Consider the following 113174-nt stretch of genomic DNA (forward strand, 5'->3'; position numbering starts at 1 on the left):
CCTCGGGTGCCGGCAAGACCAGCCTGGTCACCGCCCTGACCAAAGACGACCAGCAGATCCGCGTCTCGGTCTCGCACACCACCCGCGCCATGCGCCCGGGCGAGCAGCACGGGGTGAACTATCACTTCGTCGTCCACGAGGAATTCAAGGCGCTGATCGCGCAAGGTGACTTTCTGGAGCATGCCGAAGTGTTCGGCAACTTCTACGGCACTTCACGCAGCGCGCTGCAGCAGACCCTGGAACAGGGCTACGACCTTATTCTGGAAATCGACTGGCAAGGTGCACAGCAAGTGCGCAAGCTGATGCCACAGGCGCTGTCGGTGTTCATCCTGCCTCCAAGCCAGGAGGCGCTTCGCCACCGCCTGGACGGACGCGGGCAGGACAGCGAAGAGATCATTGCCGGGCGCATGAAGGAAGCGGTCAGCGAGATGGTGCACTACGACGAGTATGACTACGTGATCATCAATGATGATTTCGACACGGCGCTGGCAGACTTGAAAGCAGTGTTCCGCTCGAATCGGCTGCTGCTAAAGAAGCAGCAGCAGCGTCATGCGGCATTGCTCAAGCAAATGATCGGCTGAAGATCGATGGGGCTGCATTGCAGCCCTTCGCGGGCACGCCCGCTCCCACGGATTGATCACTGCCTTGAGGCTTGTGCCGCACCTGTGGGAGCGGGCGTGCCCGCGAAGGGCCGCTGAGCGGCCCCAATGGTTTAGTCCTGCAGCGGCAAGGTAGCCTGCTGACGCAGGGTAGCCCCGAGGAAGTACGCCGGCGCACGCATGCGCGACAGCATCATCAGGCCGATGCCAAGCACCGAGATGATCGCGGCAATCACGAACACCAGCCCCAGCCCGCCCACATGCGAGCCGCTGCCAAAGTCCGGCGAAGCACTGTCGATGGCGGTACGCACGAAGATCACCGACAAGATCACCCCACCCACCAGCGGGCACAGGCCGCGCATGATGAAGTGGCGCAGGCTGTCAAACAGGCTGTCGCGGAAATACCAGACGCAGGCAAACGCGGTCAGCGAATAGTAGAAGCAGATCATCATGCCCAGTGCAGTGATGGTATCTGCCAGTACGTTCTCGCTCAGCGTACGCATGGTCACGTAGAACAGGCCTGCGGCCACGCCGGCGCAGATGGTGGCATAGCGCGGCGTTTGCGAGCGCGGGCAGACGCTGGCGAACTTCTGCGGTACCGCACCGTAATAACCCATGGCCAACAGGGTGCGCGCCGGCGCCACGAAGGTGGACTGCAGCGACGCCGCCGTACTGGCCAGCACGGCGATGGACATCAGGATCGCCAGCGGCCCCATGACCGGGCCGGCCAGGTGGGCAAAAACGTTCTCCTGGATGCGCGGGTTGTTCAGGCCCAGACCCGTTTCACTGATACCGGCAAACTGCAGGGTGGCGATGGCGGTGAACAGGTACAGGCCCAGGATCAACATCACGGTCCAGGTAGCGGCCTTGCCCGGCACCTCTTCGCTGCCCACCGATTCTTCACTGACGGTCAGGCAAGTGTCCCAGCCCCAGAAGATGAAGATCGACAGTGACAGGCCAGCGGCAAAGGCCGAGAACGACTCGACACCGAACGGGTTGAACCAGGCGAAATCGAAGGCCAGCGGTGGCGGCGCGGTAGTGCCGCCGAAAGCGGCGAACGCAAAGCCGATCAACACCAGCAGCTGCAGGGCCACCAAGCCGTACTGCACGGTCATTGTGGTGGCGATACCCCGACAGCAAATCCACACTGCCAGGCCAATGAACACGCAGCAGGTAACGATATTGATCAACAGGTTGTCGGCCAACGCTGCCAGCTCATGCTTGCCGGTGATCTGGCCAAGGAACAGGTAGAAGAAATCCACCGCCACACCTGCCAGGTTCGACAGCACGATCGTGGTGGCAACCACCAGTCCCCAGCCGCCGATCCAGCCGATCATCGGGCCGAATGCACGCGCCGACCAGGTAAACGAAGTACCGCTGTCAGGCTCCGCCGAGTTCAGCTCGCGATAGCCCAGGGCCACCAGCAGCATCGGCAAGAAGCCCACGATGAACACGGCCGGCAGGTGGGCGCCCACCTCACGCACGGTAGGGCCAAGGGCGCCGGTCAGGGTATAGACCGGGGCGATGGTGGAAATGCCCAGCACCACGCTGGCCAGCAGCCCCAAGCGGCCCTTGGCCAGGCCTTTGCTGCGCTGAGTGTTGCCCGCGTCGGCCGCCACATCGGGTGGGCGGCCGGCTTCTGTGTAATTGCTCATGAGTATTTGCCGTAAATTTTGGAATTGTTTTAACAAGCCTTGGGTACAAGGCTCGCTTTCACTCATTGAAAGCTTGCTATCGGGGACGAGTCATCCGAGACCTTCGGCTGACGTCAGAATCATTCCTGCCGTAAGCCCTCCCGTGCTGCGTAGGCATTGCAGGCCTCGCGAAACGCCTGAAACAGGCGCAGCGAGACCGGGTTTTCGTTGAAGCGCCACTCCGGGTGCCACTGCACCCCAAGCACAAAGCCCGGCGCCGCAGGCATGGACACTGCCTCGATCAGGCCATCCGGGGCCCGTGCCTCGACGCGCAGGCCCGGGGCCAGACGGTCGATGCCCTGGCTGTGCAGCGAATTGACCTCGAACTGCGCCGCCAGGCCCAGGCGCTCGAACAACCCGCCAGGCTCGATACTGACCGAGTGGCGAGGGCTGTATTGCACCTCCAGGGGGGCATCCTCAGGTTCGCGGTGGTCAAGGTAGCCAGGCAGCTCCTGCACACGCTGGTGCAGGCTGCCGCCAAGGGCCACGTTCAGCTCCTGGTAGCCTCGGCAGATGCAGAATACGGGCACACCGACGGCAATGGCTGCCTGCAGCAGCGGCAGGGTCAGGCGATCACGCGCCAGATCATGCCGGGTACCCGCCACACTGGGGGCGCCATTGTAATGATGCGGCTCGATATTTGAAGGCGAGCCGGTAAAAACAATGCCGTGCAGGCGAGCCAGCAGCGCTTGCGTGTCGCTGCCGCCATCACGGGCCGGCAAGATCAGTGGCAAGCCGGCAAAGCCGGCCGCCTCGACATACTTGTCGCCGACCGTGTGCGAGGAGTTCTTCCCTACCTGCTGACGGCAGGCGCTGACACCGATCAAAGGGACCGCATTTGCGCTCATGGGCTTACACCGTGTGCAGGTACCAGTTGTACTCGAGATCGGAAATCGACACTTCGAACTCGGCCAGTTCGCTTTCCTTGCAGGCCACGAAGATATCGATGTAGTCCGGGCTGATGTATTGGTTGAGGACTTCGCTGTCATCCAGCGCGCGCAGGGCATCGCGCAGGTTGTTCGGCAGGCTTTGCTCCAGCTGCTCGTAGGAGTTGCCTTCGATCGGCGCCTCGGGCTCGACCTTGTTGGTCAGGCCATGGTGAACGCCGGCAAGGATCGCCGCGAGCATCAGGTACGGGTTGGCATCGGCGCCGGCTACACGGTGCTCAAGGCGCACGTTTTCGCTGCTGTCGGTGGGCACGCGTACGGCCACGGTGCGGTTGTCCAGGCCCCAGCTCGGCGCATTGGGCACGTAGAACTGCGCACCGAAGCGGCGGTAGGAGTTGATGTTGGGGCACAGGAAGGCCATCGACGCCGGCATGGTTTCCAACACGCCACCGATGGCGTGGCGCAGCGTATCGCTTTGCAGCGGATCGTCACTGGCGAAGATGTTCTTGCCGGTTTTCTTGTCCAGCAATGAAATGTGCACATGCAGGCCGTTGCCTGCCTGGCCCGGGTAGGGCTTGGCCATGAAGGTGGTGTCCATTTCATGGTCGTAGGCGATGTTCTTGATCAGGCGCTTGAGCAGGATCGCGTAATCGCAGGCCTTCAGCGGATCCGCCACGTGGTGCAAGTTGACCTCGAACTGCGCCGGGGCGCTTTCCTTGACGATGGCGTCGGCGGGCAGGCCCTGTTCCTTGGCAGCTTCGAGCATGTCCTGCAAGCAGTCAGCGTACTCGTCGAGGTCGTCGATCAGGTACACCTGGGTCGACTGCGGGCGCTTGCCGGAGATCGGCGAGCGCGGCGGCTGCGGGCGGCCGTTGAGGTTGTCCTGGTCGATCAGGTAGAACTCCAGTTCGAACGCGGCGCAGATAGTCAGGCCCAGGTCGTCGAACTTGCTCACCACCTGGCGCAGCACTTCACGCGGGTCGGCGAAGAACGGCTGGCCATCCAGCTCGTGCATGGTCATCAGCAGCTGGGCGGTGGGGCGCTTTTGCCACGGCTCGTCCGACAGCGTGCCGGGGATCGGGAAGCAGATGCGGTCGGCGTCGCCGATGTCCAGGCCAAGGCCGGTGCTTTCGACAGTGGAACCGTTGATATCAAGGGCGAACAGCGATGCGGGCAGGTTGATGCCCTTCTCGTACACCTTGTGCAGGCTGGCCCGCTCGATGCGCTTGCCACGTACCACGCCATTCATGTCGGAGATCAGCAGGTCTACGTACTGCGTGTCCGGATGGGCCTGGAGGAAGTCATTCATCTCGCTGGAAGAACTGGCGCACGGGGTTACCGACGTCATGGTGTACATCCTTTGATGTGCTGCGGCGATGTGGGGATACGGCTGGCGCCTCACGGGCGACGATGGTTGCAGCTGTTGTTGTTTTCACTTTCCCATCGTGGGGACTGGTTACCCGACCGGGCGCATTGATTCCGGGGGGCCGTTTCACTATAAAATGGCCCAGACGCAACAGACATTGGCAATTTGGCAAGCAGAGCGTGCATCAATGCAATATCAGATAACCCACGCAGACCTCTCTCTGGTCCTGGCACTGGAACGTGGCCGCTCGCTGGCCAAAGCCGCCGAACTGCTCAAAGTCGACGTTTCGACCGTGTTCCGCTCGATCCGCCGATTGGAGTCGGCGCTGGGCACCGCCTTGTTCGTCAAGAGCCGAAAGGGCTATCTGCCGACTGACACCGCCCAGGCCTTGGCCGAGCAGGCCGAACGTGCCGAGCAGGCGCTGGAAGCAGCGCGCATTGCCATGACCAGTGGCGAGCAAGTGGTCAGCGGCACGGTGCGCCTGACCTGCACAGAGGCGGTGATGCACAGCCTGTTGCTGCCCGCACTGGCCGAGTTCATGTCCAACTACCCGGCCTTGTCGCTGGAGATGGGCACCTCCAACACCTTCGCCAACCTCAGCCGGCGCGACGCCGACATCGCCCTGCGCCTGACCAATACGCCACCGGAGCACCTGGTGGGCCGCAACCTGGGTTCGACCTCCTATGTGGTCTGCGGCCAGCCACAGTGGCGCGAGCGCCTGAGCGAGTCCCCCGCCAGCGTGCCGTGGATCGCACCAGACGACTCGATGCAGGACCACCCTACGGTGGTCTGGCGCAACCAGCAACACCCGGGCCTGAGCCCGCGCTACCAGTGCAGCAGCATGTCGACCATCGCCCAGTTGGTAATGGCCGGCCTGGGCGTGGCAGCACTGCCGGACTACATGGTGCATGCGCTGCCCGGGGTGGATGCACTCAGCGGCCCCCTGCCCGGCTGCGACACTCAGTTGTGGTTGCTGACCCGGCCGGATTGCCGGGCGTTGCGCTCGGTGCAAACCTTGTTCGAAGAGCTGACCCCGCGGTTGCGTGACGCGATGCTCTGAGGTTATCGTCAGGCTCATGCACTGAGGGTGTCTGTTCCGGCCCTTTCGCGGGTAAACCCGCCGCTACAAGCTACGCGGCCCCTGTAGGAGCGGGTTCACCCGCGAAGAAGGCAGCGCAGGGTTTGCAGCTACCGCCCGGCAAAACAGCGCTTCCCTATTGGCTGGTGAATTTTTATACTATCGAGTCCGCCTGCCCATTAATGGGCTGCACGCCCACCGCAATTGCTACTGAGGAAGACCATGGCCCGCGTAACTGTTGAAGACTGCCTGGAACACGTGGATAACCGCTTTGAGCTGGTCATGCTCTCGACCAAGCGCGCTCGCCAGCTGGCGACCGGCGGCAAAGAGCCACGCGTTGCGTGGGAAAACGACAAGCCAACCGTTGTTGCCCTGCGTGAAATTGCCGAAGGCATCGTCACCAACGAGTTCATCGCCGCTGAAGAGATCGTCACCGAGGATCCGGTGTTCGCCGCGTTCGAGGACGAGAACAACGAGGCTGTCTGATTGATGCCAGGTCGACGTCGTACGGCGCAAGGCCCTCTTCCTCGGCAGGAGGTGAACCCATGCCGGGTATAGAAGCCTTGGCCGAACGGCTTTCGACCTATCTTGGCCCCGAACAGGTCAACCTGGTTCGGCGTGCCTATTTCTACGCCGAACAGGCCCACGATGGGCAACGCCGCCGCAGCGGCGAGCCCTACGTGACCCACCCGCTGGCCGTAGCCAGCATCCTCGCCGACATGCACATGGACCATCAAAGCCTGATGGCGGCCATGCTGCATGATGTAATCGAAGACACCGGCATCGCCAAGGAAGCTCTCAGCCAGCAGTTTGGCGAGACCGTGGCCGAACTGGTCGATGGGGTCAGCAAGCTGACCCAGATGAATTTCGAGACCAAGGCCGAGGCGCAGGCGGAAAACTTCCAGAAGATGGCCATGGCCATGGCCCGCGATATCCGCGTGATCCTGGTCAAGCTGGCCGACCGCCTGCACAACATGCGCACCCTGGAAGTGCTGTCTGGCGAAAAACGCCGGCGCATCGCCAAGGAAACCCTCGAGATCTACGCCCCCATCGCCAACCGCCTGGGGATGCACACCGTGCGCGTAGAGTTCGAAGACCTTGGCTTCAAGGCCATGCACCCGATGCGCTCGTCGCTGATTCATCGTGCAGTGAAGAGCGCGCGCGGCAACCGCAAAGAGATCGTCGCCAAGATCGAGCACTCGCTGGCCAACTGCCTGGCCGCCGACGGCATCGAGGGCGAGGTCAGCGGTCGGCAGAAACACCTCTATGGCATCTACAAGAAGATGCGCGGCAAGCGCCGTGCCTTCAACGAGATCATGGACGTGTATGCCTTCCGCATCATCGTCGACAAGGTTGACACCTGTTACCGCGTGCTCGGCGCCGTACACAACCTGTACAAGCCGCTGCCCGGACGCTTCAAGGATTACATCGCGATCCCCAAGGCCAACGGCTACCAGTCGTTGCACACCACCCTGTTCGGCATGCACGGCGTGCCCATCGAAATCCAGATCCGCACCCGCGAAATGGAAGAGATGGCCAACAACGGCATCGCCGCGCACTGGCTGTACAAATCAAACGACGACGAGCAGCCCAAGGGCAGCCACGCGCGCGCCCGTCAGTGGGTCAAGGGTATCCTTGAACTGCAGCAACGTGCCGGCAACTCCCTGGAATTCATCGAGAGCGTGAAGATCGACCTGTTCCCGGACGAGGTCTACGTGTTCACGCCCAAAGGCCGGATCATGGAGTTGCCCAAAGGCTCCACGGCCGTCGACTTCGCCTACGCGGTGCACACCGACGTCGGCAACAGTTGCATCGCGTGCCGCATCAACCGCCGCCTGGCGCCGCTGTCCGAACCGCTCCAAAGCGGCTCGACAGTGGAAATCGTCAGCGCCCCGGGCGCTCGGCCAAACCCGGCCTGGCTCAACTTTGTGGTCTCGGGCAAGGCACGCACGAATATCCGCCACGCGCTCAAGCAACAGCGCCGCTCGGAGTCCATCAGCCTGGGCGAGCGCCTGCTGAACAAGGTACTCACTGGCTTCGACAGCAGCCTGGAGAAAATCCCCCAGGAACGCATCCAGTCTATTCTCGCCGAGTACCGCCTGGAGCTGATAGAAGACCTGCTCGAAGACATCGGCCTGGGCAACCGCATGGCCTACGTGGTCGCGCGCCGCCTGCTGTCGGCCGAAGGCGAACAGCTGCCGGCGCCAGAAGGCCCACTGGCGATCCGCGGCACCGAAGGCCTGGTGCTCAGCTACGCCAAGTGCTGCACGCCGATCCCGGGCGACCCGATTGTCGGCCACCTGTCGGCAGGCAAGGGCATGGTCGTGCACCTGGAGAACTGCCGCAACATCAGTGAAATCCGCCACAACCCCGAAAAGTGCGTGCAACTCTCCTGGGCCAAGGACATCACTGGCGAGTTCAATGTCGAACTGCGTGTCGAACTGGAACACCAGCGCGGGCTGATCGCCCTGCTGGCCAGCAGCGTCAACGCCGCCGACGGCAACATTGAGAAGATCAGCATGGACGAACGCGACGGCCGTATCAGCGTGGTCCAACTGGTGGTCAGCGTGCACGACCGCGTGCACCTGGCGCGTGTGATCAAGAAGCTGCGTACCCTGACCGGTGTGGTCCGCATCACCCGCATGCGTACGTAGTCCGCCAACCGCAAGGAGTCATCATGAGCAAAACCGTCATCAACAGCGACAAGGCCCCTGCCGCCATCGGCACCTACTCGCAGGCGATCAAGGCCGGCAACACCGTGTACATGTCGGGCCAGATCCCTCTGGACCCGAAGACCATGGAACTGGTCGAAGGCTTCGAAGCCCAGACCGTGCAGGTGTTCGAGAACCTCAAGGCCGTGGCTGAAGCTGCTGGCGGTTCGTTCAAGGACATCGTGAAACTGAACATCTTCCTCACCGACCTGAGCCACTTCGCCAAGGTAAACGAGGTGATGGGCCGCTACTTCGAACAGCCCTACCCGGCCCGCGCCGCCATCGGCGTTGCCGCACTGCCGAAAGGCGCCCAGGTCGAAATGGACGCCATCCTGGTCATCGAATGATGCCCTGGTGACGGGCCCTGCCCGTCACCCTCCTTCCTCTGCAAGGTTACCCCGTCATGCGTCAAGCACTGCCCTTCGCGCTGGCAGCCCTGCTACTGGGCGGCTGCACCAGCCACAAACCCGAAGATTTCAACGGCATCTGGATCAACCAGGAAGCCATCACTGCGGCGGTCAAAGCCGGCAGCCTGCGCCAGGCGCTGAATGAGCACGGCCCAGTGTTCGAGTGGAAGCTCGACGTGGCCAATCAGCAAGCTAGCTATAGCAATGGTTTCGAGGCCGCCGACGGCCAGCTGAGCGCCAATGAAAAGCAATGGCAGGCCCGTTTCCAAGGCGGCCAGACCGAGCAGCTTTCGCTCGATGGCGACGAGCTGCTGGCCGTCGACCAGAACGGCACCAAGCAAACCTTCGTGCGCGCCAAGGCACAGGCTGCAGCCAATGCACCACTGGGCAGCAGCTTCGAGAAAGCGCTTTACCAAGCCTACCTGGGTGGTAACTGGAAGATCGTCGAAGGCCAAGGCAAGGGTGCCAGCGTGCGCTTCAGCGACACCGGCAACGTCACCGGCCTACCGGGGCCGGACCGCTTCGCCCTGTGCCTGGCGGGTGATTGCGCGACCATGGGTGGCAACAATGACAGCCTGTGGCTGGAGCGCAACCAGCGTGGTGCACCGTTCATCATCAAGCGCGATGGTGACAAGCTGGAGATTTTCCAGGCAGTGAACCGTGCACAGCCGGATGAAATGCCAGAGCTGGCAGCGGGCAAGCGTCAGTGGACGCTGGAGCGCAGCTGAGATGATGCGCGGTCCCTGTAGGATCGGGTTTACCCGCGAAGAAGACACCGCGGTGGATGGCACGGGCTTCGCCCGTGTTCGCGGGCAAGCCCGCTCCCACAGGATGGACTGCCCCCAAGAAGTTGGACACCAATCCAACCCTTGGGGGATCTATGGGCAAGTACACCGAGCAATTCAAGCTCACAGCGATCACAGCCTACCTGGATGGCAGCAACGGTTTCCGAAAGGTGGCTCAACACTTAGGTATCGATTTCAGCCTGCTTCGACGCTGGGTGGCCAGTTATCAGGCCAATAATGGCATTGGTCCAGGCTCGCATGGGCGGCGCTATACCAGTGATTTCAAACAGCAGGTGCTTAGCTATATGCACGAGCATCGGCTTTCGCTGCGCCAGACCGCTGCCCACTTTGGTCTTGGGCAGTCCTCTCAGATAGGCATTTGGCAGCGGCAGTACTACAGTGGCAGTCCTGCACCCTCTACTGCCATCAAGCCAAGAAAGCCAATCGACGTGTCGAAGAAGATCAAGCCTGCCAAACCCACCGATACCAATGATGATCAGAAGTCTCGAGATCAGCTGATGGCTGAACTTGAGTACCTGCGCATGGAGAATGCTGTCCTAAAGGAGCTCAAGGCTCTGCGCGAGGAAAAGGAACGAACACGCGGGAAAAAGCCCTGATCGTTTCCAAACTCAAGCGCAGGTTTCCTTTGCCTGACCTCCTTCAGTTGGTCGAGCTGGCGCGCAGCACCTTCTACTACCAGCTCAAAGCTCAGCAGAAGCCAGACCGGCATGCTGAGCTCAAGGCATTGGTGCATCGCGTCTATCACGAGCAGAAACGGCTTTATGGTTATCGCCGTGTCGCACTCGTAATCAGGAAGGAAAAGCGGGTGAACAAGAAGGTCATTGAACGGCTGATGGCTGAGCAGGGATTGAAATCAGTAGTGCGCCCCAAGAAATATCGCTCCTATCGAGGTACCGTCGGCAAAGTGGCAGCGAATGTACTGGAGCGAAATTTTGTCGCTCAACGCCCAAACCAGAAGTGGGTGACTGACGTAACCGAGTTCAAAGTAGCTCAACAGAAGCTCTATCTGTCGCCCGTGATGGATTTGTACAACGGCGAAATCGTGGCCTACGAAATGGCCAGCCGCCCGTGCTATAGCCTGGTTGGGAACATGCTTGGCAAAGCGCTCGATTGCCTGGGAGAGAAACCGAAGCTCGTGCTGCATTCGGATCAGGGATGGCATTACCAGCAGGCGCAATACCGCCGTAAGCTAAGCGAATGTGGGGTAAAGCAGAGCATGTCTCGAAAAGGCAATTGCCTGGACAACGCGGCCATGGAAAGCTTCTTCGGCACGCTCAAATCTGAGTTTTTCTACCTGAAGCGTTTCGAGAGCATTGATGAGCTGAGAGCGGGTCTGGATGAGTACATTCACTACTACAACCATGATCGCATCAAGCTGAGGCTCAATGGCCTGAGCCCTGTGGAGTACAGGGCTCAGGCTGCAGCTTAAAACTGTCCAACTTTTGGGGGGCAGTCCAGGATCGCGCCAGCTTTTAGAAATTGAGCAAGACAGTTGCTCCCACAAGGCATCGCGCCAGTTGCCAGCTAGGCTTTTCCTGCCAGGATCGCGGCGTAGCCTTCCTTGTAGCTCGGATATACCGGCGCCCAACCCAGCGCCCGCGCCCGGGCATTGCTGCAGCGCTTGCTACCAGTACGCCGCACCCGCTGCTCATCGGACCATTCGGTAACGCCCATATACGCCCGCAGCCAGGCCACCACATCAGCCAGTGGCGCCGGGTCGTCATCGACGCCAATGTAGCAGTCGTCCAGAGCCTTGCCATCAGCATCGGCCTGCAGCAGAAACGCCAGCAGGCTGGCGGCATCTTCGGCATGAATGCGGTTGCCATACAGCGGCGGCTCCTCGGCAACGCGGTAACCCTGACGCACCTGGCTCAGCAACCACTCGCGCCCTGGGCCATAGATACCGGTCAGGCGGACCACGCTCGCCGGGATGCCGCTGGCCAGTGCCAACCGTTCAGCCTCCAGCATCACACGCCCGGAATAGCCCTCAGGCTCGGTGGCAGCGCCCTCCTCTATCCACTCGCCGCCTTTCTGCGCATACACACTGCTGCTTGAGATGAACAGCAGGCGACGCGGGCGCTGGCCACGCTCGGCCAACCAGGCCAACACATGGCGCAAACCATCGACATAGGCTGCCTGATAACCCGCCTCATCGTGCTGGCTGGCCGCCACGCAGTACACAAGGTAGTCCAGCGGGCCCTGTGGCCAGGCCTGCGGTATCGACGGTTCGGCCAAATCTGCGGCAACCGGCTGAACCCCTGCGGGCAGCTGACCAACAGAACGGCGCAGGCCGCTCACCTGCCAGCCTTTAGCCAACATCTGCTTGGCCAGACGCCCACCCACATCACCACAACCCACCACCATCACGGAAAGGTCTGACATCTCTAAACTCCCTAGACCAATTGATCAGCCTGGCCACGCTACACGATGGGCGGCTAGACCATAGGCGAAAAAAGCTACAATATTACTTTTGTTAACAAGAATTACTTGCAATAATGGCGGCCAAATTGTTCTCGGCCTACATCGAGGCCTTGGAGAACGTTCACTTTTTCTTCATCAGGTCCGGCCAGCATGACACGTACTCAACCTTCCGCTTCGCCAACCCCGTCGCGCGCCTGGCGCGCCATCGCCGCGCTGACACTCAGCCTGGTGCTGGCCCCGGTGGCCATGGCCGATGAGCCAACCACCAACGCCGCCACACCTGCTGCTGCCACTGCCCCGGCCGCACCTGCTGCTGCCCCGGCGGATGCACCGGCGCCTGATGCCACTGCCAGCAACCCGGCCGCAGCAGACCCGAGCGTTCAAGCCCTGGTCGAAGACACCTCGCTGGGCATGGCCCATGACCTGTCCCCATGGGGCATGTACAAGAACGCCGACATCGTGGTGAAGATCGTCATGATCGGCCTGGCCATCGCCTCCATCATCACCTGGACCATCTGGATTGCCAAAGGCTTCGAGCTGATGGGCGCCAAGCGTCGCCTGCGTGGTGAAATCGCCCAGCTGAAGAAGTCCACCACCCTGAAAGAAGCCAGCGAGGTCACCAACAAGGAAGGCACCCTGGCCCACACCCTGGTCCACGACGCCCTCGAAGAGATGCGTCTTTCGGCTAACGCTCGCGAAAAAGAAGGTATCAAGGAGCGCGTCAGCTTCCGTCTGGAGCGCCTGGTGCATGCCAGCGGCCGTACCATGAGCAGCGGCACCGGCGTCCTCGCGACCATCGGTTCCACCGCGCCGTTCGTCGGCCTGTTCGGTACCGTATGGGGCATCATGAACAGCTTCATCGGCATCGCCAAGACCCAGACCACCAACCTGGCCGTCGTTGCCCCAGGTATCGCCGAAGCGCTGCTGGCCACTGCTCTGGGCCTGGTCGCGGCAATCCCGGCCGTGGTCATCTACAACGTCTTCGCCCGCTCCATTGCCGGTTACAAGGCGCAGGTGTCCGATGCCTCCGCCCAGGTACTGCTGCTGGTCAGCCGTGATCTGGACCACCAGGGCAGCGAGCGCGCCGCCCCGCACATGGTGAAAGTGGGGTAAGCCATGGGCCTGCATCTCAACGAAGGTGGCGACGACCTCGCCGAAAACCACGAAATCAACGTTACGCCGTTCATCGACGTGATGCTGGTGCTGCTGATCATCTTCATGGTCGCCGCCCCCTTGGCCACGGTCGACATCAAGGTCGACCTGCCGGCCTCAACCGCCAAACCGGCACCAAGGCCTGAGAAACCGGTGTTCGTCAGCGTCAAGGCCGACCAGAAGCTGTATGTCGGCGACGATCAGGTTGCTGCACCCGATCAGCTTGGCCCGATGCTCGACGCCAAGACCAAGGGTGACAAGGAAACCACAATCTTTTTCCAGGCTGACAAAGGCGTGGATTACGGCGACCTGATGGAAGTGATGAACAACATGCGCGCGGCCGGCTACCTGAAAGTCGGTCTGGTAGGTCTCGAGACGGCAGCCAAGAAATGATGAAAACGCGCTCTAACATGGCGCGCTACGGTGGCAGCCTGGCGATCGTGCTGGGTGTGCACGTGGTCGCCGTGCTGCTGACGCTCAACTGGTCGGTGCCACAGGCCATCGAGCTGCCCCCGGCAGCGATGATGGTCGAACTGGCACCGTTGCCGGAGCCTGCGCCACCACCACCCCCAAAGGCAGCTCCGCAGCCACCGGCCCCGGTCGAGGAACCACCGTTGCCGAAGCTGGCAGAAGCGCCCAAGCCCAAGATCGCCATCCCCAAGCCGCCCAAGCCGAAGGCCAAGCCCCAGCCGCCCAAGCCCGAGAAAAAGCCTGAGCCGCCGAAGGAAGCACCGCCCACCGAGCAAACGGTGGACGCACCGCCCAGCAACTCGCCACCGCAGAAGTCCGCGGCACCGGCACCGAGCATTGCGTCCAACAGCAACGCCTTGCCAACCTGGCAGAGCGACCTGCTGCGCCACCTTGCCAAGTACAAGCGTTATCCGGAAGACGCGCGCCGTCGCGGCCTGCAAGGCATGAACCGCCTGCGCTTCGTGGTCGACGCCGAAGGCAAGGTCGTGTCGTACTCCATGGCCGGTGGCTCAGGCAGTGCCGCACTGGACCGGGCGACCCTGGAAATGATCCGTCGGGCCGGCACGGTACCCAAGCCGCCACCCGAGTTGCTGAACAATGGCACGATTGAAGTCGTGGCACCGTTCGTCTACTCACTGGACCGCCGCTAAGACTTTTGCTTCTGTCACAATTCGGCAAGTCTGATAACGTGCGTCTATCGATTGCAGCCGCTATGCTGGGCCCGCAACTTCATGGACGCACGTTATGACCCTTACAGAATTACGCTACATCGTCACACTCGCCCAGGAACAGCACTTCGGCCATGCCGCCGAGCGCTGTCACGTGAGCCAACCCACCCTGTCGGTCGGTGTGAAGAAGCTCGAGGACGAGCTTGGCGTTCTGATCTTCGAGCGCAGCAAAAGCGCAGTACGCCTGACCCCGGTCGGCGAAAACATCGTCGCCCAAGCGCAGAAGGTACTGGAGCAGGCCCAGGGCATTCGCGAGCTGGCCCAGGCCGGCAAGAATCAGCTGACCGCTCCGCTCAAGGTCGGCGCCATCTACACCGTCGGCCCCTACCTGTTCCCGCACCTGATCCCGCAGCTGCACCGCGTGGCGCCGCAAATGCCGCTGTACATCGAAGAAAACTTCACCCACGTACTGCGCGAAAAACTGCGCAACGGCGAACTGGACGCGGTGATCATCGCCCTGCCGTTCAACGAAGCCGACGTGCTGACGCTACCGCTATACGACGAACCGTTCTGCGCCCTGATGCCTGCCGACCACCCATGGACGGCGAAAAAGACCATCGACACCGCCATGCTCAATGACAAGAGCCTGTTGCTGCTTGGTGAGGGCCACTGCTTCCGTGACCAGGTACTGGAAGCCTGCCCTACCCTGAACAAGGGGGGTGAAGGCTCAAGGCACACCACGGTCGAGTCCAGCTCGCTGGAAACCATCCGTCACATGGTGGCTTCCGGCCTTGGCGTATCGATCCTGCCGCTGTCGGCAGTGCACAGCCATCACTATGCCCCCGGCGTCATCGAAGTGCGCCCGCTGACGGCACCGGCACCGTTCCGCACGGTAGCCATCGCCTGGCGCGCCAGCTTCCCGCGGCCAAAGGCCATCGAGATCCTCGCCGATTCGATCCGCCTGTGCTCGGTCGCCAAAAACCCTGCGGAACAACCGGCCTGAGTCATGAGTGAGCTGTCGAAGGTCCCGGTCACAGTACTGAAAGGTGTGGGCGAGGCGATGGCGGAGAAACTCGCCAAGGTCGGCCTGGAAAACCTGCAGGACGTGTTGTTCCACCTGCCCCTGCGCTACCAGGACCGCACGCGCGTGGTGCCAATCGGCCAGCTGCGTCCCGGCCAGGATGCGGTTATCGAGGGTGTGGTCAGTGGTGCCGATGTGACCATGGGCAAGCGCCGCAGCCTGGTGGTGCGCCTGGGCGACGGCAGCGGTGTGCTGACATTGCGCTTCTACCACTTCAGCAACGCGCAGAAAGAGGGCCTGAAGCGGGGCACCCACCTGCGCTGCTACGGAGAAGCCCGCCCCGGCGCTTCGGGCCTGGAAATCTACCACCCGGAGTACCGTGCGCTGAACGGCAACGAGCCACCACCACCGGTGGAGCAGACCCTGACGCCAATTTACCCGTCCACCGAAGGCCTTACCCAGCAACGCCTGCGCCTGTTGTGCCAGCAGAGCCTTGCGCTGCTTGGCCCGCGTAGCCTGCCCGACTGGCTGCCTGATGAACTTGCCCGGGACTACCAGCTGGCCCCCCTGGACGAAGCCATCCGCTACCTGCACAACCCGCCGGCCGACGCCGACCTCGAAGAGCTTGCCGAAGGCCAGCACTGGGCCCAGCATCGCCTGGCTTTCGAAGAATTGCTGACCCATCAGCTGTCGCAGCAACGCCTGCGCGAAAGCCTGCGCAGCCTGCGCGCGCCGGTACTGCCCAGGGCCACGCGCCTGCAGGCGCAATACCTGGCTAACCTGGGCTTCCAGCCGACCGGCGCGCAGCAGCGGGTAGCCAACGAAATTGCCTACGACCTTAGCCAGCACGAACCGATGATGCGTCTGGTGCAGGGCGACGTGGGTGCCGGCAAGACCGTGGTCGCTGCACTGGCGGCGTTGCAGGCGCTGGAGGCGGGCTACCAGGTGGCATTGATGGCGCCCACCGAGATCCTCGCCGAGCAGCACTACATTACCTTCAAGCGCTGGCTGGAGCCGCTGGGCATCGAAGTCGCCTGGCTAGCCGGCAAACTCAAGGGCAAGGCCCGGGCCGCCTCCCTGGAGCAGATCGCCAACGGCGCACCCATGGTGGTCGGCACCCACGCGCTGTTCCAAGAAGAGGTAAGGTTCAAGCACCTGGCCCTTGCGATCATCGACGAACAGCACAGGTTCGGCGTGCAGCAACGCCTGGCCCTGCGCAAGAAGGGCGTGGCCGGCGAGCTTTGCCCGCACCAATTGATCATGACCGCCACGCCTATTCCGCGCACCCTGGCCATGAGCGCCTACGCCGACCTGGACACCTCGGTGCTCGACGAATTGCCGCCAGGGCGTACGCCGGTGAACACCGTGCTGGTGGCCGACAGCCGCCGCTTCGAAGTGGTCGAGCGGGTACGCGCCGCCTGCGCAGAGGGGCGCCAGGCCTATTGGGTATGCACGCTGATCGAAGAGTCCGAAGAACTCACCTGCCAGGCCGCCGAAAGCACCTATGAGGAGCTTGGCAGTGCGCTGGGTGAACTGAAGGTGGGGTTGATCCATGGGCGCATGAAACCGGCAGAAAAAGCCGAGATCATGGCCGAGTTCAAGGCTGGCAACCTGCAGCTTCTGGTCGCCACCACGGTCATCGAGGTGGGCGTGGACGTGCCCAACGCCAGCCTGATGATCATCGAGAACCCCGAGCGCCTGGGCCTTGCGCAGTTGCACCAGCTGCGTGGCAGGGTTGGCCGGGGCAGCGCCGTGAGCCATTGCGTGCTGCTGTACCACCCGCCGCTGTCGCAGATCGGCCGCGAGCGCTTGGGGATCATGCGAGAGACCAACGACGGCTTCATCATCGCCGAAAAAGACCTTGAACTGCGTGGCCCGGGCGAGATGCTCGGCACCCGCCAGACCGGTCTACTGCAGTTCAAGGTCGCCGACCTGATGCGCGACGCCGACCTGCTGCCGGCCGTGCGCGACGCGGCCCAGGCCCTGGTATCACGCTGGCCGGAACACGTCAGCCCGCTGCTGGACCGCTGGCTGCGCCACGGCCAACAATATGGCCAAGTGTGACGCTAGTCCCAGAATGGATCCAGATTTGCTCGCAGGCTGGTTATACTTCGCGTTTAAAAGATACAGTGGATACGGACCATGACTGAAGTTGCCCTGGACACCGCAACCCCACACGCCCCCTCCGTCATCAGGCTGCTGCTCGACAAACTCGGCGTGCCCTACCGCCAGGTGGTCGAACACTCGCACCTGCCTGCGGCTTCGCGGGTGCAGGCTGTCCTTCTCGACGACGAGGTCGGCGCCCTCATGGTGCTGTTCCCGCAGAGCCACCTGCTGGACCTCAACCGGCTGGCCGAGCTGACCGGGCGCAAGCTGACCGCCGTGTCGGTGCCGCGCCTGAAGCAGATGCTCGACAAGCACCACCTCAAGGCCCTGCCGGGCATCCCGGCGCTGACCAGCTCGCCATGTCAGTACGAAAAGAGCCTGCTCGACGCTGAAACTGTCTTTATCCAGTCAGGCGAAGCCGGCCTGTTGCTGGAAATTGAACGCGCACACTTCAAGCGCATGCTGGCCAAGGCCAGCGCCAGCAGCTTCGGCCAGCAAGTCGAAGCGATCAGTCCCAATCTCGACCGCCCCGATGACGACACCCGGGAAATCACCGATGCGGTCCAGGCCTTCACTGCCCGACGCATTCAGAAACGCCTGGAAGAAACCATCGAAATTCCACCGCTCGCCGACACCGCGCAGAAGATCATCAAGCTGCGGGTAGATCCCAACGCCAGCATCGACGACATCACCGGCGTGGTCGAAACCGACCCGGCGCTGGCGGCACAGGTGGTGAGTTGGGCTGCATCGCCCTACTATGGTTCGCCGGGCAAGATCCGCTCGGTGGAAGACGCCATCGTGCGTGTGCTGGGTTTCGACCTGGTGATCAACCTGGCCCTGGGCCTGGCGCTGGGCAAGACCTTGAGCCTACCCAAAGACCAACCGCAGCAGGCCACGCCCTACTGGCAACAATCGATCTACACCGCCGCGATCATCGAAGGCCTGACCCGCGCCATGCCTCGTGCAGAACGCCCCGAGGCCGGGCTGACCTACCTGGCCGGGCTACTGCACAACTTCGGCTACCTGCTGCTGGCGCACGTGTTCCCGCCGCACTTCTCGCTGATTTGCCGCCACCTTGAGGTCAACCCGCATTTGAACCACACCTATGTGGAGCAACACTTGCTGGGCATCAGCCGCGAACAGATCGGTGCCTGGCTGATGAAGCTGTGGGACATGCCAGAAGAGCTGTCGACTGCCTTGCGCTTTCAGCACGATCCGGCCTACGACGGCGAATATTTCGCGTTCCCCAACTTGGTGTGCCTGGCCACCCGCCTGCTGCGCTCGCGAGGTATAGGCTCAGGGCCGCAGGAAGAGATACCTGACGAACTGCTGGAACGCCTGAGCATTACCCGGGACAAGGCCGAGGATGTGGTGAACAAGGTGCTCGAAGCAGAGAACCTGTTGCGTGAGCTGGCTTCGCAGTTCCATGCACCGCATTAAGCATTAACACATAGCCTGCGGGAGCAACTGTCTTGCTCAATTTCTAACAGCTGGCGCGATCCCTGGACTGCCCCCAAGAAGTTGGACACCAATCCAACCCTTGGGGGATCTATGGGCAAGTACACCGAGCAATTCAAGCTCACAGCGATCACAGCCTACCTGGATGGCAGCAACGGTTTCCGAAAGGTGGCTCAACACTTAGGTATCGATTTCAGCCTGCTTCGACGCTGGGTGGCCAGTTATCAGGCCAATAATGGCATTGGTCCAGGCTCGCATGGGCGGCGCTATACCAGTGATTTCAAACAGCAGGTGCTTAGCTATATGCACGAGCATCGGCTTTCGCTGCGCCAGACCGCTGCCCACTTTGGTCTTGGGCAGTCCTCTCAGATAGGCATTTGGCAGCGGCAGTACTACAGTGGCAGTCCTGCACCCTCTACTGCCATCAAGCCAAGAAAGCCAATCGACGTGTCGAAGAAGATCAAGCCTGCCAAACCCACCGATACCAATGATGATCAGAAGTCTCGAGATCAGCTGATGGCTGAACTTGAGTACCTGCGCATGGAGAATGCTGTCCTAAAGGAGCTCAAGGCTCTGCGCGAGGAAAAGGAACGAACACGCGGGAAAAAGCCCTGATCGTTTCCAAACTCAAGCGCAGGTTTCCTTTGCCTGACCTCCTTCAGTTGGTCGAGCTGGCGCGCAGCACCTTCTACTACCAGCTCAAAGCTCAGCAGAAGCCAGACCGGCATGCTGAGCTCAAGGCATTGGTGCATCGCGTCTATCACGAGCAGAAACGGCTTTATGGTTATCGCCGTGTCGCACTCGTAATCAGGAAGGAAAAGCGGGTGAACAAGAAGGTCATTGAACGGCTGATGGCTGAGCAGGGATTGAAATCAGTAGTGCGCCCCAAGAAATATCGCTCCTATCGAGGTACCGTCGGCAAAGTGGCAGCGAATGTACTGGAGCGAAATTTTGTCGCTCAACGCCCAAACCAGAAGTGGGTGACTGACGTAACCGAGTTCAAAGTAGCTCAACAGAAGCTCTATCTGTCGCCCGTGATGGATTTGTACAACGGCGAAATCGTGGCCTACGAAATGGCCAGCCGCCCGTGCTATAGCCTGGTTGGGAACATGCTTGGCAAAGCGCTCGATTGCCTGGGAGAGAAACCGAAGCTCGTGCTGCATTCGGATCAGGGATGGCATTACCAGCAGGCGCAATACCGCCGTAAGCTAAGCGAATGTGGGGTAAAGCAGAGCATGTCTCGAAAAGGCAATTGCCTGGACAACGCGGCCATGGAAAGCTTCTTCGGCACGCTCAAATCTGAGTTTTTCTACCTGAAGCGTTTCGAGAGCATTGATGAGCTGAGAGCGGGTCTGGATGAGTACATTCACTACTACAACCATGATCGCATCAAGCTGAGGCTCAATGGCCTGAGCCCTGTGGAGTACAGGGCTCAGGCTGCAGCTTAAAACTGTCCAACTTTTGGGGGGCAGTCCATCCCTGTGGGAGCGGGCTTGCCCGCGAACACCGGAAGCCGGTGCCATGCACCGCGTCGCTTGTTTCGCGGGCACGCCCGCTCCCACAGGTAAAGCATCGGCATCCCCGTTGGGTTTCAGCCTTTCTTCTTCGGTTTCAGGTATTTCATCAACCCCTGGAACCACATCACCAGCGCCGGGTTGCCCTTGATCTGGATGTGCTTGTCCTGAATCCCCTGCATGAACGCCAGCTGCTTGTTACCCGCCTGCATGGTGGCGAAGCCATAGGCGGCGTCCTTGAAGGCAATGGCGAATGCCGGCTGTGGGTGCGCGCCGCCCTTGCTGCTGATGCGTTCGTTGTTGACGATGAAGTGCCGGGCGACCTTGCCGTCCAGGGTCTGCATCTGGAACACCAGGTCCTTGCCCTTGAGCTGCTGCTGGAATGCGGGGTTATTACGACTGGCCCTGGCCATCAACAGCCCCATGGCCCAGAGAAGAAAGCGGAACTTCATCAACGCGCCTCGAATGAAAAGTGACTAAGGCGCGCAGTTTATCCTTTTCCAGAACTATTTATGCAAGTTCGAAACATTTTGCCTGCAGAAAGCACAACGGGCGCCTTGGGGCGCCCGCTTGGCCGACACTGGGGTTGTCAGAGAGCGATCACTTGCCTTTCTTGGCTGGCTTGGCGGGGGCATTAACGCTGTCACGCAGGTTCTTGCCAGGCTTGAAGGCCACGGTATTGCTGGCCTTGATCTTGACCGGTTCCCCAGTTTGCGGGTTCTTGCCGGTACGCGCACCGCGATGACGTTTTTCGAAGGTGCCGAAACCGACCAGGGTCACGGTGTCCTTGTCCAGGGCACCGGTGATGCTGTCGAGAATCGCGTTCAAAACCTGATTGGCCTTTTCCTTGGTCAGATCAGCCTTATCGGCGATGACGGCGGCGAGTTCTGGTTTGCGCATAGTGAAGCCTCTTTGACGGAATTCTTGTTGTTATGCCGTGCTGCCTCTGGGAGCAGCGCTCAAGGCACCGCAGGCTCTAATCTGCGGCAGACGGGAGTGAGAATGGCACGAGCTCTGGGGCCGCGCCAGTATCTGGGCGGCCATTGTGCAGGCAACAACAGGATAAATCCGACAGAACGCGCGCTATTTACGCCATAACCGGTGGCAACTGACGATTCAGCGCCAGTTTCTCCATCACCGCCGCTCCGGTCAGGGCGTAGCCCAGCAGCTTGCCGTCGGCATCAAGGCAGAGCACCTTGAGGTCAGTGCCCTGCCCCTCTACCTGCCAGATGCCTTCGCAGCCCTGTGGCGCTGGCGAGACCACCAGCGGACAGGCCGGGGTTTTCACGGTGATAGGCATCGGCCCGTAGGAAACTGCCGTCGGCTTGCCGGCCAGGGTTTGCGCCAGCGCCCGGGCACAGCTCATCAGCGGCATCACGTACAGCAGGTTGATGCCATCGACTTCGGCACAGTCGCCAAGGGCAAAGATGTTGGCGTGTGAAGTACGCAGCTCGCGGTCTACGCTTACGCCACGGTTGGTTTGCAGGCCGGCCGCGGCAGCCAGGTCGGTACGTGGGCGCAGGCCGATGGCCGAAACCACCAGGTCGCAGGCGATCACGCTGCCGTCCGACAGGTGCGCCTCCAGGCCTTGATTCACCTGCTGAAGACGGGTCAGCACCGGCCCCAGGTGGAAGCGTACACCCAAGCCCTCCAGCCCACCCTGCACAGCCGCCGCAGCGGCCGGGTGCAGCAGGGTCGGCATGATCTGTTCACACGGTGCCACAACGTCGACCTTGAAGCCGCCCAGGCTCATGTCGTTTGCGAATTCGCAGCCGATCAGGCCGGCGCCGAGGATCAGGACTCGCTGCTTGCCAGCGGCGGCAGCACGGAAGCGTGCGTAGTCTTCCAGGTCGTTGATCGGGAATACCAGATTGCCGCCGTCACCCTCGATCGGCACCTGCACGGTCTGCGCCCCCCAGGCCAGCACCAGGTCGCGGTATTCCACGGCCTCTTCGCCGATCCACAGCCGCTTGTGGCCCGGGTCGATGCCGCTGATGCGGGTATGGGTACGGATCTCGGCGTTCAATTGCTCGGCCATGGCGCCCGCCTCGGCCATGCACAGGCCGTCGGCGTCCTTCTGCTTGGCAAAGCCCATGGAAAGCATCGGCTTGGAGTACGAACGACCATCGTCGGCGGTGATCAGCAACAGCGGCGTCTGCGCATCGAGCTTGCGAAATTCACGGGCCAGGTTGTAGCCCGCAAGGCCGGTACCGATGATTACCACAGGGGACGTCATGTCGTGCTTTCCTCGATTAACCGATGTAGATCATTTCAAAGTCGCTTTTGCCGACACCGCAGTCGGGGCACAGCCAGTCTTCAGGCACATCCTCCCAACGGGTGCCGGGGGCGATGCCGTCGTCGGGCCAGCCTTCGGCTTCGTCGTAGATCAGGCCACAGACAATACATTGCCACTTTTTCATCAGGTCTATTTCCTCGGTTCAGGCTGGGGCTTGTGTTGCTGCTGATGGCCTCTTCGCGGGCAAGCCCGCTCCTACAGTGACCACGCAGGCCTGGCGGGCTTGCCCGCGAACAGGGCCAGCGCGCAATGCGTGGGGGCTTTGTAGCGGCCCTGCCGGCAGTATGCAAGCAGTTGGGGCAATCATGCTAAGCTCGCCGCCTCTCTGGCTGTAACAAAGCATACCGACGTGTCGTACGAATCCCCGCAAGCAGCCGCTGTCGCGTGGCTGCCGTATTCACAGCTGGCGACCGACATCGACCAGCCCACCCTTGACTGGCTGTTCGACGAGGGCTCGCTGACCCGCCGCCTGACCCGTCTGTCCATCGATCACTTTTCCGTCACCCCGTTGTTCGAGGGCTGGCAGCCGCTGCGCGATGACGAATGCCAGGCGCTGGGCATCGCTGCCGGCGCCGAAGGCTGGGTGCGCGAAGTGTATCTGCGCGGCCATGGCCAACCTTGGGTATTCGCCCGCAGCGTGGCCAGCCGCAGCGCCCTGGAACGCGGAGGACTGGACCTGGAAACCTTGGGCAGCCGCTCGCTGGGCGAGCTGCTGTTCTGCGACCAGGCGTTTATCCGTCATCCACTCGAAGTGTGCACTTATCCACAGGCCTGGCTGCCGCCTGAAGCTGCACATGCGGCGCTTTGGGGCCGCCGCTCGCGCTTCGAGCGCAACGGCCTGGACCTGCTGGTGGCAGAAGTGTTCCTGCCGGCATTGTGGCAAGCGGCCAAGGAGGAAAACCGCTGATGTACCTGCAACTGCTCAAGTCACTCAACCGCCTGCACCCACGGGCCTGGGACTTCGTCCAGCTCAGCCGCATGGACCGGCCGATAGGCATCTACCTGCTGTTGTGGCCGACCCTGTCGGCAGTGTGGATTGCCGGCAATGGGTCACCCACCCTGGCCAATGTGCTCATCTTCGGCCTTGGTGTAGTGCTGATGCGCGCGGCCGGCTGCTGCATCAACGACTTTGCCGACCGCAAGGTTGACGGCCACGTCAAGCGCACAGCAGACCGCCCCTTGGCCAGCGGCCGGGTGCGGCCACGCGAGGCGCTGACACTGTTCGCGATTCTGGTCGGGGTGAGTTTCCTGCTGGTGCTGTGCACCAACAGCCGCACTGTCTGGCTATCGTTCGGGGCGGTGGCCTTGGCGTTCTGCTACCCGTTCATGAAGCGCTACACCTACTACCCGCAGGTGGTGCTGGGGGCGGCGTATTCGTGGGGCATTCCCATGGCTTTCACAGCCGCTGGCGGTGAACTGCCGGCCGGCGCCTGGCTGCTGTATATCGCCAACCTGCTGTGGACGGTAGGCTACGACACCTACTACGCCATGGTCGACCGCGATGACGACCTGAAGATTGGCGTGAAATCCACCGCGATCCTGTTCGGCGACGCTGATCGCAGCATCATCCTGACCCTGCAGCTGCTGTCGCTGGGCTGCCTGTTGCTGGCCGGTAGCCGCTTCGACCTGGGTGGCTGGTTCCACCTTGGGTTGCTGGGTGCGGCGGCTTGCTTTGCCTGGGAATACTGGTCAACGCGCAAGCTGGACCGGGAATCGTGCTTCAAGGCATTTCTGCACAACCACTGGGCGGGGATGCTGGTGTTTATCGGAGTTGTGCTGGATTACGCGTTGCGCTGAGTAGTTTGGGGCCGCAGAGCGGCCCCGGCTACCTCAAGGCTTGGCAACGTGCCAGACGTCTTTCATGCCGTCACCGGTCATGTCACCGGCCTTCTTGTCCTTGATGAAGGTATACAGCGGCTTGCCGTCGTAAGCCCACTGCATCGAGCCGTCGTCACGCGTTACATGGGTCCATTTATCCTTCGGTGCTTCGTCTTCTTTCTTGACCATCAACGGTGGCCAGTTCTTGGCGCACTCGCCGTTGCACATCGACTTGCCACCCGCATCCTTGTCAAAGGTGTACAGGGTCATGCCGGCATGATCGACCCACATGCCATCCTTCTCCATGGCATGGTGGGCCAACGCCACCCCCGGCAGCGCCAACGCAGTGAATAGGGCCATCCAGCTCAGCGTATGTCGTGTCATTGGATTCACCATTGTTTCGGGGGGAAATGAGTTCGGGTTGCCATCAAAGCGGCCCTCTGTAGCCTAGTTCAGTCACGGAATGTCGCCAGAACGGCCAACACCCTGTCACACAGCTGCAATAATTCCGTTATCTAATGCGGGCCAAGACACCGAATCCAGGAGAGGTTTTGAGCATGGTAGGCAGGAACATTCTGATCGTCGACGACGAAGCGCCCATTCGCGAGATGATCGCCGTTGCCCTGGAAATGGCCGGCTATGACTGCCTGGAAGCGGAAAACTCCCAACAGGCCCACGCGATCATCGTCGACCGCAAACCGGACCTGATCCTGCTCGACTGGATGCTGCCGGGCACCTCCGGCATCGAGCTGGCCCGCCGCCTGAAGCGCGACGAGCTGACCGGTGATATACCGATCATCATGCTCACCGCCAAGGGTGAAGAAGACAACAAGATCCAGGGCCTGGAAGTGGGCGCCGACGACTACATCACCAAGCCGTTCTCGCCGCGTGAACTGGTAGCGCGACTGAAAGCCGTGCTGCGCCGCACTGGCCCGAGCGACAGCGAGGCGCCGATCGAGGTTGGCGGCCTGCTGCTCGACCCGATCAGCCACCGTGTGACCATCGACGGCAAGCCGGCCGAGATGGGCCCTACCGAATACCGCCTGCTGCAGTTTTTCATGACCCACCAGGAGCGCGCCTATACCCGCGGCCAACTGCTGGACCAGGTGTGGGGCGGCAACGTCTATGTCGAGGAACGTACCGTCGACGTGCACATCCGTCGCCTGCGCAAGGCACTGGGTGAAGCTTACGAGAATCTGGTACAAACCGTCCGGGGCACTGGCTACCGTTTCTCGACCAAGAGCTGATCGAGTTCCCGAGCGCCAAGCTGCACGTCGTTGTACAAGGACCGTCAATTGAACCAGAACTGGCACGCAACCCTGATTCGCCATCTGCTGTTGCTGATTACCGTCTGCCTGATCGGCGGGCTGGTCAGCGGCTACTACGGCTGGAGCCTGGCCATTGGCCTGGCGCTCTATCTGGGCTGGACCCTCAAGCAACTGCTGCGCTTGCACGACTGGCTGCGCAATCACCAACCCGACGAAGCACCGCCCGATGGCTACGGCCTGTGGGGCGAGGTATTCGATAGCATCTACCACCTGCAACGCCGCGACCAGCGCGTACGGGGCCGCCTGCAGGCAGTGATCGACCGGGTGCAGGAGTCCACCGCTGCGCTGCGTGACGCGGTGATCATGCTCGACAGCGACGGCAACCTGGAATGGTGGAACCGCGCCGCCGAGACTCTGCTGGGCTTCAAGACCCCACAGGACGGCGGCCAGCAAGTGACCAATCTGGTGCGCCACCCGCTCTTCAAAGAGTACTTCGAGGCAGAAAACTACCTCGAACCGCTGGAAATCCCTTCGCCGATCAATGACCGCATGCGAGTGCAGTTGCACATCACCCGCTACGGCAACAATGAACACCTGATGCTGGTGCGCGATGTCACCCGCATTCACCAGCTGGAACAGATGCGCAAGGACTTCGTCGCCAACGTGTCCCACGAGCTGCGCACGCCGCTGACGGTAATCACCGGCTACCTGGAAACCCTGCTGGACAACGTCGAGGACGTGAACCCGCGGTGGAGCCGCGCCCTGCAGCAGATGAGCCAGCAAGGCTCGCGCATGCAAACCCTGCTCAACGATTTGTTGCTGCTGGCCAAACTGGAAGCCACCGATTACCCATCGGACAACCAGCCGGTGGCAGTCGATGCCCTGCTCGCCGCCATCAAGAACGACGCCCAGGCCTTGTCCGGGCCGCGCAACCAGCGCATCAGCCTGGAAGCGGCGCCTGGCGTCAAGCTGAAGGGCAGCGAGTCGGAACTGCGCAGTGCCTTTTCCAATCTGGTGTTCAATGCGGTCAAGTACACCCAGGACGAAGGCAACATCCGCATCCGCTGGTGGGTCGATGCCCAGGGCGCACACCTGTCGGTGCAGGACTCGGGGGTGGGCATCGATGCCAAGCACTTGCCACGCCTGACCGAGCGCTTCTACCGGGTAGACTCCAGCCGTGCATCGAATACCGGCGGTACCGGGCTGGGGCTGGCAATCGTCAAGCATGTGCTGATGCGCCACCGCGGCAAGCTGGAAATCAGCAGTGTACCGGGGCATGGCAGCACCTTTACCTGTCACTTTCCGCCAGCACAATTGGCCAACGAAAAGGCTTGAGATTGGGGCTGCGGCGCAGCCCTTTGCGGGCATGCCGGCTGCCACTGGGCCCGCAATGAGTCCGCTGCCCTTTGCTTTTACAGCCCCAGCCGCTACATTGGATCCCCTGTGCCAGCAAAAGCTGGCACTTTTTTTCTCTCTATCTCAAAGACGGACCCCGAAAAAACTCCATCATGGACCCTTCCTCTGGTATTAGCCTCACCTCGCTATTCGCCGACTTCGGCATGATCATCTTTGCCTTACTGCTGGTGCTGCTCAACGGCTTCTTCGTTGCTGCAGAGTTCGCCATGGTCAAACTGCGCGCCACACGCGTAGAGGCCATCGCCGAAAAGCACGGCTGGCGTGGCAACATCCTGCGCAAGGTTCACAACCAGCTCGACGCCTACCTGTCGGCCTGCCAATTGGGCATCACCCTCGCCTCGCTGGGCCTGGGCTGGGTGGGTGAGCCCGCCTTCGCCCACTTGCTGGAACCATTGCTGGCCTATCTCGGCGTGGACAGCGCCGAGCTGGTCAAGGCGATCTCGTTCTTCGTCGCCTTCTTCGTCATCTCGTACCTGCACATCGTGGTCGGCGAACTGGCCCCCAAGTCCTGGGCTATCCGCAAGCCAGAGCTGCTGTCGCTGTGGACCGCCGTGCCGCTTTACCTGTTCTACTGGGCGATGTACCCGGCCATCTACCTGCTCAATGCCAGCGCCAACACCATCCTGCGCATTGCTGGCCAGGGCGAGCCTGGCCCGCACCACGAGCACCACTACAGCCGCGAAGAACTCAAGCTGATCCTGCACTCCAGCCGTGGTCAGGACCCAAGCGACCAAGGCATGCGCGTGCTGGCCTCGGCCGTGGAAATGGGCGAGCTGGAAGTGGTCGACTGGGCCAACTCGCGTGAGGACATGATCAGCATCGACGCACATGCGCCTCTGAAGCAGATCCTGGGCCTGGTGCGCCGCCACAAGTTCAGCCGCTACCCGGTGTACGACGCCGAGCGCGAAGAATTCACCGGCCTGCTGCACATCAAGGACCTGCTGCTGGAGCTGGCTGAGCTGGAGCACTTGCCAGAGACCATCGACCTGGAGGACCTTGCCCGGCCACTCGAACGCGTGTCGCGGCACATGCCGCTGGCACAGTTGCTGGAGCAGTTCCGTAAGGGCGGCGCGCACTTCGTGCTGGTCGAGGAAGCCGATGGCAAGGTGATCGGCTACCTGACCATGGAAGACGTGCTGGAAGTGCTGGTAGGCGACATCCAGGACGAGCACCGCAAGACCGAGCGCGGCATTCTCGCCTACCAGCCGGGCAAGCTGCTGGTGCGTGGCGACACCCCACTGTTCAAGGTCGAGCGCCTGCTGGGTATCGACCTTGACCACATCGAGGCCGAAACCCTGGCCGGGTTGATCTACGAGACGCTCAAGCGCGTGCCTGAAGAAGAGGAAGTGCTGGAGGTCGAAGGGCTGCGCATCATCATCAAGAAGATGAAAGGGCCCAAGATCGTCCTGGCCAAGGTGCTGAAGCTGGATTGATGGCCAAATCGGTCAGGGGTTGCCGGCAGTGAAATCCGGCAACCCGCTGATCGGTCTGTCGAAGCGGTAAGGTATCGATTCCAGCGCCAACCCCACATTGCGCTGCACCACAAAATGCAGGTGCGGCCCAGTGCTGTTGCCGGTATTGCCCGACTTGGCCAGCATCTGGCCCTGCCGTACCCGTTGCCCCTCCGCCACCACCACCGAACCACGCATCAGGTGAAGGTATACGCCCATGGTGCCATCCGGGTGCAAAATCCTGACAAAGTTACCCGAGGGGTTGGGGCCGCGCCCGCTCTGGCTGTTCTGCGTCTTCACCACCACCCCTTCCCGCGCCGCGATGATGGGCGTGCCTTCGGGCATGGCGATATCCATGGCGTAGCGCCCTTTGGGTCCAAAATGGCTGACGCGGCCATTGGGGCCCTGAGTGACGCGGAACGGCCCGCCAATCCACGGGAACGCATAGCGGAAGCCCTGGGGCCGTTTGCCCGGGTCACCCATGGCCTGCAGCAGGGTCGAACGGTAGTTCAGCAGCAGCCCGGGCCGCCCCCTGAGCACACTGAGCATCTGCGTGGTGCGGGGCGGCAGCAGCCGGCGCACGATACGCGGGGCATCGCCGCCTTGTGCGTTGACCAGGTTGTCCAGCCGCAACTCTACCTCTACCGGCACATGCAGCTCGTTTCGTGCCGAAAAGCTCACGCCACCGTCGAAGGTTTTCGCGTTCAGCAGTACCTGGCCTTCGAGCGTTTCGACCATGGGCTCGAGCAACACCAAGGGCTTGGCGCCGGGGCCAGGGCGATCGGAATAGGAGATGACACCGGAATCGTCGGTGATCTTGTAGAGGGTCACGCCCTGGCTCGACGCTGAGGCCATGAGCAATGCACAAAACAGCAGCAGGCGCGCGGGCATGATAGTGGCTTTTTGACAGTTATGATCTGTCGAAGCCTAGCAGCGGGTTTTACGGTAGGTATTGCAGTTGGTCGGATGGGGCAACTCGGGCTTGGGCAGAAGCAGCCTTGTGCTGCTCCTGCCCAAAGCATGGCGCGGGGCCGGGGTCAGGCACCGGGGGTGAAGTGCTTCTGCGCAGTGCCGCGGGCAATCAACCGAGACAGGTAGTCGAGCTTCTGGGCATCCTGGTCGACAAACTTGAACGTCAACTGCAACCAGTCACTGTCAGGTTTTGGCTCCAGCGCCGCGACAGCATGCAGGTAGCCGTTCAGGCGAGCGACTTCGGCACTTTCGCCCTGCTCCAGGTCCAGCACCGCACCTTCCAGCACCTGTGGCAGCGCTTCGTTGCGGCGTACCACCAGCAGTGCCTCTTTCAGGCTCAACGCCTTGATCACGCATGGCTGCATGCCACTGGCCAGGCGCAGCTGGCCCTGGCCACGGCCGCTCGGCGCGGGGGCGGCAGGTGCGGGCGCCGCGACCAAAGGCTTGGCCGGTGCCGGTGTCGGCGCCGCCACCTTGACCGCTTCGGGCTTGCCCGCAGTCAGCGCGTTCAACGAGTCGTTGGCAAACGCCGGGTTGGCTCGCGCCGGGCCGATGGCCATCAGGCTGTCGAGCTTACCGATCTTGGTCAGGGCTTTCTTTACCTTGGTCAGCAGTTGCTCGTTGGTGAACGGCTTGCCTACAAAATCGGAAACACCCGCCTGGATCGCCTGAATGACGTTCTCCTTGTCGCCACGGCTGGTCACCATGATGAACTGCAGGTTCTTCAGTGCAGGCTGCTGACGGCACCAGGTCAGCAATTCCAAGCCAGACATTTCCGGCATTTCCCAGTCGCACAGGACCAGGTCGAACGCTTCCTTGCCGAGCATGGCCATGGCCTTGCGACCGTTGATAGCGTCGTCGATGGCCATACCCGGGAAGGCATTACGCAGACACTTGCGGACCAGATCACGGATAAACGGGGCGTCATCCACGACCAGCACATTCACTTTACTCATCGATACTCCTTTTGAATCCCGACTAGCCTACTGCCAATGATGGCCACTTGCTACAACCTGGTCACGCCGGGACTTCTTCACATCGTTCGCGGGTGCCTGCCGGCTCTCGACCGCAAACGAAAACGCCCGGCCAAGGCCGGGCGTCGATGCTCGGGAGCAACCTTACTTATCGTCAGATTCACCCGGAACATTAGCCTTTTCGCCGTTGGCGACAGCAGTGCCCTGCACTTCTGCCGTCATGCGCTTGAGGCCCATGTGGCGCACGTCGGTGCCGCGCACCAGGTAGATCACCAGTTCGGAGATGTTGCGCGCATGGTCGCCAATACGCTCCAGCGAGCGCAGCACCCAGATCACGCTCAGCACCCGCGAGATAGAGCGCGGGTCTTCCATCATGTAGGTCACCAGCTCACGCAGCGCGGTCTTGTATTCGCGGTCGATGGTCTTGTCGTACTGGGCCACCGACAGCGCCAGGTCGGCGTCGAAGCGGGCAAAGGCGTCCAGCGCATCCCGGACCATGTTGCGCACCTGGTCGCCAATGTGGCGAACTTCGACATAACCACGCGGCGACTCGCCCTCTTCGCACAGCTGGATGGCGCGGCGGGCGATCTTGGTCGACTCGTCACCGATGCGTTCCAGGTCGATCACCGACTTGGAAATGCTGATGATCAGGCGCAGGTCCGAGGCCGCTGGCTGGCGGCGGGCGAGGATGCGCAAGCACTCCTCGTCGATGTTGCGCTCCATCTGGTTGATCTGCTCGTCAACCTCGCGTACCTGCTGGGCCAGGCCAGAGTCGGCTTCGATCAGCGCGGTAACCGCGTCGTTGACCTGCTTTTCCACCAGCCCGCCCATGGCCAGCAGGTGGCTGCGCACCTCTTCGAGCTCGGCGTTGAACTGCTGGGAAATGTGATGGGTAAGGCTTTCTTTGTTGATCATCGTTTTGTCCTTTGGTAGCGCGGCCCTGTAGGAGCGGGTTCACCCGCGAACACCGGCAACGCCGGTGCCAGACACCAAGGTGCCTGTTTCGCGAGCGGCGCTTAGCCGTAGCGACCGGTGATGTAGTCTTCCGTCTGCTTCTTCGCCGGGTTGGTGAACAGGGTATCGGTATCACCGAATTCGACCAATTTGCCCATGTACATGAACGCGGTGTAATCCGAAACACGCGCCGCTTGCTGCATGTTGTGGGTCACGATGACGATGGTGTACTTGGATTTCAATTCATAGATCAGTTCTTCGACCTTCAAGGTCGAGATCGGGTCCAGCGCCGAGCAGGGTTCGTCAAGCAGCAGCACCTCCGGCTCAACGGCAATGGTGCGGGCGATGACCAGACGCTGCTGCTGGCCACCGGACAGGCCCAGCGCCGACTCGTGCAAGCGGTCCTTGACCTCGTCCCACAAGGCCGCGCCCTTCAACGCCCACTCGACGGCTTCATCAAGCACGCGCTTCTTGTTGATGCCCTGGATGCGCAGGCCGTAGACCACGTTCTCGTAGATGGTCTTGGGGAACGGGTTCGGCTTCTGGAACACCATGCCCACACGCCGGCGCAGTTCGGCAACGTCTTCGCCCTTGCGGTAGATATTGTTGCCGTACAGGTTGATGGCACCTTCCACACGGCAACCGTCAACCAGGTCGTTCATCCGGTTGAAGGTGCGCAGCAGGGTCGACTTGCCGCAGCCGGATGGGCCGATGAAGGCGGTCACGCGCTGCTTCGGGATGTTCATCTGCACGTCGAACAGCGCTTGCTTGTCGCCATAGAACAGGCTCAGGCCTGGCACTTCGATGGCCACGGTTTCTTCAGCCATCCGCAGGCTCTGCTTGTTGCGGCCCAGGGCAGACATGTCGATGCCATGGGTGTGGGAATCTTGCTGCATGGTCAACTCCATACGCTATCAAGTCGTTTCAAAAGGGCCGCCCGGCTTACGGGCGGCACGCTTGCAATCAGGGTCAGCCGTCCAGCGCCTTGTACTTCTCGCGCAGGTGGTTGCGAATCCACACGGCAGAGAGGTTGAGGGTCGCGATCACCAGCACCAGCAGCAGCGCAGTGGCATAAACCAGCGGCCGCGCGGCTTCGACGTTCGGGCTCTGGAAGCCGACGTCATAGATGTGGAAGCCCAGGTGCATGATCTTCTGGTCCAGGTGCAGGTACGGGTAGTTTCCATCCACCGGCAGCGACGGCGCCAGCTTCACCACACCTACCAGCATCAGCGGCGCCACTTCGCCGGCGGCACGGGCCACGGCGAGGATCATGCCGGTCATCATGGCCGGGCTGGCCATGGGCAGGACGATTTTCCACAGGGTCTCGGCCTTGGTTGCGCCCAACGCCAGCGAGCCTTCACGCACGGTGCGCGGGATTCGCGCCAGGCCTTCTTCGGTGGCCACGATCACCACCGGCACCGCCAGCAATGCCAGGGTCAGCGATGCCCACAGCAGGCCCGGGGTACCCAGGGTCGGCGCCGGCAGCGCTTCGGGGAAGAACAGGCGGTCGATCGAGCCGCCCAGCACATAGACGAAGAAGCCCAGACCGAACACACCGTAGACGATCGCAGGAACACCGGCCAGGTTGTTCACCGCAATGCGGATAAGCCGGGTGACCGGGCCCTGCCTGGCGTATTCACGCAGGTACACGGCAGCCAGCACGCCGAACGGGGTAACGATCACGGCCATGATCAGGGTCATCATCACGGTACCGAAGATGGCCGGGAAGATACCGCCCTCGGTGTTGGCTTCACGCGGGTCGTCGCTGAGGAACTCCCAGACCTTGCCGAAGTAGGTGCCCAACTTGGTGAAGGCCGACATGCCGTTCGGCTGGACGGCATGCACTACTTTGCTCAGGTTGATTTCCACTTCACGGCCGTTGCCATCCCGGGCCACCAGGCTGTCGCGGGAGAACGCCTGGTGCAGGCCGGTCAGGCGGTCTTCGATAGCCTTGTAGCGGCTGTTCAGTTCGGCACGGTCGGCGTCCATGTCGGCCTGGGCGGCGGCGTCCAGCTTGCCGTCCAGCTCCAGCTTGCGCGCTTGCAGGCGCAGGCGCTCAAGGCCATGGTTGATGGCACCGATGTCCTTTTTCTCCAGCTGCTGCAGCTCGCTGTTGAGCTGGTTGGCTCGCTTGAGGCGGGCCTGCAGTTCGTTCCAGGCAGCCGGGCCTTCAGCAACCACGCGGCCTTGTTCCTTGACGCTGACCAGGTAGCCATAGAAGTTGCCCCACTCGCGGCGCTCAAGGGCCATCAGGTCAGCCGGGCGCTGTTCGTCGACCAGCCAGTCGCCGACCACCCAGGTAAAGTCGCTGCCGTTGAGGTCGCGGTTACCCACCTTGATCAGCTCGCGGGTCATGAACTCCGGGCCCTGGTCAGGCACTGGCAGGCCAGCCCCCTTCAGACGAGCACGGGGTACTTCCTCCTTCTGCACCACTTCGCCAATGACGACGTGATCGGCCTGGCCTGGCACCTTGTAGGTGGCCTGGACAAGATCGGCTGGCCAGAAGTGGCCCAGGCCGCGCACGGCGATCACCGCCAGCAGGCCGACGGTCATGATCACGGCCATGGCCACCGCGCCGCCGCTCATCCAGACGCCTGGGGCGCCGCTCTTGAACCAGCCTTTGAGGGAATCCTTTTTCACGGATCGCTACCTTTCTATCAAAGCGACGAGTATTTCTTGCGCAGACGCTGGCGAATCAGCTCGGCCAAGGTATTCATGATGAAGGTGAACATCAGCAGCACCAGGGCGGCCAGGAACAGCACGCGATAGTGGCTGCCACCGACTTCCGATTCCGGCATTTCCACAGCCACGTTGGCGGCCAGGGTGCGCATGCCCTCGAACAGGTTCATCTCCATCACCGGCGTGTTGCCGGTAGCCATCAGCACGATCATGGTCTCGCCTACCGCACGGCCCATGCCGATCATCAACGCCGAGAAGATGCCCGGGCTGGCGGTGAGGATGACCACGCGGGTCAGGGTCTGCCAAGGCGTCGCCCCCAGTGCCAGCGAGCCCAGGGTCAGACTGCGCGGCACACTGAACACGGCATCTTCGGCAATCGAGTAGATGTTCGGGATGACCGCGAAGCCCATGGCGATACCGACTACCAGGGCGTTGCGCTGGTCGTAGGTGATGCCTAAATCGTTGGTGATCCACAGGCGCATGTCGCCGCCGAAGAACCAGCTTTCCAGGTGCGGGCTCATGGTCAGGGCGAACCAGCCAGTGAACAGGATGACCGGAATCAGGATCGCCGCTTCCCAACCATCCGGTACACGCAGGCGGATCGACTCCGGCAACCGGCTCCAGAAGAAGCCGGCCAGCAGGATACCGATCGGCATCAGCAGGAACAGGCTGAACACACCGGGCAGGTGGCCTTCCAGGTACGGAGCCAGGAACAGGCCGGCGAAGAAGCCGAGGATCACCGTCGGCATCGCTTCCATCAGCTCGATCACCGGCTTGACCTTGCGGCGCATGCGCGGGGCCATGAAGTAGGCGGTGTAGATGGCTGCGGCAATGGCCAGCGGGGCGGCCAGGATCATGGCGTAGAACGCGGCCTTCAGGGTTCCGAAGGTCAGCGGCGACAGGCTCAGTTTGGGCTCGAAGTCAGTGTTTGACGCGGTCGATTGCCAGACGTATTTCGGCTCGTCGTAGTTCTCGTACCACACCTTGCCCCACAGCGCGCTGAACGAAACTTCCGGGTGCGGGTTGCGCAGGCTCAACGGCAACAACTTGCCGCCTTCTTCGATGATGATGCGGTTGGCGCGTGGCGACAGGGCCAGCGTGCCAGGGCCTTCGGCAGCCGGCTCTACCAGCAGGGTTCGGTGTGCAGTGCTGTGGAACACGCCCAGTTTGCCTTCGGCATCCAGGGCGATGAAGCCCTTGCGACGCTCTTCGGCGTCAATCTGCACGATCGGCGCCTTGCCCATCTGGAAGGTACGGATCTGCTTGAAGCGCGATTCGCCATCCGGGTCGCGGGCCATGAACCACTGGGCCAGCCCCCCCTTGGAGTCACCGATGATCAGCGAAATGCCGCCAACCAGCTGGGCCGTGGCAGTGATGTCGGTGTCGGCGCTATCAGACAACTTGTAACGGCCGTTGAGGCTCTTGTCGCGCAGGCTGAACACGTCGGCCGTGGCACGGCCGTTGATCACGTACAGCCAGTGCTGGCGCGGGTCGATGAAGATATTCTTCACCGTCTCGGTCATTTGCGGCAGTTCGATGCGGTTCTGCTCGGTGGTGACCTCTTCGGTCATCATGTTTTCCGTGCGGGTCAGCTCGACCACCTGCAGATGAGCACCGGTAGAGCCGGCAAGCAGCAGGGTGTCGCCATTGACGTTGACGCTGACGTGGTCCAGCGCACGCCCCTGCTCGTCAAGCACGAACGATTGCTCGCCGTACGGGTAGTCGATGCCAGGGCTGATGGTTTTCTTGTTGTCCGGGTAGGTGATCTTGTAGGTGTGCTGGAAAACCAGCGCCTGGCCATTGGACAGGCCCAGCACCACCAGCGCGCTGCCCGGCTGGTCAGTACTGATGGACGTGACCTGGGTGTCTGCCGGCACGGGTAGCTCGACACGCTTGAGTTCGTTACCGGTCTTGGTATCGAAGAACAATGCCTGGCCCTTGTCCGAAACACGCATCCCCACCTGATTCTGCTCTTCAAGCGCGATCATCAGTGGCTTACCGGCATCCTGCTGCAGCCAGGTCGGCTCCAGGGCTTTCTTGCTGGTCAGCTCGGCGCCCTGGAACAGTGGCAGCACCACATAAGCCAGGTAGAAGAAGATCAACGTGATTGCCGCCAATACGGCAAGCCCGCCTACCAGCACATACCAGCGGGTCAGGCGGTCCTTGAGCGCGCGCATGCGGCGCTTGCGTTGCAACTCGGGCGTATTGAAATCAATGCGCACGGGCTGGGAGTTTTGGGTCATGTTGGAATTGGCCAGATCATTCATGCGCACACCCTAGCGGTCCCGTGTGACAAAAACATTACAAAGTGGTGACGCGCGAAAGCCCGCCGCACAGGGGACCTGGCTTCGGACTGGAAATTCGTGGAAGAGGCCGGGCAGTGGCACCGGCCTCTTCTTAATTACTTACTTCTTTGCAACGTTACCGGTGTGCGACAGGCCCAGGTCAGCCAAGGTCTTGTCGACGACTTTGGCCGGCAGCGGGATGTAGCCATCCTTCACCACCACCTGCTGGCCCGCTTGCGACAGCACCAGCTTGACGAACTCGGCTTCCAGCGGGGCCAGAGGCTTGTTCGGCGCCTTGTTGACGTAGACGTACAGGAAGCGCGACAGCGGGTAGGTGCCATTCAGGGCGTTGGCTTCGTTGTCTTCAACAAACTCGCCGCCTTCTTTCTTGGCCAGGGGTACGGTCTTGACGCTGGCGGTCTTGTAACCAATACCCGAGTAGCCGATGCCGTTCAGCGAGGAGCTGATCGACTGCACGACCGAAGCCGAGCCAGGCTGTTCGTTGACGTTAGGCTTGAAGTCGCCTTTGCACAGGGCTTCTTCCTTGAAGTAGCCGTAGGTGCCCGATACCGAGTTGCGGCCGAACAGCTGGATTGGCTTGTTGGCCAGGTCGCCGGTCACACCGACGTCGCCCCAGGTCTTGATGTCGGCCTTGCCACCGCACAGGCGAGTGGAGGAGAAGATGGCGTCGACCTGAGCCATGGTCAGGCCCTTGATTGGGTTGTCCTTGTGCACGAACACGGCCAGGGCGTCGACGGCGACCGGGATGGCGGTCGGCTTGTAGCCGTACTTCTGCTCGAAGGCTTGCAGCTCGACGTCCTTCATCTTGCGGCTCATCGGGCCGAGGTTGGCGGTGCCTTCGGTCAGCGCGGGTGGCGCGGTAGAGGAGCCGGCAGCCTGGATCTGGATGTTTACGTTCGGATATTCCTTCTTGTAGGCCTCGGCCCACAGAGTCATGAGGTTCGCGAGGGTGTCGGAACCAACGCTGGAGAGGTTGCCCGAAACACCAGTGGTCTTGGTGTAGGTCGGGATCGCAGGATCGACAGCGGCTACCGCGTTGGCGGTTGCAACGCCAGCGGCGGCAAAGGTAAGGGCCGCCATCAAACGCTTCAGTTTCATGCCTTGCTCCTAGCAGGAATATTGGGGTGTTGGATGGAACGGGCCCAAGTATCGGCAGGCCGCATGAATACGATATGACTTCATTGTGACAATTGGATGAAAGGCCATCACTGGAAGCAGGTCTGGCCTCTTCGCGGCTAAAGCCGCTCCTACAGGTTTGGTGTCGGCCTTGAGGCTTGTGCAAAACCCTGTAGGAGCGGCTTTAGCCGCGAAGAGGCCAGTAGCCGTAGCGCAGATCAGCGCTTGTTGGCGAGCAGGTACAGGCCCACGGCCAGACCAACGGCGCACAGGCCTGCCACGTAGTAGGCAGGCGCCATCGGGCTCACCTTCAGCAGTGCGGTCACCACCATCGGCGTCAGCCCGCCAAAGATGGCGTAGGCCACGTTGTACGAGAACGACAACCCGCTGAAACGCACCACCGCCGGGAACGCCTTGACCATGACATAAGGCACTGCGCCAATCACGCCCACGCACAGGCCGGTCACGGCATACAGCGGGAACAGCAACTCGGGACGGGTCGGCAGGCTGTGGTAGAAGACCCAGGAGCTGGCCAGCAAAAGCAGGCTGCCGATCACGAACACCCGGCCCGCACCATAGCGGTCGGCCAGGCTGCCGGCACCAATACAACCGAAGCTGAGCAACACGATGGCCAGGCTGTTGGCCTTGAGCGAGTCGGTCGGGCTGATGTGGTAGATGCTCTGCAGCAGCGCCGGGGTCATCAGGATGACCACTACAATGCCGGCCGAAAGCATCCAGGTCAGCAGCATCGACAGGATGATCGGACCACGGTGGTCACGCAGCACGGCGCGCAGTGGCAACTCCTCGGCCAGTGCCTTGCGTTGCTGCATTTCGGCGAACACCGGGGTTTCGTGCAGCCAGCGGCGCAGGTACACCGAGAACAGGCCGAACACACCGCCAAGCAGGAACGGGATTCGCCAGGCGTAGTCAGCCACTTCTTCCGCGCTGTACACGCTGTTGATCAAGGTCGCTACCAGCGAGCCCAGCAGAATGCCGGCGGTCAGGCCGGCGGTCAGGGTGCCGCAGGCATAGCCGGTGTTGCGAGCCGGCACGTGTTCAGAGACGAACACCCATGCGCCCGGTACTTCGCCGCCGATTGCCGCGCCTTGGATCACGCGCATCAGCAACAGCAGGATCGGGGCCCACATGCCGATCTGCGCATACGTCGGCAGCAGGCCCATGATCAGGGTCGGCAGGGCCATCATGAAGATGCTCAGGGTGAACATCTTCTTTCGCCCGAGCAAGTCGCCGAAGTGGGCCATGATGATGCCGCCCAGCGGCCGCGCCAGGTAGCCGGCGGCGAAGATGCCGAACGTTTGCATCAGCCGCAGCCACTCGGGCATGTCGGCCGGGAAGAACAACTTGCCCACCACCGTGGCGAAGAACACGAAGATGATGAAATCGTAGAACTCCAGCGCACCGCCCAGGGCGGACAGTGAGAGGGTCTTGTAGTCGCTGCGGGTCAGCGGCCGCGAGGGCTGCTCGATACTGCTGGGCACGGAAGTCATCGCTCGTTGTTCTCTTTGTAGGGCATGCAGGCCGCTTGGCGCGCGGCTTCTGGATTGGAGACAGGCGAAGATAGCAAATTGCCGAGCTACGCCGAAAGCGATACAAAATCCACACAGATATTCGTGAATGCGCGGTCGTCGCTGGCCGTTATGCCCTATATACTGGCAATTCGTAGGATTATGTTGCTCCTAACGTGGGATGTTGTGCGAAAACGCCGGTCACTATTGTCAGGCGGTTTCGCAGAGTTTCCCTACGGCCGCCCAGTGAAACGACATCGGCGTAGTATGTTTCAAGCTGAATCGTTTACCCGGCCTTTGCGCCACACCAACGAAAAGCGTCACGGGTCAGAGGCCCCATCGCATGATTGAGCTCGAACAAGAAGATCCAATCCCGCAAGGCGACCTGGCCTTGCAAATCACCGCATTGCCGCGAGAAACCAACGGGTTTGGCGATATTTTCGGCGGTTGGCTGGTTGCGCAGATGGACCTGGCAGGCACGGCCATGGCCAGCCGTGTCGCCGGCGGCCGCGTAGCCACCGTCGCCATCGACCGTATGGCCTTCCTGGTGCCCGTCGCGGTCGGCGCACAGCTGTCTTTCTATACCCAGACCCTGGAAATCGGCCGCAGCTCGATCCAGATGATGGTCGAGGTGTGGAGCGACGACCCGCTGTCCAGCGAATGGCGCAAGGTCACCGAAGCGGTATTCGTCTTCGTCGCCATTGACGGCAGTGGTCGTACCCGCTCGGTGCCTCGTCGCTGAGCCACGCTGGCGGTAAACTCATTGCATCTGCCCGGGTCCAAGGCCCACTGGCAATCAATGAGAAGAACGCAATGGCTACCTTTCAGGTCGTAACCGAGCAACATGGCGAACTCAACTGCTGGCGTATCAGCAGTGACCGTGCCGAACTCCTGATCGCCCAGCAGGGCGCACAGGTCCTCAGCTACCAGCAGGTAGGCGAACCGCCGCTGCTGTGGCTGAGCGACCAGGCCATCTTCCGCCAGGGCAAGTCGGTACGCGCCGGGGTACCGGTGTGCTGGCCATGGTTTGGCAACCTGCAGCGCAACCCTCAGGCCGTCCAGGCCATGTACCAGGGAACACCGGCGCCTGCCCACGGGCTTGCGCGCACGCGTGACTGGCAATTGCTGGGTATCGAGGAAGTGGGCGAAACCCTGCGGATCGAGTTCGAACTGCCTGAAGCGCAGGGCGACCTGCCCGGTTGGCCCCATGATGTCGAGCTGAAACTGGTGGTGGAGATGGGCGCAGAGCTGAAACTGAGCCTGACCAGCCGCAACATGGGCAATACCCCCGTGACCATCAGCCAGGCCCTGCATAGCTACTTCGCGGTCAGCGATGTGCGCCAGGCACGGGTCGAGGGCGTCGACGGGCTGGGTTATATCGAAACCCTGGCGGGCTGGGAACAGCGCCAGCAGCAGGGGGCACTGACGTTTGCCGGGGAGACGGACCGGATCTACCTGAACACCCCGCAGACCCTCAGCATCGTCGACCCGCATTGGAATCGGCGGATTACCTTGACCAGCAGCGGCTCGCGCTCGGCGGTGATCTGGAACCCGTGGACCGAGCGGGCCAAGGAGCTGGCGGACATGGCTGACGATGGATGGCAGCGAATGCTGTGCATCGAGACAGCGAATGTGTGGGATGACCTGGTGGAGTTGAAGCCTGGGGCGAGTCATTCGCTGGGCGTCCAGATCGGTTGTGAAAATATCTGAGCCCTGCTCCTTTATTACCGGCCTCTTCGCGGGCTTGCCCGCTCCCACAGGTTCTCCACAAGCCTCGAAATTGTGGGTTACCTGTGGGAGCGGGCAAGCCCGCGAAGAGGCCGGGGCAATTATCAAAGGTCTGCGTCTTCCACCACCCTCACCTTGTTTGCATCCAGCGCATAGGCCGCATCGGCCAGGTCATTGCTGACCTTCTCCACCTTCAGCTTGCCGCTGACCCACAGCGGTGTGTAGATGTCATCGATCTTCAGGCCTTTCGGGTAGCGCACAAGCACCAGCTGGTTCGGCGGCGGTGGCGGCACATGGATGCACGCACCCGGGTACGGCACCAGGAAGAACAACGTGCTGTTGCCCTTGGCGTCACTCTCCAGCGGCACAGGGTAGCCACCCAGGCGGATGTCCTTGCCATTCATGGCCGCAACGGTCTTGGTCGAGTACATCACCGCAGGCAGGCCCTTGCTCTGCTTGAGGCCACCCTTGGCGGTAAAGGTGCCCATGGCTTCCGGCGAGTTGTGGTCGATTTCAGGCATTTGTTCCAGCGCCTTCTGGTCCGACTTGGGCATCAGCTCCAGCCAGTCGGTTTCGGGCAGTTCGGCATGGGCCAGGGTACTGGCCAACAGCAAGGGGACGAGGAAAAAGGCACGCATGAAAATGCTCGGCAACTCGAATGAATTGCCGAGCATTCTAACCAGTAATCAGCGTTTCTTGATGAATCCGTAGATCACCAGCAGCACCACGGCACCGACCAGCGCGCCAAGGAAGCCCGCCGCTTGCCCAGCCTGGTATATACCCAGCGCCTGGCCGCCATAGGTAGCCAACAAGGAGCCGGCAATACCCAGCAGGATGGTCATGATCCAGCCCATGCTGTCATCGCCCGGCTTGATGAAGCGGGCCAGCAGGCCGACGATGAGGCCGATGAAGATGGTTCCAATGATACCCATGGCAATCCCTCTGCAGTGAAGTTGGAACAAGCCAAAGCCTAGACGGGCTTCGGCTTGTTGCCACATTCAGAGGGCATGCCGCTTGCAGAAGTTCGATTCGAAGCCCGATCAGTTGCTGATCAGCGCCTCTACTTCGGCAATCTTGCGCTCGAGGGTGGCCATGTCAGGGCAGCGCAGGGTGGCGTGTCCTACCTTGCGGCCAACCTTGAAGGCCTTGCCGTAGTGGTGCAGGTGGCAGTTCCCGATGGCGACAACCTTGTCCACGGCCGGCACTTCACCGATGAAGTTGAGCATCGCGCTCTCGCCCACCTTGGCGGTCGAGCCAAGTGGCAGGCCGGCCACGGCACGCAGATGGTTCTCGAACTGGCTGCACTCGGCGCCTTCGATGGTCCAGTGCCCGGAGTTGTGCACGCGCGGGGCGATTTCGTTGGCCTTCAAGCCACCGTCAACTTCGAAGAACTCGAAGGCCATCACGCCAACGTAATCCAGCTTCTGCAACACGCGGCCGACGTAATCTTCGGCCAGAGCCTGCAGCGGGTGTGCCTGGCTGGCCACCGACAAGCGCAGGATGCCGCTCTCGTGGGTATTGTGCACCAGCGGGTAGAAGCGGGTTTCGCCATCGCGGCCACGCACGGCCACCAGCGACACTTCGCCGGTGAACGGCACGAAGCCTTCCAGCAGGCATGGCACGCTGCCCAGCTCGGCGAAGGTACCCACCACGTCTTCTGGCGTGCGCAGCACCTTCTGGCCCTTGCCGTCGTAACCCAGGGTGCGGGTTTTCAGCACGGCCGGCAGGCCGATGCTGGCTACTGCGGCGTCCAGATCCGCCTGCGAGAGGATGTCGGCGAAGGCCGGGGTGGGGATGCCCAGGTCGCGGAACATGCTCTTTTCGAACAGGCGGTCACGGGCGATGCGCAGCGATTCGGCGCTGGGGTATACCGGCACGAACTGCGAGAGGAAGGCCACGGTCTCGGCCGGGACGCTTTCGAACTCGAAGGTGACCAGGTCGACTTCGTCGGCCAGCTGACGCAGGTGGTCCTGATCGCCATAGTCGGCACGCAGGTGCTCGCCCAGGGGCGCAGCGCAGGCGTCCGGTGCCGGGTCGAGGAAGGCGAAGTTCATGCCCAGCGGGGTACCCGCCAGGGCCAGCATGCGGCCCAGCTGGCCGCCACCGATTACACCGATCTTCATGGGTTGAGCCTCAAGCCTGGCGCGGGTCTGGGTTGTCCAGCACGGTGTCGGTCTGTTCCGTGCGGAACTGCTTCAACGCCGCGTGGTACTGCGGGTACTTGGCGCCCAGAATGCTGGCCGACAACAGGGCAGCGTTGACCGCACCGGCACGGCCGATGGCCAGGGTGGCAACCGGCACACCGGCTGGCATCTGCACGATCGACAGCAGCGAATCGACGCCCGACAGCATCGACGACTGCACCGGCACGCCCAGCACCGGCAGGTGGGTCTTGGCGGCGCACATGCCTGGCAGGTGGGCTGCGCCACCGGCACCGGCGATGATCACCTCGATGCCACGGCCCTCAGCCTCCTCGGCATACTGGAACAGCAGATCCGGGGTGCGGTGGGCGGAAACCACCTTCACTTCGTAGGGAATGCCGAGTTTTTCCAGCATATCGGCGGTGTGGCTAAGGGTGGACCAATCGGACTTGGAGCCCATGATCACGCCAACCAGTGCACTCATCGTCGAGCCTCTCCTGCAAGCGCCTTCTGGCGCGCTAAAAGCAACAAGCCACGCAGGTGGGCCGGCGTGGCTTGTCATACGGATTCTGAATCGACCAGGTCGGCCGAAGGCGCGGGATTGTAACGTATTTAAAGGCTGGCCGCCCACCCCTACAAGCACATGCCGGATCAAAGGGCAAGCTGTCTCGTGGGACAACTTTTTCCTGCTGCCTCGGGGTCGACGAGCGCTGCACGCCTGCATCAAATCACTGAATACCTGAAGGACAATTCAAAGTGACGCTTCACCTTGTACTCCAGACGACTCCAGCTTGCGCCATAGCAAGCGGACGTTAGCCTTACGCACCAGCGCGCAGCGGTACAGGCGGATTTCCAGCGGCACATGCCATTGGCTACCGCCGCAGATCGCCAGTTCACCGCGTTCGAGCTCGCCACGCATGGACAGACGCGGCACCCAAGCGATGCCCATCCCTTCCAGGGCCATGCTCTTGAGGCTGTCGGCCATGGCGGTTTCATAGACGGTGGTATACCGCAGGTTGCGCTGGCGCAGCAGTAGGTTGACCGAGCGACCGAGGAATGCGCCGGCGGTGTAGGCCAACAATGGCACGCTGCCCTCACCTTCGAGGTCGAACAATGGCTTGCCATCGGCATCCACGGCGCACACCGGCAGCATTTCAGTGGTGCCCATGTGCAGCGACGGGAAGATCTCGGCATCCATCTGCAAGGCCGCGTCCGGGTCGTAGAACGCCAGCATCAGGTCGCAGCCGCCTTCGCGCAGTGCATGTACGGCATCTCCGACGTTAGTCGCAACCAGGCGGGTGGCGATGTTCAAACCGTCGTTGCGCAACTGGGCCACCCAACGGGGGAAGAAACCCGACGCCAAGGAGTGTGCCGCAGCTACCTGCACCACTTCGCCCTGCCCGCCTTCCAGGTGATGCAAATGACGGAGAATTTCGCTCAACTGGTCGACAACAGTACGTGCCGTGACGAGAAATAGCTGACCAGCCTCGGTCAGCTCGATGGGGGTGCGAGAGCGGTTCACCAGTTGCAGGCCCAACGCCGCCTCAAGGCTGCGAATGCGCCGGCTGAAGGCCGGTTGGGTCACGAAACGCCGCTCTGCGGCCTGGGAAAAACTGCGGGTAGCGGCCAGAGCACTGAAGTCTTCCAGCCATTTGCTTTCAAGGTTCACGAAGCACATCTCCCGGCGCGCACCAAAATGGAACACGCTCGAATATCAATTGGCGTCACATGAAACACTATGCCGTTTGTGCATAGGTTAGCGTGCAATAGCATTGGCCGCAAAAACACCTTCAGGCCTAGGATTGGCGCCATTCCGGCATGTGCCGGGTCAAAATCGAGATGATATACATCATGTCCTCTGCTGCATCGTTCCGCGTCGAAAAAGACTTGTTGGGTACCCTTGAAGTTCCTGCAGATGCCTACTACGGCATCCAGACCCTGCGCGCTGCCAACAACTTCCACCTCTCCGGTGTTCCGCTGTCGCACTACCCCAAGCTTGTCGTGGCCCTGGCCATGGTCAAGCAGGCCGCTGCCGACGCCAACCGTGAGCTGGGTCACCTGAGCGATGCCAAGCACGCTGCCATTTCCGCAGCCTGCGCCCGCCTGATCAAAGGCGATTTCCACGACCAGTTCGTGGTAGACATGATCCAAGGCGGTGCTGGTACTTCTACCAACATGAACGCCAACGAAGTCATTGCCAACGTTGCGCTGGAGGCCATGGGCCACCAGAAGGGTGAGTACCAGTACCTGCACCCTAACAACGACGTGAACATGGCGCAGTCGACCAACGACGCCTACCCGACCGCAATCCGCCTGGGCCTGCTGCTGGGCCACGACGCGCTGCTGGCCAGCCTTGATAGCCTGATCCAGGCCTTCGCTGCCAAGGGTAAAGAATTCGACCACGTACTGAAGATGGGCCGTACCCAGCTGCAGGACGCCGTACCGATGACCCTGGGCCAGGAATTCCGCGCCTTCGCCACCACCATGACTGAAGACCTGCAGCGCCTGCGCTCGCTGGCTCCGGAACTGCTGACCGAAATCAACCTGGGCGGTACCGCCATCGGTACTGGCATCAACGCCGACCCTGGCTACCAGGCCTTGGCCGTACAGCGCCTGGCCACCATCAGCGGCCACCCGCTGGTACCGGCTGCCGACCTGATCGAAGCCACCTCCGACATGGGCGCCTTCGTGCTGTTCTCCGGCATGCTCAAGCGCACCGCGGTCAAGCTGTCGAAGATCTGCAACGACCTGCGCCTGCTGTCCAGCGGCCCGCGCACCGGCATCAACGAGATCAACCTGCCAGCGCGTCAGCCAGGCAGCTCGATCATGCCAGGCAAGGTCAACCCGGTTATTCCAGAAGCTGTGAACCAAGTGGCCTTCGCCATCATGGGCAACGACCTGGCCCTGACCGTCGCCGCCGAAGGTGGCCAGCTGCAGCTGAACGTGATGGAGCCGCTGATCGCCTACAAGATCTTCGACTCGATCCGCCTGCTGCAACGCGCCATGGATATGCTGCGCGAGCACTGCATCGTCGGCATCACCGCCAACGAACAGCGCTGCCGTGAACTGGTCGAGCACTCGATCGGCCTGGTTACCGCACTGAACCCGTACATCGGCTACGAGAACGCCACCCGTATCGCCCGCGTTGCCCTGGAAAGCGGCCGCGGCGTACTGGAACTGGTGCGCGAAGAGAAGCTGCTGGACGACGCGATGCTCGACGACATCCTGCGTCCGGAAAACATGATCGCTCCACGTCTGGTTCCGCTGAAGGCGTAATCAGGCCGCTGTAAACAGTCTCACCAGGTCGAGGGACTAGACACCTCTCAACCTTTCCAAGGCCCGAGCGCTTGCTTCGGGCCTTTTTTTTGGTTCTTCACGGATTGCCGGGAAAGTCATTCTTGATCTTCATGAAAAAGAATTCGCTGTCCCGGTAACCGTAAGCCATCCGCTTGATCACCTTGATCCGGTTGTTGATGCCTTCCAGCTGGCCCGTATGCATCGGCCATCGCACCCTGCTCAAGATGCCGCGCCAGTATCCCTTCAGGCGTTTAGCAAACTGCTTCAGTGCCGGTATCGCGCTTTCATCAGCCAGACGCAGCCACTGCTTCCAGGCTGATCGCCAACCCCAGGCGGTGGTGGGCGACCACAGCGCTTTTAACTCTGCTTTCATCAGATAAACCGTCATCAGCGATTGGTTAGCCGACAGCAGATCCCTCAGGTGCACCTGTTGATCTTTTCGCTTGAGATTTTCCGGATTACGCAGCAGTAGCCAGCGTGCTTGCTTGATCACCCTGCGCGCGGGTTTGTCATGGCGCAGACGGTTGGCTTCGTCGACCCGTACCCGGTCAATCACCTCGCGCCCATACTTGGCGACTACATGAAACAGGTCGTAGACCACGCGTGCCTGAGGGCAGTGTTGGCGTACCTCCAGGTCAAATGCGGTGTTCATGTCCATCGCCACTGCTTCGATCCGCGCACAGCCTTCTGGCCCCAACTCCTCAAAGAAGGGCCTGACAGCCGCTCTGCTACGTCCTTCGCCAATCCACAGAACCCGGCGGGTATCGGCGTCCAGCACCACGCTGGCGTAGCGATGGCCTTTGAACAGGGCGAACTCGTCCATCACCAGGCGCCTGGGCTGGGCCTTTGGTAGCTTCTCTAGAGCGGCTTGTAGAGCTCGTCGCTCCAGCAAGCGCACACTGTCCCAATGCAAGTCAAACAGCTCAGCGACGTGCAGGGTAGGCAGCCGCTGGCAAGCCTGGATCACGGCCTCGGCCAAGCGCTGGGTCATACGCGAATAGCGATCAAGCCAGCTGACTGACTCCATCCGCTTGCCGCATGCGCGACACCCAACGCGCCGCAGTTCCACATTCAACCGTACCGCATGGCCAAGAATGGGGAGATCACGGATCGAACGCTGGCAGTATTCGTGGATGGCGGTGCTGGGCTGATGGCAGCCGCTGCAGGTGGGGAACCTAGTGGGCTGCGGAATCAGGTCGATCAGCAGATCGTCGCCGTCAGGCCTGATGGCAATGACAGAAAAGCCCTCCCAAAAGGGCAGAAACGTATTAATATCGTGCACAAGAACGCCGGTTTGTTGATGTGTTTGCTCGCACGAACATCATCCATCAAACCGGCGTTCTTGTTTCTGTCTTTCCCGGGATTCCGTGAAGAACCTTTTTTTTGCCTGAAGGTTTTAGAGGGCGCTTTGCAGGCCTTTGCGACACCCGGCGCGCCGGCAGGGTATGTGGTTTGCCTGCAGCCTCGGATATCGGCACACAACTTGCTCCATAATGCATCCCAGTCCAACGGGATTACCCAGCATGCTGCACAGCCACCTGACCACCCTCAACGCAGTTTCGCTGATCCTCAACGTCTTCCAGGCAGACGGTTGCGAGGCGTCGGCGTTGCTGGCCGGCAGCGGCATTGGCCCGGCAGACCTGGGGCATGCCGATGCGCGCATCACCACCCAGCAGGAGCTGCAGGTTTGCGCCAATGCTGTGGCCCGGCGCGAGGACATTGGCCTGGAACTGGGCCAGCGCATGCGCGTGTCGTGCTACGGCATGCTCGGTTACGCGCTGCTCTCCAGTGCCACTTTGGGTGACGCCCTACGCCTGGCGCTGCAGTATCCGGCACTGCTGGGAACAGTCTTCAAGCTGCGCTTGCTCGACGACGGCCAACGTGTCTGGTTCAGCGCCAGCGATTACCAGGACAGCCCGGCGCTGAGCGCTTTCAACGCCGAGTTCTGCCTGGTGTCGCTGAAAGTCATCTGTGACGACCTGCTTGGCCGGCCGTTGCCGCTGCTTGGCGCACGCTTCGAACACCCTCGCCCTGGTTACCACGCCCTCTATGCCGAAGCGTTTCAATGCCCGATCGGTTTCGCCGCCGAGGACAATGCCTTTGCCTTCGAACGGCGATGGCTGGATATGCCGCTGCCGCTGGCCGACCCGATTACTCACAAAGCCATGAGCGAGCGCTGCCGGCGCCTGAACCTTGAATTCACCGGTCGCCAGGCATGGCTGGGACGGATTCGCCAGCTGCTGGCGCAGCAACTGGACGCAGCGCCCGGGCTGGAAGGGCTTGCGCGGCAGATGAACTGCTCTTCGCGCACCCTGCGCCGGCATTTGCAGGCGCTGGGCAGCAGTTATCAACAGCTGCTGGACGAGCTGAGGTTCGAGCGGGCCAAGCAGTTGCTGGCCGATGAACAAATGCCGATCTACCGGATTGCGGAGACTTTGGGGTTCAGTGAGACAGCCAGTTTTCGGCATGCCTTCCAGCGCTGGAGTGGCGTGGCGCCCAGCCATTTTCGTGGTTGACCTGCTCTGGCCTCTTCGCGGGTAAAACCGCTCCTACAGGGGCGTCACAACCCCTGACGCCCTGGTGGCCATTGTAGGAGCGGGTTCACCCGCGAAAGGGCCGGGCCTGCCTGCCAATGCCCAAAGGCCGTTCACGGTTGCCGCCGCTGCCTTACCCGCGAAAAGGCCGGATAGGTCACCACCCATCCGGCCAAAGACCTTGGCCATATCGATCCCCTTTTGGCCGTTTGCGTCGTTCTCCCCTGCTGATCAGCCCATGACAATGGACCCACGCCAGTCCCACCGGAGAACAACAATGCTGACGATCTATTCCGATGACCACCGCCTGCACCACGGCCGCTGCGAGCTGATCGATGGCAAGCTGATGCCCTGTTTCGAAATGCCTTCGCGCGCCGACCATGTGCTCGACCAGGTGAAAAAACGCAACCTCGGCGACATCCAGGGCCCGACCGACTTCGGCCGTGCGCCGTTGCTGCGCATCCACAGCGCCGATTACCTGGATTTCTTCGAAGGCGCCTGGGCCCGCTGGGCTGCACAGGGCCACGAGGGTGACCTGCTGCCCTTCACCTGGCCGGCCCGCACACTGCGCCAGGTCAAGCCGACCGGCCTGCATGGCGAACTGGGTTACTACAGTTTCGATGCCGGCGCCCCCATCACCGCGGGTACCTGGCAGGCGGCCTACAGTGCTGCGCAAGTTGCCCTGACCGCCCAGGCAGCGATTCAGCAAGGCGCCCATGCCGCGTTCGCCCTGTGCCGTCCGCCAGGGCACCACGCTGCCGGCGAAGTGATGGGCGGCTACTGCTATCTGAATAATGCCGCCATCGCCGCCCAGGCCTTCCTCGACCAAGGCCGACGCAAGGTCGCCATCCTTGACGTCGACTACCACCACGGCAACGGTACGCAGGACATCTTCTACAACCGCGACGACGTGTTCTTCGCCTCGATCCACGGCGACCCGCAGGACGAATTCCCGTTCTTCCTCGGCTATGCCGATGAAACCGGCGAAGGCGCAGGCCAGGGCTACAACATCAACTACCCCTTGCCCGCCGGTAGCGACTGGGCCGCCTGGAGCGCAGCCCTGGAGGATGCCTGCAAGCGCATCGCCAGCTATGACGCCGACGTGCTGGTCATCTCCCTGGGTGTGGACACCTTCAAGGATGACCCCATCTCGCAGTTCAAGCTGGACAGCCCGGACTACCTGGAAATGGGCAAGCGCATCGGCCAACTCGGCAAGCCGACCCTGTTCGTGATGGAAGGCGGCTACGCTGTGGAAGAAATCGGCATCAACGCGGTCAATGTGCTGGAAGGCTTCCAGCGCGCCCAGTCAGGAGCCCGATAATGGTCCGACTCAAACGTCTGCTCGCCCCGTTCATCGCTGCCACCCTGTTCGCAGGCGCCCTGCATGCGCAAGCCGAGCAGCGCACCCTGCGTGTATATAACTGGTTCGATTACATCACCCCGCAGACCTTGACTGCCTTCCAGAAGGACAGCGGCGTGAAGCTGGTGTACGACATCTTCGACACCAACGAGGCGCTGGAAGCCAAGCTGCTGACCGGCAACTCCGGCTATGACGTGGTAGTACCGTCCAACGTGTTCCTCGCCAAGCAGATCGAAGCCGGGGTGTTCCAGCCGCTGGATCGCAGCAAGCTGCCGAACTGGCAACACCTTGACCCGGCACTGATGAAGCTGATCGAAGCTAACGACCCGGGCAACAAGTTTGCCGTGCCGTATATGTACGGCACCGTGCTGATCGGCTTCAACCCGGCCAAGGTCAAGGCTGCACTCGGCGACAACGCGCCGGTGGACAGCTGGGACCTGATCTTCAAGGAAGAGAACATCGCCAAGCTCAAGCAGTGCGGCGTGGCCCTGCTCGACTCGCCGTCGGAGATTCTACCGCTGGCCCTGCAGTACCTGGGCTTGCCGCCGAACAGCGACAAACCGGCGGACTACAAGAAGGCCGAGGAACTGATGCTGAAGATTCGTCCGCATATCACCTACTTCCACTCCTCGAAGTACATGGCAGACATCGCCAATGGCGACATCTGTGTGGCAGTGGGCTACAGCGGCAGCTTCTCGCAGGCAGCCAACCGCGCCCGTGAGGCGAACAACGGCGTGGTGGTGGACATGCGCCTGCCCAAGGAGGGCGCACCGATCTGGTTCGACATGCTGGCGATTCCAAAGGGCGCTGCGAACCCGGAGGATGCGCATACGTTCATCAATTACCTGCTGCGGCCAGAGGTGATTGCGCCGATCAGCGACTTCGTGGGGTATCCGAACCCGAACAAGGATGCGACCGACAAGGTGAATCCGACGATTCGCAACAACCCCAACCTGTATCCGACGGCAGAGGCGATGGCCAAGCTGTATACCCTCAAGCCTTTGACGCGAAATGCCGAACGGGCCAGGACCCGCGCCTGGACGCGGATAAAGTCCGGTACCTGATGTTGAACCGGGGGCTGCTTTGCAGCCCCCTTCATTTTCTCCAGACTTTGCGTAATTTCATCAAGGCTTCGGCTATCTCGCCCTCCGGCACCGCCGCGAAGCCCAGCACCAGCCCCGCCCGCTTATCCACAGGCACCTCGCAGTCCGCCAACCAGAAATTGCTCAGTGGCGTCACTTCCACTCCCACCGCCTCAGCCTTGGCCACCAACTCCTGCTCCCGAGAAAAGTTATCCACATTGACCTTCACATGCAGCCCAGCCGCCACTTCCGGCATTGCACCCAACCCCGGAATATCCACAGGCCAACCGACCTTGAGCACATCGCGCCGCTTCAATGCCGCCTTGCGCATACGGCGGATATGCCGCTGAAAATGGCCACGGGCCATGAACTCGGCCATCACGCACTGGCTGCTGACCTCCGAATGCCGCACCGCTATAGCTCTGCCCTGGCTGAAGGCCTGCACCAGTTTCGACGGAAGCACCAGATAGCCTAGACGCAACGCCGGGAAGGCGATCTTGCCGAAGGTGCCGACATACAGCACCCGCCCGTGCCGGTCGAGCGCTGCCAGCGGGGCCAGCGGCGCACCGCTGTAGCGATACTCGCCGTCGTAGTCGTCCTCGATGATCCAGCCGTCACTGCGTTCGGCCCAGGCCAGCAATGCCAGGCGACGTGCAAGGCTCATGGTCACCCCGGTCGGGTATTGGTGTGCAGGCGTGACATAGGTCAGTCGGCAATCGGTCAACTGTTCCAGCCGGCCGCAGTCCAGCCCGTCCTCATCCACAGGCACGCCACACACCCGGCCGCCCGCAAGCGTGAAGGCATGAGCGGCCGCCCGATAGCCTGGGTTTTCCACAGCCACACCGTCGCCCGGCTGCAGCAGCAACTGTGCACAAAGGCTGATGGCCTGCTGCGCACCGCTTGTGATCACAATTTGTTCAGCCGTACAGCTCAGCCCCCGCGAGCGGCGTAGATAGGCCGCTATCAGATCGCGCAAAGCCGGCTCGCCAGCGGGGTCACCATAGCCCAGTTGTGCAGGCGATGGGTTGCGCCAGAAACCCGCCTGTAGCTTGGCCCAGACGTCAAACGGGAACAGGTCGAATGCTGGAATACCAACGCGAAAAGCACGCGGCGCACCGCTTCTGGGCGGTGGCAAATGGTTGTTTTTCAGGCGCTGCAGAGGCGCGCTGAAAAGCCTCCCGCTGGATGAATCCTCAGTATTTTCTTCACGAAATGTGGATAAACCTGTTGATAAGCCCAGGGATAACCCTGTGGATACTTGTGTGGACAGTTTTGGCAGCCGGCTAACGTAGGTGCCATCACCGACCCGGCTTTCGATGAAGCCCTCGGCATACAGTTGATCGTAGGCGCGCACCACGCTGTTGCGTGAAAGCGCCAACATGGCAGCCAGGTCGCGCGTAGCCGGCAGACGAGTACCACTGCTCAGGCGCCCATCCAGTACCCGCGCTCGCAACGCCTGATATAGCTGCTGGCTAAGCCCGCGGCTGCGATCCAGCGCGATCCCGGCAGGGTCAAAAGGCAGGATGAGGGGTGACTCGCGCATGATATTGGACCTATGAAAACAGGCATTAATGGATCTTACCCAGAACCAATAGCCTGCCTAGGATGGAGCCATTCGACAAGGATCCCGCCATGTACAACAGTAAGCCGCATCAGGAACACGACCTCACCCGCTTGCACCAGCACATGCTAGACACCCGCCTGGCCGTTCTGGTCAGCCAGGGCGAACAGGGCCTTCTGGCCACGCACCTGCCGGTGCTGGTCGATACCGCCGAGGGCGATTTTGGCACTGTGTATGCCCACCTGGCCCGGGCCAACCGCCAATGGCAAGACCTGCAGCACGGCGGCGAAGCACTGCTGGTATTCCCCGGCGCCGATGCCTATGTCAGCCCCGGCTATTACCCAAGCAAGGCCGAAAACCCCAAGGTGGTGCCGACCTGGAACTACCTGGCGGTGCACGCTTATGGCCCGGCCGAAGTTATCCATGAGGCCGAGCCGCTACTGGCTATCGTTAGCCGCCTGACAGACCGCCACGAACAGGGTCGCAGCGAACCATGGAAAGTCACCGACGCCCCTGCCGACTACATCGAGGGCATGCTCCGCGCCATCGTCGGTATCCGTCTGCCCATCGCGCGCCTGCAAGGTGCGCGCAAGCTCAGCCAGAACCGCTCCGGGCAAGACATCGCTGGTGTGCGCGAAGGCCTGAGCGCCAGTCCCGATCAACTGGACAATCAACTCGCGGCGCACATGCGCCAACTCTGAAGGAATAGCCCATGCCCAACCTTACCCTGCGCCCTGTCACGGCCCAAGATCACGCAGCCTGGCACGCCCTTTGGCAGGCCTACCTGCACTTCTACGAGACCGAGCTGGCCGATGCCGTCAGCCTGAGCACCTGGCAACGCCTGCTCGACCCCAGCGAGCCAACCCATTCGGCACTGGCCTGGGTCGACGGCAAGGCGGTGGGGATGGTCAACTTCATCTACCATCGTTCCAACTGGAGTATCGAGAATTCCTGCTACCTGCAGGACCTGTATGTGGACAGCACGCAACGTGGCCTGGGCATTGGTCGACAGTTGATCGAGCACGTCTACACCACTGCCAAGGCCGACAACTGCATCAAGGTGCACTGGCTGACCCACGAAACCAACGCCACCGCCATCAGCCTGTACCAGCAGGTTGCCGAGCGCTCGGGCTTCATCCAATTCCGCAAAGGCTTGTAGGCCGCACATGACAGACGCATTGAACTGGAAACCCGCCGCCCCCCCCCAGGCCGAGCCCATTGAAGGCCGCTTCATCCGCCTGGAGAAGCTCGATCCAGGGCGCCATGGCGAAGACCTCTGGGAGGCACTGCAGGGGCCGGCCTCCGATCCGGTGCTGTGGGACTACCTGCCCTACGGCCCGTTCGCCGAACGCGTCGCCTTCGACCGCTGGCTGGAAGGCAACGCTGCTGGCCGCGACCCGCTTTTCTACACCGTCATCGACCGCGCCAGTGGCCAGGCCCAAGGCATCCTCAGCCTGATGTCGATCGTCCCTGAACACGGCCGGATCGAGATCGGCCACATTGCCTTCGGTGCCGCCATGCAGCGTACGCCCAAGGGTACCGAGGCGGTGTATCTGCTGGGCAAGCTGGGCTTCGCGCTGGGTAATCGACGGCTGGAGTGGAAGTGCAATAACGCCAATGCCCGCTCCAAACGTGCGGCAGAGCGATTCGGCTTCGTCTACGAAGGGGTGTTCCGCAAGCACCTGGTGGTGAAGGACCATAACCGCGATACGGCGTGGTATTCGATTACCGATGATGAATGGCCGGCGGTGGCTGCCGGGTTTGAGCGGTGGTTGAGTGAAGAGAACCAGCAGCCGGGTGGCCAGGTGGAAAGCCTTGAGATGTGCCGCAAAGGTTGAGCGGTGTGCTGAATCAGCTCTCCCACAAGGGATGCGCGTTGTGAGGTGCGGGTGAGTCCGGCACAAAAAAAGGGGAGCATCCGCTCCCCAGAGGTTAACCACTTGTAGATGAGGGCTTAAATCAGCCCTCGATCTCGATCAGGATCTCACCCGGCGTCACGCGATCACCCTTGGCCACATGGATGGCCACGACCTTACCGGCGATGGCCGCCTGCACTTCGGTTTCCATCTTCATGGCTTCGGTGATCAGGACCGCCTGGCCGGCCTTGACCATGTCACCTTCCTTGACCAACACATCAACGATGTTCCCTGGCATGGTGGTGCTCACGTGGCCAGGGTCGGTCGCTTGCTTGCGCTTGCTGCCGCCACCGCTGACGAACTCGTTGAGTGGCTCGAATACCACTTCCTCCGGCATGCCATCGATCGACAGATAGAAGTGACGCTTGCCTTCGGCCTTAACCCCCACACCGGTGATGTCGACGCGGTAGGTTTCGCCGTGTACGTCAATGACGAACTCGGTCGGCACGCCTTCACCGCCTGGGGCAGCCACGGCACCGGCTTCCGGAATCGGCAGCAGAACTTCAGGCGTCAAGGTGCCAGCTTCGCGTTCTTCGAGGAACTTGCGGCCAATGTCCGGGAACATGGCGTAGGTCAGCACGTCTTCTTCGCAACGGGCCAGGGCACCGATGTCGCTACGCAACTTGGCCATTTCCGGCTTCAGCAGGTCAGCCGGGCGCACATCGATCACTTCTTCACTGCCGATAGCCTGGCGACGCAGTTGCTCGTTGACCACACCTGGGGCCTTGCCATAACCACCTTGCAGGTACAGCTTCACCTCATTGGTGATGGTTTTGTAGCGCTCACCCGCCAGCACGTTGAAGAACGCCTGGGTGCCGACGATCTGCGAGGTCGGGGTGACCAGCGGCGGGAAGCCGAGGTCTTCACGCACACGCGGGATTTCGGCCAGCACTTCGTTCATGCGGTTGAGAGCGCCCTGCTCCTTGAGCTGGTTGGCCAGGTTGGAAATCATGCCGCCCGGTACCTGGTTGACCTGCACCCGGGTGTCTACCGCGGTGAACTCGCTTTCGAACTGGTGGTACTTCTTGCGCACGGCGTAGAAGTACAAGCCGATCTCTTGCAGAAGCTCCAGGTCCAGGCCGGTGTCGAACTCGCTGCCCTTGAGTGCAGCAACCATCGACTCGGTACCCGGATGGCTGGTGCCCCAGGCGAAGCTGGAGATGGCGGTGTCGATGTGGTCCGCGCCATTTTCCACGGCCTTGAGCTGGCACATGGCTGCCAGGCCGGCGGTATCGTGGGAGTGAATGAACACCGGCAGCGACTGTTCTGCCTTCAGCGCCTTGACCAGCTCGCCAGTGGCGAATGGGGTCAGCAGGCCGGCCATGTCCTTGATCGCCACCGAGTCGCAACCCATGGCTTCCATCTGCTTGGCCTGGTTCACGAAGGCTTCGATGGTGTGTACCGGGCTGGTGGTGTAAGCGATGGTGCCCTGGGCGTGCTTGCCGGCGGCCTTGACCGCTTCGATGGCCACGCGCAGGTTACGCACGTCGTTCATGGCGTCGAAAATGCGGAACACATCGATGCCGTTGACCGCCGCCTTGGCGACGAAGGCCTTGACCACGTCGTCGCTGTAGTGACGGTAGCCCAACAGGTTCTGGCCGCGCAGCAGCATTTGCAGGCGGGTGTTTGGCAGCGCTGCGCGCAGCTTGCGCAGGCGCTCCCACGGGTCTTCCTTGAGGAAGCGCACGCAGGCGTCGAAGGTTGCACCACCCCAGACTTCCAGCGACCAGTAGCCAACCTTGTCGAGCTTGTCGCAGATCGGCAGCATGTCTTCGGTACGCATGCGGGTAGCCAGCAGGGACTGGTGAGCGTCGCGCAGGATCGTGTCGGTTACGTGAATTTTCTTGGACATTATAGGGTTCCTCACAGGCCTGCGTGGGCGGCGATGGCGGCGGCGATGGCCAGGGCCAGCTCTTCGGGTTTGCGCTTGATCGAGTAGTTGGTCAATTCAGGGTGGCTTTCGACAAAGCTGGTATTGAACTGGCCGCTACGGAATTCCGGATTGCGCAGGATTTCCTGGTAGTACGCGGCGGTGGTCTTCACCCCTTGCACGCGCATGTCGTCCAGGGCCCGCAGGCCGCGGTCCATGGCTTCTTCCCAGGTCAACGCCCACACCACCAGTTTCAGGCACATGGAGTCGTAGAACGGTGGAATGGTATAGCCGGTGTAGATCGCCGTGTCGGTGCGCACGCCCGGGCCGCCGGGGGCGTAGTAACGGGTGATCTTGCCGAAGCTGGGCAGGAAGTTGTTTTTCGGGTCTTCAGCATTGATACGGAACTGCAGGGCGTAGCCGCGGTGCTGAATGTCTTCCTGCTTGACCGACAGTGGCAGCCCCGAGGCGATGCGGATCTGCTCACGAACGATGTCGATACCGGTGATTTCCTCGGTAATGGTGTGTTCCACCTGCACCCGGGTGTTCATTTCCATGAAGTACACTTCGCCATCGGCGAGCAGGAACTCCACGGTACCGGCGTTCTCGTAATTCACCGCTTTGGCCGCACGCACCGCCAGGTCGCCGATGTAGGCGCGCTGCTCAGGAGTGAGCTGTGGGCTCGGGGCAATTTCGATGAGCTTCTGGTTACGGCGCTGGATAGAGCAGTCGCGCTCGAACAGGTGCACTACGTTACCGAAGCTGTCACCGAGAATTTGCGCCTCGATGTGCTTAGGGTTGACGATGCATTTCTCCAGGAACACTTCGGCCGAACCGAATGCCTTGGTCGCCTCGGAAATGACCCGTGGGAAGTTCTGTTCCAGTTCTTCGCGGCTATTGCAACGACGAATACCACGGCCGCCACCACCGGAGGTGGCCTTGAGCATCACCGGATAACCGATGCGATCACCTTCGCTCAGGGCTTCATGAATATCGGCAACGTTGCCTTCGGTGCCCGGGGTTACCGGCACACCGGCGGCGATCATGGTGCGGCGCGCTTCGGTCTTGTCGCCCATACGGCGAATCACGTCGGCGGCCGGGCCGATGAACTTGATCCCGCGCTCGGCGCAAATTTCTGCCAGTTCAGCGTTTTCCGAAAGGAAACCGTAGCCTGGGTGCAGGGCATCACAGCCGGTTTCCACAGCCAGGTTCACCAGCTTGCGCGGGTTCAGGTAACCGGCCAGCGGCTCGGCACCGATGCTGTGTGCTTCGTCAGCGCGCTTGACGTGCAAGGCATGCCGGTCGGCGTCGGAAAAGATCGCTACCGAGCGAATGCCCATCTCGGCGCAAGCACGCACGATCCGAACTGCGATTTCACCTCGGTTGGCGATCAGGATTTTTTTTATCACTGGAGTCTTCCCAAAGCCGTAGGAACAGTCGAGCCGGTTCTACCGGTCGGCGCGTGACCAGACGTTGCTGGCCAGTCGCGTATTCACCCTAGCGCTGTAGGTCGATAAACAAAAATCAATATTTGTTAGAGGCTGTATTAGCAAAAGCTTATAGTTGGGTAACAAGGTGTTGCCGAAGAGCAGATTAAAATGCGTAAGTCCTTGATGCGTATGACATTGCGTCAACTCCAGATCTTCAATGAGGTGTGCGATTTGCGGTCGTACAGCCGTGCTGCGGAGGAGATGGCGCTGACGCAACCCGCCGTTAGTCTACAGATCCGTCAGCTTGAAGAGCTGATCGGTCAGCCATTGTTCGAGTACGTGGGCAAGAAGCTCTACCTGACCGAGGCGGCCGAGGCCCTGCAGCGCGCCAGCCACGATATCTTCGGGCGCCTGGAGAGCCTGGACATGCAGCTGTCGGACATGCAGGGCTCACTGCAAGGTCAGTTGAAACTGGCGATCGAGTCCAGTGCCAAGTACTTCGTGCCACACCTGTTCGCCGCCTTCAAGCAGCGTCACCCGGAAGTCAACCTGACCCTGACGGTAGTCAACCGTGCCCAAGCCATCCGCCGCCTTTCCGATAACCGCGACGACCTGATCATCATGTCGATGGTGCCGCAAGACATGGGCCTGGAGTTTCTGCCGTTCCTCAACAACCCGATCGTTGCGGTTGCGCCGCCACAGCACCCGCTGTGCAAGCTGGAGCAGTTGCGCATGCAGGACCTGGAGCCACATACCCTGCTGGTCCGCGAGCAAGGTTCGGGAACACGCAAGGCGTGCGAAGAGTACTTCAAGGACAAGCGCGTGCATTTCGCCCAGACGCTTGAAGTAGCCTCGGCCGATGCCCAGCGCGAATGCGTGATCGCCGGGCTGGGGATCGCCCTGTTGACCCGTCACGCAGTCAACCTGGAATTGGCTACCGGGATGCTGAAGGAATTACCGGTCGAGGAGCTACCGCTGTACCGTAGCTGGTGCGTGGTACAGGCCAAGGCCAAGCGGCAGTCGCCGGTGGCCTTGGCGTTTCTTGCATTCATACGCGGCGAACGTGCTCTTATCAGCGCGCTTGTTGAACGCTTTTCGGGGAAGTTGCCGCCGACGACTGCCATACCGTGAGTGCTTGCAGCTCGGGGTAGTCCGCCAGGTCGCGGAGCAATTGACGTTGGTCGCAATAGCTCTCGATCGCGCGGCGGTATTCCATACGGCGCTGATCCTTTTCCTGCTGCTTGCGAGCCTTGGCGTTGGGTTGGTACGTACCGTCGAAGTCACGAGCCATTGCCTGTCTCCCAGATAGTATGCGGGAGTTTCAGACTGGCCTTGATGGTTTACCGTTTGGCGGTGGAATGGTGACAGAACCGTGAATTTTCACTGCCTGTACCGGCCTCTTCGCGGGCTTGCCCGCTCCCACAGGTACTAGAGGTGCACAGTACCTGTGGGAGCGGGCAAGCCCGCGAAGACGCCAGTACAGGTTGAATTCAGTCGTCGGTAGCCTTGATCGACTTGGGCGACAGACGCAAGCTGCGCAAGCTGCGTTTCACGCTCTTCAGGTGGTTGACCAGGCTAGGCCCGCGCGCCATGGCAACGCCCATCGCCAGCACGTCGATCACCACTAGGTGGGCAATACGCGAGGTCAGTGGGGTGTAGATCTCGGTGTCTTCATGCACGTCGATCGCCAGGTTGACCGTCGATAGCTCGGCCAGCGGCGTCTGGCTGGGGCACAGGGTAATCAGGTTGGCGCCGCTCTCACGCACCAGGTTGGCAGTGATCAGCAGGTCCTTGGAACGGCCCGACTGGGAAATACACACCGCCACATCGCCCGGTTTCAGGGTAACGGCCGACATCGCTTGCATATGCGGGTCGGAATACGCTGCCGCGCTGAGCAGCAGGCGGAAGAACTTGTGCTGGGCATCGGCCGCAACGGCACCGGACGCGCCAAAGCCATAGAACTCTACCCGCTGCGCCTGGGCCATGGCGCTCACTGCTTGTTGCAGCGCCTGCGGATCAAGGTGCTCGCGTACTTCCATCAGGGTGTGCAGGGTGGTGTCGAAGATCTTCAGGCTGTAGTCGGCGACCGAATCGTCTTCGTGGATGGCGAACTGACCGAAGCTGGCCCCGGCAGCCAGGCTTTGCGCCAGCTTCAGCTTCAGGTCCTGGAAGCCCGAGCAGCCAATGGCCCGGCAGAAACGCACGATGGTCGGCTCACTGATACCCACGCTGTGCGCCAAATCGGCCATGGAGCTGTGCATGACGGCAGCCGGGTCGAGCAGCACGTGGTCGGCCACTTTCAGTTCCGATTTGCGCAGCAAGTGGCGCGATTGGGCGATATGTTGCAACAGATTCACAGGCGGGACTCGGTTATGATCGGCTTGCCGGGTTGTAGCTTTCTTGTAGTTATACTACATGGACGCCAACCCGCCCAGTTAAACGAACGTGGAGAGTGGTGGTTTGACTATTCCTTGCGACATTCTGGTCTTCGGCGGCACCGGTGATCTGGCCCTGCACAAATTGCTTCCGGCGCTCTACCACCTGTTTCGCGAGGCCCGTCTGAACCCTGCCGTGCGGGTCATCGCACTGGCCAGGCGCAACCTGCCACGCATCGACTATCTGAAGCTCGCCGAACGCCATTGTCGGGCACAGATTGCCCGCAGCGACTTCGACGAAGAGGTGTGGCAGCGGTTTTCCGCACGGGTCGACTACTTCCCGATGGATGCTTCACAGAGCGCCGACTTCGGCCGCCTGGCACGCTACCTGGGCGAACCCGGTGGGCTGACGCGCATCTTCTATCTGGCCACCGCTCCCAACCTGTTCGTGCCGATTGCCAACCACCTGCGCATTGCCGGACTGGCCGACACCGAAGCGCGCATCGTGCTGGAAAAACCGATCGGCCATTCGCTGGAATCGGCCACTGCCATCAATGAAGCGATTGGCACGGTGTTCGAAGAAAGACAGGTGTTCCGCATCGACCACTACCTGGGCAAGGAAACCGTGCAGAACCTGATGGCCCTGCGTTTTGCCAATGCCCTGCTGGAGCCGGTATGGCGCAACAACCAGGTCGACCATGTCCAGATCAGCGTTTGCGAGACACTGGGCGTAGAAAACCGCGGTGCCTACTACGATCGCGCCGGGGCTATTCGCGACATGCTGCAGAACCACCTGCTGCAACTGCTTTGCCTGGTGGCCATGGAGCCACCCGCGCAGTTCGAGGCCGAAGCGGTACGCGACGAAAAGGTGAAAATCCTGCGCGCCCTCAAGCCGATCACCGGCCAGGATGTGCAGGACAAGACGGTACGCGGCCAGTATGGTGCCGGGCGTATCGGCGGCCAGGAAGTGCCGGCCTACTACTTTGAAAAGGACGTCGACAACGACAGCGATACCGAAACTTTCGTGGCCATCGAGGCGCACATCGACAACTGGCGCTGGGCGGGCGTGCCTTTCTATCTGCGCACCGGCAAACGCATGGCGCGGCGCGCTTCGCAGATCGTCATCCAGTTCAAGCCAGTGCCTCACGAACTGTTCAGCGGCGGCCAGGTCAACCAGTTGCTGATACAGCTGCAACCGGACGAACGCATCAGCCTGCGCATGATGACCAAGAGCCCAGGCAAGGGCATGCGCCTGGAACCCGTGGACCTGGACCTTAATCTGGCCCAGGTGTTCAGCCAGACTCGCCGCTGGGAAGCCTACGAGCGTCTGCTGCTGGATGTGCTCGAAGGTGATTCGACACTGTTCATGCGCCGCGATGAAGTGGAAGCAGCCTGGGCCTGGGTAGATCCAATCATCAAGGGCTGTGAAGAGCACTTCCAGGCGCCCCGCCCCTACCCGGCTGGCAGTTTCGGGCCCGAGCAAGCCAACAGCCTGCTCGCCAGGCATGGCAGGCATTGGCATGGCTGAAAGACCTGCGCGATGGCGCGACCCTCAATCTGAAACAGCTGCAGATGAAGTTCGAAGGTGCGAAATCCATAACGTGAAGGCCATCGCCTGACCATGCCTCAGCCAGTTTGCGCAGGCCGTGACCTGGCCCCGGACCGATGAGCGGGATGCCGCCAGGTGAATATTCATACAGTAGATATTTGCCCCTTACCCGGCATCGCCCTAGAATGGCCCGATGCGCACAGACGACCTCTCTCTCCTGCTGAATTCCCTCAACGATGCCCAACGCCAGGCCGTAGCGGCCACGCTCGGGCGTCAACTGGTGCTTGCCGGCGCCGGTTCCGGTAAAACCCGCGTGCTGGTACACCGCATCGCCTGGCTGATCCAGGTCGAGCAGGCGTCGCCGCACTCGATCCTGTCGGTGACCTTCACCAACAAGGCCGCAGCAGAAATGCGCCAGCGGATCGAGCAACTGCTGGGCATCAACCCGGCAGGCATGTGGGTCGGCACCTTCCACGGCCTGGCCCATCGCCTGTTGCGGGCCCACTGGCAGGAAGCGCGGCTGGTGCAGAACTTCCAGATCCTCGACAGCGACGACCAGCAGCGCCTGATCAAGCGGGTCATGCGCGAGTTGGGCCTGGACGAGCAGAAGTGGCCGGCACGCCAGGCCCAATGGTTCATCAACGGGCAGAAAGACGAAGGCCTGCGCCCGCAGCATATCCAGGCGGGGGGCGACCTGTTCCTGGCGACCATGCGCGAGGTCTATACGGCCTACGAGCAGGCGTGCGAGCGCGCCGGTGTCATCGATTTCTCCGAGCTGCTGCTTCGCGCCCTGGACCTGTGGCGTGACCACCCGGGCCTGCTGGAGCACTATCAGCGACGCTTCCGCCACGTGCTGGTGGACGAGTTCCAGGATACCAACGCCGTGCAGTACGCCTGGTTGCGCCTGCTGGCACGCGGTGGCGACAGCCTGATGGCGGTAGGCGATGACGACCAGTCGATCTACGGCTGGCGCGGCGCCAAGATCGAGAACATTCACCAGTACACCGCCGACTTCCCTGACGCCGAAATGATCCGCCTGGAGCAGAACTACCGCTCCACCGGCGGCATCCTCAAGGCGGCCAACGCGCTGATCGCCAACAACAGCGGGCGCCTGGGCAAGGAACTGTGGACCGACATGGGCGAAGGCGAACCACTGACCCTGTACGCGGCCTACAACGAGCACGACGAAGCGCGCTATGTCGTGGAAACCATCGAGAGCCTGGTCAAGCAGGGCAATGCGCGCAACGAGATCGCCATCCTGTACCGTTCCAACGCCCAGTCGCGCGTGCTGGAAGAGGCCCTGCTGCGCGAGCGCATCCCCTACCGCATCTATGGCGGCCAGCGCTTCTTCGAGCGCGCCGAAATCAAGAATGCCATGGCTTACCTGCGCCTGATCGAAGGGCGTGGCAACGATGCCGCTCTGGAGCGGGTGATCAACGTGCCGCCGCGCGGTATTGGCGAAAAAACCGTCGAAGCCATCCGTGAGCACGCCCGCCACAGCCAGCTGTCCATGTGGGAGGCCATGTGCCAGCTGATCGCTGCCAAGGCCCTGAAAGGCCGCGCCGCCAGTGCCCTGGGGGCCTTTATCGAGCTGATCGAGGGGCTGGCTGCCAAGGTTGTGGACATGCCGCTGCATACCATGACCCAGACCACCATCGAACAGTCCGGCCTGATCACCTATCACCAGGAAGAAAAGGGTGAAAAGGGCCAGGCACGGGTAGAAAACCTTGAGGAACTGGTGAGTGCGGCACGCAACTTCGAGTCCACCGACGAAGACGCCGACCTTTCCCCGCTCTCGGCCTTCCTTGGCCACGCCTCACTCGAAGCTGGCGATACTCAGGCTGACGAGCATGAAGACAGCATCCAGCTGATGACCCTGCACAGCGCCAAAGGCCTTGAGTTCCCATATGTGTTCCTGGTGGGCATGGAAGAAGGCTTGTTCCCGCACAAGATGAGCCTGGAAGAACCCGGCCGCCTGGAAGAGGAACGACGCCTGGCCTATGTAGGCATCACCCGCGCCATGCGCCAGCTGGTCATGACCTATGCCGAAACACGCCGCCTTTATGGCAGCGAGACTTACAACAAGGTGTCGCGTTTCGTACGTGAAATTCCGGCAGGCCTGGTTCAGGAAGTACGCCTGTCCAACAGCGTCAGCCGCCCGTTCGGCGGGGCCAAGACGGCCACCAACAGCAACCTGTTCGCCAATGCCAGCATTCCGCAGACCGCGTTCAACCTTGGCCAGCGTGTGCAGCATGCGGTATTCGGCGAAGGTGTGATCCTCAACTTCGAGGGTTCTGGCGCTCAGGCGCGGGTGCAGGTGAATTTTGCCGAAGGTAGCAAATGGCTGATGCTGGGGTATGCCAAGCTCGAGGCTGTCTAAAGCCCGCAAGGGTCGGGCCTGCCAACTTTGTAACATTCAAGCAAAAGCTCGAAACACTATGTCGCTGGTCATGTGCCCGGGAACCTGTGCACCATGACGCGCGTGCAATCCACAACAGGGGATATCCCACTTATGCAACGTTTTCTTAGCATCGCACTGGCGCTCTGCGTCGGCCTGACGCTGAGCCTGGACGCCAGCGCCAAGCGTTTCGGCGGCGGCAAGAGCTCGGGCTCCGCGCCTATCCACCAGACCCGCCAGGCTACGCCTACCACGCCTGCTGCCGCGCCGACCGCACCTGGCCGTGCACCGGCTGCCGCCAGCGGTGCTTCGCGCTGGTTGGGCCCACTGGCCGGCCTCGCCGCCGGTGGCCTGCTGGCTTCCATGTTCATGGGCGACGGTTTCGAAGGCTTCCAGATCATGGACTTCCTGATCGTGGCGCTCATCGCGTTCCTCGTGTTCCGCTTCATCGCCGCGCGCCGTCGCCAGCAGCAGCCGCAAATGGCTATGCCAGGCCATGCGCCGATGCAGCGTGAGGCTCACGCGCAGCCTGCGCAGCCGTCGATTTTCGGTGGTTCGGCCGCACCTGCTGCCGCAGCCGCACCGGTGATCAACGCGCCGGCCTGGTTCAACGAGCAGAGCTTCCTGGCGGCAGCCCGTAACCACTTCCAGTCGCTGCAGCAGCACTGGGATGCCAATGAAATGGACAAGATCAGCGAGTTCGTTACCCCGCAAATGCTTGAGTTCCTCAAGCGTGAGCGTGCTGAGCTGGGTGATGGCTTCCAGTCTACCTACATCGATAACCTGGAAGTGCAACTGGACGGTGTCGATGACCGCGCCGACCGCACCGACGCTACCCTGACCTTCCGTGGCGTGTCGAAGAATTCGCGCTTCGACCAGGGCGAAGTGTTCAGCGAAAGCTGGCACATGGTTCGCGCCCAAGGCGAGAACCAGCCTTGGTTGGTAGCCGGTATCCGTCAGAACGGCTAACCGCTGCGTGCTAAACAGAGAACCCCGGGCTTGCCCGGGGTTTTTGCTTTTGCCAAAGTGGGCTACTAGGGTATAAGGCGCAGCGTTGTCATCTAGGTCAGAGGAAGTGAACCGTGGAAGAAGTGATCGAACAACTCCGTGAAGCGAATGAGCCGGTACCGGTGCCCTTGGAGCTTCCCGACGAAGACCAGCTGGTAGAAATCGAAGAGCAGCTGTTCATCAATATTCCATTCGTGTTCAAAGAGTTTCTGCTGACCGTAAGTGATGTGGTTTACGGCTCCCTTGAGCCAGTTACCGTCACTGATCCGCACTCGCACACCTACCTGCCAGATGTGGCCTCCAACGCTTGGGATGCCGGCGTACCGCGCGACCTGATTCCGCTGTGCCAGGACGGCGACAATTACTATTGCGTGGAAGAAGATGGCACCGTGGTGCTGTGGGATGCCGAAGAGGAAGGTGTCGGCGAAGACAGTTGGGAATCGGTGTGGCACTGGGCGCGAGATGTTTGGCTGGAGAGCTGATCGCTAACGCCCTTATAGATGCGCGATTTGAGGCAGGAAAATGACGTCTTAGCGACTCAAGGTCGTTAAAATCGCCAGGCTTTTTGCGCCTGGCGACATCGCTATAGCCCCACCTCCTCGGGCGGGCGAGATACCTTGCCCAGGGCGGAACCCCCTCAGTGCGAGTTCTCGCGACTGTTCTCCAGCGTCTCCAGCAACGCGATCTGCATGCGCGTGTGCACGCGGATGAGCCAGCGCCACAACAACGCCACCACCACCGCAGCTACCACGGCAATCACCAGCAGCAATTCGCTGGTGGGCAGAATGCTGGCGGACAATGCCGACAGCAGCAGGAAAATCACCAACAGCGACAACAGCGGGATCACTTCGGCAATCACACGGCGCACGCGCTGGGTATGTCGCCCGGCCATTTCCGGCTTCACGCCCATCTCTGCCAGCAGCATCGAGAGTGCTTTTAGCTTGCGGTACGCGGCGATCAGGAATGGCAGTGACAGCAACAACGCTGCCCCCCAAATGACGGCCTTCTGATGGCTGACATCGCTGACCCACTCGCTGAGCCAATTGCCGAGACGCCCTGCAAAATAACCGCCACTGAAGAAGATGGCGATCACCAGCGCCAGGTTCACCCCAACCTGCAACAGGATGCGCCGGATCATCGCCGCCAGCATGGCACTCTCGCCCTGCGGCTGGATGTTGCGCAACCACTCGCCATACAACGACAGCACGCGCGCGAGGCGGGCGGGTACCACATTGCCCAGTTTCTGCGACAACGGGTCAGCCGCGCGGATCAGGTAGGGTGTCAGCAACGTAGTGATTGCCGATACTGCGACCGCCACCGGGTAAAGGAAGTCGCTGGTCACCTGCAGGGTCATGCCCAGCGCGGCGATGATGAAAGAGAACTCGCCAATCTGCGAAAGCCCCATGCCCACGCGTAAAGACGTACGCCCGTCATTGCCGGCTATGAACGCCCCCATGCCGCAAGACAGCATCTTGCCCAGTACCACCGCCAGGGTGATGACTACGATCGGCCAGGCATAGTCGATGAGCACCTGTGGATCAATCATCATACCGATGGCGACGAAGAATATGGCGCTGAACAGGTCGCGTACGGGCTCAATCAAGCGTTCAATCTTCAACAACTGGCGTGATTCGGCCATGATCGCGCCAATCAGGAAGGCGCCCAGAACCATACTGTATTCCAGCTTCACGACCAGCAGGCAGAAGCCGAAACACAGGCCCAGAACGGTGATTAGCAACATTTCGTTGCTTTCGAACCTTGCGACGTAAGCCAATAACCGCGGCACCAGCAAAATACCGATGACCAGAGCGACGACCATGAACAGCGACAGCTTGCCGACTGTGGAGAACACCTCGCCCGAGCTGACCGTGCCGCTGACCGCGATACCCGACAGCAGGGCAATGATACCGATACCCAGAATGTCCTCGACGATCAGCACGCCGAAGATCAGCTGGGCAAAGCGCTCGTTCTTCATCTTCAAGTCGTTGAGCGCCTTGACGATGATGGTGGTGGAGGAAATGGCCAGGATGGCGCCCAGGAACAGTGAATCCATGGTACTCCAGCCAAACCAGCGGCCAATCTCGAAGCCGATCCAGATCATCAGCACGATTTCCAGGAACGCTGCGATGAACGCCGTGGCGCCGACCTTGAACAACTTGCGCAGGCTGAACTCGAGCCCCAGACAGAACATGAGGAATATCACGCCCAGTTCAGCGAGGATCTTGATGGTTTCTTCGTCATGAATAAGGCCGAACGGGGGAGTATGTGGGCCAATGATGAAGCCGGCGACAATGTAGCCCAGCACCACCGGCTGCTTCAGGCGGTGAAAAAGAATGGTGACGACGCCAGCGATCAGCATGATGACTGCCAGGTCCTGGATGAAGCTGATGGCATGCATGGCGTGATACTCCTTATCTCGTCTTTTTATGGATGCCTGGTCAGACCGCTCCTGCCGAGGCAACCCTGAGCGAGCAGCAAGTACATACTGCATTGAATGCAGCAACGCCCATGTTGCATGGGCGTACTCAGGTTAACATCGCACCCCGCCGCTAAAAGTCGGTGCAATATGCAGAAACAGATCGGCCGGAAAAGCGCTCGTGATGGCATGATCAGCGTGACGACAGCGCGCCAGCCAACGTCCCGTATCAGCAAGGCAAATTCAAAGAGGGGAACAGAAGTGTCAGCAGATAACGCCCTCCATTCGCCCGATTCAGCGCAACCTCACCGTGAGCACACTATGGAACCTGGAAACGCCCAGCTGAGCATGACCGTCCTGATGACCCCGGACATGGCCAACTTTTCTGGCAACGTACATGGCGGCACCCTGCTCAAGTACCTCGACGAAGTGGCTTATGCATGTGCCAGCCGTTACGCCGGCAGTTATGTGGTGACCCTGTCGGTAGACCAGGTGATCTTCCGTGAACCCGTGCACGTGGGTGAACTGGTGACCTTCCTGGCGTCGGTCAACTACACCGGCAACACTTCGATGGAAGTTGGCATCAAAGTCGTGACCGAGAACATTCGCGAGCGCTCGGTGCGCCATTCCAACAGCTGCTTCTTCACCATGGTCGCGGTCGACGACAACCGCCGTCCGGTGCCGGTGCCACCACGCCAGCCGCACAGCAGCGAAGAAAAGCGCCGCTTCCTGCAGGGCCAGCAGCGCCGGCAGATCCGCCAGGAGCTGGAAAAGCGCTACCAGGACCTGAAAACCGACGCCATTTAAAGCGCGAGCAACTGCGCTTCGAAGCGCACCCGTGGGTGCGCAATGCGGTCCTGGGCCCGTACCAGCTGCAATTCGTAGCTGGCGCAGGCCTGGGTTTCCAGCAGCACTTCATGCACTGCCGCAGCCGTGAATTCGAATGCCTGCACCCAGCTGTCGCCGAGCAGCACACGCGCCAGGAACAGGCCTGAGGTCAGGTCACCCACCCCCACCGGCTGACGCGGAAACGCCAGCAGTGGGCGGCGCAAGTGCCAGCTGTGCTCGGCGGTCACCAGCAACATTTCGAACTGTTCTTCGGCCCGCCCGGGGTACGCCAGGTGCTTGACCAGTACAACCTGTGGTCCACGCTGCAGCAGGCTGCGCGCCATGTTCACGCAGTCCTCCAGCGACTGGGCGCGGCGCCCACAGAAGCTGTCCAGCTCCAGCTGGTTGGGGCACAGGATGTCCGCCCTGGCTGCCGCCTCATCGAGCAGGAACTCACTGACTTCGGGCGGCACGATGCAGCCCTTTTCCGGGTGCCCCATGACCGGGTCGCACAGGTATAACGCTTTTGGGTTTACCGCCTTGATCCGCTCGACACCGGCCAGGATCGCTCGCCCTTGTTCGGCACTGCCCAGGTAGCCGGAAAGCACCGCATCGCAGTGGCCCAGCTCGCCGATATTGGAAATGCCTTCCACCAACGCAGGAATTTGCGCTGGGGCAAGCACTTCACCCGCCCACTGGCCATACTGTGTGTGATTGGAGAACTGCACGGTATTGAGTGGCCAGGCATTGACCCCGATACGCTGCATGGGGAATACCGCGGCGCTGTTGCCGGCGTGGCCGAACACCACGTGGGACTGAATGGCGAGCAGGTGCGGGGTACGTTTCATGCGGGAGGTTTCCAAAGCTGTTTCAAGGATTGTGCGCAGCGCAGTATGAACTCGATTGCCACCTGTACGACAGGCCAGGAACGCAGTTAAGCTGGATCTACCTGTTTGGAGCATATGCAAATGTTGACCCTGGAGAACCTCTTCGTCCTGATGCTGGTAGCCACGGCAGGCGCCTGGTTGTGGCACAACCATGGGTTGCGTGAAAAGGCCCTGGAACGGGTCAAACAGCATTGCGCCAAACTCGACCTGGAGTTGCTTGACGATGCCGTAGCGCTCAAGCGCATCGCCTTTGTCCGGGATGCCAATGGCCGCAAGCGCCTGGCACGCGTCTATGCCTTCGAATTCACCGTCACGGGTGAGCAACGTCACCCCGGCACCGCGACCCAGTTCGGCGCCCACAGTGTGCAGATCGAGCTGGCGCCCTACCCGTTCGAAATCAAGACCCCACCGCGCGCCGACAACGTCATAGAGATGCAGCAATGGCGCCAGGAGCATAACCGCTGGCGCAACTGATCAACTGACGCGACATTCATCCAACCCGGCTTGCAATGCGGGTTGCGGTTGCGGCTGATCGAAAATCAGCTCGATACGCGTGTCCTTCCGCCAGTCGCTGGGCTGCCAAGCGGGCATATCCCCATTCAGCCCATTGAATGACCACCAGCCCTCCATGCTGTGGATAACTCCCTTGGCCCGTCGCCATGGCCAAGCACACAAGAAAGCCTTTAGCCGCTGTGGATAAAACTGTTGGCCAGGGTGCCACCGCCAGCCAATACTCCAACCACCCTCCCCCTGCTGGGCAAGGCAAATCGGTTGACTGGGGTCAGCCCACAGCGCTGCTGGAGCGATTCCAGGATTGTCGACAATCCTGTTTTTCAAGAATGGGCTGTCAACAATCTGTGGAGATACCGTCGGGAGGCCGGACAAAGGCAACTGCCCCTGCACGGTCCACATGATCTTCTTTCCTTTAAATTTATTACTTATCAACAACTTATGTATTTCATCCACAGCCTCTGACTTATTGAAAACCACGCTTTCAGAGGCGTTGAAAGCCTGCTGTTGAGCCTCTGGAAGAGGCTCGTTTCGAGACATGGCCTGGGCATCCACAACCATCAGGAGTGGCTGAATTGTCAGCACTCCAACCCAAGGCGCTTGTTGCAGTTGAGCCAGCAGCTGCAAGGGATGGCCCAGGCCGGAAGGTTCGATAAACAGCCGGTCAGGCCGCGATTTGCGCAGCAGTCGTCCCAGGCCCACCTGGAACGGCATGCCGTTGACGCAGCACAGGCAGCCGCCTGCGACCTCGCCGATGGCGATGCCGTCTTCGTCACGGCTGAGTAAGGCTGCATCCAGGCCGACAAGGCCGAACTCGTTGATCAATACCGCCCAGCGCTCGTTGGCTGGGCGCTGAGCGAGCAAGTGACGGATCAGCGTGGTCTTGCCAGCACCAAGCGGGCCGGCAATTACATGGGTGGGAATGTTCTGCAGCATGGGGTGGCTTCAGGCGGCGGTGATGCCTCACTATGCGCCGTCAGGCCAGCCAGTCAAGGCTGAGCAGCAAACGCCCCCGCTGCGCCGAAGGTGACCGATGCACCAAGCCTGCCCCTTCGTTACCCTGCCATTTTTCGCCTTTAAGTATCGCAACCTCGGCGGCTTGCAGGTGTTGGATGTTATCCACAGGTGGCTGAGCTGTGTGTAACTCTCCACGACAGCTATCCCGCTCTTGCAACCATTCACTACCTGGGCCGACGTAAGTGGTGAGCAAGCGCAACGGTACGTTATCCACATGGAAACGTGGGCACATCGGAGCGTTCAACACGCGCAAGCGCAAACCGACCCGACGTGCGCCAACCAGGCAGGTATAAGCCGCCACCAACCAGGTCACATCAGCAACGAAAGCTTCATATCCATGCAAATCCGCCGCTTCACGCAGCAGATCTGGCAATACCGGCTTCTGTTCTTCGTCCACATCAATTACCCGCTGATCAGCCAAGGGCTGGCCAAGGCTGATCACCAGTGCGGCAAAGTCCTCCAGTTGGGCCGGCAAGCGCCGCCGCCATACGGCCAGGTTCACGCCATCCTGCAGCACTTCGGCCAGCACCTGGGGCGTCTCGCCAAACACCTGAAAGATATCCACAGGTCGGTGCGCCAGGTTCATGCTGCCGCCTCCTCATGCCATGGGCCAAATGGGTCAGGTAGGCGCAACCAGCCCATGTGGCCCAAGTCCATTTCTTGATCCGTCAACAGGCATGCATCGAGGGCTGTGGATAATTTTTCGAAGTCGATATTCTGCCCGATAAACACCAACTCCTGGCGGCAGTCACCGGTCTCAGCGGTCCAGTGTTTCAAGATCTCGCTGGTGTTATCCACATCCTGTGGCCACTGCTCGCGTGGCACGAAGCGCCACCAGCGGCCAGCCAGACCATGGCGCATCATGCCGCCCGCTTGCGACCAGCTGCCAGCTTCCTGATATTTGCTGGCCAACCAGAAAAAGCCTTTGGAACGCAGCAGCCTTCCGTTTTCCCAGTCCTTGTGGATAAAGTCGTAAAAGCGCTGTGGATGAAGCGGGCGTCGGGCCTGCCAGGTCATGGCCGCGATACCGTACTCTTCGGTTTCTGGTACATGTTCACCGCGCAGCTCCTGCAACCAGCCTGGTGCCTGGGCCGCCTGATCGAAGTCGAACAGCCCGGTGTTGAGGATACGTGCCAACGGCACTTGGCCCATGACCATGGGTACGATCTGCGCTCGGGCATTGAGACTGCGCAAAATAGCGATGAGTTCTTCGCGCTCATGTTGGCTGATCAGGTCGATCTTGCTCAGCAGCAGCACATCTGCGAACTCGACCTGCTCGATCAGCAAATCACTGATCGACCGCTCGTCTTCTTCGCCCAACGTTTCGCCGCGGCTGGCTAGGCTGTCTGCTGCTTGATAGTCGCGCAGGAAGTTCAAGCCATCGACCACGGTGACCATGGTGTCCAGTCGCGCCATATCGGACAGACTGCGACCCAGCTCGTCACGGAAAGTGAAGGTCTCAGCCACTGGCAGCGGCTCAGAGATACCGGTGGATTCGATCAACAAATAGTCGAAACGTCCCTCTTCGGCCAACCGTGCAACCTCCTCAAGCAGGTCTTCGCGCAACGTGCAGCAAATGCAGCCGTTGCTCATCTCGACCAGTTTCTCTTCAGCGCGGTTGAGGCTGACATTGCGCTGCACCTCACTGGCATCGATGTTGATTTCACTCATATCGTTGACGATTACCGCCACCCGCAGGTTGTCGCGGTTGCGTAGCACATGGTTGAGCAGCGTGCTCTTGCCGGCGCCCAGAAAGCCGGACAGCACGGTGACGGGAAGACGATTGGACATGGCGAACCCCTTCAGGCAGACGCATTCGAAACGATGCATTGCACAATGTTATAAAGTAACAATACAATTTCGCCAAGTGGTTCTCGACGGACGAGTGCTCACAGGGGATGAAAAATGAATTTGCCACGCGTCATGGCATTGCTGTTACTCACCATGCCTGCTTCGCTGTTGGCCATGCCACAAAACCAAACACTGGCCCTTTGTACGCGGAGTGCGACGCTGCTCGCTTGCCAGGACGGCAAAGGCAGTTACTACAGTGTGCGTACTGAAGGCAGCACCTTCTACCTTCGCGGCTACGACTTCAGCAGCCGCCGGCTGTGGGCACAAACCAACAGCCGCTATGGCACATTGACTTTTTTTACCGGCCTGGCCAGCGATGGTGAGGCCTGGGTGGGTTACAGCCGCCGCGTAGGCTGGACCACCTTGAACCGCGTATCCAGTTCCAGCGGGGAGCGCTTCAAGCTGCATTGCAGCTTGATCGAGGGGTGCCGTTGACGCCTCCTTTCATTTTGAACGCTTTTTCTCTGCTGCCTATTTTGTAAGTCAGCTTCGAGCACGCGCTGAAAACACCAGCCTTGACCAGCCCTTTGTCAGACCCATCCCTTTCAAGGTCTTCGGTAGAATTCGCTGAAATCCAGTCAGGAAGACCCGAGCGATGTGGGCTGATGTACTAGCGCGATTCGAGAAAAAAGCACCCGCCAGCGTAATGGCCAAACTTGCCTTGGAGCAGGCCATTGCGCCGGAGTGGGTCGATCAGGTTTTCGAGGAGCACCGCCAACGGCAGTATTCTCGCGAGCTGCTGTTCTCGACCATTATCAAGTTGATGTCGCTTGTTTCATTGGGCTTGAAGCCATCGCTGCATGCTGCGGCAAGACAACTGGACGACCTTCCCGTCAGCCTGGCAGCTCTGTACGACAAGATCAGTCGAACCGAACCTGCCCTGTTGCGTGCTCTGGTGACAGGCTGCGCGCAGCGCTTGGCGCCGACAATCCATGAGTTGGGCTGCTCAGCCATGCTTCCTGATTGGCAAGTTCGGGTGGTCGATGGCAGCCACTTGGCCTCTACCGAAAAGCGTCTTGGCGCGCTGCGCCAAGAGCGCGGAGCGGCTCGCCCCGGGTTTTCGGTGGTGGTTTACGACCCCGACCTGGATCAGGTAATTGACCTCCAGCCGTGCGAGGACGCCTACGCAAGCGAACGAGTTTGTGTTTTGCCGTTGCTGGCTGAAGCAAAGACCAATCAGGTTTGGATCGCTGACCGTCTCTACTGCACGCTGCCTGTAATGGAGGCGTGCGAACAGGTGAAGACATCATTTGTCATTCGCCAGCAGGCCAAGCATCCACGCTTGATCCAGGAAGGTGAGTGGCAAGCACCGATGCCCGTCGCCACAGGCACTGTGCGCGAGCAATCCATCGAAGTAAAAGGCGGGCACCGTTGGCGACGTGTCGAGTTAACGCTTCATTCACCAAACGACTCAGGTGATAACAGCTTGATGTTCTGGAGCAACCTGCCCGAGAGCATCAGTGCGCAACAGATCGCAGACTTCTATCGGCGCCGCTGGAGTATTGAAGGGATGTTCCAGCGGTTGGAAGCAATTCTGGAAAGTGAAATTGAAACCCTCGGCAGTCCGCGAGCCGCCTTGCTTGGATTCACCACTGCCGTGCTGGCATACAACGTTCTGGCCTTGCTCAAGCGAAGTGTTGAACAGGCTCACCGCGATGCCTTGCCCGAGAATTGGGAAGCCTCGATCTATCACTTGGCGGTGCAGATCAGAGGGGGTTACGAAGGCATGCAGATTGCCCTGCCATCCGAGTACATGCCCGTTGTTCCGATGGAAAACCTGGCTCAGCGCCTGCTGGAGCTGGCCAGAAACATCCAGCCCAGACAGGTTGCGAAAAGCCCACGAGGCCCCAAGGTGCTCAAAGCGAAGGCCTGGGTGCAAGGGACGGCTGTACATGCTCATGTTTCGACGGATCGGGTCATCAAGGCCGCCAAAACCAAAAGACCTTGAAAGGGATGTTTGTCAGACCGAAAAGCTATGCCGTAACCGCGTCGAGGCAAGGATCGAAATGAAATGTTCCACGTGGAACTATCCGAGCCTGCATGCCCACGACGCGGTTGCCACTCACCAATGGGAATTTCAGCTGCGCGGTTTGACCGCCCCGCAGTCATTGCCTAACCACACCGCACGCGTGTTCATGCTGCCTTGCTGCTGCACACCCGAAGCGTTGAACGTGCCACTGACCTGGGTGGTGAATTCCCGATCACTGAGGAATGTAGCCTGGCCACTACCCTGTGCCTTCGGGCAGCTGAACTGGAATTTCCACACGTTACCGGTACGGTCGGTAATCTTCTGCGTGCAGCCCGATTTCGGGTCCTGCAGGGGAATGTCATTCGTTGCCACCTGTTCAGGCGTCAGGCACGAACGCACACCCTTACCACCTACACTGACCCCTTGTTTGGCCAACACCCCTTCCATCATTGCGCGTTGCTCTGGCGGCAGGTTCTTCAACTGACCGAGCATGAATTCCATGTCGGGTAGCGGCTTGCCATCGACCTGCATGTTGCTGGTGGTCAGCTCCCACAACCCCGGTTGCAGCATCTGGGCTTGTACCAGTGGACTGCTCATGCCTAGGGCCAACGCCAACAGTGGCAGACGAATCTTCATGGACGAACGCTCCTGGAAAAAAGCCGGTCAAACGGGCCGGACTGAGCCTTAGACGCCAAATCCGCCTGCGGGTTGCAGGCGGACCGGGAACGTGTTCTGTTAACTCAAGTGTACTCGGCAAGCAGGATGCATATGGATTACCACAGCCCCTACTTCTTTGGTTACCTACTCGGCCTGATCCATCTGCTGGGTATTGTCGCCGCACTGCATGCGCTGTTCACCGTGCGGACAGCCCAAGGCGCCATTGCTTGGGCGATGCCCTTACTCTTCATCCCCTACCTCACCTTGATCCCCTACCTGATCTTCGGCGCCCGCTCGTTCTATGCCTACATCAAGGCTCGGCGCCAGGCCAACCAGGAAATGCACGTGGCCATGGCCAACCTCAACTGGCGGCCCTGGGTTGAAGAAGCCCTTACCGCCCGCGAGTCGGAAAGCTACACAGCCTTGCGCGCCATGCCCAAGCTGGGTCGCATGCCATGCCTGGCAAATAACCAAGTGAAACTGCTGATCAATGGCAAAGCCACCTTCGATGCCATCTTCGCAGCCATCGAAAAAGCACGCGATGTGGTACTGGTGCAGTTCTTCATCATTCATGACGACACCCTCGGCAAGGCACTGCAGCAACTCTTGCTACGCAAAGCCGCCGAAGGCGTGCAGGTGTTCGTGCTGTACGACCGTGTCGGCAGCCACGCCTTGCCGTCCAGCTACAGCCAGGTGCTGCGTGACGGCGGTGTGCAGATCCACGCATTCGCTACCCGTCGCGGCTGGTTCAACCGCTTCCAGGTGAACTTCCGCAACCATCGCAAGATTGTGGTGGTGGATGGCTTGCTCGGCTTCATCGGCGGCCACAATGTGGGAGACGAGTACCTGGGTGAACATCCACAGCTTTCCCCTTGGCGTGACACCCACGTACAGATCAGCGGGCCAGTACTGGCCTGCCTGCAAGAGTCGTTCGCCGAGGACTGGTACTGGGCCACGCGCCAGCTACCGCCGCTGATCCTGCCCGATACGTACCCGGATAACGGCGTCCTGTGTCAGGCCTTGGCCAGCGGCCCGGCAGACCCACAAGAAACCTGCTCGCTGTTCTTCCTTGAAGCGATTCATTCGGCCACCCGCAGGGTGTGGATCACCAGCCCCTACTTCATCCCTGACGAGGCCGTGTTCGCCGCCTTGCGGCTGGCGGTGCTACGGGGAGTCGATGTGCGGGTGCTGATCCCGTCACGGCCTGACCACCGCATCGTCTACGCCGCCTCCAGCCTGTTTGCCTTCGAAGCAGTGCGCGCGGGGGTACGTATGTTCCGTTACCAACCCGGGTTTCTGCATCAGAAGGTGGTGCTGGTGGATGATGACGTCAGCGCGATTGGGAGTGCCAACCTGGACAACCGATCGTTCCGCCTGAACTTCGAGATTACCCTTCTGACAGTCGATCGCGGCTTCGCCGACCAGGTCGAGCACATGCTCCAGGAAGACTTCGAACAAGCGCGGGAAATTACTGCAGAAGACACCCAAGATACCCATCGACTGCAGCAATTGGGGATGCGGATTGCGCGGCTGATATCGCCGATTCTTTAGGGTGAACACGCCCGTTGAAAGCGGCCTTTTCGCGCTAAAGGCCGCTCCTGCACAGCCCTGTCAGGGCTGTGCCACTTACGATTTCAGCGGTACAAGTCTTCCCGCGTCCAGGGCAGGTCATGATGCCCGTCGGCGTATGGCTTCACTGCCAATATCTGGTGCAGGTTGATCCAGCCCTTCTGAAAGGCGTAGGCGCACCCGGCCAAGTACAAACGCCAGATCCGCAGGGTCTTCTCAGGCACCAGCGCTGCCGCCTTGTGCAACTGGTTCTCCAGGTTCTCGCTCCAGTGGTGCAAGGTTTTAGCGTAGTGCAGGCGCAGGCTCTCCACGTCCACTACCTCCAGCCCGGCTTCACAGATACTGGCGCTGATCATCGACAGGTGCGGCAGCTCGCCGTGGGGGAATACATAGCGATCGATGAACTCACCCGCCCCGCGTCCGACCGGTCGACCATCGACGTGCTTGGCAGTGATGCCGTGGTTCATCACCAGCCCCCCTTCCCTCACCGCCCCAAACAGCTTCTGGCAGTAAAGCGCCAAGTTGGCATGCCCGACATGCTCGAACATACCCACGCTGACAACCTTGTCGAAGCGACCATCCTGGGGCAGATCGCGATAATCGAGAATCTGCAGCTCGACCTTGTCGGCAAGCCCTTCGGCTTGCACACGCTTGCGGCCGAGCTTCAATTGCTCCTTGCTCAGGGTAATGCCGAACACCTTGGCGCCATATTCACGGGCAGCGAACCGCGCCAGCCCGCCCCAGCCACAGCCAACATCGAGCAGGTAATCACCGGCATCCAGGCGCAGCTTGCGGCACAGGTGGTCGAACTTGTCCTGCTGCGCCTGGTCGAGCGTATTGTCCGGCTCACGGAAGTAGGCGCAGGAATAGGCCATGTCCTGGTCCAGCCAAAGCTGGTAGAACGCGTTGGACACGTCATAGTGGTAGGAGATCGCTTTGGCGTCGGTGGTCTTGTCATGAGACAAACGGGGCGGCGGCGTTTCATCCTCATCCGCCAGCAGCGCTTCGCTCAGCTCGTCGCACACGCGGATGGCCTCACCGATATCGCCTTCCAGCTCCAGCTTGCCTTCGACGAATGCGGTGCCTAGCTGGTCCATGCTTGGGTGGGTCAACTGGCTGATCAGCTGCGGCTCCTTCACCAGAATGGTGACCTGAGGACTAGGCCCAAGATCAAACTGGTTACCGTCCCACAGCTTCAGCCTCAGCGGCAGATGCAAGCTCTGCAATGCAGGTGGAAGTTGAGCAAGCATGAAACACCCCTCCTGTCCGTAACTGGCCACGACGCCTAATATTTCGAACGTCACCGGATCAGAGTAGTTCATCTGTAGGATGTTTCCTCTAAGCAAGACCATGGTCTAGAACCAACTGATCTTATCCATACAGCAGATTGTATACAATCACTGCATCTCAGCTTAACCTTGTGCCCTCTCGCGCTTCTACATCCTGGAGTTGAACCCATGAAATCCTATGACGTGGTGATCATCGGCGGTGGCCCTGGCGGCTACAACGCAGCCATCCGTGCTGGCCAGTTGGGCCTGAGCGTTGCCTGCGTGGAAGGCCGCTCGACCTTGGGCGGTACCTGCCTGAACGTCGGCTGCATGCCATCCAAGGCGCTGCTGCATGCTTCGGAGCTTTACGAAGCTGCCAGCGGTGACGAGTTCGCCCACCTCGGTATCGAAGTAAAGCCCACCCTCAACCTCGCCCAGATGATGAAACAGAAGGATGAGAGCGTGACAGGCCTGACCAAGGGCATCGAATACCTGTTTCGCAAGAACAAGGTCGAGTGGATCAAAGGCTGGGGCCGCCTGGATGGCATCGGCAAGGTCGTGGTCAAGGCCGAAGACGGTAGCGAAACCGCGTTGCAGGCCAAGGACATCGTCATTGCCACCGGCTCTGAACCCACCCCTCTGCCAGGTGTGACCGTCGACAACCAGCGCATCATCGACTCGACCGGCGCGCTGTCGCTGCCGCAAGTGCCCAAGCACCTGGTCGTCATCGGTGCTGGCGTGATCGGTCTTGAGCTGGGTTCGGTCTGGCGCCGCCTGGGTAGCCAGGTCACTGTCATCGAATACCTGGACCGCATCTGCCCAGGCACTGACACGGAAACGGCCAAGACCCTGCAGAAGGCTCTCGCCAAGCAAGGCATGGTGTTCAAGCTGGGCAGTAAAGTGACTCAGGCTACCGCAGGTGCCGATGGCGTCAGCCTGACGCTGGAGCCTGCCGCTGGGGGTACCGCAGAATCGCTGCAAGCCGATTACGTGCTGGTGGCTATCGGCCGTCGCCCTTATACCAAAGGGCTGAACCTGGAAAGCGTGGGCCTGGAAGCCGACAAGCGCGGCATGCTCGGCAACGAGCACCACCGTACCTCGGTGCCGGGTGTCTGGGTGATTGGCGACGTCACTTCGGGCCCGATGCTGGCGCACAAGGCCGAAGACGAAGCAGTGGCCTGTATAGAACGCATCGCCGGCAAGCCCCACGAGGTCAACTACAACCTCATCCCTGGCGTGATCTATACCCGCCCGGAGATGGCCACCGTGGGCAAGACCGAGGAGCAGCTCAAGGCCGAAGGACGTGCCTACAAGGTTGGCAAGTTCCCCTTCACCGCCAACAGCCGTGCCAAGATCAACCACGAGACCGAAGGCTTCGCCAAGGTCATCGCCGATGCCGAAACCGATGAAGTACTGGGTGTGCACCTGGTGGGCCCAAGCGTCAGCGAGATGATTGGTGAGTTCTGCGTGGCTATGGAGTTCTCGGCCTCGGCAGAAGATATCGCCCTCACCTGCCACCCTCACCCGACGCGCTCCGAGGCCCTGCGCCAGGCGGCGATGAATGTGGATGGCATGGCCATGCAAATCTGACGAGCCCCATTCGCTGCGTCAGGCCATGCCCTTGCCTTCGGCATTCGCTTTGCGGGCATACAGAGATAGAGCCGCCTTTAATTCCGGCCGGCTCTATCTTCAGGTATCACGTCACAGCCAAGCCTTGATCTGCGCGCTCACTGCATCGGTGGAGATACCGTAGCGGTCATGCAGCGTCGGCAGGGCGCCGGCATCGAGGAAGGCATCGGGCAAAGCGATCTGGCGGAATGTCGGCGTTACCCCGTTGCGCAGCAGCAGGCCCGCCACCGCCTCGCCCAGGCCGCCGATGATCGAATGGTTCTCGGCGGTGACCACCAGCCGTCCAGACTTGCGTGCCTCAGCCAGAATCGTCTGTTCGTCCAGTGGCTTGATGGTGGGTACGTGTAGTACTGCCACATCGACGCCATCCTTCTGCAACTGCGCTGCGGCCTCTAGCGAGCGCATGGTCATCAGACCGGTGGAGATGATCACCACGTCCTTTCCGGTGCGCAGGGTCTTGGCCTTGCCGATCTCGAACTTGTAGCCATATTCGTCCAATACCAGCGGCACGTTGCCGCGCAGCAGGCGCATGTACACCGGTCCCTGATGGGCGGCGATAGCGGGCACCGCCTGCTCGATCTCCAGAGCGTCGCATGGGTCGACGATCATCAGGTTCGGCATGGCGCGGAAGATTGCCAGATCATCCGTAGCCTGGTGGCTGGGGCCGTAACCGGTGGTCAAGCCCGGCAACCCGCAGACGATCTTGACGTTGAGGTTCTCCTCGGCAATGGCCATGCAGATAAAATCATAGGCCCTACGCGAAGCGAATACCGCGTACGTGGTGGCGAACGGCACGCAGCCTCCGCGTGCCAGGCCAGCGGCTGCACTCATCAGCAATTGCTCGGCCATGCCCATCTGATAGAAACGGTCCGGGTGCGCCTTCGCGAAAATGTGCAGGTCGGTGTACTTGGACAGGTCCGCCGACAGGCCAACGATGTCCGAACGCTGTTCGGCCAGTGCCGCCAACGCATGACCGAACGGCGCTGAGCGGGTGGCCTGGCCCTCGGCAGCGATCGAAGCGATCATGGCCGAGGTTGTCAGGCGCTTCTTGCCGGTTTCGGTGGTGTTTACGCGGCTCATACAGTTCTCCCGACCTGAAGGTTTTGCAATGCCAGATCCCACTCGTTTTCATCGACGCGGATGAAGTGGGTTTTTTCACGTGACTCGAGAAAGTCCACACCCTTGCCCATCTTGGTATCGCAGATGATGACCCGCGGCTGTGCCCCTTGATGGTTGCGTGCGGCGTCGAACGCGGCGACCAGGGCGCCGATGTCGTTGCCGTCCACGCGCTGGGTAAACCAGCCAAACGCCTGCCAACGGTCAACGATGGGCTCGAATGTCAGCACTTCGCTGGAGTAGCCGTCGGCTTGCTGGTTGTTGACGTCGATGATTGCGATGAGGTTGTTCAGTTTCCAATGTGAGGCCGACATCGCGGCTTCCCAGGTTGATCCTTCGTTCAATTCGCCGTCCGAAAGCAGGTTGTAGACAAACGAATCCGAGTTCTTGCGTTTCAGGCCCAGGCAAGCGCCGACCGCTATGCCCAAGCCGTGGCCGAGCGACCCCCCGGTTATTTCCATGCCCGGCGTGTAGGCGGCCATGCCCGACATCGGCAGGCGGCTGTCGTCCGAACCATAGGTTTCCAGTTCCTCCAGGGGGATCACGCCGGCTTCGATCAGCGCTGCATACAGGGCGATGGCGTAGTGACCGATGGACAGGTAAAAGCGGTCGCGTTGCTCCCATTCGGGGTTGTGGGGCTGATAGCGCAGCGCATGGAAGTACGACACGGCCAGCAAGTCAGCGGCGCCGAGGGCCTGGCCGACATAACCCTGGCCCTGGACCTGCCCCATGCGCAGGGCATGGCGGCGAATGTTGTACGCGCGTTCGGCGAGCGCCGAGAGCGAAGTGTCGGGTGCGTTGACAGTCATGGTGACTACTCCAGCGAGTTAACGATTGACCGATGCGGCGGGAATGCGCAGGACCAACGTGGCCCCCGCGAGCAGCACTGCGGTGATCAGGTACATGCCGATGGCACTGGAACCGGTGGAAGTGGTGATCCAACCGATCAGGTAAGGCGAGCAGAACCCGGCAAGGTTGGCGAAACTGTTGATACCGGCGATACCTGCTGCGGCTGACACACCGCCGAGCAGCGTAGTGGGCAGCATCCAGAACAGTGAGGAAGCCGAGAGCACGCCAGCTGCTGCAAGGCACAGGCTGAGTACCGACAGCAGCAGGTTGCCACCCAGCAGCGCCGCCAGTGTCAGGCCGATGGCGCCTGCGATCATCGGGGCAACCAGGTGCCAGCGACGTTCGCGATGCTTGTCGCCGCTACGGCCCATCAGCAGCATGGCGACGATGGCGCACATGTAAGGCAGGCTGGTCAGCATGCCGATGTGCAGTGGGTCCGATACCCCGGCATTGCGGATCAGGGTCGGCAGCCAGAAGGTAATCGCGTACTGGCCCATGACTACACAGAAGTAGATGCAGGCCAGCAGCCATAGGCGGCGATCGCGGATGAATTCCCGAGGTGAGGCATGAGTGACCTTGTGGGCGTTGTCCTCGGCGAGCTCCTTGGTAACCAGTTCCTTTTCTTCATCGGTCAGCCAGGTGGCCTGATGCACGCCATCTTTGAGATAGGTCAGTACCAACAAGCCGACGATGACGGTTGGAATTGCCTCGATGACGAACATCCACTGCCAGCCCGCCCAGCCATGAAAACCTGCGAACTGATTCATGATCCAACCTGACAGTGGGCCGCCAATCATCCCCGACAATGGAATCGCGACGAACCAAAGCACGGTCATCTTTGCGCGACGGTAGGACGGGAACCAGTAGGTCAGGTACAACAACAGGCCCGGAGCCAGACCCGCTTCAGCGATGCCAAGCAGAAAACGCAGGGCATAAAACTGCCAGGCGGTTTCAACGAAGGCAAAGAGGGCGGAAATGATCCCCCAGGAAATCATGATCCGGGCGATCCAGCGGCGTGCGCCGACCCTGTGCAGGATCAGATTGCTGGGCACTTCGCAGAGAAAGTAGCCAATGAAGAACATGCCGGCGCCCAGGCCATAGACGGCCTCGCTTAGGGACAGGTCGCTCATCATCTGCAACTTGGCGAAGCCCACATTCACCCGGTCCAGATAGGCACACAGGTAGCACAGCATCAGGAACGGCATCAGTCGCCAGGCAGTCTTGCGGTATGCGTTGGAGCGCACGGCCGAAACCGCGTCCAATGACAGGGTGGTAATCATGATGGTCTGATCTCTTGTTTTTATCGATTCAGAACAGCGTCAGCCGCACGGGCTGACGCAATGTGCATCAGTGAATGAGCATGCCGCCGTTTACATCCAGGGTGATTCCGGTCAGGTAGGTCGACAGATCGCTGGCCAGGAACAAAGCGGCGTTAGCGACGTCTTGCGCTTCGCCCAGACGGCCCAGTGGAATACCGTCGATGATTGCGTGGCGACGATCGTCCTGCATCAAACCGCCAGTGATGTCCGTGTGAATCAGACCCGGGGCGATGGCGTTCACGCGCACGTTATCCGGCCCCAGCTCTCGTGCCATGGCCTTGGCCAGGCCCAGTACCCCGGCTTTCGCTGCGCTGTAGTGCGGGCCACCGAAGATGCCGCCGCCACGCTGTGCCGATACCGAGGACATGCAGACAATGCTGCCCGAACGCTGCTCGCGCATCAGGGGAATGACGGCCTGAGACATCAGCAGAGTGCCGCGCAGGCTGACGTCGAGCACCTTGTCGTAGTCGCTGTGCTTGATGTCCAGGGTCTTGAGGGGTTGGGTGATGCCAGCGTTGTTGACCAGCACGTCGATGCGGCCAAAGTGCTCGATGATCTGCGCAACGGCCTGGTTTACCTGTGCCTGATCGGCGACGTTGGCGGCCAGGCCGAGATGTCCTTCGCCAAGAGACGCTGCGGCATCGCGGGCAGCGGCTTCATCCAGATCGAGGATCACCACGCGGGCACCTTGAGCAGCGAATGTGGCCGCAGTTGCCCGGCCGATCCCGCGTGCCGATGCGGCGCCAGTGATGATTGCGACTTTGCCTTGAAGAAGCATGGGTGTGACCTCTGATTGTTTTTATAGGGTCGATTCAGCGGAATCGATGGGCCTACTTTGGTCTCGGCCCAGGCCCTGAGCAATAACGCAAAAATCATTGGGTGCTGAAAAAAATTCAGCACTCGTCACCCTGATTGCTAAATGATTGAATGAAGGTCCCCAATAAAAATATGCGCTGCGAGCGAAGTGACTGATATGCGATCTGTTGACGATACCGCGCCGGCCCTTCCACCCCTGAGAGCGATTCAGGCCTTTGAGCAAACTGCTCGCTTCGGTAATGTTGCCCGCGCAGCGGAAGTGCTAGACCTCACCCCTTCGGCTGTCAGTCATCAATTGGCCAAGCTCGAAGCAATGATTGGTCGACAACTGTTCTTTCGCGCGGCGCGAGGCGTCAGCCTGACCCCCGTTGGCGAGCAGTATCTGAAAGACGTTTCCGGCATTCTGCACAGTCTTTCCGTCGCCACAGAACGGGCCAGCAGCGACGTCAGCCTCGATTGCCTGCGTTTGCATTCGTCACCGAGTTTCGGCCTGCTGTGGCTAATGCCAAGGCTGGAAGCATTTCGGATGGCGCACCCGGATATCCAGATCAACTTGTCGTGCTCTTATGAATCTCTGCATTTCAGTCGAGACAAGATTGACGTAGACATTCGCCATGGCGAACCCAATTGGCCTAGCTACGAGGTGCGCACTTTAGGCAATGAGGCATTTGCCGTGCTGGCCTCACCGAAACTGCTGGCCCGGCATAGGATCGACGACGCGTCGGATCTACTGCGTCGGGACTTGATTCTCTCCGAAGCCACATTGTTGAAATGGCCGGCCTGGTTCGCTCGACACGGTCTCGCCCGCCCGGAAAAGCCCTACGCGTTGAGCTTCGATCGTTCCTACATGTCCCTGGAGGCCGCCAGTCACGGGCTGGGTTTTGCACTCGAAAGCACGTTATTAGCGCAGAAGTACCTTGCAACCGGAACACTGGTGGAAGTCGTGCCACACATCTTCAGCGCGCCTGTGGCGGCCCATCATCTGGTGTTTCCGAAAGCGCATTCCGGGTTCGAACGGGTCAGGCGTTTCTTGGCGTGGATGGAGCGAGAGCTCGGGCATGGCTTCGTGTTTTAAGCATGCTGATGATCGCGTGCATGTTGCTGTGACCAGAGTTCGGAATGGCGGATCGCAACGGTCCAGAGCCTACGAGCGTAGAGCTTCCAGCAAGGCCTGGCTGATAGGTTGGTTATCGCTGCTTGGCGATTGGACTGAGCCTGCCCCCGAAGCGTTCTCTAATTCCATGGACTCCCCGCCCAGTAACTCTCCGAGTTGAGTTGCCTCGCCTCATGGGGCGATCTTCCACTCCATTCCTTGAAGGCGCGAGTGAAAGCGCTGTGCTCCGAATAGCCCAACAGCATGGCGATATCCACGATTTGCAGGCGTGGATCGCGCAGGTACGACAACGCTAGTTCGTGGCGGACCAAGTTCAGCTCATAGCGAAAGCTGGTGCCGGCTTCTTGTAGACGGCGCTGTAGCGTGCGTGACGAGGTGCCCAGCTGGGGGCTTATTCGCTCTATGCTCGGCTCACCTTCGCGCAGGGCATGGGTGATGGTCTTGCGCAGCTGTTCCACGAATCCATCCTGCCGTGGCAACTGGGCCAGCAGGCGATCCGCATGTTGTTCCAATAGGGAGACCAGCGCCGGGTCAGGGCTCTTGAAGGGCAGTTCGAGCAGTTGCGCGGAGAAACGCAGTACCGCCTCGGCCTGACCGAAGCGTACCGGACAGCCGAAGAAGGCTTCATACGGACTGGTATCGAGGGGGCTGGGATGATTGAAATCGATTCGTAACGGGTTGGCCGTGCCGCGCACTAGGGCACGGCAGAACTGCACTATGGCAACCATACCGGTTTCGTTCACCAAGGGTCCGGGCTGGTACTGGCTGACATCCCAGACCAGTTCGAACCAGCCGTCGCCGTCGCGGCGAGTCATGGGAATGACGTCGTACACCAGGCGAATGTAGCGCTCCAGGCGTTGCATAGCCGTACCGAAATTACCACAGGCCAGCAGCACCGAACCAAGCACACCGATATGCCGGGCGCTGATGGTTTGACCGACGTGCAGGCCCAGCAGCGGGTCGTCCAGTGCCTGCGCCGCCGTCACCAGCAGGCGATCCCAGCATTCCACATCAACGCCGCCGACACCCTCCTGGGCAGGTGTGGGCCAGGGCTGGCCAAGCACCGACTCAGGTTCATGACCGAGCGCCTCCAGGTATTCATAGAGCAGTTGCACGTAGGTCTCGGGCACCACGCGCCTATACAAAGGCTGGCTCATCGGGCCTCTTTGGGTCGGTTGGCCTTTTGTTGTTTGGCGCAAAGTGTCAAGCAAGTCGTCGGATACCGTCAAGCCTTCCTAACGGCAGCGGCCGAGAATGATGACACTCCAGCCATTCCAGCAGATGCCGTTCATGAACACGATCACCGATCTTCTGGCACCAGCGACAATCCAGTTCTTCTCCAACGGCTCGCGTTGCGTTGCCGACTTTTACCGCCCTCTGGGCGCAGGACCTTTCCCGGTGGTGGTGATGGCGCATGGGCTTGGCGGGACGCGCAAGATGCGCTTGCCGGCCTTTGCCACCCGCTTCGCCGCCGCCGGTTACGCTTGCCTGGTATTCGACTATCGCCACTTCGGCGACAGCGATGGCGAACCTCGCCAACTGCTGGATATCAACCGCCAACTCGAAGACTGGAAAGCCGCGATAGATCACGCCCGCCGCCACGCGGATGTGGACTCGCAGCGTGTCGTTATCTGGGGCACCTCGTTCGGTGGCGGGCATGTGCTGGCCACCGCCGCCGACGATGCCAGGGTGGCCGCTGTCATTTCCCAATGTCCCTTCACCGACGGCCTGAGCTCCAGTCTTGCCACCGAACTTCTGGTGTCACTTCGCCTCACCTTGCTGGCCCTGGCCGACCGTATCGGCTCGTGGTTCGGCGCCAAACCCATTCTGGTTCCGCTCGCCGGTCAACCTGGCGATACGGCATTCATGACTTCGCCGGATGCCTGGAGTGGCTATAACGGGCTGATCCCGTCAGGTGCGCACATCCGCAAAGAGGCCGCCGCGCGCTTTGCCCTGGACATCATTCGCTACTACCCCGGGCGCAGTACACCTCGTATCCAGGCCCCCGTGCTGTTTTGCGTGTGCGATCCCGACAGCGTGGCACCGGCGAAGCAGACGCTGCGTCACGCCAGGCGCGCGCCACGTCATGAGATCCATCGCTATGCCCATGGGCATTTCGATATTTATGTAGGCGAAGCCTTCGAGCAGGTGGTGGGCGATCAACTCGACTTCCTCAAGCGCAACGTGCCAAGCACGCCAACGAAGAGATAAGAATATGTACGACCTTCAAGGCAAAGTGGTTCTGATCACCGGCGCGGCTGGCGGCATCGGCGCCGCCAGTGCACGCGAACTGTATGTGCAGGGTGCCAGCCTAGTGCTGACCGATACCTCGCAGGAGGCGGTGGACAAGTTGGCTCAGGAGTTCAACAGCCAACGCGTGTTGCCGCTGGCGTTCGACGTCACCGACGCCGAGGCGGCAAAGGCAGTGATACGCCAAGCAGTCGAGCGTTTCGGCCGTCTCGATGTGGCCTTCGCCAATGCCGGCATCTCCTGGCGAGGCGTACCGGCGACCCTACGCACCTGCGACGAAGCGGAGTTCCGTCGCATCATTGAGGTGGATCTGTTCGGGGTGTGGCACGCGATGCGCGCCGCACTGCCGGAGGTCGTGCGCAATCGGGGTCAAGTGCTGGTCACGTCGTCGACCTATGCCTACTTGAACGGCATGGCCAACGCGCCCTATGCCGCGAGCAAGGCAGCGGTGGAGTCGCTGGCCCGCTCGCTGCGCGCCGAGTTAAGTGCGACCGGCGCCAGCGCCAGCGTGCTCTATCCCGGCTGGACGGCGACCGCCATCGCCAAGGTCGCTTTCGGTGGCAACGCCATCGCCACCCAGATGAACGAGACCCTATTGCCGGCCTTCCTGCATCGGGCGATTGCACCGGAACAGGTGGCACGTGGCGTGGTGCGCGGTCTACAAAAGCGCCAGCCGCGCATCGTTGTGCCGGCTCGCTGGGCGCCCATCTCACTGTTGCGCGGCCTGTTCAACGTCTTCACAGACTGGCATCTGACACGCGATGCCCACCTGCAACGGTTGCTCCACCAATTGGAAGAAGAAACCGTTCGCACCCAGAGCCCAAGTTGATGCCCCACTACTTGCTTAAGGTTCACCCATGAAGAGCTACTCATTAAACGACCGCGTCATCGCTATCACTGGTGCCACGGGAGGTCTCGGCAGAGCCGCCGCGCAGGCCCTTCGCGACAAAGGCGCTAAGCTGGTCTTGCTGGATCTCGATCTGGATAGCCTGAATGCCATGGCTGTCACCCTGGGCGGGCCTAATGTCGCTGTCGGTTGGGTGGCCAATGTGCGCTCAATTGAGAGTCTGGAAACGGCGTTAAAAGAGGCCGCGCAGCATTTCGGCGGAATTGATGTTGTGGTCGCCGGCGCTGGCGTCAGCTCGGTGGTAGCCCTAGAGCATATTGATCCCGCCACGTTTGACCGGGTAATCGATATCAACCTCAACGGCGTGGCGCGCACCTTCCGCGCTTCACTGCCCCACGTGAAGGCACGCCAGGGTTATCTACTGGCCATCTCGTCTATGGCGGCTTTCGTTCATTCGCCGCTGAACACGGCCTACACCGCCAGCAAGGCAGGAGTCTGGGCCCTGTGTGACAGCTTGCGCCTGGAGCTTCGTCAGCACGGTGTGAGCGTCGGCTCGTTCCACCCGACCTTCTTCCAAACGCCGATGATGGAGGCGATCGTTGATGGGCCGTCCTCCACCCTGGTCTGGAATAACCATCAGGGGATCTGGCAGTTCGTCGCGTTGGAGCAGGTGGTGGCCGCCCTGGTGGATTGCATCGAGCAGCGGCATGACTTGGTGACGGTGCCACGCAGCCAGATGCTGGTGGCGAAAGCGCCAGGCTTGCTGCGCCGGCTTATCGAGTGGATCGGTTTCGACGCTGGAAAAGTCGCCGAAGCGGTAAGACTAAGCGATGAAGTCAACGCTTCCTTAGGTCATGGTCGCAGCCTGAACGAATGACCACTTCTGGTCGCGGGCATTTCGCCCGCATCCGGGCCGGAACTAACCAGGAAATAGTGGCGCCGCTCTTGCGCTATAGCTTCCAAGTCGAATGGCTTAATTGAGTCCCTGGCTCGCATTTATAAGTCCAGCAGTCTTGCCCTGGCAAGGTTTCTTCAGGTTCTTTTACACCACTTCGATCAACTCCAACCGGCACTCAAAAGTGCACAGGAAGGCAAAGCCTTGCCTGCGTGCAATCAACAAAAACAATAAACGAGAGGTGGAAAATGAAAATCAACGGCCGTGAAATCCCGTGTCTCTCCGCTCAGCGAAAGTGTGCTGCGTTGGTTAAGTACACCAGTGTAATGGCACTGCTCAGTGCCTCTACAATTGCAGGTGCCAATGGCATTGCTCTTAACGAACAAAGTGCCAGCAGCGCGGGAACTGCCTATGCGGGAAGGTCGTCTTCCGCACTGGACGCCAGCACCATCTACGGAAATCCTGCTGGCTTGACCAAGTTGAAACGTACCGAGATTTCCGGCGGGGCGGCGATAATCTCGGGGAGCGACGACATTAGTGATGCGCAGAGCAGTGTCGCAGGAACGAATAAGGGGGACTCGGTACCTTTGACGATCCTGCCCTTCGCCTATATGTCGACGCCGCTTGATGATCGTATTTCGATTGGTCTGGGCCTCTATGCTCCGAGTGGTCTGATCAACGAATACGAGAGCACTTTTCAGGGGCGCTACCAAGGTTCCTATAGCTCGACCAAGGAGGTCACCCTGCAGCCCACCATTGCCTATCGGATCAATGATTACGTGTCCATTGGTGGCGGGCCGACCATAAACCATTTCGATGCAGAACTTCAGAATTACCTGGCCAGCGGGGCCCTGAACAACGGCCAGGACACACAGATCACTCTCAAAGGCGATGACACGGCAATTGGCTACAACGTCGGCCTCTTGGTTGACTTGAGTGATGCAACAAGTTGGGGGATTAACTATCACTCTAAGGTGAGCTATCACCTAAAAGGGCATACCGAGGTTTCCGGCTCTCCGAGCGTTATCCCGCTGGACGGAAAGTATGACAACAAGATAGACATCACGATGCCCGAATCCGTGGACACCTCTATCACCCATCATTTCAATAGTCGCTGGACGGGCTACCTGGGAACCACTTGGAAGCGTTGGAGTCGACTGAAAAAGATCGAGGCAATCAACAGCGATGTTTCCGCCCTTGGCCAGAGTGCGGGCCTGGAGCGTGTGGACGAACCATTGAACTGGCACGACACATGGTCCACCGCCGTTGGTACATCCTTTCAATTGAACCAACAATGGTTGCTGCGTGCAGGCTACGCCTACGATCCGTCGCCAATCAGCAATGCCGATCGTAGCGTGCGCGTTCCGGTTGGTAACCGCCAAGTCGTGGCCCTGGGTGGCGCTTATTTGCCGAGCCCCGATCTGACGATAGACTTTGCTTATGGCTATCTCTGGGAATCCAAAGCCTCGGTAAACCAAGCGAACAACTCTGGCCTTCAACCTGAATACAGTGCAAATTACGAGAACAGTGCGAATATATTTTTAGTGCAGGCAAGCTATCGGTACTAATCCTCACCTTCATAAGCCCGATGAAGGTCAGTTAAGCAATTTTGCAACAGATCGCATTACTGCGTGCCCTGAATCTAATAGGCTATTGATAACTCAACATCAGCGACCAAGGCGATTTCGAATGCGTTCTCCCTCGCCGTTTCCACCCGATGGTCAATACGAAACAAACGATACCAAGGGTTGCCCCGAAGACACGCCATCTCATTGATCTTGGACACTCCGTCAGCCGCTGTGCGAGCAGCGTAGAAAGCAGAATTGTCAGTTGTGCGTGCGAGAAACGCTGAAAGAGCACTGCACTCCTGAACGGCAAGGGACATCCGAGCAACGTAGGGCCGAGAGCGGCACAATGAAGTGACCGCTTCAACCCAATTTCGCGAGTTCGAGTCATCGGCGCAGAAGCGCAAGCACAGCATGCCAGTCAAGCTGCTACCAGCTAGGAACGCTTGCCGAGGATGTACCAAGGGGTGGATTGTGCGCTCGGGACTATTGCGAGCAGGGTCCACCCATCCTTGAGCAACTCGTTGGCCGACGCCTGGCCAAGCACCTCAATGACTTCAGTAGCTTCGTGCAATTGCATGATGAGATTCGGTCCTCTAGAAAATGTTGAGCGGGTAACTGACGATAAGGCGGTTCTCATCGTAATCACTGGCGTTGAAATTTCGTCTGACGCTGGAGTTTCGCCATCGCACGGCTAGATCCCTCAGCTTGCCGCTCTGAAACACGTAACCTAGCTCTGACTCTCGTACCCATTCCGAACCGTCTTTGACGTTTCTCAATTCCACGTTATCGCCATGCACATACCGCGTCATGAGAGTCAGACCAGGTATCCCGTAGCCAACGAAATTGAGGTCATAGCGAACTTGCCAGGATCTTTCGCGAGGATTGTCGAAGGCATGGTTGAAGGTGTTGTTCGCAAGGTAAATGCCGCCGGTCCCGCCGATGCGCATCCACCCGGAGTCACCCGAAACATTTTGCAGCCCGATACTGATCGAGTGCTGAGCGATGTTGAGGCTGAACAGAGCGGAAGCTGTCTGGTTATCCAACGAGCCTGCCTTTGCAACCCCCGTATCCTTGCCCCAGAAATAGCCAAGGTTTGAGGTAAGCGATACCGTTTGGCTGAGCTGCCATTTCTGAATGAGCCCAAGGTAGTGCTGCTTGTAGATGTCTTCCAACTCCCCCGACCAGAGACGGACAGTCGTATTTTTGGAGCTAGAGCGGTAGTCAGCACCCAAGAATTTGAAGGAGTCTGACTGCGCAGATCCGAATGAGAGGTCCTCCATGGAGGAGTCATTCCGAAGGCTGGTCTTGGTGAACTCGCCTGCGTAAAACGACCAGTTCTTGAGCTCTTGCGAAGCGATCTGAGCGCCGCGGAAAGTCTGCGGCAGAGCCCTGAAGTCGTCTGCGGTGACGATCGGGAAATTAGGCATCCACTCGCCGACCTTGACCTCGGTGTTCGACAGCTTTGCCTTTAATGCAACCCCAAGCCTGCCGAAGCTTCCGGCTGGATCACCATCGCCATCCTTGGGCAACAGCAGCGCACCATACTCCCCTGCGCCTCCGTCGAGCTTCACTGCATACTTACCCAAGACATCCACGCCAAAGCCCACGGTGCCCTGTGTAAATCCTGACTTGAGATCAAAGATAAAACCCTGCGTCCACTCACGGGCATGGCTCTGAGTGACACCAGGCGCAGTGAAATTGCGTTCAAAAAAGAAGTTTCTGAGGGTCAGAGTGGCGCTAGTGTCTTCCACGAACCCTTCAGCCCAAACATTGATAGGCAGAAGCAGAGTAGGAATGACGAGTACGAGGCTTTTGCGATTTGCATGAATGTTCAAGACCTGTCCCCTGTTGTTTTTATTGAAGGGCTTTGTTGGTCTGTCATCACCGGTTGAGCGGGCGAATGCCGTCCTTCCGGGAAAACGGATCGTTGTTCGTGTGTGAAGCAGAATCCGAATCGAAAGATGCCAAGACCCTGATGCGCAGGGCCCTGGCCGGGATTTCAGCTGAAAGCCAGCACCGAATTGGCTCAGTGCTGGCCTTGGCTTGGGATCAGACCAGGCCAGCGCTACGCAGGGCGTCAGCGATTTCCTTGTCGGCGCCTTCGGCCAGAGGCAGCAGCGGCGAACGCACGGTGGCGTGATCCAGGATGCCACGAGCAACCAGGCCGTGTTTCAGGGCCACGGTGCCTTCCATGTGGGAACCGCGGTGGTAGACGTTGCGGGTTACCGGCAGCAGCTTGTCGTGGATGGCGCGAGCAGCTGGGTAGTCGCGACGCTTACCAGCAGCGATCAGCTCGATCAGCGGCTCAGGGGTCAGGCCACCGTAGCCAACCAGGGCACCGTCCACGTCGAACATGGTGTGCAGCAGGTATTCGTCATGGCAGGTCAGGATCTGCAGGTCCGGCACTTCACGACGGATTACTGGGATCTCGGTGTCCCAACGACGCATGTTACGTACACCGTTCTTCATGGCGAAGACGCCAGGCTGCTTGGCGATTTCCAGCTGGGTCTCCAAGTCGTAGGTGGCCTTGGTCACGTCTGGGTACTGGAAGAGGATCAGCGGCAGACCGCTTTCCTCATAGATGGCCTTGTAGCGGTCCTGGGCGGCGCCTTTCTGGTAGCCGAAGCGCAGCCAGCCGTGGGATGGGTACACCAGACCAGCAGCAGCACCGTTGTCTACAGCGCGTTTGGCTTCTTCAGCGGCGACTTGAGTACCTTCACCGGTGATGCCGGCGATGATTGGCAGACGGCCACCAACCGACTCTTTGAAAGCCTGGATGACGCGGCCCTGTTCGGCCTGGGTCAGGAAGGTGCCTTCACCAGCATGACCCAAAACAACCAGACCCTTGACGCCTTCGTAGCTGCCCAGCCACGCGCCCAGTTTCTGGATAGCGGCGTAGTCAACTTCACCGTCACGGGTGAACGGAGTCACTGGAGCGGGAACGAGGCCTTTCAGGTCGATGGTGTTTTTAGTGCTCATTTCTATTACCTTTGGTTTAGTTAATTTTCGCAACTAACGCATGCGCGGGCGCAAAACACACATTGATGTGTTCTGAAGTTGCTGCTAGGTCAGATACCGCCGTTTGAAACTTTTAATTGAAGATTAAGGCGAAAGCTCTTCCAAAATTCGCCCTTTGGTTTCAATTGCAAACAAAGCTGTGATGATTGCAGTGATCAGCAGTACGACTGCGAAAGTTCCGAATACATACTGAACACCCGCACCGGAAACTGTAAAGCCAACAATGATCGGGCCAAGTGCAGAACCCATTCTCAACCAAGCACTTCCCACGCCGGTTCCCAGAGCGCGCAGTCGAGTTGGATAAAGCTCTGCCGAATACAGATAGAGAGAAAACGTAACAGTTTGTACCAGTGCGTATCCCAAACCTGCCAGGGCCAAAATTTTCAGTGGCGCACTTGCACCAGTAGTTGCCAGGATCGCCAATGGGATGGCAGCCAGGAAGAGCGCCCCCATATACCAGCGGCGACGGCCGACTTTGTCAATAAGCAGTGCACAAATTACTGCGGCAACTACACCACCGGCTGAAGTCATAAACCCATAAGCCAAGCTTGTTTCAAGCGGCAAGTTGAAGTGTTGGCGATAAAGGGTTGGCAGCCAGGTGATTAGTCCATTGGCGACCATGTAGGCGCCAAACCACATCGCCCAGATCACCAGCGAGCGCTTGAAGTACATGCCTTTGAAAAGCTCTTTCCACCCCAAACCGTTTTTGTCCGTTTGGATCTGTGGCACTTCCACTGGAGGCTGCAGCGTTTTGCCCGCTTTTAGCGCGCTGTTTTCCAACCGAGTGACGATGCGATCAGCTTCGTCCAAGCGGCCTTTGGAAGCCAACCAACGCGGCGATTCGAACAAGAAGAAGCGCAGCGGTATCAGCAGCATGGCCGGGACGATCCCCACTGCGAACATGGCTTGCCAACCGTAGATAGGTACCAGGAAGTAACCAATGATGCCGGCTCCGACCAAGCCCAACAGGAACATGACCTCGTAAAGGAGGAAGAATTTTCCTCGTTTCTTCGAGCCGATTAGCTCGTTGATATAAGCACTGGCTACAGGTACCTCTCCTCCCGTACCGATGCCTTGGATGAACCGGAACGCGATCATCATCGCTGCGCTAGAGGCAAAAAGACAGGCAACGTCCATCGATACGAACAGGAGGATGGTGAAGGTCAGTACCTTCATACGCCCGAGCTTTTCAGCGAGCCAGCCAAAGATCAGCGCCCCGAACAACTGGCCCAGATAGCCCGCCGACAGGATCATGCCGATCTGCGCACCGCTCAAGCTCCACTCCTTGGCCAGCACCGGCATTGCGTAAGCGATAGCAATGACGGTATAGCCATCAAAGAATGTTGCGGCACCGATAATGTTCCGAGCCCAAAAAACCTGCTTAGTGATTGGGAGTCGCTCTAACCTGGCACTTATATTGGCTTGGCTTTTCACCTTGTCCGGCAAGGGGTCAGTCTCTACTTGCTGCATCAACATAGCACTACCTTTTATTATTTTTGCGTTTTTCGGGGCGAGCAAAAGCTTGCCGTGGTAAACACAGTGCAATGGCGTAGTTAATCTAGAAGCTGATATTGTGTCAGTTCAGCGTCACCACGCTATGTAATCAGTTTTTTGAGAACGACCACTTCATAGCCCGGTCCACGACTGCTGCGAAAAACGCCAGGAAGCTTTTTGAATGGTGTATTGAAAGAGTCGTTTGAGAACGGCGATGAGGCGCGAAGCCGGGCAATGCCCGAAGTACCGAAGCACTGCGCTTCATGAATAAAGGAGACGCTCTTGATTTGGGTCCGGATGATAGCTTGCCTCAGATGTGAACTGGACATAGCACGCGAAGGACATGACCCAATCATGGAGAGACTGAAATTGCTGCTGCAGATGCCTGGATCTGAGTAGACGGCACGCTTGGAGCAGGCATGTTGTTTGAAAATTTGCTTCATCTTTCTTCGCACCTTTTGTTTTTTTCGGATTGCGAAATTTTTTTGTTCTTTTCAAATAGAATATCACCATCAATAGTCAGGGCCCATCCTTTTTTTAGCCTTTCAACTGATTTCTTATTCCTTTATGCCATCTCCGCCCCCTTTTAAATTCCATTAGATTTTATGAGTTGTTCTTGACCAGCTCCGCGACTCTCTACGAGCCCCATCTATCGCCTACCGCACCGATCAACCGGGCGCTTTGAATCATCTGGTTGGTCTTGACCTTTTGCAGCTTGCGCCGAGCTGCGAGGCCAAGGGCTGCGCAATGAGTCCCTGCAGATTGCTGATGGCACCTTCATTTTTACGCTGCGTGGCCAGGGTCGTAGCAAGTTGCGCTGCGCCGAGCGCGTCGCTTTCGTCCTATTTTTGCTGCTTCAGGTGGTTGACCATGCCTTCGATGCTTGAGAGCTGAGGACGAATACTGCTGAGCGCCAGGTCTCGAATCTTGGCTTCAGACAGCGCGCTGCTCGAGAAAGCCATCGGCAAAACCGAAACCGTGGACGCTGTGTAGTTCAAGATCATCGGCGAGGTGGCGGGAAGGACCCGCGTTGGCGGCGGCCGACAGGCCGCTTGCGAGGTAAACCAGACAGAAGAGGACAGCGTGTTTGAACTGGCTCATCTCAAGGCTCTCGTTTTTGTGATCGAACCTGAATGCTAAATCCCGAGGTGCGTGAAAAGTTTGTCCCTTGTGGGACGGTTTTTGTGTTTTATGCACCTGATATCTCACAAACCTGTCAGAAATGTATCAGCTTTGTATCAGGTCAGTTGTACAGCCCTTTTCAAAATGCCATCTGTACCTTAGGCTGAAAGGATTCGACTCCATCAGATGGTTTACAAATGAGTTCCAGTCAGCACATTGCAATCGTTGATGACTATCCGGATATCCGAGAACTGGTTGCACAATATCTGACCCAAGAAGGTTATCGCGTAACCGCTGTAGCTGATGGCAACGAACTCAGGGCTCTGCTTGATAGGGATGTGCCTGACTTAATTATCCTTGATGTCATGATGCCCGGCGAAGACGGATTAAGCCTGTGCAGGCACATCCGCTCTCGTTCTAATACTCCCGTTCTTTTTCTTAGTGCCCGCACAGAAGACCTGGACGTAATTCTCGGACTTGAGATGGGAGGCGACGACTATCTCAAGAAGCCCTTCAACCCCCGTGAATTGTTGGCTCGAGTCAAAGCCCTGCTCCGTCGGGCCACGCCAGCAAGCGAAGGTGCTTCCAGCATGCTGGAGGGGTCGATCCGCTTCGGCGAATGGGTGTTGAACTGCAAACTACGGGAATTATTAGGTGCAGATGGCGTATCGGTATCATTGAGTGGTACCGAATTCAGATTGCTGGCTGCATTACTAGAAAAACCAGGTGAAATAGTGACGCGCGATGAACTTCTAAACAAGGTCTCCGGTCGTGCAAGCGAACCCTTTGACCGGAGTATCGATAACCAAATCAGCCGGCTTCGTAGAAAGATTGAGCCAGACCCGAAAAACCCGATTTATATCAGAACCCATTGGGGCGGCGGCTACGCGTTTGTGCACCTGGTTTCCAATTCATCATGAAACTAAGAAACCCCAATTTAGCCGCAAGATTCATTGGGCTTATGCTATTGGCGCTGATTGTCTCTCAAGCGCTGACCCTCAGCATTTTTTGGGACGAGCGCGCGGGTGCGCTTAGGGAAGTGGCGAAGTCTGATTTTCTGAGTCGGACCTCATCCCTTGCCTCACTCCTGGACCGAATGCCCGTGGACGAGCGGCAGATGACGCTTCAAGTCAGCAGCACCGCTTACGAGCGATTCTGGCTGTTTCCAGCCTCACCAAGCCAGCCTTCAGAGTGGTGGAAGTTCGCTCGTCGGCATCTTCTTGAACCGTTGAGTCATGGGAAGCCTCAGGGAACGCTCTCCATACAGTTTCGAAGCGAAGATGAGGTTCCACCGGCAACGATTGATGCGACAGCGGCTTGGTCTGTGCCGGGTGAAGCGCTGTGGCCCTCCACCCGGACGGCTAGGTTCATCTACTTGCCTCAGCTCAATGTAATGGGGGTGGCCACACCGCTGAATAATGGCACCTGGTTACATGCCGCTTATGCTAAGCCGGTCACGGACTCTCCGTTTAGTCGTCGAGCATTGGTATCCCTAGGTATCACCGCTCTAGCCCTAACCTTGATTGCCGTGTTGATCGCTCGGGGCATCAGCCAACCACTGCGAGATTTAGCTCTCGCTGCCCAGCGATTGGGCCGAGGCCATTCAGGCACGGAGTTGCGCGAGCACGGGCCTGAAGATATCCGTCGCACCGCCAAGGCCTTCAACCAGATGCAACGCAGAATTCAGCGCTTTGTCGATGATCGTACGCGCATGCTCGCCGCGGTGGGCCACGACCTTCGAACTCCGTTGACCTCGCTCAGGCTGCGCGTTGAGTTCATTCAGGATCCTGAAGTACAGCGCAAGATGCTTGCGACCCTGGATGAGATTACGGCTATCACTGAAGCCGCAATCGGGTACGGACGTGACAATGCTGTGACCGAGCCAACCAGGACCATGGACATCGGGACACTGGTCGAAAGCTTGTGTGAAGACTTGGTCACCTTGGGAATGGCCGTGTCGTTCTCCTGCAACTCAAAAGTCATTTTGGAATGCCGGCCTGACGCTCTGCGGCGAGCTATCCGTAATCTCATCGAGAATGCTGTGAGGTACGGCGAGTGTGCGGACGTCCGCGTCTACAGTGCGGATAAGCACGTTCACATTTCGGTGGCGGACAGGGGAAATGGCATCCCTGATTCAGAGCTTGAAGCCGTTTTTACCCCGTTCTATCGCTTGGAACACTCCAGAAACCGTAATACTGGCGGCGTCGGTCTGGGCCTCTCCATCGTACGCTCCATAGCCCGTCAGCATGGCGGCGAGATCACCCTCATCAACCACAATGGAGGGCTGGAAGCCATCATTTCGCTCCCTGAAAACTAGGTCAGCGGCAGAAATCTAAGGTGGGATGAGGCAACGCCTGATGCTATTCTTTTTGAACGAATTTTTTCGCATTCCGAAAACAAGAATTACACCAGGTAGATATCGCGCATGGCTCCTAGAACCTCAACAAAAAGCGAAACGACCGCTGCTGAAGAAGATAAAAACCAGCGCAGCACTGTGCAGTCTCTTGCCAAAGGATTTCGAGTCTTGGAGGCCTTCACAGCGGAAAGCGATGAGCTGACCCTGAGCCAGATTGCTGCCAAGGCCGAGCTCGACCCAGGCACAACCTATCGCATGCTGAATACGCTGGTGGACCTCGGCTATGTTTCTCGAATTCCTGAGAGCAAGCGATTCTCCCTCACGCTCAAAATCCTCAACTTGGGCTTCCACGCCATTGCTCACACGGACTTGCGCAGTCTGGTTCGCCCAGTGCTCAGGGGGCTGGTCAGTGAAACCAGTGAAGCCGCAAGCTTCGCCGTGTTGCAAGGCGCAGACGTCCTCTACCTGGAACGTGTCAGGGCTGGTATCACTCGGCTTGGAGTGGATATTCGCATTGGCACAACGGTGCCGGCTTGCCAGACAGCGATTGGCCAATCAATCCTCGCGTTCCTTCCTGATCACGAAGTTGAGCGCATCAAAGAGCTTTCCTCGTCCACGTCCTTCATGAGCAAATCTCTCTCACGGCCGTTGTCCGAGGTGTTGGAGCAGATCCGTAAGGATGGGTACATCATCACGGAATCGCTGTTCGCCGAGGGCCTGCGCATCCTCGCCGTTCCGGTCCTGGATATCGACGGCTACCCAGTTGGCGCCATCAGCATTGCGGCGCCGGCAGTGCGGTGCACCACGGAGGAACTTGAACGTCGAGCGCTGTCCGTGACCATTGCGGCGGCGAAGAATATCGGGCGAGCACTACAAGCAAGCGGAAGCATCAATTCCAGCCTGTAACCTTTAAAGCGATTTAAGTTGTACGTCGGCCCGGTTCTCGCTTAGAGGGCGATCTTGCCTAGCACCTGCGCGGTGGGCGGTGGGCGGAGGTGCTGGAGGAGTATCAGACGCCGCCAGCGGATACTTACGACGTATATCCCAGGACAGCTTGAATCTGTTTCCCAAGCTGTCGTTCTTCATTGACCTCCTCTGAGCTACTTTCAGGAGGTACCCCGTTGGAGCGACAACCTAAAAGCGCGGCAGCGAGAATGACCGAACATCGCACAAATGTTCGATAAACGCACAAATTCCACTTTCCCCCCTCTACTGTTGCCCAGTCTTGCGGCACGCTAGAGCCACATCAGCAAAACAACGCCAATCGCTGAGTGGCCCACCATTCCCCGCACTGCTCAGCGGCTGATCAGACCAATCCAACTCCAGGAATAACCAGGAGCTCGCTGTGATCAATAAAACGTTTGAGTCCATCGCCAGCGCGGTAGAAGGCATCATCGACGGTTCGACCATCATGGTCGGTGGCTTTGGTACGGCAGGCATGCCGTCCGAGCTCATCGACGGGCTGATCGCCACTGGTGCCCGCGACCTGACCATCATCAGCAACAACGCCGGCAACGGCGAGATTGGTCTGGCCGCCCTGCTCAAGACGGGCTGCGTGCGCAAGGTGGTCTGCTCGTTCCCGCGCCAGTCCGACTCCTACGTGTTCGACGAACTGTACCGCGCCGGCAAGATCGAGCTTGAAGTGGTCCCGCAGGGCAACCTGGCCGAGCGTATCCGCGCCGCGGGGTCGGGCATCGGTGCGTTCTTCTCGCCGACGGGCTACGGCACCCTGCTGGCCGAAGGCAAGGAAACCCGGGAGATCGACGGCCGGATGTATGTACTGGAAATGCCCCTGCACGCCGACTTCGCACTGATCAAGGCGCACAAGGGTGACCGTTGGGGCAACCTGGTGTACCGCAAGGCCGCGCGCAACTTCGGCCCGATCATGGCCATGGCCGCCAAGACCGCTATCGCCCAGGTCGACCAGATCGTCGAGCTCGGTGAACTGGACCAGGAACACATCATCACTCCGGGTATTTTCGTCCAGCGCGTGGTCGCCGTTTCCGGTGCTGCCGCTTCTTCGATCATCAACGCTGCCTGAGGTCTGCCATGTCCATCACCAAAAAGCTCTCCCGCACCGAAATGGCCCAGCGCGTGGCCGCAGACATTCAGGAAGGCGCCTACGTCAACCTGGGCATCGGCGCACCGACCTTGGTGGCCAATTTCCTGGGTGACAAAGAAGTGTTCCTGCACAGCGAAAACGGCCTGCTGGGCATGGGCCCGAGCCCGGCGCCGGACGAGGAAGACGATGACCTGATCAACGCCAGTAAGGAGCACGTGACCATGCTCCCCGGTGGCGCTTTCTTCCACCACGCTGACTCGTTCTCGATGATGCGCGGCGGCCATCTGGACATCGCTGTATTAGGCGCCTTCCAGGTGTCGGTCAAGGGCGACCTGGCCAACTGGCACACCGGCGCCGAGGGTTCCATTCCGGCCGTGGGCGGCGCGATGGACCTAGCCACTGGTGCCCGCCAGGTGTTCGTGATGATGAACCACCTGACCAAGTCAGGCGAAAGCAAGCTGGTGCCCGAGTGCACTTACCCGCCGACCGGCTTCGGTTGCGTCAGCCGCATCTACACCGATATGGCCGTGCTGGAGGTGACCTCAGATGGGCTGCGCGTGGTCGAGATCTGTGCGGAAATTGACTTCGAGCAGTTGCAAGCGCTGAGTGGCGTGCCGCTGATCCAGTAATCGGCGCAGCGTGCTTCACTGCTATTCAGCTTACTAGGCGTTAGCAGCCCGCCTTGCCGGCGCCCATGTCAGCTATCAGGCATGGGCTATACCCATTGGCATCGTCCATCAACTTACTGGCTATCGTACTTCGAAGATCTCTGCCTTGGGCTCGGCCCAGGAGAGCCACAGATTGCTTCTCACGTATGAAGGAAGCGTTTCATCAGGCTGAATTGGGAGGGGCAAAAACGTCAGTACGAGGTTGGGGGAAGCGGGGGAGGCTCGTAAAAGCGCTCGATGAGGAGAAGCGAGCGCTTCTCCTCTACCGGCGATAGTTTTAATTGCCCGACGACTGTTTTAATTCAACGAAACCATAATGTTGCTGATTAATAAACTTTGTCCCAAAACCTCTTGAAATTCGCGGCCTAGCGGGGAGATTGATCCTGGGGAAGAGAAAATAAAGGTTGTCACAAAGCATAGCTTTTCAAAAATTCTCGGGGGTTTTCGTTTAATAAAGGTTGTCACAACAATAAAGGTTGTCACAGCAAAGGTTCAGCCACAGAAAAATCGCAGCAATGTACCGTGCAAAACCCCCAAAAAAATTATGATGGTATCTTTTTGGGATGGGTAACCCGTGTGGGCGCTCTTGCATCGTTGGATTTAGAGAATTAAAACTGTCGCAGGAGCCGGTGAGGCCTCTCTCCTCCGCTCCTGCGAGCACTGCCCCTCGATCAAACCACCCGTTGCTGTGTGACTGCGGTGCTCGCTACTTGATCGCAGAAACGTCAGTAAGCCAGCCATTCGACTCGGCTGAAAAGGTAGCCGGTGATGCTGGCTTTGACCGGCAGGCCAAGGCTAACCTCATGTGCGAGCTATACGTGATCCTTGGAGCTTTTGATGCCCCAACTGCAGTGCTGGATCAGGTGTTTGCTGCGGTCGAAGACGAAGAGCTTCCGTACTCCACTCTGATTCCATTCGAGAATGACAAATGAACAAGATCAATTGGTTCGCGGTTTCCAACCCAGACGGCAAGCGCTTTCCCGAGTGGCGCCGGTCGTTTGGCGTCAGTGACAGCGGTACTATATTTGTACCTGCAGCAATGGCGGGTGATGAGACGGAGATGAACGTAATGCTCTGTGCTTGCGATGACGGACAGAGCACGGCGGTGCACCTAGATCATCACTTTGTGCCCAGCGATTGGCTGAAGCGTGAGTTCCCCAAGCATTTGGAGCTGATCGAAATGATAGAGGTTCGTGCCCAGACCCCACTCAGTGAAATCAGTCAGCAAGAGCCAGCAGCTACTCAGGAGTAGCTATATAGACTGGCTTCAGGACAATTACGCCAGCGATGAGTTCGATGCTCTGGTCACCAACTGTGACACCGAGCTACCTCAGGACTTCCGGAGGTAGCTCGACGATGAAATCTCCTTAGCCGTGTCCCCAGGGTCCTAGCATTTCACTGTCATACGTAATGGCTGACTCATAGAGGTCGGCTCGAGGGTGGCTTCACCGAATATCGTACTCCGTAATGAACAAGATCGGACTCCTGTCTGCTTGTGTCAAACTATGTTGTGAGCGCCCACAGTCGCCAGCCCACATCACTATTCATTGGGAGAGCAGTCCACCCGCAAGAATGGAAAAAGTTCGTCTGGATTGCCGCATTCCCCGTTCAACTCCTCACAGGTGGCTTCTGCGAGCGACCTCGTGGAGTAGCTTGGCTTCAATCGTAATTTTTCCTGATTGTCGTAAATGTCGAATCCGCCTGATACGGTAGCGGCATAGTATCGAGAACCAGATTGGAAGCATTCTTTGTCGATCGGCACAGCCGGAACGATAACAAATCTCTTTTGCATGGCGCGTGTCTCTCCAAGCATATACCTTAGTCTTAGTCCCAAGATTGAAAAGCATCAATATGAGTCATCGAGACGAATCAATGACGCTTAGTGCCTCGAAGTATCACTATCACAAGAAATGACGCAGGATGATGTGGGGCTTTCTTTCTGACCGTGCTTGAGGTGGAGCCGTCAAGGCTTTGATATTGTGTATGCACCTTACCGGTACCTTGGCAACGGGCACTTCAAGATGATGTCCAGCAGTCTCTCTAGCCGTTTTGCCTTCGCTCGACACGTTGGCATGGTTGGCCTATGGGAATGCGGCTATGAGTCCCCATGCTCTCCCGAGGTTGATTTTTGCAAAAGGAGCTGCCGGTGTTCGGTCACTAGGTTCAGGAGTAGGTCAATTGACCATGGCTTCGCGAGGAACTGAGCGCCTTCGGGTATGAGGTCCGTTTCATGTCTGACGCATCCGCTAGAAATGACTATCGAGGTTTTGGGATCCTGCTGGCTAGCGATCTGAGCAAGTTCCCAGCCATTCATTTGTCCGGGCGTTTCTACATCAGTAATGAGCATGGTCACTGGTGTTCGTTTGAGTATCTCCAAACCTTAGTCTGCTGTAGCTACGGCGAGAAGTAGAAAGCCCGAATCCTGCAGTACCTCAACAATCATTGATCGCAGAATTGGCTCGTCCTCGACGATCAGGAGGAGTCCGAGCATTTCGTGTTCCGATTTCATGTGTTTGGCTCTTGAGCTAGCAGTGGCAAGCAGCACCGGGGTGCCAATGACGACCATGACGGAGCGAGCACCATACGTTGACGCGCTAGGCCTCAACCAGCCTCCCTTCAAGAGATGACTGTTACCTGACGCACCACAGCGCGCTGTAATGGCATTTTGACTCCTAGTTTGAGTATAGAGTTCCTCGCTTTTGGAGAGCATACGCATATCAATTGGAGATAGGCCGGAGAAAGCCATCCACGGCTAGTCGCAGAAAGGTATCGGTGGCCAGGCGTTCGGTCAGCATAACATGTTGCTCGGTCGACAAGCAGTACATACTCCCCTGCTAGTACGTCCAGCTCTTTGTCAGACTCTGGCTTCAGACGACCTACATCAAGTCACTTACCGCAGCACCTGAGAAAATGGGGCCTGACCATGGCCGGAGGGAGTGAAATGAAAGCCCATGCAGAGCGCTTGTGGGATGTAGTCATCATTGGCGGAGGACAAGCCGCCCTGGCAACGGCGTACTTCCTGCGCCGGACAGATCTCTCGCTCATCATCCTCGATGCCGAGCAGGGCGCCGGCGGGGCTTGGCGACACGGCTGGGATTCGCTGCGGCTGTTCTCGCCAGCCACCTGGAGCTCCATTCCCGGTTGGATGATGCCGCCTGCTCAGGATGGCTATCCGTCTCGCGAACATGTCATCGACTACCTCACCCAGTATGAGGCGCGCTATCAGTTTCCGATTAAACGGCCGGTACGTGTCACCTCAGTCGAGCGCGTAGCGGGCGCGTTACGTGTCCATTCAGTGTCTGGCCATTGGGATGCCAAAGCTGTGGTCAGTGCCACAGGCACTTGGAGCAATCCGAACATACCTGCCTACCCCGACGCTGAGCTGTTCCGTGGCCAGCAGCTGCATTCGGCTCACTACGTTGAACCGCAGGCCTTCTCGGGCAAGCGCGTGCTAGTCGTCGGCGGCGGCAACTCCGGCGCTCAGATTCTCGCAGAGGTTTCCAAAGTAGCTGCTGCGACCTGGGTAACCCCTACCGATCCAGTTTTCCTACCTGATGATGTAGATGGCCGAGTGCTGTTCGAGCGGGCCACAGAGCGCTGGAAAGCGCAGGTGGAGGGGCGTGTAATTGAGCAGCCGGTCGGCGGGTTGGGCGATGTGGTAATGGTCCCGCCTGTGGTGGAGGCGCGTGAGCGAGACGTTCTGCACGCGGTGAGACCCTTCGTTCGTTTCACCCCTAACGGCGTGGTCTGGGCAGACGGCTCGGAAACCGCAGTGGATACAGTGATCTGGTGCACCGGGTTCAAACCCGCCTTGGGACACCTCGCCAGCCTTGGGGTTGTTACTGAGCAAGGACGTGTAGAGGTCGAAGGGACCCGATCTGTGAGTGAGCCGAGACTTTGGTTGGTGGGCTATGGCGAGTGGACAGGTTCTGCATCAGCAACCTTGATCGGGGTGACCCGCACTGCCCGCAGTAGTGCAACTGAGATCGAGCAGTTTGTGGTGAAAGCGGAGGCCTGATGGCCTCCGCATTTCCTCACGGATCAGTGCGTCTGCTGTGCCATTTCGCTGTGCCTGGGCAGTGCGATCGAGATGAGCGCGGCAGCCAATACGAGGATGCTGGAGACCCACAAACAAGCTTCCAACCCATAGGCTTGGAATACCCAACCTGACAGCAGCGTGCCGACCAAGCGCCCGAGGGCGTTGGACATGTAGTAGAAGCCCACATCCAAGGACACGCCGTCTTCCTTGGCGTAACTGACGATCAGGTAGCTGTGCAGCGATGAGTTCACGGCGAACAGCACGCCGAACAGCATCAACCCGCCGAGCAAGACTACCTGCGCTGACCAGCCTGCCGCCAGGCCCACGGCAATGAGCGCAGGCAGCCCGGCCAGGGCGATTGCCCAGATGAAGGCTGCTCGACCATCGGGGACATGTCCGCGCTTCTTACCGGTGATATGTGGAGCAAACGACTGGACGATGCCGTAGCCGATGACCCACGCGGCCAAGAAACCGCCGACCAGCCAGAAGTCCCAGCCAAACGTAGAGCTCAGGTACACCGGCAGTGCCACAACAAACCAGACATCCCGCGCACCGAACAAAAACAGCCGTGCGGCCGAGAGAATGTTGATCGCCCGGCTCTTGGACAGCATGTCGCGGAACTTCGGTTTGGCCTTGGCTTTGCCCAAGTCCTTTTTCAGCAGGATCAAGCTGCAGATCCAAATGAGGGCCAAGGCTGCTGCCATGGCCAGCACCGCCAGGGTGAAACCGAGCAGCGCTAGCAATGCTCCCCCGAGGAAGAAACCCACACCTTTGAGGGCGTTTTTCGAGCCCGTTAGGATGGCCACCCATTTGTAGAGGGTGCCTTGCTGGCTGTCCGGTACCAGGAGCTTGATGGAGCTCTTGGCGCTCATCTTGTTCAGGTCCTTGGCGATGCCGGAGAGCGCCTGGGCGGCCATCACCCACGGCACCGTTAGCGAGGCTGCTGGTACCGTGAGCATCAGCAGGGCGACAACCTGCATGCCAAGACCGATGTTCATGGTGCGGTTGAGCCCCAGGCGGGCGCCGAGGTAGCCGCCCACGGGGTTGGTGATCACGCCGAACACTTCGTAGAACAGGAACAGCGCCGCGATCTGCAGCGGCGTGTAGCCCAGCGAATGGAAGTGCAGTACCACCAGCATGCGCAAAGCGCCGTCGGTAAGGGTGAAGGCCCAGTAATTGCCGGTAACCAGCAGGTACTGACGCACTTCCGCAGACAGGGCTGACAACGCCTTCATGATCGCCATTTACTCCGCTGCGCCGACCAGGCGTGCTAGTTCAACCGCACGGTTGGCGTAGCCCCACTCGTTGTCGTACCAGGCGTAGATCTTCACTTGGGTACCGTTGACTACGAGGGTGGACAGCGCATCGATGATCGAGGACCGCGGATCGGTGCGGTAGTCGATGGACACCAAGGGGCGTTCTTCGTAGCCCAGGATGTCCTTCAGCGGTCCTTCGGTTGCGGCTTTCAGCAGCGCGTTGACCTCTTCAGCCGTTGTCTCACGTTCCACTTCGAACACGCAGTCGGTCAGCGAGGCGTTGGCCAGTGGTACACGTACGGCGTGACCATTCAGCTTGCCGCGTAGCTCGGGGAAGATCTCGGCGATTGCGGTGGCAGATCCCGTGGTGGTCGGGATCAGGCTCATGCCCGAGGCTCGGGCGCGACGCAGGTCCTTGTGCGGTGTATCCAGAATGCTCTGGGTATTGGTGAGGTCGTGAATGGTGGTGATCGAGCCGTGGCGTATGCCCAGGTTCTCGTGAATCACCTTGACCACCGGGGCCAGGCAGTTAGTGGTGCAGGAAGCGGCGGTGACGATACGATGCTGCGCCGGGTCGAATAGGTGCTGGTTGACGCCCATCACCACGTTCAGTGCGCCTTTCTCCTTCACTGGAGCGCAGACGACCACACGTTTGACGCCTTGATCCAGGTAGGCCTGGAGTACGGCTACCGACTTCATCTTGCCGCTGGCCTCGATGACCAAGTCGCAGCCCGACCAGTCGGTGTCCGCGATGGTCTTGTTGGCGGTGACCTTGATGCGCTTGCCCTCGATCACTACCGCGTCGCCCTCTGCGCGGGCTTCACGGTGCCAGCGTCCGTGGATCGAATCGAAGTTGATCAGATGGGCATGGGTCTCGGCGTCACCGGCCGGGTCATTGATCTGCACAAACTCGAATTCCGGCCAGTCCCAGGAGGCGCGAAGCGCCAAGCGACCAATACGGCCAAACCCATTGATACCTACTTTGATAGCCATGTTCTTGTTCTCGAATCGCGATTAGCGAAAGGTCAGAGGGTGTCGCTGAACTGGTTGATATACCCAACGTGCGCAGGGTTCTGGATCGCACGTGGACGCAGGGCCTGGACCTGGGAAACAGCTTCCTGCACAGGGATGCCGCACTCGATCATCAGGCGGGCGGCAAACAGGCCGGTGCGGCCAGAGCCGCCCTTGCAGTGAATGGCGATCGTCTTACCGGTCATCACCAGCTCTTTCAGGCGTTCCCGGTGAGCCTTCCAGGCGGCCGCAAACGGCTCACCGGGCGCTTCGTCATCCTCGACCGGCAGGTGGAACCATTCGAGGCCCAGCAGTTGGCACTCCTCGGGAAGCAGATCGATCTCGTTCTGCAGCAGTTCTTCACTCGGCATCAGGGTTACCAGCGCGCTTGCGCCGGCATCGTGCAACGTTGCCAGAGCCTGAGATACCGATGTCTCCTTGGTACCTGGGCACGGAGTGAAGATCAGCTGGCCGACCAGTTCGGAATTAGCCAACACTGAATACGGGTGCAATTGCATGCTCACAAAGCCTCAAATGGATCGTTGATTGACACGCTTGGATAGTTCTTCAGCCGACTCTTTACGTTCGGAGTAGCGATCGACCAGGTAGTCGGAGCGATCACGAAGCAGCAGGGTGAACTTCACCAGCTCCTCCATTACGTCGACAACACGGTCGTAGTACGAAGAGGGTTTCATGCGACCCGCCTCGTCGAATTCCAGATAGGCCTTCGGCACGGACGACTGGTTAGGGATGGTGAACATGCGCATCCAGCGGCCGAGGACGCGCAGCTGGTTGACCACGTTGAAAGACTGCGAGCCGCCGCAGACCTGCATCACCGCGAGGGTTTTGCCTTGAGTGGGGCGCACGGCGCCCATGCTCAGTGGAATCCAGTCGATCTGCGACTTGAACACGCCAGTCATCGCGCCGTGGCGCTCTGGCGAGCACCAGACCATGCCTTCCGACCACAGCACCAGGTCGCGCAGCTCCTTGACTATGGGGTGGTCATCGGGCACGTCATCCGCTAGTGGCAGCCCGGTCGGATTGAAGATCCGCGTCTCGGCACCGAAGTGCTCCAGCAGGCGTGCCGCTTCTTCCGTCAGCAGGCGGCTGAACGAGCGTTCGCGGGTCGATCCGTACAGCAGCAGGATGCGAGGGTTATGGGTGGACTTTTGCTCGACTGCCAGTTTGTCTGCTGTCGGCAGGTCGACCAGATCGTTGTCGATATTCGGGATATGGTGTTCGGTCATGATTTACTCCTGAGTCAAGGCGCCAGATGGCTGATCGAACCAGCGGCGCTTGAGCCACAAGGCCACGCCCACCAGGGAGATCAGTACCGGCACTTCCACCAAGGGCCCGATGACGGTGGCAAACGCGACCGGCGAGGCAAGGCCGAAGGTGGCGATGGCCACGGCAATGGCCAGTTCGAAATTGTTGCTCGCTGCAGTGAACGCCAGCGCAGTGGTACGTGGGTAGTCAGCTTCCAACAGCTTGCCCATCCAGAAGCTGATGAAGAACATCACCACAAAGTAGATGGTCAGCGGGATAGCGATGCGCAGCACATCCAGCGGCAGTTGCAGCACCATGTCGCCCTTCAGGCTGAACATCGCGACGATCGTCAGCAGCAAGGCCACGAGCGTCAGTGGGCTGATCTTTGGAATGAAGCGCTCCTGATACCAAGCTTCACCCTTGCTGCTGATCAGGATCTTGCGGGTCAGGAAACCAGCCAGGAACGGGATGCCCAGGTAGATCAGCACCGATTGGGCGATATCGAGGAAGCTGGTCTCAATGACGCTACCTTCAAGGCCAAACAGCGGCGGCAACAGCCCCAGGAAGATCCAGGCGTACACGCTAAAGAACAGGATCTGGAAAATGCTGTTGAAGGCGACCAGACCCGCCACGTACTGGTTGTTGCCACCGGCGATCTGGTTCCACACCAGCACCATGGCGATGCAGCGTGCCAAGCCGATGAGGATCAGGCCGGTCATGTACTCAGGCTTGTCGGAAAGGAAGACAACGGCCAGCCCGAACATCAGGACCGGGCCGATCACCCAGTTCTGGATCAGCGACAGGGCAAGGATGCGCTTGTCCTTGAATACCTGTGGCAACTCCTCGTATTTCACCTTCGCCAGAGGTGGGTACATCATTACGATGAGGCCAATGGCGATGGGGATGTTTGTCGAGCCTACCGACAGGCTATTCAGCCACGCAGGCAATCCCTGGAACAGGCTGCCCAGACCAATGCCCAGGCCCATGGCCAGAAAGATCCACACCGTCAGGTAGCGGTCTAGAAAGGAAAGTCGGCTTTTGCTCATGGTGGATCTCCCTAAACGTCAGAGCGTTCCGATACGGGCCAGCTCGGCCTTAAGCTGGGCGGCATCCAATTGTTCGAAAGGCAGCGCGAGGAATGCATTGAGGCGTCGTTTGATCTGCTCAAGCGTGACGTCGAACGCTGCGTCCAGTTCGGCGGTGTTGCCCTGCTGGTCAGAAGGGTCAGAAAGCCCCCAGTGGGCTTTCACTGCTGGTCCGAAGAACACGGGGCAGGCTTCGCCAGCGGCCTTGTCGCAGACGGTGATGACAAAGTCCGGTGCCAGCTCGGCATGCGCGTCACTTGACTTGCTGCTGAGGCCCTCGGTGGAGATACCAGCACGCTGCAGCGCGGTGATGGACAGCGGGTGCACACCACCCTTTGGCTGGCTGCCGGCGCTGTAGGCCTTCATGCCGGCCGGGGCCAGATGATTGAAAACAGCCTCGGAGAGGATGCTGCGGCAGCTATTGGCGGTGCAGAGGAACAGAACTTTCATCGGTTTTTCTCGGCAATGATCAGCAGCAGGAGGCGACGCGTTGAGGGCGGTCACCCATTGTGTCCAGTCGTTTAGTGCTAGCACTCAGCCATTCGCGGTTGGCCTCCAGCGTCGTCGCCAGGACCTCACGTACCCAGCCGGGAAGCGATGGATGCAGGCGGTAATAAACCCACTGGCCCTGACGCCGGTCTTCCAGCAGGTCACACGTGCGCAGTTGCGCCAGGTGGCGGGAAACCTTGGGCTGGCTTTCTTCCAGCGCGCAGGTCAGTTCACAGACGCAGAGTTCTTCCTCGCGAGCGATCAGCAGCATCATCCGAATGCGGTTCTCGTCGGCGAGGCATTTGAAAACCTTGGTAGGTGTCAGCGAGTCAGTCATAGCAATTCTCAGTGTTTAGTTTTCACGAGGACGAACATTTTGATGCGCTCATGAATCTCGTGATGCTTGCGTCGGAAGGCATCGTGTTGGTCACTGGTAACAGGGTCTTCGAAGTTCCACGCCAGAACCTCGCCGAGGGCAGGCAAAGTAAGGCACTCATGGGCTGCCTTGTCGCAGAGCGTAATCAAGTAGTCGAACCGTTCCCCTGCAAACTCGTCGATGGACTTGCTGCGTAGAGCCTTGGTATCGATATCGAGATATTCGAGGGCGTCATAGGTGCGCGGATCGACTTGGCCAGGCTGGGTACCTGCGCTAAAAGCTTCGAAATGCACAGGGTCTGTGTGCCGGAGCAAAGCTTCGGCGAGCTGGGAGCGAGCGGCGTTTGCGGTGCAAACAAACAGAACGCGGGTCTTGCCAGTCATCACTTGGTACCCTGAGTGTATATGGTTTTTCGAATATACGATTTTTCGAATGTGTCGCAACCCCTCGATGATGGGTGGCTTTACATGTGCGCGTTCATGCACATATATTGGCTGCATGACGACCAACCAAAATCTCCGTGCTCAAGCCATCGAAGCCGCCATCGAGTCGCTAGACGAGACCTTCTTCAAAGCGCTTTGCGAGCCTTCCAGAGTCGCGGTTTTCAAGCGCGTACTTTTGCTCGGCCGGGCGGATGTCGGCGAAATCGCCAAAGAGCTGCCACAGGAGCGCTCGGTGATCTCCAGGCACCTGCAGGTATTGCATGACGCCAAGACCGTGAAGGCCACCAAGGTGGGTCGGCAGGTGTTCTATGAAGTAAATGGTGGGTCGATCGTCGAGCGACTGGAGGGCCTGCTCCAGCGAACCAAAGGTCTAGTATCGATCTGCTGTCCGTAGTCCGGCCTTTTTTTGCCTTTAAATATGCATGAGTGCGCATATATGAATGAGTTGGATCGCGTTCTGGATGTGGTCGTTATCGGTGGTGGGCAAGCAGGTTTGGCGACTGGCTGGCATTTACAGCAGCACGGCTTGGATTACCTCATCTTGGATGAGCAGACATCCCCGGGCGGTAACTGGCGTAACTACTACGAAAGCTTGCAGTTGTTCTCACCATCGGAGTACTCAGCGCTGCCGGGGCGAGCGTTTCTTGGCGATCCCAAGGACTACCCGGTGCGAAATGAAGTGGTGCAGTACCTGGAGGCATACGCCGCCGAGTTTCAGCTCCCTTTTCAGGGCGGTACCCGAGTGGTGGCGGTCGTACAGAAGGGCAAGGCATTTGAGGTTCGCACCGCCAACGGAGCGAATTTCACTACGCGTGCTGTGGTAGTGGCATCAGGTGGCTTCAGCCGTCCTTTCATGCCTGACATTCCTGGGCTAGAGAGCTTTTCAGGACACTGTCTGCAGATAAAAAAGCAGCTCCGAAGAGCTGCTTTTCTGCCCTACTCCCCCTTTTTATGCTTGTGGGGTTTCAGGTCTGGGTGATCCTTCTGCTTCTCAGGCGTGACCCGCTGCCTCTTGTCCGGAGTGCCATCTTCGTTGGTGCGTTTAGGGCCTGGCTTGATGCTCATGCAAATTTCCTTTTCCGCTTGGGTTGTTGAGTACTGCTATGTAGTTAGTCGAGCTTCTGGCTGCTGTCAAAGCAGCTCGATGTGGAATCGCTATCGACCTCACGTGTTCAGCCCGTTGCAGCATTAGAGGCCTGAGTAGGTGCTTCCGGTCAAAGTCTTGCAAGGGGCAGTAAAATCAAGAGCTGAGCGATACGAGGATGTCTGGACGTTCATCATCCCGAGTACGGTGTGGAACAGGTTGTCGTGGCTCAGTGGCGAGCTCGTCTGTGCTTTCAAGCAGCCCACATTGAGGCGTTCGCTTTTCGCGAGAGAATCAGACATCCAGAGCACCAATGGCACCTTGGTTTGCTCATCTGGGGCCATCGCATAGGGCAGCCCATGCAGGTAAAGACCACCCTCTCCCAGTGACTCCCCGTGGTCCGAAACGTACATCAGCGCAGTGTCGAATTTGCTGTTCGCGGCCAGAATATCGATCAGCCCAGCCGTGACGTAGTCGGTGTAGAGGATCGAATTGTCATAGGCATTGATCACTTCCTGCTGCTCACATTTGTCGAGCTCATTGGTCTCGCAAACCGGCCCGAATTTCTCGAACTGCGTGGGGTAGCGCTTGTAGTAGGCCGGGCCGTGACTACCCTTGTAGTGGAGCACCAGGACTGCATCGCCTT

Annotated in this window: 110 protein-coding genes (2 of these 110 cut by a window edge); 54 read left to right on the forward strand and 56 right to left on the reverse strand. The window is 60.0% G+C overall.

Translation table 11 applies throughout. The features are described 5' to 3' along the window. Positions 1–581: the 3' portion of a guanylate kinase gene (gene gmk, locus ACI7M0_RS26185; RefSeq protein ID WP_129931879.1), read on the forward strand. It extends 40 nt beyond the left edge of the window; 581 of the gene's 621 nt are visible here — the last part of the coding sequence; its start codon lies off the left edge, out of view; it ends in the stop codon at positions 579–581. Between the two features lie 131 nt (positions 582–712). Here gmk and ACI7M0_RS26190 read toward each other — a convergent pair whose 3' ends face one another. The 3 genes from ACI7M0_RS26190 to ACI7M0_RS26200 all read right to left on the reverse strand — a co-directional run bounded on the left by ACI7M0_RS26190 (position 713) and on the right by ACI7M0_RS26200 (position 4528). Next, complete coding sequence (locus ACI7M0_RS26190) at positions 713–2254, reverse strand: APC family permease (protein WP_129931878.1); 1542 nt, start codon at positions 2252–2254, stop codon at positions 713–715. A gap of 119 nt (positions 2255–2373) precedes the next feature. Beyond that, positions 2374–3141, reverse strand: a complete 768-nt coding sequence (locus tag ACI7M0_RS26195; RefSeq protein ID WP_020192234.1) for a gamma-glutamyl-gamma-aminobutyrate hydrolase family protein — start codon at positions 3139–3141, stop codon at positions 2374–2376. Positions 3142–3145: 4 nt separating this feature from the next. Continuing rightward, on the reverse strand, positions 3146–4528 hold the full coding sequence (locus tag ACI7M0_RS26200; RefSeq protein ID WP_129931877.1) for a glutamine synthetase family protein: 1383 nt from the start codon (positions 4526–4528) through the stop codon (positions 3146–3148). Positions 4529–4733: 205 nt separating this feature from the next. On the opposite strand from ACI7M0_RS26200, the gene ACI7M0_RS26205 reads away from it, so the two are divergent. From ACI7M0_RS26205 to ACI7M0_RS26230, 6 genes are all read left to right on the forward strand, one after another. After that, entirely contained in the window at positions 4734–5606 is an 873-nt protein-coding gene (locus ACI7M0_RS26205) for a LysR family transcriptional regulator (RefSeq protein WP_003253385.1), read from the forward strand. Between the two features lie 240 nt (positions 5607–5846). After that, a complete protein-coding gene (gene rpoZ / locus ACI7M0_RS26210) occupies positions 5847–6110 on the forward strand; it encodes a DNA-directed RNA polymerase subunit omega (protein WP_003253383.1) in 264 nt (87 codons plus the stop codon). Between the two features lie 59 nt (positions 6111–6169). After that, positions 6170–8278 (forward strand): bifunctional GTP diphosphokinase/guanosine-3',5'-bis pyrophosphate 3'-pyrophosphohydrolase, encoded by a 2109-nt coding sequence (gene spoT / locus ACI7M0_RS26215; RefSeq protein WP_010955800.1) that lies wholly within the window; start codon positions 6170–6172, stop codon positions 8276–8278. 23 nt (positions 8279–8301) lie between these two features. Beyond that, positions 8302–8682: a RidA family protein gene (locus ACI7M0_RS26220; protein WP_009684531.1), complete on the forward strand. Its 381-nt coding sequence runs from the start codon at positions 8302–8304 to the stop codon at positions 8680–8682. 56 nt (positions 8683–8738) lie between these two features. Continuing rightward, a complete protein-coding gene (locus ACI7M0_RS26225; RefSeq protein WP_010955801.1) occupies positions 8739–9470 on the forward strand; it encodes a lipoprotein in 732 nt (243 codons plus the stop codon). Between the two features lie 152 nt (positions 9471–9622). Continuing rightward, positions 9623–10977, forward strand: a protein-coding gene (locus tag ACI7M0_RS26230) for an IS3 family transposase (RefSeq protein WP_405314512.1) whose coding sequence is annotated in 2 segments (ribosomal slippage) — positions 9623–10096 and positions 10099–10977 — 1353 coding nt in all. Because the reading frame shifts where the segments join, the coding sequence is not laid out codon by codon here. Between the two features lie 95 nt (positions 10978–11072). Here the strand turns inward: ACI7M0_RS26230 and ACI7M0_RS26235 are convergent. Then, positions 11073–11930 (reverse strand): SDR family oxidoreductase, encoded by an 858-nt coding sequence (locus tag ACI7M0_RS26235; RefSeq protein ID WP_129933980.1) that lies wholly within the window; start codon positions 11928–11930, stop codon positions 11073–11075. 189 nt (positions 11931–12119) lie between these two features. Between ACI7M0_RS26235 and exbB the strand changes: the two genes are divergently transcribed. The 7 genes from exbB (at position 12120) to ACI7M0_RS26270 (ending at position 20293) form a co-directional block, all read left to right on the forward strand. Continuing rightward, entirely contained in the window at positions 12120–13082 is a 963-nt protein-coding gene (exbB, locus tag ACI7M0_RS26240; protein WP_020192139.1) for a tonB-system energizer ExbB, read from the forward strand. Between the two features lie 3 nt (positions 13083–13085). Continuing rightward, the gene (gene exbD / locus ACI7M0_RS26245) at positions 13086–13514 is read left to right on the forward strand and encodes a TonB system transport protein ExbD (protein WP_003253367.1); all 429 of its coding nucleotides are present in this window, start codon (positions 13086–13088) and stop codon (positions 13512–13514) included. Further along, positions 13511–14242, forward strand: a complete 732-nt coding sequence (locus ACI7M0_RS26250) for an energy transducer TonB (RefSeq protein ID WP_010955804.1) — start codon at positions 13511–13513, stop codon at positions 14240–14242. Before exbD ends, ACI7M0_RS26250 begins: the two co-directional genes overlap by 4 nt. 94 nt (positions 14243–14336) lie before the next feature. Continuing rightward, positions 14337–15263, forward strand: coding sequence for a hydrogen peroxide-inducible genes activator (locus ACI7M0_RS26255; protein WP_003253362.1), 927 nt, complete (start codon positions 14337–14339; stop codon positions 15261–15263). A gap of 3 nt (positions 15264–15266) precedes the next feature. Then, the gene (gene recG, locus ACI7M0_RS26260; RefSeq protein ID WP_064493087.1) at positions 15267–17345 is read left to right on the forward strand and encodes an ATP-dependent DNA helicase RecG; all 2079 of its coding nucleotides are present in this window, start codon (positions 15267–15269) and stop codon (positions 17343–17345) included. Between the two features lie 78 nt (positions 17346–17423). Continuing rightward, entirely contained in the window at positions 17424–18827 is a 1404-nt protein-coding gene (locus ACI7M0_RS26265) for an aminoacyl-tRNA deacylase and HDOD domain-containing protein (protein ID WP_010955806.1), read from the forward strand. Positions 18828–18938: 111 nt separating this feature from the next. Beyond that, positions 18939–20293, forward strand: a protein-coding gene (locus ACI7M0_RS26270) for an IS3 family transposase (protein WP_405314512.1) whose coding sequence is annotated in 2 segments (ribosomal slippage) — positions 18939–19412 and positions 19415–20293 — 1353 coding nt in all. Because the reading frame shifts where the segments join, the coding sequence is not laid out codon by codon here. Between the two features lie 143 nt (positions 20294–20436). On the opposite strand, the gene ACI7M0_RS26275 is transcribed toward ACI7M0_RS26270, so the two are convergent. From ACI7M0_RS26275 to ACI7M0_RS26290, 4 genes are all read right to left on the reverse strand, one after another. Beyond that, a complete protein-coding gene (locus tag ACI7M0_RS26275) occupies positions 20437–20811 on the reverse strand; it encodes an SCP2 sterol-binding domain-containing protein (RefSeq protein WP_010955807.1) in 375 nt (124 codons plus the stop codon). A gap of 148 nt (positions 20812–20959) precedes the next feature. Continuing rightward, positions 20960–21259 carry an HU family DNA-binding protein gene (locus ACI7M0_RS26280; protein ID WP_003253355.1) on the reverse strand — a complete coding sequence of 100 codons (300 nt, stop codon included), beginning with the start codon at positions 21257–21259 and terminating at the stop codon, positions 20960–20962. A gap of 187 nt (positions 21260–21446) precedes the next feature. Next, positions 21447–22595, reverse strand: a complete 1149-nt coding sequence (locus ACI7M0_RS26285) for an NAD(P)/FAD-dependent oxidoreductase (RefSeq protein WP_129933590.1) — start codon at positions 22593–22595, stop codon at positions 21447–21449. 16 nt (positions 22596–22611) lie between these two features. Beyond that, positions 22612–22779 carry a rubredoxin gene (locus ACI7M0_RS26290; protein WP_129933588.1) on the reverse strand — a complete coding sequence of 56 codons (168 nt, stop codon included), beginning with the start codon at positions 22777–22779 and terminating at the stop codon, positions 22612–22614. Between the two features lie 225 nt (positions 22780–23004). On the opposite strand from ACI7M0_RS26290, the gene ACI7M0_RS26295 reads away from it, so the two are divergent. Both ACI7M0_RS26295 and ubiA read left to right on the forward strand, forming a co-directional pair. After that, positions 23005–23562, forward strand: a complete 558-nt coding sequence (locus ACI7M0_RS26295) for a chorismate lyase (protein WP_020192143.1) — start codon at positions 23005–23007, stop codon at positions 23560–23562. Further along, positions 23562–24452: a 4-hydroxybenzoate octaprenyltransferase gene (gene ubiA / locus ACI7M0_RS26300; protein WP_004575206.1), complete on the forward strand. Its 891-nt coding sequence runs from the start codon at positions 23562–23564 to the stop codon at positions 24450–24452. The genes ACI7M0_RS26295 and ubiA overlap by 1 nt, the downstream gene beginning before the upstream one ends. A 33-nt stretch (positions 24453–24485) precedes the next feature. Here ubiA and ACI7M0_RS26305 read toward each other — a convergent pair whose 3' ends face one another. Continuing rightward, positions 24486–24857: a hypothetical protein gene (locus tag ACI7M0_RS26305; RefSeq protein WP_020190123.1), complete on the reverse strand. Its 372-nt coding sequence runs from the start codon at positions 24855–24857 to the stop codon at positions 24486–24488. Between the two features lie 173 nt (positions 24858–25030). On the opposite strand from ACI7M0_RS26305, the gene phoB reads away from it, so the two are divergent. The 3 genes from phoB to ACI7M0_RS26320 all read left to right on the forward strand — a co-directional run bounded on the left by phoB (position 25031) and on the right by ACI7M0_RS26320 (position 28590). Continuing rightward, positions 25031–25720, forward strand: coding sequence for a phosphate regulon transcriptional regulator PhoB (phoB, locus tag ACI7M0_RS26310; RefSeq protein ID WP_003253341.1), 690 nt, complete (start codon positions 25031–25033; stop codon positions 25718–25720). A gap of 48 nt (positions 25721–25768) precedes the next feature. Continuing rightward, positions 25769–27076 carry a phosphate regulon sensor histidine kinase PhoR gene (gene phoR, locus ACI7M0_RS26315; RefSeq protein ID WP_020190122.1) on the forward strand — a complete coding sequence of 436 codons (1308 nt, stop codon included), beginning with the start codon at positions 25769–25771 and terminating at the stop codon, positions 27074–27076. Between the two features lie 173 nt (positions 27077–27249). Continuing rightward, positions 27250–28590, forward strand: coding sequence for a hemolysin family protein (locus tag ACI7M0_RS26320; RefSeq protein WP_129933586.1), 1341 nt, complete (start codon positions 27250–27252; stop codon positions 28588–28590). Between the two features lie 12 nt (positions 28591–28602). Here the strand turns inward: ACI7M0_RS26320 and ACI7M0_RS26325 are convergent, their stop codons facing one another. The 8 genes from ACI7M0_RS26325 to ACI7M0_RS26360 all read right to left on the reverse strand — a co-directional run bounded on the left by ACI7M0_RS26325 (position 28603) and on the right by ACI7M0_RS26360 (position 39117). Continuing rightward, entirely contained in the window at positions 28603–29499 is an 897-nt protein-coding gene (locus tag ACI7M0_RS26325) for a peptidoglycan DD-metalloendopeptidase family protein (protein ID WP_010955815.1), read from the reverse strand. A gap of 146 nt (positions 29500–29645) precedes the next feature. Further along, entirely contained in the window at positions 29646–30536 is an 891-nt protein-coding gene (locus ACI7M0_RS26330; protein WP_020190120.1) for a response regulator, read from the reverse strand. A gap of 162 nt (positions 30537–30698) precedes the next feature. Continuing rightward, positions 30699–31469, reverse strand: a complete 771-nt coding sequence (gene phoU / locus ACI7M0_RS26335) for a phosphate signaling complex protein PhoU (protein ID WP_003253329.1) — start codon at positions 31467–31469, stop codon at positions 30699–30701. A 101-nt stretch (positions 31470–31570) separates the two neighbouring features. Then, on the reverse strand, positions 31571–32404 hold the full coding sequence (pstB, locus tag ACI7M0_RS26340; protein ID WP_003253327.1) for a phosphate ABC transporter ATP-binding protein PstB: 834 nt from the start codon (positions 32402–32404) through the stop codon (positions 31571–31573). Positions 32405–32477: 73 nt separating this feature from the next. Continuing rightward, positions 32478–34094: a phosphate ABC transporter permease PstA gene (gene pstA / locus ACI7M0_RS26345; protein WP_172830966.1), complete on the reverse strand. Its 1617-nt coding sequence runs from the start codon at positions 34092–34094 to the stop codon at positions 32478–32480. A gap of 71 nt (positions 34095–34165) precedes the next feature. Continuing rightward, entirely contained in the window at positions 34166–36454 is a 2289-nt protein-coding gene (locus ACI7M0_RS26350; RefSeq protein ID WP_104962826.1) for an ABC transporter permease subunit, read from the reverse strand. A gap of 138 nt (positions 36455–36592) precedes the next feature. After that, positions 36593–37591 carry a phosphate ABC transporter substrate-binding protein PstS gene (locus tag ACI7M0_RS26355; protein WP_010955820.1) on the reverse strand — a complete coding sequence of 333 codons (999 nt, stop codon included), beginning with the start codon at positions 37589–37591 and terminating at the stop codon, positions 36593–36595. A gap of 236 nt (positions 37592–37827) precedes the next feature. Next, the gene (locus tag ACI7M0_RS26360; protein ID WP_014592874.1) at positions 37828–39117 is read right to left on the reverse strand and encodes an MFS transporter; all 1290 of its coding nucleotides are present in this window, start codon (positions 39115–39117) and stop codon (positions 37828–37830) included. Positions 39118–39478: 361 nt separating this feature from the next. Between ACI7M0_RS26360 and ACI7M0_RS26365 the strand changes: the two genes are divergently transcribed. Together ACI7M0_RS26365 and ACI7M0_RS26370 are read left to right on the forward strand one after the other, a co-directional pair. Further along, positions 39479–39877 (forward strand): acyl-CoA thioesterase, encoded by a 399-nt coding sequence (locus ACI7M0_RS26365; protein ID WP_003253317.1) that lies wholly within the window; start codon positions 39479–39481, stop codon positions 39875–39877. 71 nt (positions 39878–39948) lie between these two features. Continuing rightward, positions 39949–40845 (forward strand): D-hexose-6-phosphate mutarotase, encoded by an 897-nt coding sequence (locus ACI7M0_RS26370; RefSeq protein WP_010955822.1) that lies wholly within the window; start codon positions 39949–39951, stop codon positions 40843–40845. A gap of 122 nt (positions 40846–40967) precedes the next feature. Here ACI7M0_RS26370 and ACI7M0_RS26375 read toward each other — a convergent pair whose 3' ends face one another. The 5 genes from ACI7M0_RS26375 to ACI7M0_RS26395 all read right to left on the reverse strand — a co-directional run bounded on the left by ACI7M0_RS26375 (position 40968) and on the right by ACI7M0_RS26395 (position 44673). Beyond that, on the reverse strand, positions 40968–41501 hold the full coding sequence (locus tag ACI7M0_RS26375; protein ID WP_162497233.1) for a DUF3299 domain-containing protein: 534 nt from the start codon (positions 41499–41501) through the stop codon (positions 40968–40970). Positions 41502–41549: 48 nt separating this feature from the next. Next, a complete protein-coding gene (locus ACI7M0_RS26380; protein WP_003253308.1) occupies positions 41550–41795 on the reverse strand; it encodes a GlsB/YeaQ/YmgE family stress response membrane protein in 246 nt (81 codons plus the stop codon). 108 nt (positions 41796–41903) lie between these two features. Next, complete coding sequence (locus tag ACI7M0_RS26385; RefSeq protein WP_129933584.1) at positions 41904–42986, reverse strand: 5-(carboxyamino)imidazole ribonucleotide synthase; 1083 nt, start codon at positions 42984–42986, stop codon at positions 41904–41906. A 10-nt stretch (positions 42987–42996) separates the two neighbouring features. Continuing rightward, complete coding sequence (gene purE / locus ACI7M0_RS26390; RefSeq protein WP_003253304.1) at positions 42997–43488, reverse strand: 5-(carboxyamino)imidazole ribonucleotide mutase; 492 nt, start codon at positions 43486–43488, stop codon at positions 42997–42999. Between the two features lie 267 nt (positions 43489–43755). Further along, the gene (locus ACI7M0_RS26395; RefSeq protein ID WP_165366992.1) at positions 43756–44673 is read right to left on the reverse strand and encodes a LysR substrate-binding domain-containing protein; all 918 of its coding nucleotides are present in this window, start codon (positions 44671–44673) and stop codon (positions 43756–43758) included. Between the two features lie 182 nt (positions 44674–44855). Here ACI7M0_RS26395 and aspA point away from each other — a divergent pair, with 182 nt between their 5' ends. Further along, a complete protein-coding gene (gene aspA, locus ACI7M0_RS26400; RefSeq protein WP_029380744.1) occupies positions 44856–46280 on the forward strand; it encodes an aspartate ammonia-lyase in 1425 nt (474 codons plus the stop codon). Positions 46281–46377: 97 nt separating this feature from the next. Here the strand turns inward: aspA and ACI7M0_RS26405 are convergent, their stop codons facing one another. Next, positions 46378–47583, reverse strand: a complete 1206-nt coding sequence (locus ACI7M0_RS26405; RefSeq protein ID WP_104960601.1) for an ISL3 family transposase — start codon at positions 47581–47583, stop codon at positions 46378–46380. 241 nt (positions 47584–47824) lie between these two features. On the opposite strand from ACI7M0_RS26405, the gene ACI7M0_RS26410 reads away from it, so the two are divergent. From ACI7M0_RS26410 to ACI7M0_RS26420, 3 genes are all read left to right on the forward strand, one after another. Continuing rightward, positions 47825–48817, forward strand: a complete 993-nt coding sequence (locus ACI7M0_RS26410; protein WP_003253295.1) for an AraC family transcriptional regulator — start codon at positions 47825–47827, stop codon at positions 48815–48817. Positions 48818–49112: 295 nt separating this feature from the next. Next, a complete protein-coding gene (locus ACI7M0_RS26415; RefSeq protein ID WP_104962831.1) occupies positions 49113–50156 on the forward strand; it encodes a histone deacetylase family protein in 1044 nt (347 codons plus the stop codon). After that, on the forward strand, positions 50156–51259 hold the full coding sequence (locus ACI7M0_RS26420; protein ID WP_010955830.1) for a polyamine ABC transporter substrate-binding protein: 1104 nt from the start codon (positions 50156–50158) through the stop codon (positions 51257–51259). The genes ACI7M0_RS26415 and ACI7M0_RS26420 overlap by 1 nt, the downstream gene beginning before the upstream one ends. Positions 51260–51290: 31 nt before the next feature. Here ACI7M0_RS26420 and ACI7M0_RS26425 read toward each other — a convergent pair whose 3' ends face one another. Next, positions 51291–52820, reverse strand: a complete 1530-nt coding sequence (locus ACI7M0_RS26425; protein WP_129933602.1) for a PLP-dependent aminotransferase family protein — start codon at positions 52818–52820, stop codon at positions 51291–51293. 89 nt (positions 52821–52909) lie between these two features. Here ACI7M0_RS26425 and ACI7M0_RS26430 point away from each other — a divergent pair, with 89 nt between their 5' ends. Genes ACI7M0_RS26430 through ACI7M0_RS26440 form a run of 3 tightly spaced genes read left to right on the forward strand, consistent with a single transcriptional unit; the run spans position 52910 to position 54676 of the window. Further along, positions 52910–53539 carry an FMN-binding negative transcriptional regulator gene (locus ACI7M0_RS26430; RefSeq protein WP_010955832.1) on the forward strand — a complete coding sequence of 210 codons (630 nt, stop codon included), beginning with the start codon at positions 52910–52912 and terminating at the stop codon, positions 53537–53539. A gap of 11 nt (positions 53540–53550) precedes the next feature. After that, on the forward strand, positions 53551–53997 hold the full coding sequence (locus ACI7M0_RS26435) for a GNAT family N-acetyltransferase (RefSeq protein ID WP_003253286.1): 447 nt from the start codon (positions 53551–53553) through the stop codon (positions 53995–53997). A 7-nt stretch (positions 53998–54004) separates the two neighbouring features. Then, on the forward strand, positions 54005–54676 hold the full coding sequence (locus ACI7M0_RS26440; RefSeq protein ID WP_129933600.1) for a GNAT family N-acetyltransferase: 672 nt from the start codon (positions 54005–54007) through the stop codon (positions 54674–54676). Positions 54677–54797: 121 nt separating this feature from the next. Here the strand turns inward: ACI7M0_RS26440 and oadA are convergent, their stop codons facing one another. Together oadA and ACI7M0_RS26450 are read right to left on the reverse strand one after the other, a co-directional pair. Then, complete coding sequence (gene oadA / locus ACI7M0_RS26445; RefSeq protein ID WP_020191103.1) at positions 54798–56606, reverse strand: sodium-extruding oxaloacetate decarboxylase subunit alpha; 1809 nt, start codon at positions 56604–56606, stop codon at positions 54798–54800. Positions 56607–56617: 11 nt separating this feature from the next. Continuing rightward, entirely contained in the window at positions 56618–58033 is a 1416-nt protein-coding gene (locus ACI7M0_RS26450; protein WP_003253279.1) for an acetyl-CoA carboxylase biotin carboxylase subunit, read from the reverse strand. 189 nt (positions 58034–58222) lie between these two features. Here ACI7M0_RS26450 and ACI7M0_RS26455 point away from each other — a divergent pair, with 189 nt between their 5' ends. Next, on the forward strand, positions 58223–59185 hold the full coding sequence (locus ACI7M0_RS26455) for a LysR family transcriptional regulator (RefSeq protein WP_010955834.1): 963 nt from the start codon (positions 58223–58225) through the stop codon (positions 59183–59185). Here the strand turns inward: ACI7M0_RS26455 and ACI7M0_RS26460 are convergent. Both ACI7M0_RS26460 and hexR read right to left on the reverse strand, forming a co-directional pair. Continuing rightward, positions 59127–59345, reverse strand: coding sequence for a PA3496 family putative envelope integrity protein (locus ACI7M0_RS26460; protein ID WP_121160859.1), 219 nt, complete (start codon positions 59343–59345; stop codon positions 59127–59129). The two genes, ACI7M0_RS26455 and ACI7M0_RS26460, sit on opposite strands and share 59 nt — an antisense overlap. Positions 59346–59544: 199 nt before the next feature. Beyond that, positions 59545–60411 (reverse strand): transcriptional regulator HexR, encoded by an 867-nt coding sequence (hexR, locus tag ACI7M0_RS26465; protein WP_003253273.1) that lies wholly within the window; start codon positions 60409–60411, stop codon positions 59545–59547. A 103-nt stretch (positions 60412–60514) separates the two neighbouring features. On the opposite strand from hexR, the gene zwf reads away from it, so the two are divergent. The 4 genes from zwf to ACI7M0_RS26485 all read left to right on the forward strand — a co-directional run bounded on the left by zwf (position 60515) and on the right by ACI7M0_RS26485 (position 65866). Further along, complete coding sequence (gene zwf, locus ACI7M0_RS26470) at positions 60515–61957, forward strand: glucose-6-phosphate dehydrogenase (RefSeq protein ID WP_003253271.1); 1443 nt, start codon at positions 60515–60517, stop codon at positions 61955–61957. A 214-nt stretch (positions 61958–62171) separates the two neighbouring features. Further along, positions 62172–64358, forward strand: coding sequence for a DNA helicase II (gene uvrD / locus ACI7M0_RS26475; protein WP_010955837.1), 2187 nt, complete (start codon positions 62172–62174; stop codon positions 64356–64358). Positions 64359–64490: 132 nt separating this feature from the next. Next, positions 64491–65345 carry a Tim44 domain-containing protein gene (locus ACI7M0_RS26480; protein ID WP_003253268.1) on the forward strand — a complete coding sequence of 285 codons (855 nt, stop codon included), beginning with the start codon at positions 64491–64493 and terminating at the stop codon, positions 65343–65345. Positions 65346–65458: 113 nt separating this feature from the next. Further along, entirely contained in the window at positions 65459–65866 is a 408-nt protein-coding gene (locus ACI7M0_RS26485) for an SMI1/KNR4 family protein (protein ID WP_010955839.1), read from the forward strand. A gap of 155 nt (positions 65867–66021) precedes the next feature. Here the strand turns inward: ACI7M0_RS26485 and ACI7M0_RS26490 are convergent, their stop codons facing one another. Further along, entirely contained in the window at positions 66022–67782 is a 1761-nt protein-coding gene (locus ACI7M0_RS26490) for a cation:proton antiporter (protein WP_104962834.1), read from the reverse strand. Positions 67783–68121: 339 nt separating this feature from the next. Here ACI7M0_RS26490 and ACI7M0_RS26495 point away from each other — a divergent pair, with 339 nt between their 5' ends. Further along, positions 68122–68607: an acyl-CoA thioesterase gene (locus ACI7M0_RS26495; RefSeq protein WP_003253263.1), complete on the forward strand. Its 486-nt coding sequence runs from the start codon at positions 68122–68124 to the stop codon at positions 68605–68607. Here the strand turns inward: ACI7M0_RS26495 and pdxY are convergent. Continuing rightward, positions 68604–69476: a pyridoxal kinase PdxY gene (pdxY, locus tag ACI7M0_RS26500; protein WP_129933598.1), complete on the reverse strand. Its 873-nt coding sequence runs from the start codon at positions 69474–69476 to the stop codon at positions 68604–68606. The genes ACI7M0_RS26495 and pdxY overlap by 4 nt on opposite strands. A gap of 120 nt (positions 69477–69596) precedes the next feature. Here pdxY and ACI7M0_RS26505 point away from each other — a divergent pair, with 120 nt between their 5' ends. After that, complete coding sequence (locus tag ACI7M0_RS26505) at positions 69597–69989, forward strand: DUF3301 domain-containing protein (protein ID WP_003253259.1); 393 nt, start codon at positions 69597–69599, stop codon at positions 69987–69989. On the opposite strand, the gene ACI7M0_RS26510 is transcribed toward ACI7M0_RS26505, so the two are convergent. Genes ACI7M0_RS26510 through zigA form a run of 3 tightly spaced genes read right to left on the reverse strand, consistent with a single transcriptional unit; the run spans position 69990 to position 72833 of the window. Next, positions 69990–70961, reverse strand: a complete 972-nt coding sequence (locus ACI7M0_RS26510) for a GTP-binding protein (RefSeq protein WP_129933596.1) — start codon at positions 70959–70961, stop codon at positions 69990–69992. 40 nt (positions 70962–71001) lie between these two features. Further along, the gene (locus tag ACI7M0_RS26515) at positions 71002–71628 is read right to left on the reverse strand and encodes a DUF1826 domain-containing protein (RefSeq protein WP_129933594.1); all 627 of its coding nucleotides are present in this window, start codon (positions 71626–71628) and stop codon (positions 71002–71004) included. After that, positions 71625–72833: a zinc metallochaperone GTPase ZigA gene (gene zigA, locus ACI7M0_RS26520; RefSeq protein WP_129933592.1), complete on the reverse strand. Its 1209-nt coding sequence runs from the start codon at positions 72831–72833 to the stop codon at positions 71625–71627. Before zigA ends, ACI7M0_RS26515 begins: the two co-directional genes overlap by 4 nt. A 114-nt stretch (positions 72834–72947) precedes the next feature. Between zigA and ACI7M0_RS26525 the strand changes: the two genes are divergently transcribed. Continuing rightward, complete coding sequence (locus ACI7M0_RS26525; protein WP_104962837.1) at positions 72948–73328, forward strand: glutamine synthetase; 381 nt, start codon at positions 72948–72950, stop codon at positions 73326–73328. A 211-nt stretch (positions 73329–73539) separates the two neighbouring features. After that, positions 73540–74841, forward strand: a complete 1302-nt coding sequence (locus ACI7M0_RS26530) for an IS4-like element ISPpu8 family transposase (protein WP_010952894.1) — start codon at positions 73540–73542, stop codon at positions 74839–74841. A 129-nt stretch (positions 74842–74970) separates the two neighbouring features. Here the strand turns inward: ACI7M0_RS26530 and ACI7M0_RS26535 are convergent, their stop codons facing one another. Beyond that, complete coding sequence (locus ACI7M0_RS26535) at positions 74971–75498, reverse strand: DUF3617 domain-containing protein (protein ID WP_010955846.1); 528 nt, start codon at positions 75496–75498, stop codon at positions 74971–74973. A 132-nt stretch (positions 75499–75630) separates the two neighbouring features. Between ACI7M0_RS26535 and cls the strand changes: the two genes are divergently transcribed. Next, on the forward strand, positions 75631–77070 hold the full coding sequence (gene cls, locus ACI7M0_RS26540; RefSeq protein WP_049588388.1) for a cardiolipin synthase: 1440 nt from the start codon (positions 75631–75633) through the stop codon (positions 77068–77070). An 83-nt stretch (positions 77071–77153) separates the two neighbouring features. On the opposite strand, the gene cfaB is transcribed toward cls, so the two are convergent. Further along, the gene (gene cfaB / locus ACI7M0_RS26545; protein ID WP_129931816.1) at positions 77154–78338 is read right to left on the reverse strand and encodes a C17 cyclopropane fatty acid synthase CfaB; all 1185 of its coding nucleotides are present in this window, start codon (positions 78336–78338) and stop codon (positions 77154–77156) included. A gap of 207 nt (positions 78339–78545) precedes the next feature. On the opposite strand from cfaB, the gene lpdA reads away from it, so the two are divergent. Next, positions 78546–79946, forward strand: a complete 1401-nt coding sequence (gene lpdA, locus ACI7M0_RS26550; protein ID WP_014589177.1) for a dihydrolipoyl dehydrogenase — start codon at positions 78546–78548, stop codon at positions 79944–79946. 111 nt (positions 79947–80057) lie between these two features. Here the strand turns inward: lpdA and ACI7M0_RS26555 are convergent, their stop codons facing one another. From ACI7M0_RS26555 to ACI7M0_RS26570, 4 genes are all read right to left on the reverse strand, one after another. Continuing rightward, positions 80058–81065, reverse strand: a complete 1008-nt coding sequence (locus ACI7M0_RS26555; protein ID WP_129931817.1) for a transketolase family protein — start codon at positions 81063–81065, stop codon at positions 80058–80060. Beyond that, positions 81062–81910, reverse strand: a complete 849-nt coding sequence (locus ACI7M0_RS26560) for a transketolase (protein WP_129931818.1) — start codon at positions 81908–81910, stop codon at positions 81062–81064. Before ACI7M0_RS26560 ends, ACI7M0_RS26555 begins: the two co-directional genes overlap by 4 nt. Positions 81911–81928: 18 nt before the next feature. Next, the gene (locus ACI7M0_RS26565; RefSeq protein WP_104886886.1) at positions 81929–83230 is read right to left on the reverse strand and encodes an MFS transporter; all 1302 of its coding nucleotides are present in this window, start codon (positions 83228–83230) and stop codon (positions 81929–81931) included. Positions 83231–83297: 67 nt separating this feature from the next. After that, positions 83298–84047, reverse strand: a complete 750-nt coding sequence (locus ACI7M0_RS26570) for an SDR family NAD(P)-dependent oxidoreductase (RefSeq protein ID WP_014754902.1) — start codon at positions 84045–84047, stop codon at positions 83298–83300. 195 nt (positions 84048–84242) lie between these two features. Here ACI7M0_RS26570 and ACI7M0_RS26575 point away from each other — a divergent pair, with 195 nt between their 5' ends. Next, positions 84243–85160, forward strand: a complete 918-nt coding sequence (locus tag ACI7M0_RS26575; protein ID WP_029615354.1) for a LysR substrate-binding domain-containing protein — start codon at positions 84243–84245, stop codon at positions 85158–85160. Positions 85161–85318: 158 nt separating this feature from the next. Here the strand turns inward: ACI7M0_RS26575 and ACI7M0_RS26580 are convergent, their stop codons facing one another. Then, positions 85319–86356 carry an AraC family transcriptional regulator gene (locus tag ACI7M0_RS26580; protein WP_129931819.1) on the reverse strand — a complete coding sequence of 346 codons (1038 nt, stop codon included), beginning with the start codon at positions 86354–86356 and terminating at the stop codon, positions 85319–85321. Positions 86357–86489: 133 nt separating this feature from the next. Here ACI7M0_RS26580 and ACI7M0_RS26585 point away from each other — a divergent pair, with 133 nt between their 5' ends. From ACI7M0_RS26585 to ACI7M0_RS26600, 4 genes are all read left to right on the forward strand, one after another. Further along, entirely contained in the window at positions 86490–87410 is a 921-nt protein-coding gene (locus ACI7M0_RS26585) for an alpha/beta hydrolase (RefSeq protein ID WP_218567976.1), read from the forward strand. 4 nt (positions 87411–87414) lie between these two features. Continuing rightward, positions 87415–88278: an SDR family NAD(P)-dependent oxidoreductase gene (locus ACI7M0_RS26590; protein ID WP_014589185.1), complete on the forward strand. Its 864-nt coding sequence runs from the start codon at positions 87415–87417 to the stop codon at positions 88276–88278. Positions 88279–88306: 28 nt separating this feature from the next. Further along, positions 88307–89173 carry an SDR family NAD(P)-dependent oxidoreductase gene (locus tag ACI7M0_RS26595; RefSeq protein WP_129931821.1) on the forward strand — a complete coding sequence of 289 codons (867 nt, stop codon included), beginning with the start codon at positions 88307–88309 and terminating at the stop codon, positions 89171–89173. A gap of 266 nt (positions 89174–89439) precedes the next feature. Then, the gene (locus ACI7M0_RS26600) at positions 89440–90759 is read left to right on the forward strand and encodes an outer membrane protein transport protein (RefSeq protein ID WP_129931822.1); all 1320 of its coding nucleotides are present in this window, start codon (positions 89440–89442) and stop codon (positions 90757–90759) included. Between the two features lie 433 nt (positions 90760–91192). Here the strand turns inward: ACI7M0_RS26600 and ACI7M0_RS26605 are convergent, their stop codons facing one another. The 6 genes from ACI7M0_RS26605 to ACI7M0_RS26630 all read right to left on the reverse strand — a co-directional run bounded on the left by ACI7M0_RS26605 (position 91193) and on the right by ACI7M0_RS26630 (position 96372). Further along, positions 91193–91336, reverse strand: a complete 144-nt coding sequence (locus tag ACI7M0_RS26605; protein WP_165366962.1) for a hypothetical protein — start codon at positions 91334–91336, stop codon at positions 91193–91195. A 16-nt stretch (positions 91337–91352) separates the two neighbouring features. Further along, positions 91353–92594, reverse strand: coding sequence for an OprD family porin (locus ACI7M0_RS26610; protein ID WP_129931823.1), 1242 nt, complete (start codon positions 92592–92594; stop codon positions 91353–91355). Positions 92595–92808: 214 nt separating this feature from the next. After that, entirely contained in the window at positions 92809–93738 is a 930-nt protein-coding gene (locus tag ACI7M0_RS26615) for a dihydrodipicolinate synthase family protein (protein ID WP_012054141.1), read from the reverse strand. Between the two features lie 123 nt (positions 93739–93861). Continuing rightward, the gene (locus ACI7M0_RS26620) at positions 93862–95253 is read right to left on the reverse strand and encodes an MFS transporter (protein WP_129931824.1); all 1392 of its coding nucleotides are present in this window, start codon (positions 95251–95253) and stop codon (positions 93862–93864) included. A 119-nt stretch (positions 95254–95372) separates the two neighbouring features. Further along, complete coding sequence (locus tag ACI7M0_RS26625; protein WP_129931825.1) at positions 95373–95714, reverse strand: hypothetical protein; 342 nt, start codon at positions 95712–95714, stop codon at positions 95373–95375. 490 nt (positions 95715–96204) lie between these two features. Next, positions 96205–96372 carry a hypothetical protein gene (locus ACI7M0_RS26630; RefSeq protein ID WP_155295209.1) on the reverse strand — a complete coding sequence of 56 codons (168 nt, stop codon included), beginning with the start codon at positions 96370–96372 and terminating at the stop codon, positions 96205–96207. A gap of 218 nt (positions 96373–96590) precedes the next feature. Between ACI7M0_RS26630 and ACI7M0_RS26635 the strand changes: the two genes are divergently transcribed. The 7 genes from ACI7M0_RS26635 to ACI7M0_RS26665 all read left to right on the forward strand — a co-directional run bounded on the left by ACI7M0_RS26635 (position 96591) and on the right by ACI7M0_RS26665 (position 102731). Continuing rightward, a complete protein-coding gene (locus tag ACI7M0_RS26635) occupies positions 96591–97313 on the forward strand; it encodes a response regulator (protein ID WP_129931826.1) in 723 nt (240 codons plus the stop codon). Further along, a complete protein-coding gene (locus tag ACI7M0_RS26640; protein WP_129931827.1) occupies positions 97310–98710 on the forward strand; it encodes a cell wall metabolism sensor histidine kinase WalK in 1401 nt (466 codons plus the stop codon). Before ACI7M0_RS26635 ends, ACI7M0_RS26640 begins: the two co-directional genes overlap by 4 nt. Positions 98711–98818: 108 nt before the next feature. Beyond that, positions 98819–99655, forward strand: coding sequence for an IclR family transcriptional regulator (locus ACI7M0_RS26645; protein WP_012054147.1), 837 nt, complete (start codon positions 98819–98821; stop codon positions 99653–99655). A 439-nt stretch (positions 99656–100094) separates the two neighbouring features. Then, positions 100095–100790: a 3-oxoacid CoA-transferase subunit A gene (locus tag ACI7M0_RS26650; protein ID WP_129931828.1), complete on the forward strand. Its 696-nt coding sequence runs from the start codon at positions 100095–100097 to the stop codon at positions 100788–100790. A gap of 8 nt (positions 100791–100798) precedes the next feature. Further along, positions 100799–101440, forward strand: a complete 642-nt coding sequence (locus ACI7M0_RS26655) for a 3-oxoacid CoA-transferase subunit B (protein ID WP_129931829.1) — start codon at positions 100799–100801, stop codon at positions 101438–101440. Between the two features lie 749 nt (positions 101441–102189). Beyond that, the gene (locus ACI7M0_RS26660) at positions 102190–102411 is read left to right on the forward strand and encodes a hypothetical protein (protein WP_177413591.1); all 222 of its coding nucleotides are present in this window, start codon (positions 102190–102192) and stop codon (positions 102409–102411) included. Continuing rightward, positions 102408–102731 (forward strand): hypothetical protein, encoded by a 324-nt coding sequence (locus ACI7M0_RS26665; protein ID WP_104886884.1) that lies wholly within the window; start codon positions 102408–102410, stop codon positions 102729–102731. Before ACI7M0_RS26660 ends, ACI7M0_RS26665 begins: the two co-directional genes overlap by 4 nt. Positions 102732–103019: 288 nt before the next feature. Here ACI7M0_RS26665 and ACI7M0_RS26670 read toward each other — a convergent pair whose 3' ends face one another. After that, a complete protein-coding gene (locus tag ACI7M0_RS26670; RefSeq protein WP_104886883.1) occupies positions 103020–103271 on the reverse strand; it encodes a hypothetical protein in 252 nt (83 codons plus the stop codon). A 1149-nt stretch (positions 103272–104420) separates the two neighbouring features. Here ACI7M0_RS26670 and ACI7M0_RS26675 point away from each other — a divergent pair. Then, the gene (locus ACI7M0_RS26675) at positions 104421–105497 is read left to right on the forward strand and encodes an ArsO family NAD(P)H-dependent flavin-containing monooxygenase (protein WP_129931831.1); all 1077 of its coding nucleotides are present in this window, start codon (positions 104421–104423) and stop codon (positions 105495–105497) included. A gap of 23 nt (positions 105498–105520) precedes the next feature. Here ACI7M0_RS26675 and arsJ read toward each other — a convergent pair whose 3' ends face one another. Genes arsJ through ACI7M0_RS26715 form a run of 8 tightly spaced genes read right to left on the reverse strand, consistent with a single transcriptional unit; the run spans position 105521 to position 111384 of the window. Continuing rightward, the gene (arsJ, locus tag ACI7M0_RS26680; RefSeq protein WP_129931874.1) at positions 105521–106753 is read right to left on the reverse strand and encodes an organoarsenical effux MFS transporter ArsJ; all 1233 of its coding nucleotides are present in this window, start codon (positions 106751–106753) and stop codon (positions 105521–105523) included. A 9-nt stretch (positions 106754–106762) separates the two neighbouring features. Beyond that, a complete protein-coding gene (locus ACI7M0_RS26685) occupies positions 106763–107767 on the reverse strand; it encodes an ArsJ-associated glyceraldehyde-3-phosphate dehydrogenase (RefSeq protein ID WP_013974856.1) in 1005 nt (334 codons plus the stop codon). A 32-nt stretch (positions 107768–107799) separates the two neighbouring features. After that, positions 107800–108303, reverse strand: a complete 504-nt coding sequence (locus ACI7M0_RS26690) for a cyclin-dependent kinase inhibitor 3 family protein (RefSeq protein WP_013974857.1) — start codon at positions 108301–108303, stop codon at positions 107800–107802. A 12-nt stretch (positions 108304–108315) separates the two neighbouring features. Next, on the reverse strand, positions 108316–109032 hold the full coding sequence (gene arsH / locus ACI7M0_RS26695) for an arsenical resistance protein ArsH (RefSeq protein WP_013974858.1): 717 nt from the start codon (positions 109030–109032) through the stop codon (positions 108316–108318). A 3-nt stretch (positions 109033–109035) separates the two neighbouring features. Beyond that, positions 109036–110097 (reverse strand): ACR3 family arsenite efflux transporter, encoded by a 1062-nt coding sequence (arsB, locus tag ACI7M0_RS26700; protein WP_129931832.1) that lies wholly within the window; start codon positions 110095–110097, stop codon positions 109036–109038. An 18-nt stretch (positions 110098–110115) separates the two neighbouring features. After that, entirely contained in the window at positions 110116–110586 is a 471-nt protein-coding gene (locus ACI7M0_RS26705) for an arsenate reductase ArsC (RefSeq protein ID WP_104886873.1), read from the reverse strand. A 19-nt stretch (positions 110587–110605) separates the two neighbouring features. Further along, positions 110606–110962: a metalloregulator ArsR/SmtB family transcription factor gene (locus tag ACI7M0_RS26710; protein WP_129931833.1), complete on the reverse strand. Its 357-nt coding sequence runs from the start codon at positions 110960–110962 to the stop codon at positions 110606–110608. A gap of 8 nt (positions 110963–110970) precedes the next feature. Next, positions 110971–111384, reverse strand: a complete 414-nt coding sequence (locus ACI7M0_RS26715) for an arsenate reductase ArsC (protein WP_129931834.1) — start codon at positions 111382–111384, stop codon at positions 110971–110973. A 115-nt stretch (positions 111385–111499) separates the two neighbouring features. Here ACI7M0_RS26715 and ACI7M0_RS26720 point away from each other — a divergent pair, with 115 nt between their 5' ends. Both ACI7M0_RS26720 and ACI7M0_RS26725 read left to right on the forward strand, forming a co-directional pair. Further along, complete coding sequence (locus ACI7M0_RS26720; protein ID WP_129931835.1) at positions 111500–111838, forward strand: helix-turn-helix transcriptional regulator; 339 nt, start codon at positions 111500–111502, stop codon at positions 111836–111838. 42 nt (positions 111839–111880) lie between these two features. After that, a complete protein-coding gene (locus tag ACI7M0_RS26725; protein ID WP_231386153.1) occupies positions 111881–112423 on the forward strand; it encodes an NAD(P)/FAD-dependent oxidoreductase in 543 nt (180 codons plus the stop codon). 209 nt (positions 112424–112632) lie between these two features. On the opposite strand, the gene ACI7M0_RS26730 is transcribed toward ACI7M0_RS26725, so the two are convergent. Next, positions 112633–113174, reverse strand: partial view of a phosphoethanolamine transferase gene (locus tag ACI7M0_RS26730; protein WP_104886870.1) — the end only. 1153 nt of this gene lie beyond the right edge of the window; the window shows 542 of its 1695 coding nt (coding positions 1154–1695); its start codon lies off the right edge, out of view — the gene reads right to left on this strand; its stop codon occupies positions 112633–112635.

It is taken from the genome of Pseudomonas sp. 10(2024) (genome assembly GCF_045164175.1).
Classification (GTDB): domain Bacteria; phylum Pseudomonadota; class Gammaproteobacteria; order Pseudomonadales; family Pseudomonadaceae; genus Aquipseudomonas; species Aquipseudomonas alloputida.

Coding starts and splice junctions, on each gene's coding strand:
- ACI7M0_RS26190 (WP_129931878.1), bottom strand. CDS start 2,254: ATGAGCAATTACACAGAAGCCGGCCGCCCACCCGATGTGGCGGCCGAC.
- ACI7M0_RS26195 (WP_020192234.1), bottom strand. CDS start 3,141: ATGAGCGCAAATGCGGTCCCTTTGATCGGTGTCAGCGCCTGCCGTCAG.
- ACI7M0_RS26200 (WP_129931877.1), bottom strand. CDS start 4,528: ATGACGTCGGTAACCCCGTGCGCCAGTTCTTCCAGCGAGATGAATGAC.
- ACI7M0_RS26205 (WP_003253385.1), top strand. CDS start 4,734: ATGCAATATCAGATAACCCACGCAGACCTCTCTCTGGTCCTGGCACTG.
- rpoZ (WP_003253383.1), top strand. CDS start 5,847: ATGGCCCGCGTAACTGTTGAAGACTGCCTGGAACACGTGGATAACCGC.
- spoT (WP_010955800.1), top strand. CDS start 6,170: ATGCCGGGTATAGAAGCCTTGGCCGAACGGCTTTCGACCTATCTTGGC.
- ACI7M0_RS26220 (WP_009684531.1), top strand. CDS start 8,302: ATGAGCAAAACCGTCATCAACAGCGACAAGGCCCCTGCCGCCATCGGC.
- ACI7M0_RS26225 (WP_010955801.1), top strand. CDS start 8,739: ATGCGTCAAGCACTGCCCTTCGCGCTGGCAGCCCTGCTACTGGGCGGC.
- ACI7M0_RS26235 (WP_129933980.1), bottom strand. CDS start 11,930: ATGTCAGACCTTTCCGTGATGGTGGTGGGTTGTGGTGATGTGGGTGGG.
- exbB (WP_020192139.1), top strand. CDS start 12,120: ATGACACGTACTCAACCTTCCGCTTCGCCAACCCCGTCGCGCGCCTGG.
- exbD (WP_003253367.1), top strand. CDS start 13,086: ATGGGCCTGCATCTCAACGAAGGTGGCGACGACCTCGCCGAAAACCAC.
- ACI7M0_RS26250 (WP_010955804.1), top strand. CDS start 13,511: ATGATGAAAACGCGCTCTAACATGGCGCGCTACGGTGGCAGCCTGGCG.
- ACI7M0_RS26255 (WP_003253362.1), top strand. CDS start 14,337: ATGACCCTTACAGAATTACGCTACATCGTCACACTCGCCCAGGAACAG.
- recG (WP_064493087.1), top strand. CDS start 15,267: ATGAGTGAGCTGTCGAAGGTCCCGGTCACAGTACTGAAAGGTGTGGGC.
- ACI7M0_RS26265 (WP_010955806.1), top strand. CDS start 17,424: ATGACTGAAGTTGCCCTGGACACCGCAACCCCACACGCCCCCTCCGTC.
- ACI7M0_RS26275 (WP_010955807.1), bottom strand. CDS start 20,811: ATGAAGTTCCGCTTTCTTCTCTGGGCCATGGGGCTGTTGATGGCCAGG.
- ACI7M0_RS26280 (WP_003253355.1), bottom strand. CDS start 21,259: ATGCGCAAACCAGAACTCGCCGCCGTCATCGCCGATAAGGCTGATCTG.
- ACI7M0_RS26285 (WP_129933590.1), bottom strand. CDS start 22,595: ATGACGTCCCCTGTGGTAATCATCGGTACCGGCCTTGCGGGCTACAAC.
- ACI7M0_RS26290 (WP_129933588.1), bottom strand. CDS start 22,779: ATGAAAAAGTGGCAATGTATTGTCTGTGGCCTGATCTACGACGAAGCC.
- ubiA (WP_004575206.1), top strand. CDS start 23,562: ATGTACCTGCAACTGCTCAAGTCACTCAACCGCCTGCACCCACGGGCC.
- ACI7M0_RS26305 (WP_020190123.1), bottom strand. CDS start 24,857: ATGACACGACATACGCTGAGCTGGATGGCCCTATTCACTGCGTTGGCG.
- phoB (WP_003253341.1), top strand. CDS start 25,031: ATGGTAGGCAGGAACATTCTGATCGTCGACGACGAAGCGCCCATTCGC.
- ACI7M0_RS26320 (WP_129933586.1), top strand. CDS start 27,250: ATGGACCCTTCCTCTGGTATTAGCCTCACCTCGCTATTCGCCGACTTC.
- ACI7M0_RS26325 (WP_010955815.1), bottom strand. CDS start 29,499: ATGCCCGCGCGCCTGCTGCTGTTTTGTGCATTGCTCATGGCCTCAGCG.
- ACI7M0_RS26330 (WP_020190120.1), bottom strand. CDS start 30,536: ATGAGTAAAGTGAATGTGCTGGTCGTGGATGACGCCCCGTTTATCCGT.
- phoU (WP_003253329.1), bottom strand. CDS start 31,469: ATGATCAACAAAGAAAGCCTTACCCATCACATTTCCCAGCAGTTCAAC.
- pstB (WP_003253327.1), bottom strand. CDS start 32,404: ATGCAGCAAGATTCCCACACCCATGGCATCGACATGTCTGCCCTGGGC.
- pstA (WP_172830966.1), bottom strand. CDS start 34,094: ATGAGCGGCGGCGCGGTGGCCATGGCCGTGATCATGACCGTCGGCCTG.
- ACI7M0_RS26350 (WP_104962826.1), bottom strand. CDS start 36,454: ATGAATGATCTGGCCAATTCCAACATGACCCAAAACTCCCAGCCCGTG.
- ACI7M0_RS26355 (WP_010955820.1), bottom strand. CDS start 37,591: ATGAAACTGAAGCGTTTGATGGCGGCCCTTACCTTTGCCGCCGCTGGC.
- ACI7M0_RS26360 (WP_014592874.1), bottom strand. CDS start 39,117: ATGACTTCCGTGCCCAGCAGTATCGAGCAGCCCTCGCGGCCGCTGACC.
- ACI7M0_RS26365 (WP_003253317.1), top strand. CDS start 39,479: ATGATTGAGCTCGAACAAGAAGATCCAATCCCGCAAGGCGACCTGGCC.
- ACI7M0_RS26370 (WP_010955822.1), top strand. CDS start 39,949: ATGGCTACCTTTCAGGTCGTAACCGAGCAACATGGCGAACTCAACTGC.
- ACI7M0_RS26375 (WP_162497233.1), bottom strand. CDS start 41,501: ATGCGTGCCTTTTTCCTCGTCCCCTTGCTGTTGGCCAGTACCCTGGCC.
- ACI7M0_RS26380 (WP_003253308.1), bottom strand. CDS start 41,795: ATGGGTATCATTGGAACCATCTTCATCGGCCTCATCGTCGGCCTGCTG.
- ACI7M0_RS26385 (WP_129933584.1), bottom strand. CDS start 42,986: ATGAAGATCGGTGTAATCGGTGGCGGCCAGCTGGGCCGCATGCTGGCC.
- purE (WP_003253304.1), bottom strand. CDS start 43,488: ATGAGTGCACTGGTTGGCGTGATCATGGGCTCCAAGTCCGATTGGTCC.
- aspA (WP_029380744.1), top strand. CDS start 44,856: ATGTCCTCTGCTGCATCGTTCCGCGTCGAAAAAGACTTGTTGGGTACC.
- ACI7M0_RS26410 (WP_003253295.1), top strand. CDS start 47,825: ATGCTGCACAGCCACCTGACCACCCTCAACGCAGTTTCGCTGATCCTC.
- ACI7M0_RS26415 (WP_104962831.1), top strand. CDS start 49,113: ATGCTGACGATCTATTCCGATGACCACCGCCTGCACCACGGCCGCTGC.
- ACI7M0_RS26420 (WP_010955830.1), top strand. CDS start 50,156: ATGGTCCGACTCAAACGTCTGCTCGCCCCGTTCATCGCTGCCACCCTG.
- ACI7M0_RS26425 (WP_129933602.1), bottom strand. CDS start 52,820: ATGCGCGAGTCACCCCTCATCCTGCCTTTTGACCCTGCCGGGATCGCG.
- ACI7M0_RS26430 (WP_010955832.1), top strand. CDS start 52,910: ATGTACAACAGTAAGCCGCATCAGGAACACGACCTCACCCGCTTGCAC.
- ACI7M0_RS26435 (WP_003253286.1), top strand. CDS start 53,551: ATGCCCAACCTTACCCTGCGCCCTGTCACGGCCCAAGATCACGCAGCC.
- ACI7M0_RS26440 (WP_129933600.1), top strand. CDS start 54,005: ATGACAGACGCATTGAACTGGAAACCCGCCGCCCCCCCCCAGGCCGAG.
- oadA (WP_020191103.1), bottom strand. CDS start 56,606: ATGTCCAAGAAAATTCACGTAACCGACACGATCCTGCGCGACGCTCAC.
- ACI7M0_RS26455 (WP_010955834.1), top strand. CDS start 58,223: ATGCGTAAGTCCTTGATGCGTATGACATTGCGTCAACTCCAGATCTTC.
- ACI7M0_RS26460 (WP_121160859.1), bottom strand. CDS start 59,345: ATGGCTCGTGACTTCGACGGTACGTACCAACCCAACGCCAAGGCTCGC.
- uvrD (WP_010955837.1), top strand. CDS start 62,172: ATGCGCACAGACGACCTCTCTCTCCTGCTGAATTCCCTCAACGATGCC.
- ACI7M0_RS26480 (WP_003253268.1), top strand. CDS start 64,491: ATGCAACGTTTTCTTAGCATCGCACTGGCGCTCTGCGTCGGCCTGACG.
- ACI7M0_RS26490 (WP_104962834.1), bottom strand. CDS start 67,782: ATGCATGCCATCAGCTTCATCCAGGACCTGGCAGTCATCATGCTGATC.
- ACI7M0_RS26495 (WP_003253263.1), top strand. CDS start 68,122: ATGGAACCTGGAAACGCCCAGCTGAGCATGACCGTCCTGATGACCCCG.
- pdxY (WP_129933598.1), bottom strand. CDS start 69,476: ATGAAACGTACCCCGCACCTGCTCGCCATTCAGTCCCACGTGGTGTTC.
- ACI7M0_RS26505 (WP_003253259.1), top strand. CDS start 69,597: ATGTTGACCCTGGAGAACCTCTTCGTCCTGATGCTGGTAGCCACGGCA.
- ACI7M0_RS26510 (WP_129933596.1), bottom strand. CDS start 70,961: ATGCTGCAGAACATTCCCACCCATGTAATTGCCGGCCCGCTTGGTGCT.
- ACI7M0_RS26515 (WP_129933594.1), bottom strand. CDS start 71,628: ATGAACCTGGCGCACCGACCTGTGGATATCTTTCAGGTGTTTGGCGAG.
- zigA (WP_129933592.1), bottom strand. CDS start 72,833: ATGTCCAATCGTCTTCCCGTCACCGTGCTGTCCGGCTTTCTGGGCGCC.
- ACI7M0_RS26525 (WP_104962837.1), top strand. CDS start 72,948: ATGAATTTGCCACGCGTCATGGCATTGCTGTTACTCACCATGCCTGCT.
- ACI7M0_RS26530 (WP_010952894.1), top strand. CDS start 73,540: ATGGCCAAACTTGCCTTGGAGCAGGCCATTGCGCCGGAGTGGGTCGAT.
- ACI7M0_RS26535 (WP_010955846.1), bottom strand. CDS start 75,498: ATGAAGATTCGTCTGCCACTGTTGGCGTTGGCCCTAGGCATGAGCAGT.
- cls (WP_049588388.1), top strand. CDS start 75,631: ATGGATTACCACAGCCCCTACTTCTTTGGTTACCTACTCGGCCTGATC.
- cfaB (WP_129931816.1), bottom strand. CDS start 78,338: ATGCTTGCTCAACTTCCACCTGCATTGCAGAGCTTGCATCTGCCGCTG.
- lpdA (WP_014589177.1), top strand. CDS start 78,546: ATGAAATCCTATGACGTGGTGATCATCGGCGGTGGCCCTGGCGGCTAC.
- ACI7M0_RS26555 (WP_129931817.1), bottom strand. CDS start 81,065: ATGAGCCGCGTAAACACCACCGAAACCGGCAAGAAGCGCCTGACAACC.
- ACI7M0_RS26560 (WP_129931818.1), bottom strand. CDS start 81,910: ATGACTGTCAACGCACCCGACACTTCGCTCTCGGCGCTCGCCGAACGC.
- ACI7M0_RS26565 (WP_104886886.1), bottom strand. CDS start 83,230: ATGATTACCACCCTGTCATTGGACGCGGTTTCGGCCGTGCGCTCCAAC.
- ACI7M0_RS26570 (WP_014754902.1), bottom strand. CDS start 84,047: ATGCTTCTTCAAGGCAAAGTCGCAATCATCACTGGCGCCGCATCGGCA.
- ACI7M0_RS26575 (WP_029615354.1), top strand. CDS start 84,243: ATGCGATCTGTTGACGATACCGCGCCGGCCCTTCCACCCCTGAGAGCG.
- ACI7M0_RS26580 (WP_129931819.1), bottom strand. CDS start 86,356: ATGAGCCAGCCTTTGTATAGGCGCGTGGTGCCCGAGACCTACGTGCAA.
- ACI7M0_RS26585 (WP_218567976.1), top strand. CDS start 86,490: ATGAACACGATCACCGATCTTCTGGCACCAGCGACAATCCAGTTCTTC.
- ACI7M0_RS26590 (WP_014589185.1), top strand. CDS start 87,415: ATGTACGACCTTCAAGGCAAAGTGGTTCTGATCACCGGCGCGGCTGGC.
- ACI7M0_RS26595 (WP_129931821.1), top strand. CDS start 88,307: ATGAAGAGCTACTCATTAAACGACCGCGTCATCGCTATCACTGGTGCC.
- ACI7M0_RS26600 (WP_129931822.1), top strand. CDS start 89,440: ATGAAAATCAACGGCCGTGAAATCCCGTGTCTCTCCGCTCAGCGAAAG.
- ACI7M0_RS26605 (WP_165366962.1), bottom strand. CDS start 91,336: ATGCAATTGCACGAAGCTACTGAAGTCATTGAGGTGCTTGGCCAGGCG.
- ACI7M0_RS26615 (WP_012054141.1), bottom strand. CDS start 93,738: ATGAGCACTAAAAACACCATCGACCTGAAAGGCCTCGTTCCCGCTCCA.
- ACI7M0_RS26620 (WP_129931824.1), bottom strand. CDS start 95,253: ATGTTGATGCAGCAAGTAGAGACTGACCCCTTGCCGGACAAGGTGAAA.
- ACI7M0_RS26625 (WP_129931825.1), bottom strand. CDS start 95,714: ATGAAGCAAATTTTCAAACAACATGCCTGCTCCAAGCGTGCCGTCTAC.
- ACI7M0_RS26630 (WP_155295209.1), bottom strand. CDS start 96,372: ATGAGCCAGTTCAAACACGCTGTCCTCTTCTGTCTGGTTTACCTCGCA.
- ACI7M0_RS26635 (WP_129931826.1), top strand. CDS start 96,591: ATGAGTTCCAGTCAGCACATTGCAATCGTTGATGACTATCCGGATATC.
- ACI7M0_RS26640 (WP_129931827.1), top strand. CDS start 97,310: ATGAAACTAAGAAACCCCAATTTAGCCGCAAGATTCATTGGGCTTATG.
- ACI7M0_RS26645 (WP_012054147.1), top strand. CDS start 98,819: ATGGCTCCTAGAACCTCAACAAAAAGCGAAACGACCGCTGCTGAAGAA.
- ACI7M0_RS26655 (WP_129931829.1), top strand. CDS start 100,799: ATGTCCATCACCAAAAAGCTCTCCCGCACCGAAATGGCCCAGCGCGTG.
- ACI7M0_RS26665 (WP_104886884.1), top strand. CDS start 102,408: ATGAACAAGATCAATTGGTTCGCGGTTTCCAACCCAGACGGCAAGCGC.
- ACI7M0_RS26670 (WP_104886883.1), bottom strand. CDS start 103,271: ATGCAAAAGAGATTTGTTATCGTTCCGGCTGTGCCGATCGACAAAGAA.
- ACI7M0_RS26675 (WP_129931831.1), top strand. CDS start 104,421: ATGAAAGCCCATGCAGAGCGCTTGTGGGATGTAGTCATCATTGGCGGA.
- arsJ (WP_129931874.1), bottom strand. CDS start 106,753: ATGAAGGCGTTGTCAGCCCTGTCTGCGGAAGTGCGTCAGTACCTGCTG.
- ACI7M0_RS26685 (WP_013974856.1), bottom strand. CDS start 107,767: ATGGCTATCAAAGTAGGTATCAATGGGTTTGGCCGTATTGGTCGCTTG.
- ACI7M0_RS26690 (WP_013974857.1), bottom strand. CDS start 108,303: ATGCAATTGCACCCGTATTCAGTGTTGGCTAATTCCGAACTGGTCGGC.
- arsH (WP_013974858.1), bottom strand. CDS start 109,032: ATGACCGAACACCATATCCCGAATATCGACAACGATCTGGTCGACCTG.
- arsB (WP_129931832.1), bottom strand. CDS start 110,097: ATGAGCAAAAGCCGACTTTCCTTTCTAGACCGCTACCTGACGGTGTGG.
- ACI7M0_RS26705 (WP_104886873.1), bottom strand. CDS start 110,586: ATGAAAGTTCTGTTCCTCTGCACCGCCAATAGCTGCCGCAGCATCCTC.
- ACI7M0_RS26710 (WP_129931833.1), bottom strand. CDS start 110,962: ATGACTGACTCGCTGACACCTACCAAGGTTTTCAAATGCCTCGCCGAC.
- ACI7M0_RS26715 (WP_129931834.1), bottom strand. CDS start 111,384: ATGACTGGCAAGACCCGCGTTCTGTTTGTTTGCACCGCAAACGCCGCT.
- ACI7M0_RS26720 (WP_129931835.1), top strand. CDS start 111,500: ATGACGACCAACCAAAATCTCCGTGCTCAAGCCATCGAAGCCGCCATC.
- ACI7M0_RS26725 (WP_231386153.1), top strand. CDS start 111,881: ATGAATGAGTTGGATCGCGTTCTGGATGTGGTCGTTATCGGTGGTGGG.